This is a genomic window from Burkholderia sp. Bp9031 (assembly GCF_003857965.1).
Lineage (GTDB): Bacteria > Pseudomonadota > Gammaproteobacteria > Burkholderiales > Burkholderiaceae > Burkholderia > Burkholderia ambifaria_A.
Window position 1 is genome coordinate 57156 of record NZ_QTPW01000016.1, and the last position, 95714, is coordinate 152869.

The following is a 95714-nucleotide window of genomic DNA, read 5'->3' on the forward strand; positions in this document are numbered from 1 at the left end:
AGGAACGCCGGTGCATCGTCACGTCGCCGAGCGCGACGATACGCACGCCGCGCCGCTCGCCGGCCGCGCGAATCTCGTCGCGCTGCGCGCCGTCGAGCGCGCGCTGCAATTGCACAAGCCCGAGCCGCGCGCGCTCGCCGAAGGTTGCACGAAACCATGCGACCTGCGCGTCGAGCACGTCCGCACGCACCGGATACGCGGGCACGAGAATCGCGAAGCAGTCGGGCATGCCGCGCAGGTGCGCGAACTCCGCAGGCGGCGCCGACAGCATCCGCGACGTCAACGTGTAAGTGCCCTTCGGCGCGGCCATCCGCCGCCACGAAATCAGCTCGGAAAGATTGCCGTAACCCTCCCGGTTCTGCACAAGCAGCACGAGCCCGAACGCGCCGGGGCCCGGATCGTGGCCCGGTGCGGCTTCATCCGGTGTAACTTCGAAATACGACCCGATGACGAGCGGCAGCCCTTGCGCCTTTGCCGCGACATGCATGCGCGGCGCGCCGGCCAGCGAGCATTCGTCGGTGATCGCGATCCCGCGATAGCCGAGCTTGGCCGCCCGCTCGACCAGTTCGTCCGCATGCGACGCGCCATGCAGGAACGAAAAGTTCGACCGGCAGAACAACTCCGCGTAATCGGGCAACCAACCGAGTTCCGCAACCATTGCCGTTCACCCGAACAAGCCGTGCAGGAACCAGTGCGGCTCGGCCTGGCTTCCCGAACGCTCCAGGAACACCCAGTAGCACGCACCGGCCTCGTCCTGGGCGACGTGGTAATCGCGTGCGGCCAGTTGCCCGTCGAACCACCCGGCTTCGATCCGCTCGGCCGACGACATCATCCTGAGCGGCGTATGGAACACCGGCCGGTTCTCGCGCATCAAGAGCGGCTGCGGCTCGGCCAGCAGCCACGCGGGACGCGGCGGCGCGGCCGGCAACCCGCAGGCCGGCTTGCCCGCCTGCGCATCGAGCGGCAGCCAGCGGTTCGCGGCTTCGGGCCGGTAATCGGCAACGGGCGCCGCGCGCAACACGTTCTCCGCGCCGAGCCGCGCAACCAGCAGTTCGAACAGCCGCGCGCGCGTCTCTTTCGTGCCGCCCGGCTCGGGAAAGAGATCGTCGGCCGGCGGCGCGACCGATTCGACGCGCGTGGCCTTCAGCCGCACCGCGATCACCGCGGCCGGCAACTCGACGCGCGCGAGCCGCTCGCCGAGCAGTCGCATGAAGTGCGCGTCGTCGCGCACGGGCGCGGCGAACGCGAGTTCGAGCGGCGTCGGCGGCACGGCCTGGCGGCCGCGCTCGTGCTCGAGATCGAACGTCATCGCGGCCAGCGACAGCTGCCGCGCGGCCAGCCACCCGCACAGCTGCACGACGAGCCGTCGCGCGGCGAACAGCACGGCTTCCGCGTATTCGACGCGCTCCGGCAATTCGAGCCGCACGTCGAACACGGGCGGCACCGCCATCCACGCGAGCGGCTCGACCGCATCGCCGTACGCGCGATCGAGCGCGGCGAGCAGCGCCGGACCGCAGCGGCGCTGCAGCCCCGCGCGCGGCAGGCCGCGCAGATCGGCGAGCGTGCGGCAGCCGAGGCCGTCGAACCAGCCCGCATACGGGCGGGCGTCGGGCAGCAGCACGCACGGCAGACGATCGAGCGCACGGACAAGCGAAGCCGGCCCGGCCACGCGGCGCCGGATGCGCGCACGCGCCGACGTGCGCGCGAGCAACCACGCGCCGCGCCCGGTCGGCGCGGCGGACAGGCGCGCCGCATAGCCGAGCGCCGCGAGCGTCGCGCGCACCTGGCGGCACAGCGACGGCAGGCCGCCGAACAGGCGCAGGCTCGGACCGACGTCGACGATCAGCGTCGCTTCGTCGTCGAGCGCGACGCACGGCGAGAAGCGCAGCAACGCGAGCGCAACCGCGCGCAGCGCATCGGCCTCGCGGGCGGGATCGCGTTCGACGAGCCGCGTGTCGGGTGCGAGCGTCAGCACGCCGCCGCGCTTCATGCCCGCGCGCACGCCCTGCCGACGCGCGGGCGCGTCGGCGATCAGCACGACACCCTGCTCGAGCACCGCGCAACCCGCGTCGCCGGCCTCGCCGTCAGACGGAGGCGCGACGCACACGTCGAGCGGCAGGCGCGGCAGATGGATGCCGAGCAAGACGCGCATAGCGGCTCTCCACGATGGGCGACGGCAAATCGAGCACGAGCGGCTCGCTGTGCGCGGGCCCGTGACGCTTGACGATGTCGAGCGACACGCCGCCCGGCACCGGATGCAGCGCGACGCGCAGCACGGCCGGCGACGGCTGCCGCGCTGCCGACAGCGGGCGCAGCATCACGAACAGCGTGTCGCCGGTGCGCGCGGCCGCGAGATGCAGGCGCCGCAGCGCATCGGGCCGTGCGTCCTGCCAGAGCAGCAGCGCACCGCAGCAGCCCGTCCGGAGCACCTGCTCGGCGGCCCACAATGCATCGGTGCGGCTGCCGGCACGCAGCCACAGCAGCGCGTCGGACGGCACGCCGAGACCGGCCAGCGCGGTCGCATGCGGCGACTGCGGCGGCGCGACGAGCGCGAGCGGACGCCGCACGCTGACGGTGCGCGCGAGCGCGGGCGCGAGCAGCCGCATCTCGCCGCAGCCCGGCTGAGCGGCCAGCAGTTCGACGAGCCCGCCGACCGGCCAGCCGCCGCCCGGCAGTTCGGCGGACAGCGGCGCGAAACCCGTGTCGATCGTGCGCGGACCGCCGCGCGCAAGCTGCGAGCCGCGCCAAAGGGACGGATGAAGGGATTCGGGAGAAATGGAGGATGCGAGCATGACGCCACCCACAACTGTATAGATGTACAGTATATGGCAATGCGCTCGCGTCGCACAGTGCTGGTACGAAGCCGGTATTTTCGTCAGGGGAAAACGAGGAGGAAGCCGGCGCGCCCGGCCGCCGCACCGCCGCGAAACGCGAGCGCTGCCCGGCCGGCTGCGGTCCGCGCCGGTATCGGCGCAACGCGTCAGCCGCACTTGCCGCTTTACGTTATGCTGTCCGCCGACCCAGTCCCCCCTCGGAGGGCACATGAAACGGGGAATCCGTGCGATCGCGTGCGCGGCCGTCGCGCTGGTGCTGCCGGGCGCGGCATTCGCGCTGACCGACGGCTATGCGCAGTATGACGACTGCATGCTCAACGCACTGCGCGAGAGCCGTAACGGCGCAGCGGCCCAACTGATTCAGCGCTCTTGCGACGCGCTGTACCGCAACAACGCGATGCTGCTGCCGCGCGAGCGGCGCTTTCACGAGTGCGTCGTGCAGTCGCTGCCGGGCGTGCGCGACAACTACGCGATCCAGCAGATCATGTCGATCTGCTCGCGGCGCGGCGAGATGTGAGGCGGCGCTGAACACCGCGCACCGCGCAGTTGCCTGCGGGCCGCGCCAATGAAAAAGGGCCTGCGCGATGCAGGCCCTTTCGTTTCAGCGGTCCGACCGGTGTGCGGCGTTCAGAACGACGCGACCATCGAGCCCTTGAACTGCTTCTTGATGAATTCCCTCACTTCCGTCGACTGGTACGCCTTGAGCAGCTTCTTCACCCACGGCTGATCCTTGTCCTTCGCGCGCACGGCGATCAGGTTCGCATACGGGCTCGTCAGCGATTCGAGCGCGATCGCGTCCTTGGTCGGCTGCAGGTTCGCGGCGAGCGCGTAGTTCGTGTTGATCACGGCTGCGTCGACGTCCGACAGCACGCGCGGCAGTTGCGCGGCGTCAAGCTCGGAGATCTTCAGCTTCTTCGGGTTCTCGGCGATGTCGAGCACCGTCGCGTTGTTGCCGCCCGTGCCGGCACCGGCCTTCAGCTTGATCACGCCTTGCGTCTGCAGCAGCAGCAGCGCGCGGTTCTCGTTCGACGGATCGTTCGGCACCGCGAGCTTCGCGCCTTGCGGCAGGTCCTTCAGCGCCTTGAACTTCTTCGAGTACACGCCCATCGGCGAGATGTAGGTCAGACCCGCGCTGACGATCTTGTAGCCGCGCTGCTTCACCTGGCTGTCGAGGTAGGGTTGATGCTGGAAGCTGTTCGCGTCGAGGTCGCCCGAATCGAGCGCGGCGTTCGGCTGCACGTAGTCGTTGAACTCGATGACCTTCACGTTCAGGCCTTCCTTCTCCTTCGCGACCTTCTGCACGACCTGCCACACTTCCGAATCCGGACCGGCGACCGTGCCGACCTTGATCACCTTGTCTTCAGCGTGCGCGCCCGCCGACAGCGTCAGCGCGGCACCGGTGGCCAGCACGGAAAATACCTTCAGGAGACTGCGACGCTTCATCTGTTTCTCGCTTTCTTGCTAACTGAAAATGGGGCGCGATACGGGTATGCCCGAACTCGCAGGAAGGGGCAAATGGTGTCACAGGATCGGCCGGAAGTGAAATACATCCCGCTCATATGGGTATGCACCGCGGCGGTGCTCGCGGAGCATGGGCGACTCGATGTCCGGCACGACACGCAACGGCAGCTGTGCTACAAAGACCGGCTGGCCGGCGTGCGACGCGCCGGCGACATTCCGGGGCCATCCATGTACGTCATCGACATCCACTACAACGCATCGCTCGAGCGCATCGACGATGCACTCGAACGCCACCGCGCGTATCTGCAGCCGCTGTTCGAGCGCGGCATCTTCATCGCGGCGGGGCCCAAGGTGCCGCGCGAAGGCGGCGTGATCCTCGCGGCCCGCATCGACCGCGGCGAACTGGACGCGATCCTCGAGACCGATCCGTTCGTGACCGAAGGGCTCGCGACGTATCGGGTGACCGAATTCAAGATCACGCGTGCCGCGCAGGGTTTCAACGTGCCGGCGCTGCCGTAACGCGCTCACGCACGAATGCGCGTGCGCAAGCACGCCGCCGCGCGAGGCGGCGAATGCCAATCGAGGAAAAGCAGGAAACATGCGTGACGGCGCGTCGCGGCCGTCACGCGTTTCGCCGGGCGAGCGCCCGGGCGATCATGCGGCGCGTGCCGCTCAGTCGACCAGCAGCTTCAGGTCATGGACCCACGGGCCGGGGCCCTGGCCGTCGCGCACGAACAGGCGCAGCTTGCCGTCGCGATCGAATACGTAGCTCGCGGCGGTGTGATCCATCGTGTAGCTGCCGGGCGCCTTGCCTTGCACCTTCGCGTAGTACACGCGGAAATCCTTCGTGACTTTCTTGAGCTGCGCTTCGTCGGCCGGCCGCAGGCCAATGAACGACGGATCGAATGCGGGCACGTACTGGCCGAGCAGCGCGGGCGTATCGCGCTCCGGATCGACGGTGACGAACAGCACCTGCACGCGCTTCGCGGCATCGGGGCCGAGCTGCTTGAGCGCCTCGGACAGTTCGGCCATCGTCGTCGGACACACGTCCGGACAGTGCGTATAGCCGAAGAACATCACGACAGCCTTGCCCTTGAAGTCGGCGAGCGTGCGCACCTTGCCGGTCGTATCGGGCAGCGAGAAATCGGTGCCGAACTGCGTGTTGCCGGTGATGTCGAGATTCTGGAATTTCGGCGCGTTGTCGCAGCCCGCGAGCAGCGCGGCTGCCGCGAATGCGCACGCGAGCATCCAGCCTTGGCGCGCGCGGCGCCCGAACCATGAATGGAGCATTGCGTTCAAACCGTGCGGTTACACGCCGAGCAGCGGGCGTGCATAGTGATCGACGAGCAGCGCGGCGAACAGCAGCGACAGGTAGACGATCGAGTAGCGGAAAGCCTTGCGGGCGAGGTCGTCCGAATATTCGCGGTAGATCTTCCACGCATACGCGAGGAACACCGCGCCGAGCAGCACCGCGCTCGTCAGGTAGACGGCGCCGCTCATCCCGGAGATGAACGGCATCAGCGTGACCGCGAACAGGATCACCGTGTACAGCAGGATGTGCAGCCGTGTGAATTTCTCGCCGTGCGTGACGGGCAGCATCGGCAGGCCCGCGTTTTCGTAGTCCTTGCGGCGATAGAGCGCGAGCACCCAGAAATGCGGCGGCGTCCACACGAAGATGATCAGCACGAGGATCCACGCGTCGCCAGGCACCGCGCCGGTGACCGCGGCCCAGCCGAGCGCCGGCGGCATCGCGCCCGACGCGCCGCCGATCACGATGTTCTGCGGCGTCATCGGCTTGAGCAGCAGCGTGTAGATCACCGCATAGCCGACGAACGTCGCGATCGTGAGCCACATCGTCAGCGGGTTCGTGAACGTATAGAGCGTCCACGCGCCGACGCTGCCGAGCACGGCCGAGAACAGCAGGATCTGCGGGGGCGTGATCTCGCCGCGCGCGGACGGACGCCATGCGGTACGGCGCATCATCGCGTCGATCTTCTGCTCGACGAGGCAGTTGATCGCGAACGCGGCGCCGGCCAGCAGCCAGATGCCGACCGTGCCGCCGATCAGCACATGCCACGGCACCATGCCCGGCGTCGCGAGAAACATGCCGATCACCGCGCAAAACACCGCGAGCTGCGTGACACGCGGCTTCGTCAGCGCCATGTACTGCGAAAACCGGCTACCGGGCGATTGGGAAAGGGTGCTTTGCATGGGGACGGTCACGCCGGGGCGGCGTCGCGCGCGGGCTGCACGACACGGCCGGGGCGGCTTGAAAGGATGCGAAAGTTTAACATGACGACGAGCAGCAGCAGGATCGCGGCGCCGCCGTTGTGCGCGACGGCGACCGGCAGCGGCCACTGCAGCACGATGTTGGTCAGGCCCGTCAGGAACTGCAGCAGGACCACCAGCAACACGCCGTTCGCGGGCCGCCGCAGCGACGCGAAGCGACGCATCTTCAGCGCGAACGCGGCCAGGTACGCGACGACGACGAACGCGAACGTGCGGTGGGTCCAGTGGATCGCGACCAGCGCATCCTGCGTGATCGCCTCGCCGTCCTTCGTCATCCCGAGCGCGCGCCACAGATGGAAGCCCTGGCTGAAGTTCATCGGCGGAATCCACTGACCGTTGCAGGTCGGGAAATCGGTACACGCGAGCACCGCGTAGTTGGTGCTCACCCAGCCGCCGAGCGCGATCTGCACGACCAGCAGCACCAGCGCGGCAAGCGCGGCCGCTCGGTAGCGGCCGGCCTCCGGGTCATGCGACGGCAGCGGCGTCTGCCGCGCCGCGAGCCAGCCGAGCGTGCCGAGCAGCATGAGGCCGAGCAACAGGTGGGTCGTGACGATCACCGGCTGCAGCTTCATCGTGACCGTCCACGCGCCGAACACGCCCTGCACGACGATCAGCAGCAAGAGGCTCGTCGGCCACCACGGCGACACGTGCAGCGGGCGGCGGCGCAGCCGCGCGGACCAGGCGATCACGACCTGCGCGATGATCAGCACGCCGATCGCCATCGCGAAATAGCGGTGGATCATCTCGATCCATGCCTTCGTCATGCTGACGGGGCCGGTTGGCATCGCCTGGTGCGCGGCCGTGATCGCGGCGTGCGCGATGAACGGCGACGACGTGCCGTAGCAGCCGGGCCAGTCCGGGCAGCCGAGGCCCGAATCGGTCAGCCGCGTGAAACCGCCGAACATCACCAGGTCGAGCGTCAGGAACGTAGTGATCCACACCAGCTTGCGGAACTTGTTGTCGTCGGCCTTCACCCACACGTACGACAGCGGCAGCAGCGCGATGCACGAGCCGATCAGGCCGAGTTGCAGTAGATACGACATCGAATGTGTGCCTCGTCGTCTCGCCTTAACCGATGCTCGACCACTTCAGCAGCTTCGTCACATCCGACTTGATCTTGCTGGGGTTCGGGTTCTTCGGGAAACGCATCATCAGGTTGCCGTTCGGATCGACCATGTAGAGGTGGTCGCTGTCCTTCGTGCCGGCGTCGGCCGGCAGCCATGCGGCCACCGCGGCCGGGTCGGCGACCAGCCGGCGCGTGTCCGGGTAGGCTTCCAGCACCTTCTGCGGCATCGCGCCCGCATCGCTGCGCAGCCACACCATCGTGATCCGGTGCCGCTCGCCCGCCTGCGTGACGCGGATCTGGCGCATGAAATAGAGCTTTTGCGCGCAAGCGTCGTCGCACGCGCTGCGGTCGGTCATCACGAACAGCCACACGCCGCGCAGCGACGACAGCGGCACCATCTTGCCGGTTTCGTCGGTGACCTGCAGGTCGGCCGGAATCGGCCGCTGCGGCTCGATCAGCGTGCCGTAGTTGGTCGAGCCGCCCTTCGGCTTGATCACGTAATAGGTGAAGTACGACGCGATGATCGGCGCCGCGCACACGAGCCCGAGCAGCACGAGCATCCAGCGGCCGCGCTTGCGGGCCGCCGGCGAAACCGGCGTCGCGGCCGGACCCTGACGGGAAGATTGCATGGACAAATCAGACCTCTCGAAACGAACCCGCGGCGCTTGTGCCGCGTCCGGGCATCGCGCTCACGCGCTGGCCGACTTCTTCGCTGCACGCCGCGCGGCGTACAGGCCGAAACCGAGCGCGGCCGCCGCCATGCCCCACCACTGAAACATGTAACCGTAATTGCGCTCGACGCCGGTCGTCGCCGCCGGCCAGTCGCGCACGAGCTTGTCGCCGTCGTCGCTCGTCTGCTGGATCACGAACGGCTGCAGCGGCAGCCCCGTTTCCTTTGCATACGTGGCGACGTCCAGGTTCTGCCGGATCTTCTGGTGCGCGGCCGAGCCGCCTTCGCCGAGCTCGAACGCGCGCGATGCGTCCGCGCGCGCGATGCCTTCGATCTCGATGTCGCCGTCGGGCGTCGGGAACGGCTCGATCGCCGTGCGATCGGCGATGTTGCGCGGCAGCCAGCCGCGGTTCACCAGCACGACGCCGCCGCCCGAGAGTTTAAACGGCATCACGACATAAAAACCCGGCTGGTCGTTATACGGCCGATTGTCGAGGAACACCGCCTGCTCCGGCATGAAGCGGCCCCTGGCCCGCACGCGGTGGAACTCGATCGACGCAAGCGGAATCGGCTGCGCACCGACGTCGACGGGCGCCGCGTGCTCGTAACGCACGATGTTCGCCTGCAGCGCTTCCTTCTGGTGCGCGCGATCGCGCTGCCAGAACCCGAGGCGGATCGTGACCGCGACGACGACGAGAATCAGCAGCGCAGGCAGCCAGCGGATCTTCATCGGGCCACCCGCCAGGCGCATTCGCGAAAGCGAAGTGCGATAATTATCCTCGTCCTTTCGAATTGCCGTCGTCCGGTCCGTGTCATGCACATCCTCGTTCCCATCGCCTTCGTCCTGATCATCGCCAGCATGGGCTCGGCGCTCTACTTCATGATGCACGACCGCGGCCATACGAAACGCATGGTCTGGTCGCTTGCCACCCGCGTCGGGCTGTCGGTCTCGCTGTTCCTGTTCATCCTGCTCGCGAACTGGATGGGCTGGATCCATTCGACCGGCCTGCCGATCGGGCGTTGATGCATTCGCCCCGGCAGCGGCTGTGACATATCGCCGCACATCGGCGCCGCCAAGCAAAAGCGCCGCCTGACTGAGTCGCGGCGGCGCCGGGCTGGCGTTGAGCACAAGCAGCCAGCCGCTGCCCCGTCCCCGCCAACGAAAACGGCCCGCGCATCGCTGCGCGGGCCGTTGTTCCATTTACAGCCAGTAGACGACGACGTACAGGCCGAGCCAGACGACGTCGACGAAGTGCCAGTACCACGCGGCGCCTTCGAATGCGAAGTGGTGATCCGGCGTGAAGTGGCCGCGAATCATCCGCACCAGCACCACGGCGAGCATCGTGCCGCCGAGGAACACGTGGAAGCCGTGGAAGCCCGTCAGCAGGAAGAACGTCGAACCGTACACGCCCGAGTTCAGCGTCAGGTTCAGTTCGTTGTATGCGTGGTAGTACTCGAAGCCCTGCATGAACAGGAAGCAGATCCCGAGCACGAGCGTCGCGGCCAGCCAGGCGATCGCCTTGTTGCGGTGAGCGTCACGCAGCGCGTGGTGCGACACCGTCAGCGTCGCGCCCGATGCCAGCAGGAACGCCGTGTTTAGCGTCGGGACCGGCCACGGGCCCATCGTCTTGAAGTGACCGGCGAGCGCGGCGGGGCCCTCGTTCGGCCACACGGCGGAGAAGTCCGGCCAGATCAGCTTGTAGTCGAGGCTGCCGAGCTGGTGCAGCGCGATTTCACGCGCATAGAACAGCGCGCCGAAGAATGCGCCGAAGAACATCACTTCGGAGAAGATGAACCAGCTCATGCTCCAGCGGTACGACTTGTCGACGTTCTTGCCGTAATGACCGCCTTCCGACTCGGCGATCGCGTCGCCGAACCAGTGATACAGCGTGAAGAGCAACCACAGCAGGCCGAGCAGCGCCGTAAACGGCGCCCAGTCGTGACCGTTGATCCACAGCGCCACCGACCCGAGCATGACCAGCAGGCCGATGGCCGCGCTGATCGGATGCTGCGACGGATGCGGCACGAAATAGTACGGGGTCTGGTTTTGACCGCTCATGCTTGATTCTCCACTTCAGTCCAATTTGTGTACCGGAAACCGCTCCGGCTTTATTTCTTGCGCGGCGCGACCGCCGCCGCTCTTTCCCGCACGCAGCGCCCGGGCGCTACGCACTGCATTCTTTCGTGGCCGCGGGCCTCAGCCCACGACCGCACGCACGATCAGGATCAGCACGCCGATGAACACGCCGGCCGCGATCAACGCGACGAGCAGCACGTGCAGCGGATTCAGCTGCGTCGCATCGGCCTCCAGGTCGCGCCGCTTGCGCACCCCGAAGAACGACCACAACACCGCTCGCAACGCCTGGCCGAACGTCCCGCTCCGCTTGTTCTCCGTCATCGCCCCGTCTCCGTCGTCATGCGTCCGGCTTCGCCGCACCCTGCGCCGCCGTCTTGCGCGGCGCCGGCTCGGCCGGCGTATTCAGTTCGAAGAACGTGTACGACAACGTGATCGTCTTCACATCCTTCGGCAGCTTCGGATCGATCACGAACACCACCGGCATCTTGCGCGACTCGTTCGCGGCCAGCGTCTGCTGCGTGAAGCAAAAACACTCGATCTTCTTGAAGAACTCCGTCGCCTGCTTCGGCGCGTAGCTCGGAATCGCCTGCGCCACCACCGGCCGGCCCTGCCCGTTGGTCACGTCGTACACGATCGTCGTCAGTTCGCCCGGATGCACGTCGAGGCTGTTGTGCTCCGGCTTGAAACCGAGCGGGCCGCGCGCATTCGCATCAAACTCGACCGACACCGTGCGGCTGTAGTCGACCTGCGAGTTCTTCGCCTCGCGTTCGCTGACATCGCGCTGCACCAGGTTGTTGATGCCGGTGACCTGGCAAATCGCGCGATACATCGGAATCAGCGCGAAGCCGAAGCCGAACATGAGTCCGGCCACGACGAAGAGCTTCACCAGCATCGAACGATTGAACGCGCGATCGACGGCGCCCTCTTCCGGCTTCGACATACGACAACTTCCTCGCTACTGCGTCAGTTACTGCATCAGTGGGTAGACAGCCACCACTGCTTGATCACGACACCCACAAAAAAAACGGCGGCGATGACGAGCAGGATGAGGCCGAGCCGCTTGTTGCCCGCGCGAATCTGCTCGGGCGTTCGTCTTTCTTGTGGATTCCGGTTCATCTGAAACTTCGCTGAAACTTCGCTGAAACTTCGATTCGGCGCCCGCCGCGCCTGCCTGTGCGGCAGGCAGCGGCGGAACGCTGGATGAAACTTATTCGACGTGCGGCGGTTGCTCGAACGTGTGGAAGGGAGCCGGGCTCGGCACCGTCCACTCGAGGCCCGTCGCGCCATCCCACGGCTTGTCCGACGCCTTTTCCAGCTCGCCGCCGCCACGGTAGGCCGGCAGCGCGACCGCGAACAGGAAGTACACCTGCGCGAGGCCGAAGCCGAATGCGCCGATCGTCGCGACCTGGTTGAAGTCCGTGAACTGCGCCGGGTAGTCCGCATAGCGACGCGGCATGCCTGCGAGACCGACGAAGTGCATCGGGAAGAACGTCAGGTTGAAGAAGATCATCGACGCCCAGAAGTGGATCTTGCCGCGCGTCTCGTTGTACATCCAGCCCGTCCACTTCGGTGCCCAGTAGTACCAGCCCGCGAACAGCGCGAACAGGGACCCGGCCACCAGCACGTAATGGAAGTGCGCCACCACGAAGTAGGTGCCGTGGTACTGGATGTCGAGCGGTGCCATTGCCAGCATCAGGCCCGTCAGGCCGCCGAACGTGAACACGAACAGGAAGCCGATCGCGAACAGCATCGGGGTTTCGAACGTCATCGAGCCGCGCCACATCGTCGCGAGCCAGTTGAACACCTTCACGCCCGTCGGCACCGCGATCAGCATCGTCGCGTACATGAAGAACAGCTGACCGGTGACCGGCATGCCCGTAGCGAACATGTGGTGCGCCCAGACCATGAACGACAGGATCGCGATCGAAGCCGTCGCGTACACCATCGAGCTGTAGCCGAACAGCGTCTTGCGCGAGAACGCCGGGATCACCTGCGACACGATCCCGAACGCCGGCAGAATCATGATGTACACCTCGGGGTGGCCGAAGAACCAGAAGATGTGCTGGTACATCACCGGGTCGCCGCCGCCTGCCGCGTTGAAGAACGACGTGCCGAAGTGGCGATCGAACAGCACCATCGTGATCGCGCCTGCCAGAACCGGCATCACGGCGATCAGCAGGTACGCGGTGATCAGCCAGGTCCACGCGAACATCGGCATCTTCATCAGCGTCATGCCCGGTGCGCGCATGTTCAGGATCGTCACGACGATGTTGATCCCGCCCATGATCGACGATGCGCCCATGATGTGGACCGCGAAGATCGCGAAGTCCATGCCCGGGCCCATCTGCGTCGACAGCGGTGCGTACAGCGTCCAGCCGGCGGCCGTCGCGCCGCCCGGCGCGAAGAACGAACCGACGAGCAGCACGGCCGCGACCGGCAGCAGCCAGAAGCTGAAGTTGTTCATCCGCGCGAATGCCATATCGGACGCGCCGATCTGCAGCGGAATCATCCAGTTCGCGAAGCCGACGAATGCCGGCATGATCGCGCCGAACACCATGATCAGGCCGTGCATCGTCGTGAGTTCGTTGAAGAACTCCGGACGCATGATCTGCAGGCCCGGCTCGAACAGCTCGGCACGGATGCCGAGTGCCATCACGCCGCCCGACAGGAACATGATGAACGAGAACAGCAGGTACAGCGTACCGATGTCCTTGTGGTTGGTGGCGAACAGCCAGCGCCGCCAGCCATGCGGTGTTTCGTGCGCGTGGTCGTCGTGCGCGTGGTCCGCGACTACGTCGTGCCCGATGCTAGACATGAGAATCTCCTAATGCGAATACGTCGACTAACTCAGCGACACGTCAAGCCGCCGGCCCGATCTCGACCCGCCGGGCTTCCTTCGCGTCAGCCCCGCCCGTGATCGTTTCCGGCTTTTTGAGAATAATGTGGTCTTCCGCCACGCCTGCTGCCTTCAGTGCGTCGCGCACGGCTTGTGCACGATGCTTGGCGAGTTCTGCGTTCGCGTCGGCCGAGCCCGTCTTGTCGGTGAAACCCGACAGCGCGAGCTTCGCGTCCGGATGTGCCTTCGCATAGTCGGCTGCCGCTGCGATCGCCGCTTTCGCGTCCGCCGGCAGCACGCTCTTGCCCGTTTCGAAATAGATCGTCGACAGCGCTGCCGCTGCCGACGCTGCCGCCGGCTGCTCGGCTGCGCCCGACGCGGCTTGCGCCGGTGCCGCTGCGCCTGCCGCGTCTTCCGGCATCTTGCCGTTGCGTGCGTCAGCCACTTGCTTCGGCTGCAGCAGATCGTTCTTGTGGTTGCCCCACGAGTTGCGCTCGTACGTGATGACCGATGCGATGTCGAGGTCCGACAGCGACGCCCACGACGGCATGGCACCCTTGCCGTGCAGCACGCGCTCGACGTGGCCGGCGATCGGGCCGTTCACGATCTGGCTGCCGTCCATCGCCGGGAATGCGCCGAGGCCCTTGCCGTTCACCTGGTGGCAGGCCGCGCAATTCGCCTTGTAGACTTCCTCGCCGTGCGCGACGAGTTCGGCCATCGTGTAAACCTTGTTCGGATCGACCGATGCGCTGGCCAGCTTGGCCTTCTGCGCGGTCACCCACTTCGCGTAGTCGTCCTCCGACAGCACGACGACCACGACCGGCATGAACGCGTGTTCCTTGCCGCACAGTTCAGTACAGAAGCCGCGGAACGTACCGACCTTGTCGGCCTTGAACCACGTATCGCGCACGAAGCCGGGGATCGCATCCTGCTTCACGCCGAACGCGGGCACGTACCACGAGTGAACGACGTCGTTCGCGGTCGTGATGATGCGGATCTTCTTGTTGACCGGCACGACGAGCGGGTTGTCGACTTCCTGCAGGTACGTCTCGGTGATCGGCTTCTTGCCCATCACTTCGTCACGCGGGGTGCTGAGCGTCGACAGGAAGCTGATGCCCTCGCCCGGGCCCTTCACGTAGTCGTAGCCCCACTTCCACTGGTAGCCGGTGACCTTGATCGTGAGATCGGCGTTGGTCGTGTCCTTCATTGCGACGACGGCCTTCGTGGCCGGCAGCGCCATCAGCACGACGATGATGAACGGCACGATCGTCCAGATGATTTCGACGGTCGTGCTTTCATGGAAATTGGCGGCCTTGTGGCCTTTGGATTTACGGTGCGCGAAGATCGAATAGAACATCACGCCGAACACGCCGACGAAGATCACCGTACACAGGATCAGCATCATCGTGTGGAGATCGTAGAGCTCCTCGGCGATCTTCGTGACCGGCGGCTGAAAGTTGATCTCGTTGACGCGGGGGCCGCCCGGGCTATCACCGACCGCCAGAGCAGCGCCGGCAAAGAGCAATCCGCTGCATGCCAGCACGCCCGTGAGGGCTCGCTTGATTGTTTTCATAGCATCCTTACCCAAAATTTCCATTCAAACCCTCCCCCGTCGCAAGCCGCCGGCCTGTTCCGGCCGGTGCCCGCGCCTCGTCAGCCGCAGCGCCTGAGCGACACGCGCAGTTCGTCGGCGAACTGCGCACGCTTGTACTGCGCGAGATGCTGCCCGATTACGACGGTCTGCCCGCGCGATACCAGTCGAATCGGATCGCGTGGCGTCGCACCCGGCTCGACCCGCACCCAACGCGGGTTGAATTCGATCTGCGTGAACCGCTCCGCATCCATTCGCTCGATCACGAGCCGGTGCGGAAACAGCCTGATGCGCTCGTAATCGACCGCATGGCGCGCATAGATCGCGAACGCGACACCTACCGCCAGCAATTCGATTCCGGTGAAGGGCATGACGAGCCAAGCCCCCCGCCACATCAGCAATGCCGCGATCACCAGCGAGAAGCTCGCGAGCGACGCGTAAAACAGCATGAACTGGCGCGGCGACACCGAACAGTTGCGCTTCATGAGCCAGTCTGCGAGAACCGGTTCGCTGTTCGTCGCCTCCGCCGAAACCCTCGCTGCTTCCATCGCCGCCTCACGCGAATGGCATGCGATGCATGCCTGCATCGGACTCGTCGCCCCGTATTGCGGGGACCCAGGGACGACAAGCTGACGCATTATAGGCGGGTTCAATGGCATCCACAAGCAAGCGGCTATCGGCCCGCAAGCCAAGCGCCACAAGCTTCCCCGCCGTTTTCGGCGTCAATTCGACCCTGCTTCGCGCCGCTAATTTCAGACATAACAAAACCCCTCTTTACCGCTTTACCGATTCTTCGGACGCCCCTTTCCGATATCTTCGATACGCACGATCCCATGCCCCTCGGCGGTCGTGCGCGGCACGGCCTTCCACGCGTGGCCGTAAATCACCTCGAACGTCAGCGCAATCGTGCCGTCCGCGCGCCGGCGCGCTTCCAGCGCGTCGTCAAGCGCCGCGCGAAAGCGCCGCGTCGCGCGCTGCGGCGCCGCGCGGTCGAACGGATAGGCGCCCCAGCGGCGCACGTCGGCCAGCAGGGAATCGGGGGTCTTGTACGTGACGGTGAGCACTTCCTGGTCCATCACCGGAATCTCGAAGCCGCTCTCGACCAGCATGTCGCCGAGGTCGTGCATGTCGACGAAATCGATCACGCGCGCCGCGGACGGCGCAATGCCGAGCGCCGCTTCGGCGTCCGCGCAGGCCGCGCGCAGCTCGCGCAGCGTGTCGGGGCCCAGCGTGCTGAACATCAGCAGGCCGTTCACGCGCAGCACGCGCTGCCATTCGGGGAAGACCGCATCGGGACGCGAGTGCCAGTGCAGCGCGAGATTCGACCAGATCAGGTCGAACGCGCCGGCCGCGAACGGCAGCACCGAGAAGTCGGCCTGCGCGACACGCGGGCCGCGCTGGCCCAGCGCCCGGCCGAGCGACGCGGGCAGCCAGCGGCGCCAGTTCGTCTGCTCGACCTCGCGCTGCCCCGCCCGCGCGAGCATCGCGCCGGACAGGTCGACGCCGAACACCGGAGCTTCGGGAAAGCGCGCGCGCAGCGCCGGCAGGTCGTCGCCCGCGCCGCAGCCCGCATCGAGCACGGCCGCGGGGCTCACCTTGATGTACTCGAGGCGCTCGTTCATCCGCTGCGCGATCTCGCGCGGCAGGAACGCGACCGCGTCGAACGCGGCGGCACGGCGATCGAAGATCCGCCGCAAACGCCGGGCGTCATTGGCCGGACGGCCGGTTTGAGTCGAAGCTGGGGACATGTCGGGCACACTGGCGAAGAGCCCGAAGTATACTCGCTCGCCTCGCAGCCTTCAGCGAGACGGAGCCGCCAGGAGTGTTCGCGATGGATCGCCGTTTCGCCCCGCGCCCGATGCGCGTCGTTTTGTCGCAGGTTCGCGCGCTGGCCGTGCGCGTCGTCGCGCTCGCGTTGCCGAATCGGTGCGCACTGTGCGGCAATTTGTCACACACGGTGATTTGCAGCGCCTGCGATGCCGCGTACTGGAATGAAGCACGGCTGCGCTGCGATGTCTGCGCGGTGCCGCTGGGCGTCGGGCGGCCGCATTCGCGCGGAGCCCGCCGCCGGCATGGTGGCGCAGGCACCGCGTCCGCTTACCGGTGTGATGCATGCCGCGCAACGCCGCCGCCGTTCGACGCGACGCTCGCGCTCGCCGATTACCGCGCGCCGCTCGACGCGCTCGCGCGCGGCCTGAAGTTTCATGCGCGACTCGCGCTCGGCGCGGAATTCGCGGCCCGGCTCGCGCAGCGGATCGACGACACGGACGCGCTGCGCGAGCCGGGCTGCTTCGACGTGATCGCGCCGGTGCCGCTGTCGCACGGGCGGCTCGTCGCGCGCGGCTACAACCAGGCGTGGGCGATCGCGCGTCCGCTCGCGCGCCGGCTCGGCGTGCGCGCCGATGCGGCACTGCTCACGCGCGTGGCCGAAACCGCACCGCAGTCGCGGCTCGACCGGCGCGCGCGGCGCGACAACGTGATCGCGGCATTCGCGGTGGCGAGTGGTCTCGCCGGCCGCCACGTGGCGCTCGTCGACGACGTGATGACGTCCGGTGCGACGCTCGCGGCCGCCGCGCAGGCATTGAAGGCGGCGGGCGCCGCACGCGTGACGAATCTGGTTGCGCTGCGCACCGCCAGGGATTAATTAGATAGAGAGGCCGGCCGCCCGCATGCGGCGGCCGTCACGAACCGGCCGGCCGGGAACGAGTGCACGTTGCTCCACCCGGCCAGCCCAGCCAGACCCAATCATGTTCAACGTCGTTCTCGTCGCTCCCGAAATTCCGCCGAACACCGGCAACGTGATCCGCCTGTGCGCCAATACCGGTGCGCGCCTGCACCTGATCGAGCCGCTCGGTTTTCCGCTCGACGACGCGAAGATGCGCCGCGCGGGCCTCGACTATCACGAGTACGCGCAAATGCGCGTGCACCGCGACTGGGACGCGTTCGTCGCGGCCGAAGCGCCCGATCCCGCGCGAATGTTCGCGTTCACCACTCGCGGCTCGGGCCGTTTCCACGACCACGCGTTCGTGCCGGGCGACTGGTTCGTGTTCGGCTCGGAAACGCGCGGCCTGCCGGCCGAACTGCTCGAGCGCTTCCCGAACGAACAGCGCGTGCGCCTGCCGATGCGGCCGGGCAACCGCAGCCTGAACCTGTCGAACACGGTGGCCGTGGTCGTGTTCGAGGCGTGGCGCCAGGCCGGCTTCGAAGGCGGTGCCTGACGCGCACGCCCGGTTCGCGCCGCGCGGCCGGGGCACTAGACGCGCTAGACGCGCGCGAGCCGCGCGCGATACAGGTCGTATATATCGGATGAAAAGCACGCGAACACCACGCGTGCGAGGTTCGGCGCCTGCGGCAGCATTTCGGCAACCGTGCCAACCGCGATGTCGACGGCCTCGCCGGCCGGATAGCGGTACACGCCGCAACTGATCGCCGGAAATGCGATCGATGTCGCCGCAACCTCTTCGGCCAGCTCGATCGCGCGCCGATAGCATGCCGCCAGCAGATCGGCCTCGCCGCGCCCGCCGCCGTACCACACCGGGCCGACCGCATGGATCACGTACCGCGCCGGCAGCCCGTGGCCGCGCGTGAGCTTCGCGTCGCCGGTCTCGCAGCCGCCGAGCGTGCGGCACTCGGCCAGCAGGCCCGGGCCGGCCGCGCGATGGATCGCGCCGTCGACACCGCCGCCGCCGAGCAGCGAACCGTTCGCGGCGTTAACGATCGCGTCGACGTCGAGCGTCGTGATGTCGACGAGTTGCGCGTCGAACGTGGTGGAACCGATCTGCAGCATGGCACCCTCCCGAAACGCCGGAGACTGTTTAAGCGTAGTGCGCTTTGGCGCCGCCCGCTTTGCGCGAGCGCGCCTGGCCGCAAAAATCGGCGTGATTCGCCGGTGTCATTCGAGGTTATTCGGCGCGTGCGTCGCGCCGCAACAGGCCGCTGACCGCATCGCGCGGTGCGACGCTGTCGAACAGCACGCCGCATACGGCTTCGGTGATCGGCATTTCGATCGATTGCGCGCGCGCGAGCGCGAGCACGGCCTGCGCGCAGCGCACGCCTTCGGCCACATGGCCGAGCGCACCGAGGATGTCGTTCAGCGAGCGGCCGGCCGCCAGTTGCAGACCGACCGTGCGGTTGCGCGACAGGTCGCCCGTCGCGGTGAGAATCAGGTCGCCGAGGCCCGTGAGGCCCGTGAAGGTTTCGGCGCGGCCGCCGAGCGCGACGCCGAGACGCGACATTTCGGCAAGGCCGCGCGTGACCAGCGCGGCGCGCGCGTTCAGCCCGAGTCCGAGGCCGTCGGCGATGCCGGTCGCGATCGCCAGCACGTTCTTCACCGCGCCGCCAACCTCGACGCCGACCACGTCGTCGCCCGTATAGATCCGCATCGCGCCGTGATGGAACGCGGCGAGCGTGCGCTCGCGGCATTCGGCGGACGTGCTCGCGACCGTCAGCGCGACGGGCAGGCCGAGCCCGACCTCGCGGGCGAAGCTCGGCCCCGACAGCACGCCGTTGCTGTGCTGCCCCGGCAACTCGGCCGCGATGACCTGGTGCGGCAGCAGATGCGTGTCGGCCTCGAAGCCCTTGCAGACCCACACGACATGCGCGGGCACGCAGCCCGCGTCGCGCATCGCGCCGAACAGCGTGCGCAGGCCGGCCACGGGCGCGGCGATCACGCACAGCGCGTCGTCCGCGGCGCCGTGCGCGAGCGCGGCGCCGAGATCGGCGTCGTAGCGCAGCGCATCGGGCAGCGCGATGCCGTCCAGATAGCGGGAATTTTCGTGCCGGGCCTGCAGCCCGGCGATCAGCGCGGCGTCGCGCGCCCAGAGAAGCGTATCGTGCCGCGCGGCCAGATGGCCCGCGAGCGCGGTGCCCCAGGCACCGGCGCCGAGAACGGCTACTTTCATACCCAGCACCGGTCCGGAGTGAAACGTCAGTTCAGCGTCGTGCCGTTCGGCGCGCCTGCTGCACCGGCCTGCTGCTGAAGCTGCGCGAGACGTTGCTCGTACAGCGCCTGGAAGTTGATTTCCGCCAGGTGGATCGGCGGGAAGCCCGCGCGCGTGATCGCGTCGGCGATGTTCGAGCGCAGGTACGGGAACAGGATCGTCGGGCAAGCGATGCCGACGAGCGGGTCGAGCTGTTCGTCGGGAATGTTGCGAATGTCGAAAATGCCGGCCTGCTTCGCTTCGATCAGGAACGCGACCTTGTCCTTCACCTTCGCGGTGACGGTACCCGACACGACGACTTCGAACACGCTTTCCGCCAGGCGCTCGGCCTTCACGTCGACTTCGACTTCAACCGACGGCATGTCCTGCTCGAGGAAGATCGCCGGCGAATTCGGCTGCTCGAGCGACATATCCTTCAGGTAGACGCGCTGGATGTTGAAGAACGGTTGGTTTTCGACGTCGGACATGGTGTTTCCCTAATAGTGGTGACGGGGCGGCCCGGCTTCACGCCGGCCGCCGCGGTTGAATCCTGCGCGCCCAAGCCGCGGCGCGGCCGGCGGCCATTCTGCCCTAATCAGGCCGCTTGCAGAAGCGGCAAGAGCCCGCCTTCACGGTCGAGCTTCGACAGATCGTCGTAACCGCCGACATGCGTGTCGCCGATATAGATCTGCGGCACCGTGCGACGGCCCGTGCGCGACATCATTTCCTCGCGGCGCGTCGGATCGCGATCGATCAGCACCTTTTCGATCTGCTCGACGCCGCGCAGCTTCAGCAGGCGCTCGGCCTGGATGCAATACGGACACACCTGCGTGCTGTACATCAAAACCTTGCTCACTTCGCCACTCCTTGTTTGACGACCGGCATCCCGGCCTGCTGCCAGGCGGCGACGCCGCCCTCCAGCACGTGTACCTCGGCATAGCCCGCGGCCTCGACCTCGCGCGCCGCCTTCTGCGACTGCTGGCCGTTCTGGCAGACGAGCAGCACGGGGGTGCTCTTGTTTTTCGCGACCTGCGCAATTTTCGCGCCGATCTCGCCGGCGGCGACCTGGCGTGCCGACGGCAGGTGGCCGGCAGCGAAGTCGGACGCGGCACGCACGTCGATCACGACCGCGTTGCGGCGATTGATGAGCTGCGTCGCCTCTGCGGCCGACAGGCCGCCACGGCCGCGGCGCAGGGCCGGCCATGCGAGCAGGCCGCCGGAAACCAGCAGGATCGCGATAAGGGCCAGATTCGTGTAATTGGTAAAGAACGTCACGGAATGTCGCCGGAAAAAGAGAAATCGGAAAAGGACAATCTTGCCATTATAAAATAACCGTCTTGCGCGATGGCGGACCCGAACCGGGTACCGCGCGACGCGCCCCGCTTCCTTCACTACCGACCGCAAGATCCATGTACAAACTCGTTCTCATCCGCCACGGCGAATCGACGTGGAACAAGGAAAACCGCTTCACCGGCTGGGTCGACGTCGACCTGACCGAACAGGGTCGCAACGAAGCCTACCAGGCCGGCGAATTGCTCAAGGAGGCCGGCTACACGTTCGACATCGCGTATACATCGGTGCTCAAGCGCGCGATCCGCACGCTGTGGCACGTGCAGGACAAGATGGACCTGATGTACCTGCCGGTCGTCCACTCGTGGCGCCTGAACGAGCGCCACTACGGCGCACTGTCGGGCCTGAACAAGGCGGAAACGGCCGCGAAGTTCGGCGACGACCAGGTGCTCGTGTGGCGCCGCAGCTACGACACGCCGCCGCCCGCGCTCGAACCGACCGACGAACGCGCGCCGTTCAACGATCCGCGCTACGCGAAGGTGCCGCACGAGCAACTGCCGCTCACCGAGTGCCTGAAGGACACGGTCGCGCGCGTGCTGCCGCTGTGGAACGAATCGATCGCGCCGGCCGTCCGTGCGGGCAAGCAGGTGCTGATCGCCGCGCACGGCAACTCGCTGCGCGCGCTGATCAAGTACCTCGACGGCATCTCGGACAGCGACATCGTCGGCCTGAACATCCCGAACGGCGTGCCGCTCGTGTATGAACTCGACGAGAACCTGAAGCCGATCACGCACTACTACCTGGGCGACCAGGACGCGATCGCGAAGGCGCAGGCCGCCGTCGCGAAGCAGGGCAAGGCGGGCTGACACCCCGCCACGCCGGGCAGGCCGCGCCGTGTGCGGCCTGCCCGGCCCGCCATGGCGCGCGGCGCGAACCTTCGCGGCCCCGGTGCTGTCGAACCCGCTTTCGAATCCGCAGCGCGTCCGGCGGCACCCCGCCTGGGCCCGGGACCTCGGCGCCGTTTCGCACCGTTCCACTGGGTAATCGGACGAACAGTTATACTTGTCCGCTACATCCCCGCTACCGCCACGCGCTTCCCGACCGCACCAGACTCTCTATGCGAATGAAATTGAAGAACATCGGCCTGATTGCCGCGGGCCTCGCCACGGGCGTATTCGCCACGCTGCAGATTTCGGCGTCGGCCGAGCAGACCGCCACGGCGCCGCTTCCCCTCGACCAGCTCCGCCTGTTCGCGGAAGTGTTCGGCCAGATCAAGCGCGAGTATGTCGAGCCGGTCGACGACAAGAAGCTGCTGACGGCGGCGATCAAGGGCATGGTGTCGAGCCTCGACCCGCATTCGTCGTTCCTGGACAAGACCGATTATGACGAGCTGCAGGAGCAGACCAAGGGTCGCTTCGCGGGCCTCGGCATCGAGATTTCGCAGGAAGACGGCCTCGTCAAGGTGATCTCGCCGATCGAAGATACCCCCGCGTTCCGCGCCGGCATCCGTCCGGGCGACCTGATCACGCGCATCAACGACAAGCCGGTGCGCGGCATGACGCTCGACAAGGCCGTCAAGCAGATGCGCGGCGAGCCGGGCACCAAGGTCACGCTGACGATCTTCCGCAAGAGCGACGACCGCACGTTCCCGGTCACGGTTACGCGCGCGATCATCAAGGTCCAGAGCGTGAAGATGAAGATGCTCGACCCGGGTTACGCGTACATCCGGATCACGAGCTTCCAGGAGCGCACGACACCCGATCTCGCCGCGAAGCTGCAGGACATCGCACGTCAGCAGCCGAACCTGAAGGGCCTGATCGTCGACCTGCGCAACAACGGTGGCGGCCTGCTGCAGAGCGCGGTCGGCGTCGCCGGCGCGTTCCTGCCGCCCGACTCCGTCGTCGTGTCGACCAACGGCCAGATCCCGGATTCGAAGCAGGTCTACCGCGACACCTACGACAACTACCGTCTGCCGTCCTTCGACGGCGATCCGCTGAAGAACCTGCCGCCGGTCTTCAAGACCGTGCCGATGATCGTGCTGACGAACGCATACTCGGCATCCGCGTCGGAAATCGTCGCCGGCGCCCTGCAGGATTCGAAGCGCGCGCTGATCATGGGCAAGACGACGTTCGGCAAGGGCTCGGTGCAGACGGTTCGTCCGATGACGGCCGACACCGCGCTGCGCCTGACGACCGCCTACTACTACACGCCGAGCGGCCGTTCGATCCAGAACAAGGGCATCACGCCAGACGTGCCGGTCGACCAGTACGCGGACGGCGATCCGGACGACGTGCTCGTGACGCGAGAGGTCGACTACACGAATCACCTCGCGAACACGCAGGATCCGAACGAGAAGAAGGAACAGGAAGAGCGCGAGCAGCGCCGCATGGACCAGCTGCGCGTCCTCGAAGAGCAGAACGACAAGAAGACGCCGGAGCAACGCCAGAAGGACCGCGATCGCAAGCCGATCGAGTTCGGCAGCGCCGACGACTTCATGATGCAGCAGGCGCTCAACAAGCTCGAAGGCAAGCCGGTGCAGCAATCGAAGTCGCTGCTCGCCGAGAGCACGGCGAAGAGCCCTGCCGGCAAGGCCGCGTCCGCCGTGAAGGCGTCGGGCGCGAAGGCGGCCGCACCGAAGCCCGCGTCGGCACCGCAATAAGCGCCGGCCGGCATCCGACGGGCCATCGCGGGAAGACCGCGATGGCCCGTTTTTCATGCGCGCCTAAAATAACGCTACGTCCGCCGCCTCGCCCACGACTTCCCCATGAACGACGATCAACTCCTTCGCTACTCCCGCCACATCCTCGTCGATGAAATCGGCATCGAGACGCAGCAGCGCTTCCTCGACGCGCACGCGATCGTCGTCGGCGCCGGCGGCCTCGGCTCGCCGGCCGCGATGTATCTCGCGGCGTCCGGCGTCGGCACGATCACGCTAGTCGATGCCGATACGGTCGACCTCACGAACCTGCAGCGGCAGATCCTGCATGTGACGGCCTCGGTCGGCCGCAGCAAGGTCGAATCGGGGCGCGATACGCTCGCGCAACTGAACCCGGAAGTGACCGTGCATGCGATCGCGGCGCGCGTCGACGATGCGTGGCTCGACGAGCACGTGCCGCAGGCGAGCGTCGTGCTCGACTGCACCGACAACTTCGCGACGCGCCACGCGATCAACCGCGCGTGCGTCGCGCACGGCGTGCCGCTCGTGTCGGGTGCCGCGCTGCGCTTCGACGGCCAGATCAGCACGTTCGACTTCCGCGACCCGGCCGCGCCCTGCTACGCATGCGTGTTCCCGGAAGACCAGCCGTTCGAGGAAGTCGCGTGCGCGACGATGGGCGTATTCGCGCCGACGGTCGGCATCATCGGCGCGATGCAGGCCGCCGAAGCGCTGCGCGTGATCGGTGCGATCGGCACGACGCTCAACGGCCGGCTGATGATGCTCGACTCGCTGCGGATGGAATGGACGACGATGAAGATCGCGCGCCAGGCCGACTGCCCGGTGTGCCAGGGCCGGCACTGACGCGCGCTGGATGCATGCGCCGAACGGCGCATGCATGACGTTTCGCTATGTTTTTCTACGTTTGCGGCGCTCGCGACGATTCCGCGGCGCAACCCACGCCGCCTAGGCGGCCGCGTCCGCGCGCGGTTCGGCGACCGACAGGCGCTTGAGCGCCGCCTGCACTTCCTCCGGCTCGAACGCGGCCAGCACGTCGGCCGTCGGCTTCTCGAGCGCCTTCAGGTGCGCACGCAGGATCTCCTGCTTCACGACCAGCAACTGGCTCGGGTGCATCGAGAACTCGGTGAGCCCCATCCCTAGCAACAGCCGCGTGAGCGCCGGATCGCCCGCCATCTCCCCGCACACCGATACCGACACGCCCGCACGCTTCGCTTCGCGCAGCGTATAGGCGATCAGATGCAGCACCGCCGGATGCAGCGGGTCGTACAGGTGCGCGACCGCGTTGTCGGCGCGGTCGATCGCGAGCGTGTACTGGATCAGGTCGTTCGTGCCGATCGACAGGAAGTCGAAGCGCTTCAGGAACAGCGGCAGCGCGATCGCCGCGGCCGGGATCTCGATCATCGCACCGATGCGTACGTTCGGATCGTACGCGAGCCCCGCATCGTCGAGCTGGCGCTTCGCCTCGCGAATCAGGTCGAGCGTCTGGTCGATCTCCTGCGCGTGCGCGAGCATCGGGATCAGGATCTTCACCTGCCCGAACGCGGATGCGCGCAGGATCGCGCGCAGCTGCGTCAGGAACATCTGCGGTTCGGACAGGCTCCAGCGGATCGCGCGCAGGCCGAGCGCCGGGTTCGGCGCCGTTTCATAGCCTTCGTCGAGCGCCTCGAGCGGCTTGTCCGCGCCGACGTCGATCGTGCGAATCGTCACCGGCATGCCCTTCATCCACTCGACCGCGCGCTTGTACGCGGCGAACTGCTCCTCCTCTTCCGGCATCTCCTTCTGATGCATGAACAGGAACTCGGAGCGGAACAGCCCGACACCGACCGCGCCGGCCTCGACCGCCGCTTTCGCGTCGTCGGGCAGCTCGATGTTCGCGTACAGCTCGATCTTGGTGCCGCACAGGGTTTGCGTCGGCGAAAATTTCAGGCGCTGCAGCTTGCGCTGCTCGAGCAGCTTCTCGGACTGGCGGTACGAATATTCCTCGAGCACGATCGGCGCCGGATCGACGATCACGATCCCCTGGTCGCCGTCGACGATGATCAGGTCGTTCTGGCGGATCAGCGCGCTCGCATGCTGAACGCCGACCGCGGCCGGAATGCCGAGGCTGCGCGCGACGATCGCCGTGTGCGACGTGCGGCCGCCGAGATCGGTGACGAACGCCTGGAACGACTGCGACTTGAACTGCATCATGTCGGCCGGCGCGATGTCGTGCGCGACGACGATCATCTCGTTCGTGCCGTTCGCGGCCGCGCGATCGAGCGCCTGCGAGGCGGACGGCGCACCGGCAAGCGCCTTCAGCACGCGCTCGACCACCTGTTCGATGTCGGCCTTGCGCTCGCGCAGGTATTCGTCCTCGATGTCGTCGAAGTGGCGCGTGAGCAGCTCGAGCTGCTCGGTCAGCGCCCATTCGACGTTGTAGCGGCGCGTGCGGATCAGGTCGATGGTTTCCTGCACGAGCATCTCGTCGTTCAGGATCATCGCGTGGACGTCGATGAATGCACCGACCTCGCTCGGGGTATCGGCGGTCAGGTCGGCGCGCAGCGCCTCGAGTTCGCGACCCACGACCTCGCGCGCCGTGCTGAAACGCTCGACCTCGGCATCGATCTGGTTTGCCTCGACCAGGTAATGGGCGACGTCGAGCGCCGCCGGCGCGATCAGATACGCTCGCCCGATCGCGATACCACGTGAGACGGGAATACCATGCAGCGTGAAGGACACGCGCACCTCCTCTGTACATGTAAAGCCGCGGCACACTGCTGCGATGCGCTTATGACCCCGGTTAGTGATTATAAATTCCGCGCCTCCGTGCTGACTGCGTGCAGCGCAGCATTGCACGTTCTGCATCAATGCTGCAGGCGAAAAAAATGCCGCGGAATCCGCGGCATTCTGACTGGAAACGGCAATGATCCTGTGCGCAGTGCGCGGATCACTGACCTTCGCCGAACTTGTCAGCGATCAGCTTGAGCAACGCGTCCATCGCTTCGCGCTCGTCGGGACCTTCGGTCTCGATCGTCACCGTGCTGCCAATGCCCGCCGCGAGCATCATCACACCCATGATGCTTTTCGCGTTGATCTTGCGCCCGTTGCGCGTCATCCACACTTCCGACTGGAAGTTGCCCGCCAGCTGCGTAAGCTTGGCCGATGCGCGTGCATGGAGCCCCAATTTGTTGACGATAGTGGTTTCTTGTAGAAGCATGATTCTCGGTCGGGTCGGTCGCGGCTGTCGACGACGGGCGTCGGCGGGTCGGTCTAAAACGGAAAACGGGACGGTCAGTGCGATTCGGTGCGCGGTTGCGGCTCGGGCGGAATCGGCGCGCATTGGCCGCAGCCGACTTCGGTAGGCGGCGGCGGCGTACCGGCCGCCACTTCGTGGACGCCCTTCGCGCCGCCGGACAGCGCCTTGTCGACGAGCTTGTCGAGCGGCACGGTACGGTAGCAGACGGCCCGCACCAGCATCGGCAGGTTCACGCCCGCCAGCACGCGCACGTTGTCGAGCTTCGCGAGCTGGCCCGCGATGTTCGCGGGCGTCGCGCCGTACATGTCGGTCAGCACGACGACGCCGTTCTCTTCCCTGAGCCGTGCGAGTTCCGCATGCGCGAACGCCATCACCTGGGTCGGATCGCTGTCCGCCATCACGTCGATACAGCCGATGCGCGCGGGCACGCCGCCATAGATGTGCGCGATGCAGTCCCGCAGCGCGGTGGCGAGCGGGGCGTGCGCGATGATCAGGATCCCGGCCATGTCAGATCGCTCCCGGCCGCCCTTGGCGGGCCGACACCCCGCGGCGGGGCAATGAGCGTAGCGAGTGTGGGAAACGTTCCATGTTCAGCCTTGCAACAGTTTCGGCCCGACCGCCGGGCCTTCGGCGCGCTGGTCGCGGCACCGGGCAAGCGGGCATTGTAGCAGGCCGGTCGAACCGCTCCGGCGACGGGGGACCTGCGCGGCCGCCGCCGGGATTGCGCTGGAGCGGGCTACGCGGCCGCCCGCTCCAGCGCGTCGATGAACATTGCGGCGACGTCGAAACCCGTCTGCTCCATGATTTCGCGGAAGCATGTCGGGCTCGTCACGTTCACCTCGGTCAGCCAGTCGCCGATCGCGTCGAGCCCGACCAGCAGCAGCCCGCGCGCGGCGAGCACCGGCCCGAGCGTCTCGGCGATCTCGCGATCGCGCGGCGTCAGCGGCTGCGCGACGCCGAGCCCGCCCGCCGCGAGATTGCCGCGCACTTCGCTGCCCTGCGGAATCCGCGCGAGCGAATACGGCACCGGCTCGCCCGCGATCAGCAGAATGCGCTTGTCGCCCGCCTTGATCTCGGGAATGAACTTCTGGATCATCAGCGAGCGCGTGCCGTCATGGCCCAGCATCTCGATGATCGCGCCGAGGTTCATTCCGTCGGCCTTCACGCGGAACACGCCCATCCCGCCCATGCCGTCGAGCGGCTTCACGATCACGTCGCCATGCTCGGCATGGAACGCCCGCAAGCGCGCGGCGTCGCGCGTGACAAGCGTCGGTGCGACGAACTGCGGAAACTCGCCGATCGCCAGCTTCTCCGAGTGATCGCGGATCGACTGCGGCTTGTTGAACACGCGTGCGCCCGCACGCTCGGCAAGCTCGAGCATCCAGGTGGCCGTCACGTACTCCATGTCGAACGGCGGATCCTTGCGCATCAGCACCGCGCCGAACGACGTCAGCCGACGGGATTCGTGCGCGGCCGTCTCGTACCACGGATGACGATGCAGGTCGGCCGTGTCGCCGACGATCGTCACGCGCTGCACGTCCGCCTCGACGCCCGAGCCCGTCCACGCGAGCTGGTGCGGCTGGCACGCGTACACCGCATGCCCGCGCCGCGCGGCCTCCGCCATCATCGCGTAGGTCGAATCCTTGTAGATCTTGAAGCGCTCGAGCGGATCGGCGATAAAGAGAATGTCCATGCGGGTCCTGTACGTAGCGAAGCCGTTACACCTGGATGGCTTCGGGATCGGTCTTTTCCAGTTCGATCGACGACGCGATCAGCGACAGGCGCGCGACGACGCCGTACATGTAGAAACGGTTCGGCGGCGCGGCACCCGGCTTGGCGCCGGCATCCGGCAGCGCGGTGTGCTCGAAGCCGAGCGGCACGTAATGCATGCCGGGCGCGTTCAGGTTCTGGTCGCGCTCGCGGCCGGCGTGCGTGCGGTAGAAGCCGCCAACCACGTAGCGGTCGATCATGTACACGACGGGTTCCGCGACTTCGTCGCCGACGCGCTCGAACGTATAGACGCCTTCCTGCACGATCACGTCGCGCACCGCGAGCCCGGCCTTCGACTCGGCCATCTGCGCGCGCTCGGCCTTCGACATGCGGCCGATCTCGGCCGCGTCGTGCACGGTCATCACGCCGCGCCCGGCGGTGCCCGCATCGGCCTTCACGACGACGTACGGCTTTTCGCTGATCCCGTATTCGCGATACTTGCGCGCGATCTTCTTCAGCACGCCGTCGATCGCGTCGGCGAGCGCCTGCTCGCCTTCATGCGCCTGCCAGTCGACGCCTTCGACGTGCGCGAAATACGGATTCACCATCCACGGATCGACGCCGACCATCTTCGCGAACTTCTTCGCGACGTCGTCGTAGCACGAGAAGTGCGTCGACTTGCGGCGCACGGCCCAGCCCGCATGCAGCGGCGGCAGCAGGTATTGCTCGTGCAGGTTTTCCAGCACGGCGGGAATCCCGGCCGACAGGTCGTTGTTCAGCAGGATCGAGCACGGATCGAAATTCTTCAGGCCAAGGCGGCGCTGCGAACGCTCGAGCGGCTCGAGCACGATCTTCTGGCCGTCGGCCAGCGTGATCGGCGTCATGTCGGTGATGCTCGGATCGAGCGAGCCGAAGCGCACGTTCAGGCCGGCCTGGCGCATAATCGTCGCGAGCCGCGCGACGTTTTCCAGGTAGAACGCGTTGCGGGTCGGCAGCTCGGGAATCACGAGCAGGTTCTTCGCGTCCGGGCAGATCTTCTCGATCGCGGCCATCGCGGCCTGGACGGCGAGCGGCAGCACTTCGGACGGCAGATTATTGAATGCGCCGGGGAACAGGTTCGCGTCGACGGGCGCCAGCTTGAAGCCGGCGTTGCGCAGGTCCACCGAACAATAGAACGGCGGGGTGTGTTCCTGCCATTCGAGCCTGAACCAGCGTTCGATCGCAGGCGTCGCGTCGAGGATCTTCTGCTCGAGCTCGAGCAGCGGACCGTTCAACGCGGTAACGAGGTGGGGAACCATGAATCACTCGCGAGCGGGAGAATGAAGATTGTAGAGCAATTGCCCTGCCCATTTGGGGATTGTTCCCGGCTTCGCAAGGGTTTGGAGGAAGTTTTCGGCTATTGACCCGATAGGTGGAAGGGTTATGCGCTACGGCAGCAGCAGGCAGGAGAAAAAAAGCCCGCCGGGTGGGCGGGCCGAAGTCGCTGCGCTCATTCGTCGCGGGCGCCGTCTGCGCGGCGGCCCGCCGTCATCCGTCAGACTTATTCGACGTGCTCGCCGTGCAGCACCACGTCGAGGCCTTCGCGCTCTTCCTCTTCGGTCACGCGCAGGCCGATCGTCAGGTCGATCAGCTTCAGCAGCACGAAGCTCAACACGCCGCTGTACACCAGCGTGATCAGCACGCCCTTCGCCTGCAGCAGCAGGCTGCCGTCGGCGCCGCCGATGTCCTTGACCGCGAACACGCCGGTCAGCAGTGCGCCGAGAATCCCGCCCACGCCGTGCACGCCGAACGCGTCGAGCGAATCGTCGTAGCCGAGCTTCGACTTGAGCCACGTCGCCGACCAGAAGCACACGACGCCGGCTGCGATGCCGATCACGAGTGCGCCCGTCACGCCGACGAAGCCGGCCGCCGGCGTGATCGCGACGAGACCCGCGACCGCACCCGACACGATGCCGAGCACCGACGGCTTGCCGTGCGAGACCCACTCGGCAAACATCCAGCCGAGCGCCGCGCAGGCGGTTGCGACTTGCGTCGTCAGCATCGCGAAGCCGGCACGGCCGTCGGCCGCGACCGCGGAACCCGCGTTGAAGCCGAACCAGCCAACCCACAGCATCGAGCCGCCGATCATCGTCAGCACGAGGTTGTGCGGCGCCATCGATTCACGGCCGAAACCGACGCGCTTGCCGAGCATCAGGCACGACACGAGGCCCGCGATACCGGCGTTGATGTGCACCACCGTGCCGCCCGCGAAGTCGAGCACGCCGTCCGACGACAGCCAGCCGGTCGGCTCCCACACCATGTGCGCGATCGGCACATAGACGATCAGCGACCAGAGCGTCATGAACACGAGCATCGCCGAGAACTTCATCCGGTCGGCAAATGCGCCGCAGATCAGTGCCGGCGTGATGATCGCGAACGTCATCTGGTAGACGAAGTAGACCGACTCCGGAATCGTCGTCGCCAGGTGGCTGACGGTCAGCGTGGTCGCCTTGTCGCCCTTCACGTAGGTCATCCCGTGCAGGAACGCGCGCGACAGGCCGCCGATGAAGCCGTTGCCCGGCGTGAACGCGAGGCTGTAGCCGACCACCGTCCACAGCACCGTGATCACTGCGGTGATCGCGAAGCTCTGCATCACGGTCGCGAGCACGTTCTTCTTGCGGACCATGCCCGCGTAGAACAGCGCGAGGCCGGGGATCGTCATGAACAGCACGAGCGCGGTGGACGTCAGCATCCACGCGGTGTCGCCTGCACTGATCTTCGACGAATCGACGGAGAACGGCTCGGTCGGCGCGGCGGGTGCGGCCGGCGCGGACGCGGCGGCGGCGGCCGATGCGTCGGCGGCACCCGACGCGGGTGCGGCGGCAGCGGCAGGTGCCGATGCATCCGTGGCGGCGGGTGCCGAAGCGGCCGGAGCGGCGGCTGCCGCTGCATCGGACGCCGTGGCGGCGGGCGCGGACGCAGCCGCGGCGGAAGCCGCGTCGTCGGCGAGCGCGGGGCCGACGCCGGCCGCGATCAGCGAGCCGGCCATCAGCAGGGACATCAGAAGTTTGCGCATCTCGGGTTTCCTCTTGTCGCTTGTCTTTGTCTGTTACAGCGCGTCTGCGCCGGTCTCCCCGGTCCGGATCCGGATCACCTGCTCGATCGGCGTGACGAAGATCTTCCCGTCGCCGATCTTGCCGGTGCGGGCGGCCCGCTCGATCGCCTCGACCGCCTGGTCGACGAGATCGTCGGACACGGCTGCCTCGATCTTCATCTTCGGCAGGAAATCGACCACGTATTCGGCGCCCCGGTACAGCTCGGTGTGCCCCTTCTGGCGCCCGAACCCTTTCACCTCCGTCACCGTGATGCCGGAGACGCCGAGCGCGGAGAGCGCTTCGCGCGTCTCATCGAGCTTGAACGGCTTGATGATTGCGGTAATCAGTTTCATGAAGTCCTCTCGCTGGGTTGTCCCGTCGAATTGGTTGGAATGGTGTGACGGCCTCTTCTCAGCAACTCGCATGCCATGTTCGTGCGAGCGCCGTCTCGAACGGCTCGGAAGCGGGGTCGCGTCCCCTGCTGAAAGGTGCGGAAGCCCGGCCGAATGGCCAACGTGGGCGAGGTTTGCTGGCGCGCCGAAAGGATCGTTGCTAGAGTGCACGCACGTCCCGGCTCGCCGGGCCATTCACCCATGCGGGCGCCATGCCCGGAATTCGCGCCGCGGGCGCACCATTTCCGGTCATGCGTGCATCATGGGCACGTATGCAACTGAAGATGCACATTTTTTGTGCAAGGAAGGGAAATCTCATGAAGCAACCCAGCGATGTTTTCAACGACCTGCAGTCGCGCGTCAGCGACCTGCTGAAAAACTCGCCGGCCAAGGATGTCGAGCGCAACGTGAAAGCCATGCTGTCGCAAGGCTTCTCGAAACTCGATCTCGTCACGCGCGAGGAGTTCGACACGCAGGCACAGGTGCTCGCCCGCACCCGCGTGCGTCTCGAGGAACTCGAGAAGCGCGTCGCGGAACTCGAGCAGAAGCTCGCAGCGCCCCAGGCCTGACGCCTCACCCGACCAACGGGTCCGGGCGCGGGCCGCCTCGTGCGGCCCGCGTCCGCCGCCCGGAAGTCCGCTCGTCAACCCGTCGTTCCTCGCAGTCCCCCGCTCTTCGCTGTTCCCTCGCTCTTCGCAGTCCCCCGCTATTTGCAGTTCGTCGTTCCTCGTTCTTTCCCGCGCCACGCCGGCAAGCGCGCACCGATTCCTCCGATTCCCGCGACATGCGGCCCCGAACGGCCGTTGTCCGTCCGATTCATTTACAGGAGCCTCGCCATGTCGCTCGCCGTGGTGCGTAGTCGCGCGCCGGCGGCCGGCCGCGCGCCGGACGTCACCGTCGAAGTCCACCTTGCCAACGGGTTGCCGTCGTTCTCGATCGTCGGCCTGCCCGATCTCGAAGTCCGCGAAAGCCGCGAGCGCGTGCGCGCCGCGCTACAGAACTGCGGATTCGAATTCCCCGTCAGGCGCATCACCGTCAATCTCGCGCCGGCCGACCTGCCGAAGGAGTCGGGCCGCTTCGACCTGCCGATCGCGCTCGGCATCCTCGCCGCGAACGGGCAGATCCCGGCCGACGCGCTGGCCGGCCGCGAATTCGCGGGCGAGCTGTCGCTGACCGGCGCGCTGCGGCCGATGCGCGGCGCGTTCGCGATGGCGTGCGGTGCGGCGCGCGACCGGCGCGCGAGTGAAACCGGGTCGCGTGTCGATTCCGGCGCGCAGCCCGTCGCGATGTCCGGGCCGGCGGCCGCGTCGCGCCCGCCCGAGTTGTACCTGCCGCTCGACAGCGCTGCAGAAGCCGCGCTCGTGCCGGGCGTCGTCGTGTTCGGCGCGCCCGACCTGCCCGCACTGTGTGCGCACCTCGCCGGTGCGCCGGACGCGCGGCTCGCGCCGGTCGCCGCGCCCTGCCTCGATGGCGTACCGGCGCCGGCCGCCCCCGATCTCGCGGACGTCGTCGGCCAGCGCGGCGCCCGGCGTGCGCTCGAAGTGGCCGCCGCGGGCGGGCACCACATGCTGATGATCGGGCCGCCCGGCGCCGGCAAGTCGATGCTGGCCGCGCGGCTGCCGGGCCTCCTGCCGTCGCTGACCGACGACGAGGCGCTGACGTCGGCCGCGCTTCTTTCCGCGAGCCGCATCGGCTTCTCGCCCGCGCAGTGGCGGCGGCGGCCGTTCCGCGCGCCGCACCACTCGTCGAGCGCCGCCGCGCTGGTCGGCGGCCGCAACCCGCCGCAACCGGGGGAGATCACGCTCGCGCACCTCGGCGTGCTGTTTCTCGACGAGCTGCCCGAATTCGACCGGCACGTGCTGGAAATGCTGCGCGAGCCGCTGGAAGTCGGCCGCATCACGATCTCGCGCGCGGCCCAGCAGGCCGACTTTCCTGCCGCGTGCCAACTGATCGCCGCGATGAACCCGTGTCCGTGCGGCTGGCACGGCGATCCGTCCGGGCGCTGCCGCTGCTCGCCGGACGTCGCGACGCGTTACCTGCGCAAGCTGTCCGGGCCGCTGCTCGACCGGATCGACATCCAGGTCGATCTGCCCGCGCTGTCGCCGGCCGAACTCGCGTCGCGCGCGACGGCGCCCGGCGAGCCGAGCGCGACGGTCGCCGCACGGGTCGCGCAGGCGCGTGCGCTGCAGCTCGACCGGCAGGGCAAAACGAATCACATGCTGAGCGGCCGCGAGACCGACGACCTGTGCCGCCCGACCAACGACGGCGAGCGGCTGCTGCGCGAGGCCGGCGAGCGCTTCGGCTGGTCGGCGCGTGCGTATTTCCGCGTGTTGAAGGTCGCGCGGACGATCGCCGACCTGGCCGGCGACCCGTTGCCGACGGCCGCGCAGATCGCCGAGGCGATCCGCTACCGGCGCGCGCTCACGGCGCTGTGAGCGCCTCTTGAGGACAAAACGGCGCTGTCAAGACTTGACTTATGCACAATTTCGCGAATCCGGCCCCGGATCGCCGCTCGCGACCGCCCTTTCATCGCAAAACTCGTATCTCGTTGTTTTTATTTATCTTTCTCATTGGGCTGGCGATCTATCAAATGCGCCGGAAGGCCGTCCGGCGCGGCTTTGCGGGGGATTCAGTCAACTTTTCAACAAAGTTATCCACATGCGCTGTGGATAGTCGAAAAATCCCCGCAAAATCCGGCGATTAGCGTCGAAAGCTGCGAATGAACTTTCAGTTGTCACAGCGTGTCTGAGCGCCCTCACCGGCCGGCGTCAATCGAGTTTGAACGAGCCGAAAAACTGGTCGAGCTGTTCCCGCGCGAGCGGCCCGTCGGCGATCACGACGGCCTGATATGCATGCCGGCCGCGCGCCACGAGCCGCGCGACGATCGTCTTGTGCGCGTGGTCGCCGCCGCTGGCCGCGCCCGCGACACGCAGTTCGAGCCCGTTCACCGCGCCGCCGGCCGCGAGCGGCACCGGCACCGAGGCCGTCTGCGGCGCGCCTTCGAGATTGCGCGACAGCCCGGTACGCAGGAACTCGAGCGCGGCGCGGCGCGTGTCGTCGCGGTCGTCGGGCAGTGTCAGCGTGCCGACCGCGAACACCGCGCCGTCGACGTGTGCGGCCTGCATCCGCATCGGCATCGATGCGCCGCCAACCGCCACCGGCTGGTCCTCGACGGTCGGCTTCGCCGGCAGGTCAATCGTGTAGCCGGCGTCGTTGTGCAGCGTACGCCAGTCATATGACGGCGAGCAGGCGGCCAGCGCGGCGCTCACGCACGCGAGCGCGGCGAAGTGTCGCAGTGGACGAAAAAGGGGGCGCAACGAATCGATGACTTCCTTCGGCATGGCAGTGATGGGGACAGGCAAAGCGCCCATTATCCGCCGAAGCTGACACCCGGGATGTGTGGCGGCCATCGGTGCGTGCCGCGCATTCGCGCTAAAATAAGCGCCGAATTTCGACGTCCTTTGCATCGATCCGCGTCATCGACCGACTCCGAGAGCACCGCAGATGAACACCACGCCTCCCGCCCAGCGCCGCACCGGCCCCGCCCGCTATATCGCGGCGGCCGTCATCGTCGCGGCCATCGCCGTTGCCGGCTTCTTCGCGTTCAACGGCAAGTCCACCGTGCCGGACGCCACGTTCACGCTGCTGTCGGGCCAGAAAGTGTCGACGGCAGGCGACCTGAAGGGCAAGGTCTACCTCGTCAATTTCTGGGCGACGAGCTGCGCGACCTGCATGCAGGAAATGCCGCAGATGGTCGATACCTACAATCGCTTCAAGGGTCAGGGGCTGGAATTCGTCGCGGTCGCGATGAACTACGATCCGCCGATGTACGTCGCGAACTATGCGCAGACGCGCCAGCTGCCGTTCAAGGTCGCGCTCGACGACGGCAGCGTCGCGAAGCAGTTCGGCAACGTGCAGCTCACGCCGACGACCTTCGTCGTCGACAAGGACGGCAAGATCCTGAAGCGCTACGTCGGCGCACCGCAGTTCGCGGAACTCGACGCACTGCTCAAGAAGGCGCTCGACAGCAACGCGGCCTGAGCGCCGCCGACCGCGCCGCACGACAGGACTCGCAGGGCCGCACGCCGCGCCCTGCTCCGCACGACGGACCGCACGACCGGCCAGCCCGGTTCTGCGGTCCGTCTCGTTTTCAGCGCTCGGTTTCGCCTTTCGCCGACAGCCCGTAGCGCTTCATCTTCTCGTACAGCGTCGCCTTGCCGACATGCAGCCGGTCGGCCGTCGCCGCGACCGCGCCGCCCGTCTGGTTCAGCGCCTGGGCGATCACCGCGCGCTCGAACTGCTCGATGCGCTCCTTCAGCGTCTGGTCGCTCTCGGCATCGTCGCCGTTCGCGCCGGCCTCCTGCGGCATGTCGGCAACACCGAGCACGAAGCGGTCGGCCGCGTTGCGCAGCTCGCGCACGTTGCCGGGCCAGTCGCGCTGCATCAGGCTCGCGCGCTGCCGGTCGGTCAGCACGGGGGCCGGCCGCTCGTAGCGCACGGCCGCGTCGAGCATGAAGTGTTCGAACAGCGGCACGATGTCCTCGCGGCGCTCGGCGAGCGGCGGCAGCGCGATCGTCACGACGTTGAGCCGGTACAGCAGGTCGCGCCGAAACGTGCCGGCCGCGACGAGCTCGCTCATGTCGCCCTTCGCGGCCGCGACAACGCGGCAGTTCACACGGATCGGCTGGTTCGAGCCGAGCCGCTCGAGCACGCCGTCCTGCAGCACCCGCAGCAGCTTCACCTGCAGCGCGAGCGGCATGCTTTCGATTTCGTCGAGGAACAGCGTGCCGCCGGACGCATATTCGAGCTTGCCGACGCGGCGCTTCGCGGCGCCGGTGAACGCGCCGGACTCATAGCCGAACATCTCCGACTCGAACATCGGCTCGGGCAGCGCACCGCAGTTCACCGCGATGAACGGCTTGTCGCGACGCGGCGACAGCTCGTGCAGGCTGCGCGCGATCAGCTCCTTGCCGGCACCCGTGTCGCCGTTGATCAGCACCGACGCGTCGGTGGGCGCGACGTTCGCGATCAGTTTGCGCACCTGCTCGATCGCCGGACTGCGGCCGATGATGCGCGGCGCGACGATGCTCTGCCCGGCCAGCTCGCGCCGCAGCGCGTGATTCTCGAGCACGAGTTCACGCCGCTCGAGCGCGCGGCGCACCGTCTCGATCAGCCGTTCGGCCGCGAACGGCTTCTCGATGAAGTCGTACGCGCCGTCGCGCATCGCCTGCACGGCCATCGAGATGTCGCCGTGGCCGGTGACGAGGATCACCGGCACGTCGGGCACACGCTCGCGGCACTGCGCGAGCAGGTCGAGCCCGCTCGCGCCGGGCAGCCGGATGTCGCTGACGATCACGCCGGCGGTTTCCGCGACGATCGCCTTGTCGGCCGCCTCGGCCGATTCGAACCCGACGACGTCGAACCCCGCGAGCTGGAGGCTCTGCACGCTCGCCCGGCGAACGAGCGCATCGTCTTCGATATAGATCACTTGCAGCCGGTTGGCCATCGTAGTCACTTGCTCCTGACAGGCCGCGCGGCAGCGTGCGCGCGCGGCTCTCGTTGATGCCTGTCGTGCGGCGAACTAGCGCGAGCCCGCCTGCTCGGACACGGAGTCCGGATGATGCGTGCGCGCGCGCCGCAGCGTCAAGACGAACAGCGCGCCGCCGGACGGCGCATTGCGCGCGGTCAGCGCGCCGCCCGCGTCGCTCGCGATCGACGACGAGATCGCAAGGCCGAGCCCGAGCCCGCGCCCCATTTCCTTCGTCGTGAAGAACGGTTCGAACAAACGCGGCAGCAGGTCGGGCGCGATGCCGGACCCGTTGTCGCGCACCTCGACCGCGAGGGTCGCGACCGACACCGCAATCGTCACGTCGATCGCCGGTGCCGCAACGCCCGCGACCGCATCGAGCGCGTTGCCGAGCAGGTTGATCAGCACCTGTTCGAGGCGCAGATCCTCGCAGCGGGCGACGAGCTCCGGATAATCGCGCGCGAGGTCGAGCGGCGCGTCCTGCGCGGGCGACACGGTCGAATCCTGCAGCGTCAGCGTGAGCGCGACGCCGCGCAGCCGGTCGCCGAGCAGCGACAGCACGCTGCGCAGCGCGCGCACGACGAGCGCCTGTTCGTTGCGCGGCTTCGCGCGGCCGACGAACAGCTTCAGCTGGTTGGTGATCTTGCCCATCCGCTCGGTCAGCGCGGCGATCGCCTCCAGGTTCTCGCGCGCGGCTGCCTGCTCGCCGCGATCGAGCAGCACGCGCGTGTTGTCCGAGAAGCTGCGCAACGCCGCGAGCGGCTGGTTCAGTTCATGCGTGATGCCGGCCGCCATCTGGCCGAGCGCGGCGAGCTTGCTCGCCTGGATCAGTTCGTCGTGCGCGGCGCGCAATTCCTGTTCCGCGCGAATCCGCTCGCCGACTTCCTTCTGCAACTGTTCGTTCGCTTCCGACAGGTCGGCCGTGCGTTCCTCGACGCGCCGGTTCAGCTCCGCGTACGCCTGCTGCAGCAGCGCGCGACCGCGGATCATCTCGCGCACGCGTGCGCGGCGCATGCGCCAGTAGAACGCGAGCAGCGCGACCGACACGAAGCCGAAGCCCGTGACGATCGTCGCGTTGCGCGCGTCGGTGTCGATGGGGGCGATCGGCGCGAGCGTGACGAGGAGCCAGTCGGGCTCGCCGATCCGCCGCTTGCTGGCGAGAAAGCGCGGCGCGCGACGGCCGGGGCCCAGGCGGACGATCTCCGCGTCCGCGCCGAGCACCTGCTCGACGCGCAGCGGCAGCGGCGTGACGGGCTGCTGCGCGTACTGGCGCGTCTCGTAGATCGACGCGGCGACGGGCCCCGTCAACGGATGCAGCGTGTGGTATTTCCATGCGGGCACGGACGACAGGAACACGACGCCGTGATCGTCCGCGACGACGAGCGGTTCGGACGCGTCGGCGCCCTGGAACCATTCGAGATTGAGCTTCACGACGACGACGCCCGCGATCTTGCCGTCGCGCCACACCGGCTGCGAGATGTAGTAGCCGGGATCGCGCGAGATCGTGCCGATCCCGAAGAAGCGGCCGACCCGGCCGTTCATCGCGTCGATGAAATACGGGCGGAAGCGGTATTCGATCCCGACGAAGCTGTCGGGCGCGCGCCAGTTGCTGGCGGCGACGCACAGGCCGTCCGCGCCGACCACGTAGGTGACGGTCGCGTGCGCGTGTTCGTTGAGGTCTTCGAGATAGCGGTTCGCACGCCCGGTGAAATCGGCGCGCTTCGGCTCGGCGAGCAGGTCCTGCACGTACGGATGGCTGCCGAGCAGATAAGGCAGCGATTCGTAGCGGTCGAGCGTGCTCTTGAGCGCGTTGGTGGTGCGATCGACGCGCACCGCGGCGTTGCGCTGCAGCTCGGCGACGCCGCGCCGCCACGTGACGGTCCACGTCAGCGCGCATGCCGCCGCAAGCGCGGCGGCAAGCATGACGAGGATGAGCAGGCGGCGCTTCACGGACGTGACTTCCTGACGATGCGGATCGCCTATTGTGTCATAGGGCTCCACATCGTCACCCTGGCCGCGTCGGCCATCGCGCGGCGCGCCGCCTGCGGGCGGTGCCGCCGCCTGCTCGTTCATGGCGTCAGACGCCGGCCGTCTCGGTCGCCTTGACCTCGCCGCCACCCGTCAGCGCCTGGCGCAGCTTGTTGCGGTCGAGCTCCTTCTCCCAGGCCGACACGACCACGGTCGCGACACCGTTACCGACGATGTTGGTCAGCGCACGGCATTCGCTCATGAAGCGGTCGATGCCGAGGATCAGCACCATGCCCGACAGCGGGATCGTCGGCACGACCGCGAGCGTCGCGGCGAGCGTGATGAAGCCCGCGCCCGTGACGCCGCTCGCGCCCTTCGACGTCAGCATCGCGACGGCCAGCAGCGTGAGCTGCTGCATCCACGTCAGTTCGATGTTGGTCGCCTGCGCGATGAACAGCACGGCCATCGTCATGTAGATGTTGGTGCCGTCGAGGTTGAACGAGTATCCGGTCGGCACGACGAGGCCGACGACCGAACGCGAGCAGCCGGCCTTCTCGAGCTTCTCCATCAGCTGCGGCAGCGCGGCTTCCGACGAGCTCGTGCCGAGCACGATCAGCAGTTCTTCCTTGATGTACGACACGAAGCGGATGATCGAGAAGCCCGTGGCGCGCGCGATCGTGCCGAGCACGACCAGCACGAACACGACCGACGTCAGGTAGAACGTGCCGATCAGCTTGAGCAGCGGCACCAGCGAGCCGACGCCGTACTTGCCGATCGTGAACGCCATCGCGCCGAACGCGCCGATCGGTGCCAGCTTCGTGACGATGTGCACGATGCCGAACAGCACGCGCGTGAGGCCGTCGATGAAGTCGGTGACGACCTTGCCGCGCTCGCCGAGGTGCGCGAGCACGCTGCCGAACAGCAGCGCGATCAGCAGGATCTGCAGGATTTCACCCTGCGCGAACGCATCGACCATCGTGTTCGGGATGATGTGCATCAGGAAGTCGACCGTCGACTGCCCGTGCGCCTTCGCCGCGTACGATGCGACGGCCTTGCCGTCGAGCGTCGCCGGATCGATGTTGAAGCCGACACCCGGACGCAGGATGTGCGTGGCCGCGAGGCCGAGCAGCAGCGCGAAGGTCGACACGATCTCGAAGTACAGCAGCGCCTTGCCGCCGACGCGGCCGACCTTCTTCATGTCCTCCATGCCGGCGATGCCGGTGACGACCGTACAGAAGATGATCGGGCCGATCACCATCTTGATCAGCTTGATGAAGCCGTCGCCGAGCGGCTTCATGTCGGTGGCGAGCGCCGGATAGAAGTGGCCGAGGATCACGCCGACGATGATGGCGAAGATCACTTGCACATAGAGCACTTTGTAGAAGGGTTTCTTCTTCACGATGGTTCCTGCTGAAGTAGATGAGCCGATGGAAACGGCGTCACGCGCGCGGACGAATGTCACAGGGGAAGATTCACTCGCCCGCGCGGCTGCCGTGCCGCAACAAGCGATGCCTCAGGACGTCCGGAGGGGATGGAAGGCAGTGGTCATCGATTGTCTCCTTGATTTAATAGTCGGGCCGGGGGATGGCCGTGCCTTTTATATCGCAAGGTCGATGCCAGGTTTCCGGAACCCCTCAAGCCGTTGTTTTCATTGTATTTCTCATCATGCGGCAGGCAAGAAAATCCGGGATTCCGGATTTCCGGAAAATATCCGTCCGGCGATCCGGACGGATGCGCTCATTCATCGGATGAATCAGTGCTGCACGGCGCGACTGGCCAGCACGCCCGTCTGCGCGTAGAACTCCTGCTGCGCGAACGCGTCGCGCTCGCGCCGCGCGCGCTCGCCGCGGTCCGCTAGCGAGCCGACGACGATCCCGACGAACGCGAGCGGCACCGACACGAGCGCCGGGTTGTCGAGGAACACCGGCGCGTGCGCGTGGTGCAGCACGTCGACCCACACCGACTTCGACAGCACCGTGAGCACCACCGCCGACATGAGGCCGAGACCGCCGCCGAGCACCGCGCCGCGCGTCGTCATCCCGCCCCAGAAGATCGACATCGCGAGCACCGGGAAATTGGCGCTCGCGGCCACCGCCGCGACGAGCCCGACCATGAACGCGACGTTCACGTGCTCGAACAGGATCGACAGCGCAATCGCGATTCCCGACAACCCGATCGTCGCCGCGCGCGAGATGCGCATTTCCAGCCGCTCGTCGGGCTTGCCGCGCGCCCACATCTGCGCATACAGGTCGTGCGAGATCGTGGTCGCGCCGGCGAGCGTCAGCCCGGCGACGACCGCGAGGATCGTCGCGAACGTGACGGCCGCGATGAAGCCGTAGAACCAGTTGCCGCCGACCGCCTGCGCGAGCTTCACCGCGACCATGTTCGAGCCGCCGAGCAGGTCGTGCGTCAGGTTGAAGGTGCCGTTCGCGCCGAGCCGGAAGAATTCCGGATGCTGCGCGAGCAGCACGATCGCCGAGAAGCCGATCACGAAGGTCAGCAAATAGAAGTAGCCGATGAAGCCGGTCGCGTACAGCACCGACTTGCGCGCCTCCTTCGCGTTCGGCACCGTGAAGAAACGCATCAGGATGTGCGGGAAGCCGGCCGTGCCGAACATCAGCGCGATGCCGAGCGACAGCGCGTTGGCCGGATCGCGGATCAGCTTGCCGGGCCCCATGATCGACAGCGCGCCCGGATGCACGGCCACCGCGCGCCGGAACATTGCGTCGACGCTGAAGCCGAATTCGCCGAGCGCGAGCAACGCGAGCAGCGTCGCGCCGCACAGCAGCAGCACGGCCTTGATCACCTGCACCCAGGTCGTCGCGGTCATCCCGCCGAAGAACACGTAGACGACCATCAGCACGCCGACGATCAGCTCGGCCGTGCCGTACGACAGCCCGAACAGCAGCTGGATCAGCTTGCCCGCGCCGACCATCTGCACGACCAGGTACAGCACGACGATGGTCAGCGCGTTCGCCGACGTCAGCAGCCGGATCGGCCGCTGCGCGAAGCGGTACGCCACCACATCGACGAACGTGAACTTGCCGAGGTTGCGCAGCGGCTCGGCGATCAGGAACATCACGAACGGCCAGCCGACCAGGAAGCCGATCGAGTAGATCAGCCCGTCGAAGCCGAACATGAACACCATCCCCGACAGCCCGAGGAACGATGCGGCCGACATGTAGTCGCCCGCGATCGCGAGCCCGTTCTGCAGCCCGGTGATGCCGCCGCCGGCCGTGTAGAAGTCGCGCGTCGAGCGCGTGCGGCGCGCGGCCCAGCGCGTGAGCGCAAGCGTCGCGAACACGAACGCGAAGAACATCGCGATCGCCACCGGGTTCAGCTCGACCTTGTCGGGCATCGGGCCGGCCACGGCGCTCGCGCGCGCGGCGGAAGAAACGAGAACGGCCAGCGCGCCGAGCACGCTCGAAGTGCGTCGCATGTCGGCCTCCGTCACGAACGTTGCAGGATCGCGTCGACGCGGCGGTCGAACGCACGGTTCGCGCGCAGCACGTAGCACGCGGTCAGGCCGATCGCGACCAGGATGATCGCGACGCCCGCGACGATCCCGACCGTGGTCGTCGCGCCGCGGTACAGCGGCGCGGCCAGTACGTGCGGCGCGAGCGCGACGAGCAGGATGAAGCTGTAGTAGGTGGCGATCATCAGCGCCGTCAGCGTGAAGCTGAAGCGGCGCCGCGCACGCACGAGCTGCTGGTAGTCACGGCGCGCCGTGACCGATTCGATGACGGAAAGCTCCATGGTGTCTCCTGTCGACCAGAGTTAGCGCTTTAGCGCTTACTCTGGTCCCATGCTTCGCGGTCGACCGGAGTTGGCGCTTTAGCGCTTACTCCAGTCCCCGCAGGGCGACCAACTCGTCATTGCGAGAGGGTTTTGTGGAATGGTCGGCGCGCGTCGACTCCCCGCCCGCGCCACGGCGGCAAAAGCGATCTACACGATTCGGTCCGCACGCAGCCGCGCCAGTTCCTGCGCCGACAACCCGAGCCAGCCGCCGAGTACGTCGTCCGTATCGGCGCCGAGCACCGGCGGCGCACCGCGCACCGGCAAGCGTGCGCCGTCGAAGCGGTACGGTGGCGCGAGCACGTCGACGCCGCCCGCGACCGGGTGCGGCTGCCGCGTGACGAGCCCCGCGCTCGTCGCACGTTCCGACTTCAGCGCTTCGTGCAGCCCGAGCACTTCGCCGCACGGAATGCCCGCATCGGCGAGCGCCGCGAGCAGCGTCGCGCGCGGCCGGCGGCCGAGTTCGCGGCGGATCTCCGGCAGCAGCTCCGCGCGATTCTCGGAGCGGCCGAGGTTGGTCTTGTAGCGTGCGTCCGCGGCGAGGTCGGGCCGCTCGATCGCGTCGCAAAAGCGTGCGAACTGCGCGTTGTTGCCGACCGTGATCACGAGCGGGCCGTCGGCCGCATCGAACACGCCGTACGGCACGATCGACGGGTGCGCGTTGCCGTAGCGCGGCGGATCCTCGCCCATCAGCAGCGCGTCGAGCCCGTAGTACGCGGTGATCATCAGCCCGCAGTCGAACAGCGCCATCTCGATGCGGCGACCGCGCCCCGTCGCATGGCGCTCGTACAACGCGGCGAGGATCGCCTGCGCCGAATACATGCCGGTGAACAGGTCGACCGCCGCGACGCCGAACTTCAGCGGCGGCTGGCCGGCTTCGCCGTTCAGCGCCATCAACCCGGCCTCGCCCTGCACGACGAGGTCGTAGCCGGGCCGCGCGGCCTCCGGGCCCGACCGGTCGTAGCCGGAGATCGCGCAATGCACGAGCCGCGGATTCAGCTCGGCCAGCGCGTCGTAGCCGAGCCCGAGCTTTTCCGCGCCGCCGGACTTGAAGTTGTGGATCAGCACGTCGGCCTGCGCGGCCAGCTCGCGCGCGATGCGCTGCCCGGCTTCCGTCTGCAGGTCGACGCAGATCGACCGCTTGCTGCGGTTCACGCTGTTGAAGTAGGTCGTCTCGGTCTCGCCGATCCGCAGCCCCCAGTCGCGCGTGTCGTCGCCGCGCGCCGGATGCTCGACCTTGATCACGTCCGCGCCGAAATCGGCGAGCACCATCGCGCTCCACGGACCCGCGAGCACGCGCGAGAAATCGAGCACCTTCACGCCGGCCAGCGGCAGCGCGCGCGCTTCGTTCGTCATCCTTGTCTCCTCCATTCGCGTGGTCCGCCTTTACTGTTTCGACAGCGCGATATAGCGCGCGAGATGGTGATCCTCGTCGCCGAGCTGGTGGTCGATCATCACGAGCCGCTTCGCGTAGTGCGACAGCGGCAGCTCCCACGTCATCCCGATCCCGCCGTGCAGCTGGATGCTTTCCTCGGCGACGAGCGTGCCGATCCGGCCGATCGTGTACTTCGCCGCCGCGAGCGCGCGCTCGCGCACCGCGCGCGGCGCGTCGAGCTGCGCGGCCGCGTTGATCACCGCCGAGCGCGCCTGCTCGACTTCGAGCAGCACATCTGCCATCCGGTGCTGCAGCGCCTGGAAGCTGCCGATCGGCACGCCGAACTGCTTGCGCGTGCGCAGATACTCGAGCGTCGCTTCCTTCGCGACATCCATCGCCCCGAGCGCCTCCGCCGACAGCGCGAGCAGCCCGTAGCCAAGCACGCGTTCGAGCAGCGCCGCACCGGCTTCGCCGTCGTGCGCGCCGAGCGCGGCATCGGCCGGCAGCACGACGCGCTCGAAGCGCACTTCGGCCGCGCGGCCGCCGTCGATCTTCCTGTAGTCGCGCAGCGACACGCCCGGCGCGTCGGCCGGCACGACGAACAGGCCGATGCCGGCTGCGTCGTCGTCATCACCGGACACACGCGCGCTGACGACGAAGAACGCCGCCTGCGCGGCCTGGTCGACCACGCCCTTCGCGCCCGTCAGCACCCAGCCGTCGCCGGAGCGCTCGGCACGCGTGCGCACGGTCGTCAGTTCGTAGTGCGAGCCAGGTTCGTCGTGCGCGAATGCGGCGCTCGCGCTGCCGTCGATCAGTGCGGACAGCCGCTCGCGATGCGCGTCGCCACCGGCGAGCGACAGCGCGCGTCCGGCGAGCAGCGTGCCGAGGAACGGCTCGACGACGAGCCCGCGCCCGAGGCATTCGAACACCACGGCGATGTCGAAGCCCGCGCCGCCGAAGCCGCCGTCGGCTTCGGCAAACAGCGCGCCGACTGCACCGAGCGCCGCGAAGCGCTGCCACATCGCGCGATCGAATCCTTCGGCCGACTGCGCGATGCGCTCGCGCACCGGGAACGCGTACCGTTCGGCGATGAAGCGGTTCAACGTGTCCGCCAGCATCCGGCGGTCTTCTGTGTGCTGGAAATCCATCGTCGCGTCCCTCGTTACAGCCCGAGCATCATCTTCGCGATGATGTTCTTCTGGATCTCGTTCGAGCCGCCGAAGATCGACAGCTTGCGGTTGTTGAAGTACTGCTGCGCGGCGCTCGCGGCTTCGTCCGGGCCGACCGGCTCGCTGTCGTGGTCGGCGTCGAGCGCATCGTCGATGAACGGCTGCGCATACGGCCCCATCGCGCGGCGCATCAGCGCGGCGATCTCCTGGCGGATCTGCGTGCCGCGGATCTTCAGCATCGAGCTTTCCGCGCCCGGCACGCCGCCGCCCGCGACCGCGGCCAGCACGCGCAGGTTGGTCGTGCGCATGTTCTCGAGTTCGATCTCGACGCGCGCGACGCGTGCCGCGAAGAACGGATCGTCCGCGAGCGGCCGGCCGTTCTTCTTGACCTTCGCGGCGACCGCGCGCAGCCGCTCGAGCGCGGCCGTCGAGAAGCCGATCCCGGCGATGTTGGTGCGCTCGTACGTGAGCAGGTATTTCGCGCAGGTCCAGCCGCGGTTCTCTTCGCCGACCAGGTTCTCAACGGGCACGCGCACGTCGGTGAAGAACACTTCGTTGACCTCATGCTCGCCGTCGAGCGTGATGATCGGGCGCACTTCGACACCCGGCGTGTTCATGTCGATCAGCAGGAAGCTGATGCCCTCCTGCTTGCGTACGTCGGTCGCGGTGCGCACGAGGCAGAAGATCATGTTCGCGTAGTGGCCGAGCGTGGTCCACGTCTTCTGGCCGTTCACGACATAGTGCTCGCCCTGCGCGTCCACGCGCCGCACCGCGCTCGTCTTCACCGAAGCGAGGTCGGAACCGGCGCCCGGTTCCGAATAACCCTGGCACCACCAGTCGCTGCCGTCGAGGATGCGCGGCAGCCAGCGGCGCTTCTGCGCTTCGCTGCCGTACTTGATCAGCACGGGGCCGAGCATGTTCACGCCGAACGGCACGATGCGCGGCGCGCCCGCGAGCGCGCATTCGTTGTCGAACAGGAACTTCTGCGCGACGCTCCAGCCGGGGCCGCCGTATTCGCGCGGCCAGTGGCTCGCGAGCCAGCCGCGCGCATTCAGGATCGCGTGCCATTCGCGCATGTCGTCGCGCGTCAGATGCAGGCCGCCCTTCACCTTGCGCGCGATGCGCTCGGGCAGTTCGGCTTGCAGGAAGCGCTGCACTTCCGTGCGGAAGGCTTCCTCTTCGGGAGTGAAATCGAGGTCCATCTTCGGTCCGTGGCGAATGCGGTTGACGTTCAGTCGATGTGGTTCAGGCTCGCGAAATCCGCGCCGCGCGCGACGAGGTCGACGATCAGCGGCGAAGGCTTCCAGAACAGCGGATCCTCCTTCGCGAACGCGCGGATGTCGGCCAGCACGTTCGCGAGGCCGACCGTGTCCGCGTAGTGCATCGGGCCGCCGCGATAGCGCGGGAAGCCGTAGCCGTACAGGAACACCGCGTCGACATCGAGCGGGCGCAGCGCGATCTTCTCGTGCACGACGTTCGCGCCTTCGTTGATCATCGCGGCGAGGTAGCGGCGCAGGATCTCGTCGTCGGTGAACGTGCGCGGCGTGATGCCCTTCTTCGCGCGCTCGTCGGCGACGATCGCCTCGACTTCCGGGTCCGGCGTGCCGGCGCGCGCGCCGTCCGGATACAGGTAGTAGCCACGCGCCGTCTTCTGCCCGAACCAGCCGCGCTCGCACAGCCGGTCGGAAATCTCCACGTAGCGCGCACGCGGGTCGCGCGTCGCCGCGCGGCGCTTGCGGGTCGCCCAGCCGATATCGCCGCCCGCGAGGTCGACGACCTGGAACGGCCCCATCGGGAAGCCGAATTCGCGCACCACGCGATCGATCTGGTACGGCGACGCGCCGTCTTCCATCAGGTAGTCGGCCGCAGTGCGGTAGACCGCGAGGATCCGGTTGCCGATGAAGCCGTCGCACACGCCCGCGCGCACCGGCGTCTTCTTCAGCTGCTTCGCGAGCGCGAACACAGTCGCGACGACCTCCGCACTCACGCGCGCCGGCACGACGATCTCGAGCAGCTTCATCACGTTGGCCGGCGAGAAGAAATGCAGGCCGATCACGTCGGCCGGCCGGTCGATGCTGGCAGCCAGCTCGTCGATATCGAGATACGACGTGTTGGTCGCGAGCACCGCGCCCGGCTTGCACGCGCGCGCGAGTTCGGCGAACACGGCTTTCTTCACGGCCATGTCCTCGAACACGGCCTCGATCACGACGTCGGCCTGCGCGAGCGCGTCGTACGACGTGCTGCCCTTGAAGCGCGCAAGGCGCGCCGCGTGCGCGGCCGGCGTCATCCGCCCCTTCGCGACGAGACCGTCGTACACCTTCTCGACGTGCGCACGGCCGCGTGCGAGCGACGCTTCGTCGCGTTCGATCATCGTCACCGGCAGCCCGGCATCGAGCGCCGCGACCGCGATGCCCGCACCCATCGTGCCGCCGCCGACCACGCCGATCCGTTCGACCGGACGCGCGCTCGCGCGGCGCGCCTCGGGGGCCTTCGCGGCCTCGCGTTCCGCGAAGAACGCGTGCACGAGGCCCGCGCGCTGCGGGCTGTCGATACATTGCAGGAACAGGCTGCGCTCGAGCTTCATCCCCGCGTCGAACGACTGCGTGAGCGCGGCCTCGACCGCGTCGACGATCTTCGCCGGCGAGAACAGGCCGCGCGACTTCTTCGGCAGCTCGGCGCGCGCCGCGCCGATCGCGGCCTGCGCGGCCGCGCGGTCGGCCAGCCCCTTCGCATCGCGCGTGCGGCGCACCGGTGCGCCGAGCGACACGAGTTCCTGCGCGTACGCGAGGCCTTCGGCGAGCGTGTCGTCGCTGTGCGCAACGCGGTCGACGAGGCCGAGCGCGAGCGCTTCGTCGGCGCTTGCATGACGGCCCGTCAGCATCAGGTCGAGCGCGGCCTTCGCACCGATCAGGCGCGGCGCGCGCTGCGTGCCGCCCGCACCGGGCAGCAGGCCGAGCGTGACTTCGGGCAGCCCGAGCTTCGCGCCGGGCACAGCGAGCCGGTAATGCGCGGCGAGCGCGACTTCGAGGCCGCCGCCGAGCGTCGCGCCGTGCAGCGCGACCACGACCGGTTTCGCGCCCGATTCGATGCGCTCGCACACGTCGGGCAGCGACGGCGGCACGATCGGCTTGCCGAATTCGCGGATGTCGGCGCCCGCGATGAAGTTGCGGCCCGCGCCGACGATCAGCACCGCGCGGATCGCGTCGTCGGCTTGCGCGGCGTCGATCGCGTCGGCCAGGCCGCGCCGCACGTCGGCGGACAGCGCGTTGACGGGCGGATGGTCGATCGTGACCACGAGCACCTTGTCGCGCCGTTCGCGCGTGACAGTGCCGGCCGGGTGATCGGGGGAAGCAGGTGAGTTCATCGTGTCTCCTTGACGCGGCGGCGGGCGCGCCGGCACCGGGTGCGTGCGTCGCGGCAGCGCGGGCGGCGCCGGGGCGTCCGCCCCGGTCCCGCACGGAGCGGGACAAGATCCGGCGGTACGCCGGGCATGACTCGATTCTCGATTGATCGAGATTCATTGACAATTCCCGCACGCCTTTACAAGCTGTCAAGTCTGACTTGACATTGAACGCTTTCGAACCGCTTCGCGCTGTTAAGCGGGACGGATCAGGAGACACCAGGCATGGACCTGAACGCGCTGACGCTGCTCGTCGAGATCCTCGACGCGGGCAATCTGAGCAAGGCCGCGCAGCGGCTCAAGATGAGCCGCGCGAACGTCAGCTACCGGCTGAACCAGCTCGAACGCTCGATCGGCCAGCAGCTCGTGCGCCGCACGACGCGCCGCATCGAGCCGACCGAGATCGGGCTGAAGCTGTACGAGCACGGCCGGCGCATCCGCAACGAGCTGCTCGCCGCGCAGGAATCGGTGACGACGCTCGGCCAGGACCTGCAGGGCCGCGTGCGGCTGTCGGTGCCGAGCGGCTACGGGCAGATGGTGATGTCCGACTGGCTGCTCGCGTTCAAGCGGCTGCATCCGGGCATCGTGCTCGACGTGGTGTTCGAGAATCGCGTGGAAGACCTGATGCGCGACGAGATCGACATCGCGGTGCGCGTGATGCCGGAGCCGCCGCAGAACCTCGTCGCACGCGACATGGGCGCGGTGCGCTACGTCGCGTGCGCGTCGGCTGCGTTCGCGGCCGCGCACGGGATGCCGGCGAGCCTCGGCGCGCTGGCCGCCGCGCCGGTCGTCACCGCGACGGTGATGGGGCGGCAGCTCAGAATCGCCGCGTATCTCGGCGACGAGCGCCACGAGGTGCTGCTCGAGCCCACGCTGATTTCGGAGAACTTCCTGTTCCTGCGCCAGGCGATCCTCGGCGGGATCGGCGTCGGCATCGTGCCCGACTACGTGATGCAGGACGACATCCGGTGCGGCACGGTCGTCACGTCCCTCGACGCGTACCGGCTCAGCATCTTCGGCACGCACATGTACATGCTCTACATGCCGAACCGGCACCACACGCGCGCGACTTCGACGTTCATAGAGTTCATCCTCGAACAGGCCGGAAAGACCGGCCGGGGCGGGCTCGGCGGGCTGCGTCAGGGTTTCTTGTCTGATGACAATCCGCCGGCCGCGCGGCGACAATAGCGCGCCGCGTGCCGCGCAAGCGCCGCCGCCCCCTTCGATTTCACAGCTGCCGAGGGTTCAATGTTCGACCGGATTCGTCCGCATTCGCGTCCCTGGACGCCTGTCGCCGTGCTCGCGCTCGTCGCACTCGTCACCTTCAGCGCCGGCTGCACGTCCCCGTCCGCGCCCTCGGGCGCCGTCGTCCCGGTCGCCGCCGCATCGGGCGCCGCGGTGCCGCTGCCCGGCGTTCACGCGCCCGAACAGTCGTCCGGCTGGACCGACAAGCCGGGCTGGACCTCGCAGCATTTCATGATCGCGGCCGCGAACCCGCTCGCGACGCAGGCCGGCTACGACATGCTGAAGGCCGGCGGCACCGCGATCGACGCGGCGATCGCGACACAGATGGTGCTCGCGCTCGTCGAGCCGCAATCGTCGGGACTCGGCGGCGGTGCGTTCATGCTGTACTTCGACGGTCGTGCAACGCAGGCGTACGACGGCCGCGAGACCGCGCCGGCCGCCGCGACCGATCGCCTGTTCTACGGCCCGACCGGCCAGCCGATGAGCTTCTACGAAGGTGTCGTCGGCGGGCGCTCGGTCGGCACGCCGGGCGTGCTGCACATGCTCGACGCCGCGCACCGCGCGCACGGCAAGCTGCCGTGGCGGCGGTTGTTCCAGCCGGCGATCCGGCTCGCCGAGCACGGCTTTACGATCAGCCCGCGGCTCGCGACGCTGATCGCGAACGACAAGTACCTGAAGAACGACCCGGCTGCGCGCGCGTACTTCTACAACGCGGACGGCACGCCGAAGGCGGCCGGCACCGTGCTGAAGAATCCCGCGCTCGCGACCGTACTGCGCCAGGTCGCCGAGCGCGGCGCGAACGCGTTCTACACCGGCGCGATCGCGCGCGACATCGTCGCGAAGGTGCGCAAGCACCCGACCAATCCGGGCCTGCTGTCGCTGCAGGATCTCGCGCACTACAAGGCGAAGGTGCGTGCGCCGCTGTGTGCCGACTACCGGCGCTCGGTGGTGTGCGGAATGCCGCCGCCGTCGTCGGGCGGCCTCGCGATCGCGCAGATGCTCGGGATCCTCGAAGCGATGCCGGACTGGCAGCAGATCGGCGCGCAGAAGCCGGTGCGCAACGAGGTCGGCTACGAGCCGACGCCGTTCGCCGCGCACCTGTTCAGCGAAGCCGGGCGCCTCGCGTATGCGGACCGCGCGCGCTACGTCGCCGATCCCGATTTCGCGCCGCTGCCGGGCGGCAGCTGGGCGAGCCTCACCGACAAGACCTATCTCGCGCAGCGCGCGCACCTGATCGGCGACAGCAGCATGGGCGTCGCGCAGGCCGGCACGCCGCAGGGCGCGACGCTCGCGCTGGCCGACGACCGCAGCCCCGAATTGCCGTCGACGTCCGACATCGCGATCGTCGATCGCTACGGGCAGGCGCTGTCGATGACGACCAGCGTCGAGGACGCGTTCGGTTCGCGGCTGATGGTGCGCGGCTTCATGCTGAACAACCAGCTCACCGATTTCTCGTTCGTGTCGAGCGAGAACGGCCACCCCGTCGCGAACCGCGTGCAGCCGGGCAAGCGGCCGCGCTCGGCGATGTCGCCGGAGCTCGTGTTCGACCAGAAGACGAAGCAGGTGACGATGATCGTCGGCTCGGCAGGCGGCCCCGCGATCATCAACCACGTCGCGAAGGCGCTGGTCGGCGTGCTCGACTGGGGGATGACGATGCAGCAGGCGATCGCGCTGCCGAACTTCGGGTCGATGAACGGGCCGACGCAACTCGAGCGCGGCCGCGTGTCGGATGCGCTCGTCGACGGGCTGAAGGGACGCGGGCACGACGTGCGGGTCGTCGAGATGAACTCGGGACTGCAGGGGATCCAGCGGCTGAACGTGCAGGGGCAGACGGTGTGGTTCGGCGGGGCGGATCCGCGGCGGGAAGGAATCGCGATGGGCGATTGAGCCTGGCCGGCAGCGGCGGCGCGCATGCGCCGCCTGCTTCGCCTCACCCGCGCCCCTTCCACGGCACCACTCGCCGCTCGACCCCGCGCATCGCGAGATCGAACAGCCACGCGATCGCGCCGATGATCAGGATGCCCATCACGACGATTTCAGCTTTGCTTTTCGCGTTGGAATGGATCGCGCATCCGGTCGGGTGACGATTGCCGCGCGCCAGCGTGCGCAGCAGCCGCGCCAACGAAAAAGCCCGCATCGCTGCGGGCTGTTCTTCGACTGCGTGACTGCTGCTCAGAGGCGAATGCGGCGCTCAGACCACCCCGGCCCCATGCGCCTGCAGATCGGCGTGATAGCTCGACCGCACCATCGCGCCGACCGCCGCGTGCGTGAAGCCCATCTTGTACGCCTCTTCCTCGTACATCTTGAACGTATCCGGATGCACGTACGCACGCACCGGCAGGTGGTGCTCCGACGGCTGCAGGTATTGGCCGATCGTCAGCATGTCGACGTCGTGCGCGCGCAGGTCGCGCATCACCTGCAGGATCTCCTCTTCGGTCTCGCCGAGGCCGACCATCAGGCCCGACTTCGTCGCGACGTCCGGATGCTGCGCCTTGAAGTCCTTCAAGAGCTTCAGCGAGTGCGCGTAGTCCGAACCCGGGCGCGCTTCCTTGTACAGGCGCGGCACCGTTTCGAGGTTGTGGTTCATCACGTCCGGCGGTGCCGCGTTCAGGATCGAGATCGCGCGATCGAGACGGCCGCGGAAGTCCGGCGTCAGGATCTCGATGCGCGTTTCCGGCGACTGCTCGCGCACTTCGCGAATGCACTCGACGAAGTGGGCCGCACCGCCGTCGCGCAGGTCGTCGCGGTCCACGCTCGTGATCACCACGTACTTGAGCTTGAGCGCGGCGATCGTGCGCGCGAGGTTCTTCGGTTCGTCCGCGTCGAGCGGATCGGGACGGCCGTGGCCGACGTCGCAGAACGGGCAGCGGCGCGTGCACTTGTCGCCCATGATCATGAACGTCGCGGTGCCCTTGCCGAAGCATTCGCCGATGTTCGGGCAGCTCGCTTCCTCGCACACGGTGTGCAGATTGTGCTCGCGCAGGATCGTCTTGATCTCGTTGAAGCGCGAGCTGCCGGTGGCCGCCTTCACGCGGATCCACTCCGGCTTCTTCAGCTTCTCGATCGGAATGACCTTGATCGGGATGCGCGCCGTCTTCGCCTGCGCCTTCTGCTTGGCGGTCGGATCGTAGGCAGGGGTTGCGGCCGAATCGGCCGGTGCGGGGGAAGCGGTAACGTCAGTCATTCGAATGTTCCAGTGCCTGCGGCTTGTCGGCGGCCGCGGATTCGCCATCGAGGTTGGCAATCAGACGACCCACCAGCGTGTGGGCGACGTCGTTCCAGTCGGCGGCAACCTCGAGGCTCGCCATGTCGACGGTTTCCAGTCCGGCATAGCCGCACGGGTTGATCGCAAGAAACGGGCGCAGATCCATCTTCACGTTCAGGCTCAGCCCGTGATAGCTGCAGCCGTTGCGGATCTTCAGGCCGAGGGCAGCGATCTTCGCGCCTTCGTGCACGCCGGATGCCACATAGATTCCCGGCGCACCCGCCTTGCGGACCGAAGCGAGATTATACGCCGCGAGGGTTTCGATCACGGCCTCCTCGATCTTCGTCACGAGCGTGCGCACCATCAGCTTGCGCCGGCGCAGGTCCAGCAGCAGGTAGACGACGATCTGGCCGGGGCCGTGGTAGGTAATTTGTCCGCCGCGGTCGACCTTCACGAGCGGCACGCCGCTGTCGGCCACCAGCAGGTGAGCCGGGTCGCCGGCCTGGCCGAGCGTGTAGACGGGCGGATGCTCGACGACCCAGATTTCGTCGCCGGTGTCGGCCGTGCGCGTGTCGGTGAACGCGCGCATCGCGTCGAAGCTCGTCTCGTAGGCCTCGCTGCCCCGCCAGCGCACGGTGACCGGCGCGACAGGCTGAACCGGAGACCCGGCGGGCGATTCGGAAACAGCGACAGGCGTGGACACGATGGCAACCGGCGAGACGGACATGGGCGGTAGTTTACCGAAAACCCATGGGTCTCGCCGGCCTTGGAAAGGGGACGGATCACAGGTATCCGTCGGAGGAAAGGCCCGTCAAACGGTGCGCCAGCCGTCGTGGAGCAGCGCATTCACGCGGTTGCGCAGCCGCGCGAGCACGCCGCGTGCGACTTCCCCGGCCGGCCGCGACACCGAGAACGCGACGTGCGCGCCCTGCCCGCTTTCCGCGCTGAGCCACAACCGCTCGCCGCGGCGCAGCCGGAGCGTCTCGCCGTCGACCAGGAAGTAGTCCTCGACGTCGTTGCTGCGCGTCGCCCAGACCGGCCCGCATTGCACCGTCAGACGCGTGCTGCGTTGCACCTTCATCGGCACGGTCTCGCCCGCGGGGATTTCGAACGTGATGCTTGAAGAAATTTCTTGCATGATCGACTCCGCCAATAAATGCTTCGATGGCTACAATCGTAGTCACTTCAAGGCACCCGACCAAACGACCAATTTTCACGTCGATGTGAGGAAAATTAGCAAATGGACCTCCGCCAGCTGCCTGCGCTGAACGCGATTCGCGCGTTCGAAGCCGCCGCCCGTCACGAGAATTTCTCCCGCGCCGCCGACGAGCTGTACGTCACGCACGGCGCGGTCAGCCACCAGGTTCGCGCGCTCGAGGAGGAGCTCGGCGTGCAGCTGTTCACGCGCAACGGCAAGCGGCTGTGCCTGACCGACGCCGGCATGCGCTACGCGCAGCAGGTCCGCACCGCGCTGATGGTGATCGCCGATGCGACGCGCGAGGTGCGCGCCAGCGACCGCGGACGGCGGCTGGTGGTGTCGATGCTGTCGTCGTTCGCCGCGCGTTTCATCACGCCGCGCATCGGCACGTTCATCGAACGGCATCCGGAAATCGACGTCGAGCTGCAGTCGACCAACGCGCTCACCGATTTCGCGCGCGACGACGTCGATCTCGCGATCCGCTTCGGCTCCGGCAGCTATCCGGGGCTGCATGTCGAGCCATTGTTCGAAGAGGTGTTCTTTCCGGCATGCTCGCCGACGCTGAACGGCGGCAAGCTGCCGCAGACGCCCGCCGATCTCGTGCACTACAACCTGCTGCGCTCGGACGACGAGCTGTGGCGGCCGTGGTTCGACGCGGCCGGGCTCGATACGCTGACCGAGCCGAAACGGGGGATTCTGTACCAGGATTCGTCGAACCTGCTGCTGGCCGCGATCGACGGCCAGGGCATCGCGCTGGTGCGCCGCTCGCTCGCGGTGCACGACCTGCTGGACGGGCGCCTCGTGCGCCTGTTCGACATCGACGGGCAGAGCCCGTGGCACTATTTTTTCGTGTGTCCGCCGCCGCTCCTGAACACGCCGCGCGTGCAGGCGTTCAGGACCTGGCTGCTTCAGGAAGTCGCCGAGTACCAGTTGCTGTGCGACGAGCTGGACGCGCGGCGCGCGGCGGGGAAAACCCCCGCCGAGTGCGCGCAGGAAGGAGGATGGAAGGCGGCGGCGCTCAGAGTACGACCTTGACCATCGGATGGCCGGTCAGCGCGCGGTAGATGTCGTCGAGCTGTTGCTGGCTCGTCGCGCGCACGGTAATCGTGAGGCCGGTGTAGTTACCGCCGCTCGATGCACGCTCCTCGATCTTCTCGACGTCGATCTCGTTGTCGTGGACGGCCACGACCTTGAAGATCGTGTCCTTGAATTCCGGGTGCGCCTTGCCCATGATCTTGATCGGGAAATCGCACGGAAACTCCAGCAGCGACTCCTTCCGGGTATCGATCGCGCCGGTCACCTCGATGGTTTTGGTCGGTTCGCTCATCATTTTCTCCGGGTTAGGTCAAACTGTTCAAACTCGCGCGCTTTCGCACGCTGGTACGCGTCGTACAACGCCGCGAACACGGGGCCCGGCTTGCCGCCCTGCACGGGCAGATCGTCGAGCGACGTGACGGGCAGGATTTCCTTCGTGGCGGACGTGATCATGATCTCGTCCGCCGAACGCAGCTCGACCTCGCTGATCTCGCGCGCGATGAACCGAATTCCGCATTCGTCGGCCAGCTCCTCGACCAGCGCGTAGCGGATCCCTTCGAGGATCTTGTTGCTGCGCGGCGGCGCCATCAGCTCGCCGTTCTTCACGATCCACACGTTCGACGACGAGCCTTCGGTCACGTTGTCGTCGCGCAGCTGGATCGTCTCGAACGCATCGCGTTCGGCCGCATGCTGCGCCATCAGCACGTTGCCCAGTAGCGAAATCGACTTGATATCGCAATGCAACCAGCGGCGATCCTCGGCCGTCACGCAACGCACGCCCTGCGCGCGCTCCTCGGCCGACGGCAGGCGCAGCGGGCTCGTCATCGCGAACACCGTCGGCACCGCATTCGCCGGGAACGCGTGGCCGCGCTTCGCGACGCCGCGCGTCACCTGCAGATAGACGAGCGCGTTGGCGTCAGCGAGGCCTTCCGCGTTCGCGGCGACCACGCGCTCGATCAGCGCGCGCCAGCCGGCCGCGTCGTGCGGGTTGTCGATGCCGATCTTCTTCAGGCTGCGCGCGAGCCGGTCCAGATGCTGTTCGATCCGGAACGGCACGTGCGCGCCGTCGTGCGCATAAACGGGGACGACTTCATACACGCCATCGCCGAAGATGAACCCGCGGTCGAGCACCGGGACACGGGCTTGCGACAGCGGCACCAGCTCCTCCTGCGATGACACGCTGAGGTAGACGATCGGTTCGAATTCGGCTTGGCTCATGGCTATATCAGATGGGGATGAAGTCGTAAAAACAAAGGCCCGTCGCGCTTACTTCTTCTTGCTGAACATCAGCAGGATCGAGTCCCAGATACGTCCGAAGATACCCGCTTCCGGCACGGCCTGCAGCGCGACGACCGGGAACTCCGACAGCGTCTTGCCGTCGGCGACGATCTTCACGGTGCCGACCTGCTGGCCATCCGCGAGCGGCGCGATCAGCGGCGCGTTGACGTCGACTTCCGTCTTGACCTTGTCGCCCAGGCCGCGCGGCACGGTCACCCACTGGTCGCCCTTCACGCCGACCTGCACGGTGTTCTCCTTGCCCTTGTAGATACGCGGCGTCGACATCGCCTGGCCGCCCTTGAACAGGCGCACCGCGTCGAACGCGCTATAGCCGTAGTTCAGCATCTTCATGCTGTCCTGCGTGCGCTCGCCTTCCTTCTGCTCGCCCATCATCACCGACACGAGACGGCGCTGGCCGTCGACACCCGGGATCGCGCGCTTGGCCGATGCGATCAGGCAGTAGCCGGCCGCCTGCGTATGGCCCGTCTTCAGGCCGTCGACCGTCGGATCCAGCCACAGCAGCCGGTTGCGGTTGCCCTGGCGGATGTTGTTGTACTTGAATTCCTTCTCCGAGAAGATGCTGTAGTACTGCGGAAAATCTCGGATCAGGTGCGCGGACAGCTTCGCGAGGTCGCCGGCCGTCGTGTAGTGGTTCGGGTCCGGCATGCCGTTCACGTCGGCGAAGTGCGTGCCCTTCATGCCGAGGCGCTGCGCCTCGTCGTTCATCAGCGTGACGAACTGCCCTTCGCTGCCGCCGACCAGTTCGGCCAGCGCGATCGCGGCATCGTTGCCCGACTGGATGATCATCCCGTACACGAGGTCGTGCACCGACACCGGCTTGTCCGCCTCGATGAACATGCGCGACTCGTCGGTGCCGACGCGGCGCACGGCGGCGCTCGGCGTGACGATCTGCTCCATCGAGATCTTCTTCTTGTCGAGCGCCTCGAACACCAGGTAGGCCGTCATCAGCTTCGTCAGCGACGCGGGCTCGACGCGTTCGTCCGCATTGCCCGATGCGAGCACCGTGTTGCTCGTCGCGTCGACGAGCACCCACGAGCGCGCGTTCACGCCCGGCGGCGGGACGGCGCCCGGCATGAACGTCGCGGGCGCGCCGGTGAACTGCTCGGCGGCCGGCGCCGCATGCGCGGCCTTGGCCTTGGCGGCCGGCTTCGCCTCGGCGACGACGATCGTCGACGCGAGCGCGACGGGCAGCATCACGCCCAGCGCGACGTTGCGCGCGGCGGTGCCGAAGGCGATGGAAGAAGCGAGGGACTTGAGGCCTTGGGGAGACAGACGCATGATCGATTCAGGCTGGTGGCAGAAAGTGCGGCGCGAAACGCGCAGGGTTGAACGGCAAGGCGGCGGGCGCTCCGGCATTCGTCCGACTGCGTCGGACGGCGCGAAACGCGCCGGTTGGACTCGTGCGGACGCGCTCGGTTCGCGGCCGTCGCGAGCGGGCGGACAGGCGGCGAAACGAGCGCCGCATGGGCCCAGCCGGGCCGCGGGCGACGCGAAATGCGGCCATTATACGTGGCCGCGAACGGCGTTTTCGCGAACCGTGCCCGGGTGGCCGCACACCGGCTTCGAGAGAATAGCGCGGCTTCGCTGCGGAGAATCGCACTCGAAGCCGCGCGAAAGGCGCGCGCAGGCGCAGTGCAAGTCGGGTTGCGCCGCGCGGCGGCGAGCAGGTGCGACCGTGTTCGGCACGGTGCGGCGCGATGCCGCGCGAGCGGCGACATCGCGGTGGCGCGGCAGCGACGATGCGCGCCGCGCTCGACGCCTCGACGCCTCGACGCCTCGACGCCTCAACGCCTCAACGCCTCAACGCCTCAACGCCTCAACGCCTCAACGCCTCAACGCCTCAACGCCTCAACGCCACGCGTCGACGATGATGCGCTTCAGCACGTGCAGCTTGCGATGGAAGAAATGCTCGGCGCCGGGGATCACGACGACCGGCAGTTCCTGCGGCCGCGCCCAGTCGTAGACCGAGCCGATCGGCACCGTGTCGTCGGTTTCGCCGTGGATCACGAGCGTGTTCTCGGGTACGTCGGCCACCTGCCAGCGGCTCGCCGCCGTGCCGACGAACACCATCCGCTCGATCGTCCCACCCGCGTCGCGCAGCCGCTTCGCGACATGCGACAGCACGAAGGTGCCGAACGAGAAGCCCGCGAGCACGAGCGGCAGGTCCGCATACGCGGGCTGCGCGCGCATGTGCGCGAGCACCGCGAGCAGGTCGTCGGCCTCGCCGATGCCGTTGTCGTGCACGCCCTCGGTCGCACCGACGCCGCGGAAGTTGGACCGGTACACCACGTAGTTGAGCTGGACGAGCGTGCGCGCGAGCGTTTGCGCGACCTTGTTGTCCATGGTGCCGCCGAACAGCGGATGCGGGTGAGCGACAAGCGCGATCCCGCGCGGCGCGGCGCTGCCTTCGCGCACGGTATCCGGCAGGTCGACCGCGACTTCGATCTGCCCGACCGGGCCCGCGATCAGCGACTTCTGCGTATGAACGTTCATTCGGCCTGCCCGCTCAGATCTTCAGGCGGTCGACAACCTTGCCGTCGCGCAGGTGCGATTCGACGATCTCGTCGATGTCGGCCTGGTCGACGTAGGTGTACCACGTGCCTTCCGGATACACGACCATCACGGGCCCTTCCTCGCAGCGGTCGAGGCAGCCGGCCTTGTTGATGCGGACCTTGCCGGGCCCCGCGAGGCCGAGTTCCTTCACGCGCTTTTTCGCGTATTCCTGCATGGTCTGCGCATCGCATTGCGCGCAGCTCGGACGCTCGGCGCCCGGGTCGCGCTGGTTCAGGCAGAAGAAGACGTGGTGCTGGTAGTAGGAATCCATGATGGTGACGAGCGGCCCGGCGCGGTGCCGAGCGGAAAGAGGGGCGATCGCCGTTGCGTGCGGCAACGGATGTGCGGACGATTATAACGACCGGCGCGCGCGGCTGCCCGCGATCGACGGCCGGCCACCCTGCCCCGCGTGCCGCGTCAGCGCCGCAGCGCGGCCGGCAGCCACGCATGCTCGACCCGCTGGCCGAGCCAGATCAGCGCCGCGTAGGGCCAGATCCACGCGAGCCAGCGCGCGATGCTGTTGAAGTGCACGTAGCGGCCCTGCCGCCAGCCTGACAGCGTGAAGTCGAAGAACGGGTTGACGGGCAGCAAGTTGACGAGCGCCACGCCGGCCAGCAGCGCGACCGCCGCGAGCAGCGCGCGCCACGTGGCCGGCACGCGCAATGCGAGCAGTGCCGCCGCGAAGCCGAGCTCGATGCCGAGCCGCGCGCCGGGTGTCGCCCACACGACGACGAGGCCGGTGCTCGACTGCATGAAGGTCGCGGCCGCCTTCAGCGCGAGCGTCGCCGCGACGAATGCGATCAGGAGTCGCACGCGCGGCGCGCGCTCGCGCATCGCGAGCGACGCGATCGCCAGCGCGGCGAACAGCATCAGCCCGCCGAGCGCGGCTTCCCACGCGGAATCGGACAGCCAGCCGTCGACACGCTCGGGCCACTCGCTCACGCGCCACACGGCCGGCAGCCACGCGAGCAACGCGTCCTGCATCGAGCCGTCGGCGCGCTCCCACAGCGCGGCCGGCCAGTCGCCGATGCCGAACAGGAACGGCGACGGAAACAGGATCGCGAACGGCCACAGTCCGGCGAGCAGCAGCGGCGTTGCGCCGTCGGTCTCGAACCACGCGAAGCGCAGCCGGCGCAGCGCGCCGCGGTCGAGCAGTGCGCCGGTGGCCGGTGCAGCGAGCGCCGCGCCGAGCAGCGCGCCGAGCGCGTTGGCCGCGAGGTCGAGATTCGACGCGACGCGCATCGGCAGATAGGTCTGCAGCGCCTCCATCGATCCCGACAGCAGCACGCCGAGGCCGCCCATGACCAGCGTCGCGGCCACGCCGCGCCAGCGCGGGTGCAGCGCGAGCACGCCGAGTGTGCCGAACGGCAAGTAGCCGAGCACGTTGGTGACCACGTCGAACGCGGTCACATAGCGCTGCATCGGCGCGAACAGGAAGTCGAACGGCCCGATACCGAGCGACACCCAGCCATCGAACGGATACAGCGATGCATAGACGATGAGCGCCGCGTACGCGGCGAACGCCTGCCGCGCGAGCGCCGACGCGCGCGGCGTGCCCGGCGCGTTCATCGCGGCTGCGCGCTGCGCGTCACGGGTTGCCCGCGTACGCTTGCACGCCGCCGACCCACGCGGCGATCTGCGACACGAGCTCGTCGCTCGCGGCCGCGAGCGCACGCGCGCCGCCGGCCGCATCGGGCGTGCTCGACGGCGCGCGCGCGACGAACGTGCGCTGACCGAGCACCTTGCCGTCCTGCATCAGCGTCGCGCGCGCGGTGACCGCGCCGTAGCTCTGCGACTGCCCGTCGAACACCTGCTCGAATTCGTTCAGGTCGACCTTCAGCGTCGGTGCACGCACGCCGTCGGAGCCTTCGAGCACCGCGCCGCGCGACGACAGCGCGCCGCGCAGCCGCTGCGTGAGCAGTTGCGCGGGCGGCGCGCTCCAGCGGCTGTCGCGATAGACGGCCATGCGCTGCACATCCGCATACGCGAGGCGGTAGACGAACTTGTCCGTGTCGAGCGCGTCGGGCACCGCGATGTCGAGCACCTTCAACGCGGGGCCCGTGCCGGCCGTCACGACCGACGCGGCGGGCCCGAGATCGTAGCGGACGTTCGACAGTGCAGCGCTGTTGCCGGCGCAGCCGGCGGCGAGCACGAGCGTCAGCATCGCGAGCGCGGTCGCGGCCGGACGCAGCGCGCGATCAAGGATTCGTGGCATGGCATGTTCCTGCATGATGTTTTTCGGTTGCGATGGCGTCATTGCCCGGTCTCGTTCCGGGCCGGACGATCGATGCGCTGGCGCTGTGCTTCATTTCCCGGCCGCCGCACCGCCCCCCGGCCAGACGAAGCCGGCTTCGCCGGGGCCGGGCGCGGAGCCGGGCGAACCGAACAACAGACTGCTCGGGTTGCGGCCGAGTTCACCGGCGACGTCCTTCAATTGCCGCGACGCATCGCCGACGCTGCCGGCCAGCGCGTTGAAACGCGGCAGCGTGTCGTACTGGACCCGCGCGTTCAGGTCGTTCAGCGCGACGCCGACCTGCTCGGCGGCCGAGCCGGCCTTGTCCAGGTTCGACACGAGCGGCCCGTTCGGCTGCAGCAGCGTGTTCGCCGACGCCATCGCGCGATCGACCTGGTGCATCGTCTCCGGCAGCGCGGCCACCGCCGGCGCGAGCTGCTTCGACAGCGTCGCCGCCCCGTCCGCCGCGTGCTGCAGGCTTTCGGCCGTCGCGCGCAACTGCTCGCGCATCTCCGGCGACATCAGCGCGTTCGCGCTTTTCGCCGCCAGCTCGAGCTGGCGCAGCAGCACGTCGCCGCGCTCCTGGATCTGGTCGAACAGGCTCGGTCGCATCGGGATCTGCGCGATCGCCTTCGGCGACGACGGCAGCGGCGCCAGGTCGCGGCCCGTGTCCTCGAGCTGCACGAACGCGATACCCGTCACGCCCTGGAAGCCGAGGCTGCCGTAGGTCGACTGCGTGATCGGCGCGTCGTGGTCGACGAGAATCCGGATCCGGATCTGGCCCGGATGCGTGCGGTCGAAGCCGATCGACTGCACCTTGCCGACGTCGAGGCCGCGAAAGCGCACGGCCGCATCGGGGAACAGGCCCGTCACGTTGGTACGCGCGAGAAGGTCGTACGGCACGCGCACGGTACGGTCGACGTTGAACCAGAACACGGTGCCCGCGATCGCCAGCGTCAGCGCGATCGTGAACAGGCCGGCCCAGAACGCATGTGATTTGTTTTCCATTCGCGGGTTCCTTGCTTCTTGCCTTGCCCTAGGGTCTGTTACATATGGAACGCACATGCGTTGCCACGAGAACGGCCGCTCGCGAGGCGCGCGACGACCAACGGAAGTCCCCGTGGGACGCCGCGAATACTGACGTATTCGCAAGGAGCGCCACGCGGCGAGCGGCCGTTCTCGTGGCAACCCCAAATTAAAAAATTCATGTCACGGGAATGCCCGAAATCGCATGCGCGTTCCATATGTAACAGACCCTAGAGCTCGACGCTGGAAAGCGCCGGTTCGAGGGCCGCCTTCGGCAGCTTCGCGCGCCGCTCGGGCGGCAGCGCCTGCAGTGCGCGGCGCCCGCGCAGCCCCAGGAAATATTCGTGGATGAACGGATGGTCGACGTTCGCGGCCTCCTCGACCGGTGCCGCGACCAGCACCTTTCGGTCGGCCAGCACCGCGACGCGCGTCGACAGCGCGACCATCGTGTCGAGGTCGTGCGTCACCATCACGACCGTCAGCCCGAGCGTGCGGTGCAGCGTCGCGATCAGCTCGACGAATTCGTCGGACGCCTGCGGGTCGAGGCCGGCAGTCGGCTCGTCGAGGAACAGCAACTCGGGCTCGAGCGCGATCGCGCGCGCGATGCCGACCCGCTTCACCATCCCGCCCGACAGCGCGGCCGGCATCTTCGACGCATGCTTGCACGGCAGCCCGACCATCTCGAGCTTCAGCATCACGATGTCGTGCAGCAGATCGGGCGGCACGCGGCCGAGCTCGCGCAACGGCTGCGCGACGTTGTCGAACACCGTCATCGACGAGAACAGCGCGCCCTGCTGGAACAGCATCCCGGAGCGCGTGCGCATCATCCGCGCGCTCGCGTCGTCGATCTTCGAGGTATCTTCGCCGAACACCTTGATCGTGCCCGAGGTCGGCCGCTCGAGGCCGAGGATCTGCCGCACGAGCGTCGTCTTGCCCGAGCCGGAGCCGCCAACGATCGACACGATCTCGCCGCGCCGCACGTCGAAATCGAGCTTCTGGTGAACGATGTTGCGCCCGTAGCGCTTCGTCAGGTTGCGCACCTCGATCACGAGGTCGTCGCCGTGCGGTGCGGCAGCCGGCGGCATGCCGACCGAGCCCGCGCCGACTGCCGCGGCATGTGCGCTGGCGGCACCGGCCGCCGATTCGTTTGACGCGTTCACCCGAGCCCCACGTTCTGGAACAGGATCGCAAACACCGCATCGGCGAGGATCACCACCGTGATCGACGAGACGACCGACGTCGTCGTGCCTTCGCCGAGGCTCTGCGAGTTCGCCTTGATCCGGAAACCGAAATGACATGCGACCAGCGCGATCAGCATGCCGAACACGACGCCCTTGCCGATGCCGATGTACAGGTTCGCGATCGGCACGACGCCCGGCAGCGAGCGCACGAAATAGTTGACGTCGATCCCGAGCACGAGCTTCGCGGCGAGCGCGCCGCCCGTCAGTGCGATGATGTTGGTCCACATCACGAGCAGCGGCATCGCGACGCCGAGCGCGAGCACGCGCGGCAGGATCAGCCGCAGCCCGTGCGGGATGCCCATCACGCGCATCGCGTCGAGCTCCTCGGTCACGCGCATCACGCCGATCTGCGCGGTGATCGCCGAGCCCGAGCGGCCCGCGACGAGGATCGCCGACAGCACGGGCCCGAGCTCGCGGATCACCGACAGCCCGAGGATGTTCACGATGTAGCGGTTCGCACCGAACATCTGCAGCTGCTGCGCGGACAGGTAACTGAGCACGATGCCGATCAGGAACGCGACCAGCGCGGTGATCGGCAGCGCCTGCGCGCCGGCGCTATAGATGTTCGCCGAGGTTTCCTTCCACGGCATCGTCTGCGGACGGCGCAGCACCGACAGCGCATCAAGGATCACGAGGCCGAACATCGCGATGCCGCCCTGCAGGTGTTCGCCGAACGAGAAGATCGCCTGGCCGAGGCGCGTCACGGGATCGAACCGCACGACGCGCTCGGGCGCCTCGCGCTGGCTGTCGAGGCGTTCGATCCGCTCGAAGATCGTGCGCTGCGTGGCGCTCAGTGCGACGCCGGCCGGCAGCTTGCGGCCCCACACGCGCCACAGCGCCTGGCCGCCGACGTGGTCGAGCCGTTCGATGCCGGACAGATCCCATTCGCTCACGCGCCCGGACGCGATGCCCGCGACGCGGCGCGCGACCGCGCCACGATTGCGCGCGAGCGCGAGCGCGGTCCATTGGCCGTACAGACGCACCGTCTGACCCTGGCCGCCGGCGTCGACCGACAGGCCGGGAGGAGTCTCGAAGTCCAAGGGCGGGGTTGTTTGCAAAAGGATGACAGCGGCCATTGTAGCGAACCGCCCGGCGCGGCGACGTGAGGATTTCCGTGGGGGCGCCGAGCTGGGGGCGCCGAGCCAGGGCGGCTGGCGGGGGCGCCTGGCCGAGGCGCCAGCCTGCAGGTGCGTGGCCCGGACCGGCTTGCCGCGCGTGCGACCTTTCATTCCTCCGTCACGTTTCCTTTCGATACTCTCACGCGCCGCACGTCAGGCCGTCGGCACCCGCGCCGCCATCTCGTTGCGCACCTCTCGATTCATAGAACAGAACACCGAACAGGACAATCGATGCGTCTCCCCCCGCTTTCCCGCCGCCGCGTGACCGGCGCCGCCGCGCTTGCCGCCCTCGCCTTCGCTCTCGCCGGCTGCGGCGGCGACGACGTCACCACTCCGCCGTCGCAGACGCAAGCCCAGGCGCCCGCCGGCACGACCGCCACGCTCGCGCTGCTCGAAACGACCGACCTGCACACCAACGTGCTGTCGTACGACTATTTCAAGCTCGCCGCCGACAACTCGCTCGGCTTCGAGCGCGTGTCGACGCTGATCGCGCAGGCGCGCGCGCAGTACCCGAACACGCTGCTGCTCGACAACGGCGACACGATCCAGGGCACCGCGCTGGCCGACTACCAGGCGCTCGTGAAGCCGATCGGCTGCGACCAGACGCTCGCGATCTACAAGGCGATGAACGCCGCGAAGTTCGACGGCGGCGGGATCGGCAACCACGAGTTCAACTACGGGCTGCCGTACCTGTCGCAGGTGACCGGCAACACGTTCGACGTCGACGGGCTGCCGGCTCCCGCGCAGCAGAAGAAGTGCGCGGGCCCGAACTTCCCGCAGGTGCTCGCGAACGTGATCAGCGCGAAGACCAACGCGCCGCTGTTCACGCCGTACACGATCCTGACGCGCACGGTGACGGCGGTCACGCCCGACGGCAAGACGGTCAGCACGCCGGTGAAGATCGGCATCATCGGCTTCACGCCGCCCGCGATCATGAACTGGGACAAGCGCTGGCTCGACGGCAAGGTTTACACGACCGGCCTGATGGAAGCGGCCGAGAAGTACATTCCGGAGATGCGCGCGAAGGGCGCCGATCTCGTCGTCGCGATCTCGCACGGCGGCCTCGACAATTCCGCGTATTCGCCGACGATGGAGAACGGCAGCTGGTGGCTGTCCAGGGTGCCCGGCATCGACGCGATGCTGATCGGCCATTCGCACCAGGTGTTCCCGGACGCGAACAGCACCGTGCCGCAGTTCAACCTGCCGGGCGTCGACAAGGCGAAGGGCACCGTCAACGGCGTGCCGACCGTGATGGCCAACTACTGGGGCAAGCATCTCGGCGTGATCAAGCTCGGCCTGAAGTTCGACGGCAATACATGGCGCGTCGACAAGTCGCTGACGACCGTCGAGGCGCGGCCGATCCAGAACGCGGACAAGCGCTACGTCGCCGCCGACCCGTCGGTGTCCGCCGCGATCGCCGCCGAGCACCAGGCGACCATCGACTACGTGAAGACGCCGATCGGCTCGACCGACTACCGGATGAACTCGTACTTCGCGGACGTCGGCGATCCGGGCGCGATCCAGATCGTCAACGAGGCGCAGGCCGACTACGTGCGGACCTACGTGCAGGCGAACCTGCCGCAATACGCGTCGCTGCCGGTGCTGTCGGTCAGCGCGCCGTTCAAGAGCGGCTTCGGCGGCGGCAGCGACTACACCGACGTCGCGCCGGGCGCGCTCGCGATCAACAACGCGGCCGACCTGTACCTGTATCCGAACACCGTGTACGCGGTGAAGGTGAGCGGCAGCGACGTGAAGAACTGGCTCGAGACGGCCGCAAAGCGCTTCAACACGATCGACCCGACCAAGGCGACCGTGCAGCCGCTCGTCAGCAGCTTCCCCGGCTACAACTTCGACATGTTCACGTCCGCCGATCTCGCGTACGAGATCGACGTCACGCAGCCGGTCGGCAGCCGGATCAGGAACCTGACGTACAAGGGCGCGCCGATCGACCCGAACGCGCAGTTCATCGTCGCGACCAACAACTACCGCGCAAGCGGCGGCGGCAACTTCCCGGGCCTCGACGGCAGCAAGACGATCTTCGCGTCGCCCGACGCGAACCGCGACGTGCTGATCTCGTTCATCAAGAAGCGCGGCGCGATCACGCGCGCGGCGGACGGCGCGCAGCGCAGCTGGCGCTTCACCAAGCTCGCGAGTTCGTTCGCGCACGTGCAGTTCACGTCAGCGCCGAATCGCCTCGGCGACGCGGCGGCAGCCGGCCTGAACGGCCTCACGCAGGTCGCGGCCGACGACGGCTCGGGCAAGAACCTTGCCGTCTACGAGATCGACCTCACGCAATGACCATGAGACCCGCGATGCAACCGATCCGGACGATGCGGCCGGCCGAGGCCGGCGTCACCGCCGCCGCGCGGCGCCTGCTGCGCGCGAAACTCCCGCCAGCCGCGTTGCTCGCGGCCGCGGCCGTGACCGTCGCGGCCGTCGTCGCGGCGACCGGCTGGCGCGCCGCCGGCCCCGCGCCGAGCGCCGCGCAGCTCGACGAGTGGCAGGCGATGGTCGCGCAGGCCGCCGAGCCGCACGCGCTCGCGCAGTTGCGCACCCTCGCGCGCCGCGGCTCGGGCGACGCGCAGGCGGCGCTCGGCATCGCGCTCCTCGATGCGCGCGAGCCGGGGCTGCGCGACGAGGGGCGCGGCTGGCTGGAAACCGCCGTGGACGGCAAGGCCGACGGGCCGGCCGCGCGGCGCGCACAGCTCGCGCTCGGCAAGGCCCTGCTGCTCGGCAGCGGCGACATCCCGAAGGACTACGCTCGCGCCCGCGCGCTGCTCGGCGAAGCGGCCAGCCAGGGCGATCCGGCCGCGGCGTACTACCTCGGGCTGATCTATCGCAGCGGCTACGGCACCGCAGCCGACCCCGTGCAGGCCGCGCACTGGTTCGAGTTCGCATCGCACGCCGACATCCCGGCCGCGGACTTCATGCTCGCGAACGCGTACCGCGACGGCAGCGGCGTGCCGCGCAACGAAGCACGCGCGCTCGCGCTGTACCGGCGTGCGGCGGAACACGAACTGCCGGAAGCCGTGCAGACGCTCGCGATGGCGTATCGCAACGGCGAGCTGGGGCTCAAGCCTGATGCGGACGCCTTCCACACGCAGTGGATCGAGACCGCGCATGCGTTGAAGCATCCGGTGGTCGCGCCGTAACGGTGCGGTGGCGGGTGGCGGGTGACGCCGCGACAGGCGGCAGGCGGCGGGACGCAGGCGGCCAAACCGCGGCGGCCTGACGCGTATGGCATCCCGCGACCGCTCGCGGGATGCCGCACCCGGCACGCGATGACAGACCGATCCGCGCCGACGAGCGACGCGGCGCCGCCAGGCGCGGCGGCCGAAGCGCCGCTCGACACGCACCTGCGCCCCCTGTCGCTACAATAGGCGCCATGAACGCCCCCACCTCCTCCGACACGCCCGATTCCGGCGACGCGCACATCGCGCGCAACCGGCTCGAGGCGCACCTGGATGCCGCGCCGCGCGCGTGGCCGCTCGACATCGTCGCCGCCACCGGCTCGACCAACGCCGACGTTGCCGCCCGCCTGAAGGCGCTGCCGCGCACCGCGAACGCGTTGCCCGCGCCGCTCGTGCGCGTCGCGTTCGAGCAGACGGCCGGCCGCGGCCGGCAAGGCCGCCCGTGGTTCGCGCAGCCCGGCAACGCGCTGCTGTGCTCGGTCGGCTGCATCGTGCCGCGCCCCGTCGACGCACTCGGCGGCCTCAGCATCGCGATCGGCGTCGCGCTCGCGGAAGGGCTCGCCGCGCTGCCGCTCGATGCCCGCACGCGCGTCGCGCTGAAATGGCCGAACGACCTGCTGCTGACGGCCACGGACAACGGCACGCCGCACATCGTCGGCAAGCTTGCCGGGATCCTGATCGAAACCGTGTGGAGCACCGCCGACGCGACCGCCGTCGTGATCGGCTTCGGCATCAACGTGCGCGGCGCGGAAGCCGTCGCCGCGCAAGTCGACGCGCTGCGCGCGCGCGAAGCGACGCTCGCGAGCGGGCTGCCGCCCGCGGCACTGTCGGCCGCGTGCGCATCCGCCAACCTCACCGATACGCTCGCCGCCGCACTGAACGCGCTCACCCCTGCACTCGCGCGGTTCGGCACCGACGGACTCGCGCCGTTCCTGCCGCGCTGGCATGCGCTGCACGCGTACGCGGGATGTGAAGTCGTACTGCTCGAACAGGGCGTCGAACGCGTGCGCGGCATCGCGACGGGCATCGACGCGACCGGCCAGCTGCTGCTCGATACGCCCGATGGCATGCAGGCGATCGCGGCTGGCGACGTGTCGCTGCGCGAAGCGCAATGAGCGAACCGCATCTGCTGATCGACGCCGGCAACAGCCGGATCAAGTGGGCGCTCGCCGACGTGCGGCGAACGCTCGTCGAGACCGGCGCGTTCGGCCATACGCGCGACGGCGGCGCCGATCCCGACTGGTCTGCCCTGCCGCGCCCTCATGGCGCATGGATCTCGAACGTCGCGGGTGTCGACGTGGCCGCACGGCTCGACGCGCTGCTCGACGCCCGTTGGCCGGGCCTGCCGCGCACGACGATCCGCTCGCGGCCCGCGCAATGCGGCGTGACGAACGGCTACACGACGCCCGAGCAGCTCGGCAGCGATCGCTGGGCCGGCCTGATCGGCGCACGGGCGGCGTTTCCGGGCGAGCATCTGCTGATCGCGACATTCGGCACGGCGACGACGCTCGAAGCGCTGCGCGCGGACGGCCGTTTCACCGGCGGGCTGATCGCGCCGGGCTGGGCGCTGATGATGCGCGCACTCGGCACGCACACCGCGCAGCTGCCGACGCTGACCACCGACATCGCGAGCGGGCTGCTCGCGCTCGCGCAGGTCGAGCCGTTCCAGGTCGATACGCCGCGCTCGCTGTCGGCGGGCTGCCTGTATGCGCAGGCGGGGCTGATCGAGCGCGCATGGCGCGATCTCGGCGATGCGTGGCAGGCGCCCGTGCGGCTCGTGCTGGCGGGCGGGGCGGCGGACGACGTCGCGCGCGCGCTGACGCTGCCGCATACGCGGCACGACGCACTGATCCTGTCCGGGCTGGCGTTGATTGCCGCCGACGCGGCGGCGCAGGATTGACGGAAACCGGCCGGCATCGCGCCGGCCGCGTCGACGGATGCCCGGCTGCGGGCTTCGTCACGGGAAGGATGGAAAACGGGCGCCGCGGCTTGTGCCCACGCAGACAGCCGGCCGCACACGCGGCCCGGCCGTCCGCGAACGGTCGCCGGCTGCCACGACAACGTCCGCCATGCGGCCGGCCCGACTGAACGGCGGAACGACTGAACCACGACGAGGAGTGTCGACGATGCTGCGCTGGCTGATCGCTGTTCTCTTTCTCGCGAACCTGCTCGCGTTCGTGGCAGTGCGCGGCGTGTTCGGGCCGCTGCCGGCGGCCGGCCCGCGCGAGCCGGGCGTGCTGTCGCGGCAGGTGCGGCCCGATGCGCTGCATGCGATGCCGCTCGCGCAGGCGGCCGATCAGCCCGTGATCGGCGCTCCGATCGCCGCGCCGGCCGTCACGGCCGAGCCGCTCGCGGCATCCGCGCCCTGACGGCGCGGCACGCGCATCACGACTGCTGCGCGCGCACCTTCTTCAGCAGCGCGGTGGTCGAGCGGTCGTGCTCGAACGGGATCGCGAGCGCACGACCGCCCCAGCCGCGCACGATGGCCGATTCCGGCAGCACGTCCATGTCGTAGTCGCCCCCCTTCACGAGAATGTCCGGACGGACGGCCTCGATCAGCGATACCGGCGTCTGTTCCTCGAACTTCACGACCCAGTCGACGCTCTCCAGCGCCGCGAGCAGCGCCATCCGGTCGTCCTCGCGGTTGATCGGACGGTCGTCGCCCTTGCCGAGCATGCGCACCGACGCGTCGCTGTTCACGCCAACGATCAGGCACGCGCCGAGCGCCTTCGCATCGGCAAGATACGTGACGTGGCCACGGTGCAGGATGTCAAACACGCCGTTCGTGAACACGACGGGCGAAGGCAGCGAAGCGCGCAGGGCAACCAGGGCGTCGCGGGTGATCAGCTTGCGTTCGAAGGTAGCGGACATGATGGGGATCGGATGACGTGAGCGGCGCGACGGAACACGGCGGCGCCAGATAAAAAGCCCGCCGGGTCGCCGGGCGGGCTTCATGCAGGTTCACTGCGACGATCGCAACCGGCGGAGCGTCACGCCGGCTGCGCTGCCGCGCGGCCTCAGGCCGGTTGCGCGGCCGACGACGGTCCGCTTTCGGACTGCAGGCGGCCGCTGACTTCCTTGCGATAGCGATTCAGCTCCTGTGCGGTCGCGAACGTGCGTTCGAACAGGATCGACAGGTTGTGCAGGATCCGCTCGACGACCTTCTTTTCCCACTCGCCGTCAAAGCGGATCTGCTCGTCGAGCCAGCGCTCGAGCCATTCCGGATCGGGCAGGCGCGACTGCACGGTGTCGCGCGGGAACAGCGCCTGGTTCACGTGCAGGTTGGTCGGGTGCAGCGGCTTCTCGGTGCGGCGCGCCGACGCCATCAGTACGCCGATCTTCGCGAACGCCGCACGCGCGACGTCGCCGCAGTTGTTCAGCGCTTTCTTCATGTAGCGCAGGTAAGCGCCGCCATGACGCGCTTCGTCGCGCGAGATCGTTTCGTAGATCTGCTTGATGACCGGCTCCGTGTGCCAGTCGGCCGCGCAGCGATACCAGTGGTTCAGGCGGATCTCGCCGCAGAAGTGCAGCATCAGCGTCTCGAGCGGCGGCGCGGGATCGAACTGGAAGCGCACCGCGTGCAGCTCTTCCTCGGTCGGCACCATTTCCGGCCGGAAGCGGCGCAGGTATTCCATCAGCACGAGCGAATGCTTCTGCTCTTCGAAGAACCACACGCTCATGAACGCGGAAAAGTCGCTGTCGTGCTGGTTGTCGCGCAGGAACATTTCCGTCGCGGGCAGCGCCGACCATTCTGTGATCGCGTTCATCTTGATCGTCTTCGCCTGCTCGTCGGTGAGCAGCGAAGCGTCGAACTTGTCCCACGGAATGTCCTTCTCCATGTCCCAGCGGACAGCTTCGAGCGACCTGTAAAGTTCCGGATAAAGCATGGTGTTCATGATGGTCCCACCCCTGTTCTGCGCAATGCGACTTCTCTAAACGTGACTGTTGCCGCGTAGGCGCGCGAGCGCGCTTTTTGCAGCCAAGACTCTAATTTTACGCGTGAATCCAGCCCCCGGACGCAGATTCCTCGTCCGGCAGCCGGGCGGCCGCGCCGCCGCCTTGAAGCACGCCGCGGCCCCGCTCCGCTCGAACGGAACCGGCCGCGCGTGCCTGATGTGGGGGCCGGCGCAGGCCGGCTCGGTGGCGAGCCCGCCCGGCGCCGCGCGGTTCCCGGATGGGTCCCGTGCGGCAGCCGGACCGGCGGGCTGCTCGATATGGTGTATACGGCGGCGGCCATGATATCACGCGCGCATGACGGTTCCGAGACGCGGAGCCGGTCGCGCGCCGCCCACGACGGTGCGGCGATCGGTCGCGGGCGGCCGTCGCGAAAACGCAACCAATCTGTAAGCCGCCGCCGTCTCAGGGCTGCTTCGGGCGCGGCGGCCAGCGTCAGACCCGTATTTCGCCGGCCGCGCGGCCGCCATCCGGCGGCGTGCCGGCCGCCGTCGCGCTGCCGCCGTCGGCCCGCGCGATCCAGTCCGCCAGCGTGTCGCGCTGCGCGCGCCCGTCGCGATAGCCGAGTTCGATCAGTTCGCGCGTGAACGCTTCCTCGAACAGCAGGTAGCTCGCGAACGACGCGCCGGCCGGCTGGCTGCCGCCGATCGCGCCGAGCAGCCCGCGCATCGTCGCCGGCATCTGCTTCAGGTGTTTCGCGGCGATCAGCTCGATGCGCTCGGACGGCGCGATCGCGAGCACGTCGACGTGCCGCCAGCCGCTGTCCACTTCGACCTGGTGCGGCAAGTGCTCGATCATCCGGTTGATGTGCTCGATCCGCTCGATGTCCGCGCCGATCGAGTCGAGAAACACGCTCGCGAGCACCTGCTGGCCGATCTGCGCGAGCGTCGGATAACCGCGCGCGCGCCCCGACCCGTTCGCGGCGGGAATCTCGGGGCGCGGATCGGCCGCGCCGATCACGACGATCCGGTCCGCGCCGAAGTGGATCGCCGGCGACAGCGGCGCGACCTGCCGGATCGACCCGTCGCCGAAGTACTCGATCTGCCCGTCGAGCACGAGCGGCACGGCCGGGAACACGAACGGAATGGCCGACGATGCGAGCAGGTGCGACGCCGACAGGTCGACGAGCCGCGCGGTGCGCTGCGCGCGCCGCCAGGCCTGGATCGGTTCGGCGGCCTGGTAGAAGGTCAGGTGCCGGCCGCTCGAATAGCTGAGCGCCGTGATCGAGAGCGCGTGCAGCAGGCGGCTCTCGAGCATCTGCTCGATCCGGTGGAAGCTCAGCTCGCGCTGCAGCAGGTGCGCGAGCGGCGCGTTGTCGAGCAGCCCACGCGGCGAACGGCGCGCCGCCCAGCCGAAGCTCATCGTCGCGAGCCAGCGTGCGCCCGCCGCCGCGATGCCGAGCCAGTCGGTGCGATACACGTAGTCCGCGCGCAGCGGCTCCCAGAATTCGAGCAGACGCCGCACGCCGTGCGAAAAATCGTCCGCGTGGCTCGCGATCGACGTCGCATTGATCGCGCCGGCCGACGAGCCGCATACGACCGAAAACGGCACCGTATGCCGGTACGGATCGGCCTCGCGCGAGATCTCGGCCAGCGCCTTCAGCACGCCGACCTGGTAGGCGGCGCGTGCGCCGCCCCCCATCAGAACGAGCGCGAGCCGCATGATCGACCTGCTATCCGGTTCGCGTCACGTCGAGCGCTTCGGCGGACGCGTTTCGGGCGACGAAGCGGCTGCCGCACGCGCCGCGGCCGAACCGGCCGGCTTCGCACGCTTCGCGGCCGCCTTGCGCGGCGCGGCGGCCGCGGCTGCGGCCGGTGCGGGCTGTTCCGCTCGCGCCGGCGCGGCGGCCTGAGCGGGCGGCGCATCGCCCGGCGCCGCGGACTGCGCGCCCGGCTGCGTCATCGCAAGGCTCGCGAGCTGGTTGAACTGCGCCTGCAGCAGGCCCCACCAGCCGGCCGGGTCGAACGCCTGTTGCGCGGCGTCGCCTGCCGGCGGCGCGTCCGCTGCGGCAGCGGCTGCCGCGGCGTCCGGCGCTTGCCGCACGTCGGCGCGCGGCGCGGCAGCCGCTTGCGCGGCCGCGACCGCGGCTTCCTCGGCGGCCGACATCGAGCTCTGCGCGAACGCGCCGAACGCGCGCAGCGTCGCGAGCGTCGCGCGCTGCACCTCGAGCGCCTGGATCGCGGACTGCAGCATCCCGAGATTGAGCTTGAGCCACTGCTCGACCGCGCGCAGATCGGTGATCCGCTTGTCGAGCTCCTCGACGCTCGTGAGTGGCGCCATCATGTCGGACATGCTCGACAGCGACGGCGGCAGCCCCGACGCAGCGCCGGGAAACGACGCCATCCCGCCGAACGGCGACATCCGCATCATGTCCCACATCCGGTCGAGCATGTCGGCAGGTTTGAAACCGGCAAAGCCGGCGAAAGGATTGGAGCCGGAGGCATCGGTCGTCATACGGGCATCCTGGTTGACTGGGTGAGCGAAGCGGCCGGCGCGGGTCGCGCGGCCGCCTCTGGTTCGATCATAGCGCGCGTCAGAACGGTGCGTCGCCGGGGAAGTCGGGCGGGCGCCGCTCGCGCAGCGAGCGGATGCCTTCCTGCACATCGGGCCCCGAGAAGCCCATGAATTCGAGCGCGAGCGACGTATCGAACGTCGGCCCGGCGCTGCGCAGCCAGTTGTTCAGCGCGTACTTGGTCCAGCGGATCGCCGGCTGCGATCCGTGCGCGAGCCGCTCGGCCACTTCGTACGCCTTCGGCAGCAGGTCGGCCGGCTCGACCGCGAGCGACACGAGGCCGATCCGCTCGGCCTCCTCGCCGCTCACCGGTTCGCACAACAGCAGGTAGTACTTCGCCTTCGCCATCCCGCACAACAGCGGCCATACGATCGCCGCATGATCGCCGGCCGCGACGCCGAGCCGCGTATGGCCGTCGATGATGCGCGCATCCGTCGCGGCGATCGAGATGTCGGCGAGCAGCCCGGCGACGAGCCCCGCGCCGACGGCCGGGCCGTGCATCGCGGACACGATCGGCTTGCTGCAGTTGATCACGTTGTAGACGAGATCGCGCGCCTCGCGCCACACGCGGGCGCGCACGTCGAAATCGTTGGCCATCGCCTCGACGAGCGCGAGATCGCCGCCCGCCGAAAAGCCCCTGCCCTCGCCGCGGATCACCGCGACGCGCGTGTCGGGATCGCGATCGACGTCGCGCCAGATGTCGGCGAGCTCGCGATGCATGCGCTCGTTCGCGGTTGCAAGGCCGCTGCGGTTCGCGCCCTCGCCGCTCATCACGATGTCGAGCACGCCATGATCGCGGCGCGTCACCTTCAGTGCTTCGTAACCGCCGTATGCGGCGAGATCGGACATGCGCAGCTCCCGGGTTCCTGAAATGTTTGAATCGAGTGTAGCCAAGCCCGCGCTGGCAAACATCAGGCGAAACCCGGCGCGCGGGCCGGGACCGGGCTTCGCGCCGGGTTTCGCGGATGCGTCAGGCCGTGCCCTCGGGCGGCGCGACCGACTGCTCGATCGCACCGAAGATCGACTTGCCGGCCGCGTCGAACATCTCGATGCGCACGGTGTCGCCGTAGCGCATGAACTCGGTCTGCGGCGCGCCGTGCTCGATCGTCTCGAGGCAGCGCTTCTCGGCGATGCAGCAGTAGCCGCGCTTCGCATCCTTGTTCGACACGGTGCCCGAGCCGACGATCGCGCCGGCACGCAGGTTGCGCGTCTTCGCCGCATGCGCGATCAACTGGCCGAAGTGGAACACCATGTCGGTGCCCGCGTCGGGCTGGCCGACCTTCCTGCCGTTCCAGTGGACGATCATCGGCCGGTGCACGCGACCTTCGCGCCATTCGTCGCCGAGCTCGTCGAGCGTCACCGCGACCGGTGCGAACGCGGTGGCCGGCTTGCTCTGGAAGAAGCCGAAACCCTTCGCGAGCTCGGCCGGAATCAGGTTGCGCAACGACACGTCGTTCACGAGCGTGACGAGCCGCACGGCCTTCAGCGCGTCGTCGGGCGTTGCGCTCATCGGCACGTCGCCGGTGATCACCGCGACCTCGGCCTCGAAGTCGATGCCCCATTCCTCGGACGGGCACACGATGTCGTCGCGCGCGCCGAGGAAGTCGTCGCTGCCGCCCTGGTACATCAGCGGATCGGTCCAGAACTCCGGCGGCATCTCGGCGCCGCGCGCGCGGCGCACGAGCTCGACGTGATTCACGTACGCGGAGCCGTCGGCCCACTGGAACGCGCGCGGCAGCGGCGCCATGCAGTTCGCCGGATCGAACGCGAACGCGTTGCGCGCGCGGCCGTGGTTCAGCGCGTCGTACAGGTCGCGCAGTTGCGGCGCGTAGAACGCCCAGTCGTCGAGGACGCGCTGCAGCGTCGGCGCGATCGCATCGGCGATCGCCGCGGTGTGCAGGTCGCGCGACACGACGATCAGCTGGCCGTCGCGCGTGCCGTCCTTCAGCGATGCAAGTTTCATGGGGTATCTGCCGTTGTAGTGACGATGGAGGGAATCTATTTTACGATGGTGAATCCGTGCGGCGCGCCACGATCGTGCGTACCGTTTTCGTCCCGACCCTTGCCGCCTTGTCGCGCCCCGTTGCCCATGCCCGCCAGCCCGCTTCCCGACGACGATCTCGCTGATTCCGACACCGACGACACCGGCTCCGGCGAGCACGGCGAAGGCGGCGAGAAGCTGCGCTCCGGCATCCAGTCGATCGAGGTCGGCTTCCGCCTGCTCGACGTGCTGACGAGCGAGCCGCGCGCGATGATGCTGCGCGACCTCGCGCAGCGCGCGGGCATGAGCCCTGCGAAGGCGCACCGCTACCTGGTCAGCTTCTCGCGGCTCGGCGTCGTGTCGCAGGATCCCGTGTCGGGCCGCTACGAACTCGGCGGTTTCGCGCTGCAGATGGGGCTCGCGCGGCTCGCGCGCGTCGACGGCGTGAAGCTCGCGCGGATCGCGCTGACCGAGTTGCGCGACCGCCTCGACCAGACGGTCGGCATCGCGGTGTGGGGCAACCAGGGCCCGACGCTCGTGCACTGGATGGAATCGAGCCATCCGGCGAAGGCGTCGCTGAAGCTCGGCGACGTGATGCCGCTGCTCGGCTCCGCGACGGGCCTGCTGTTCGCCGCGTACCTGCCGCGCAGCAAGACCGCGGCGATGCTCGAACGCGAGCTCGCCGATACGCGCCGCTCGCCGCATCACGGCGGCCCGCGCACGCTCGACGAGGTCGATGCGGTGCTCGCCGACGTGCGCGCGCATCAGGCCGCGCGCGTCGAGGGGATGCTGCTGCCGACGATTCACGCGTTCTGCATGCCGGTGTTCGATGCGGTCGGCGAACTCGCGCTCGCGATCGTCGCGCTCGGCCAGGAAGGCATGTTCGACATCGCGTGGGGCGGCGAGATGGACACCGCGCTGCGTGCCTGCGCGCAGAAACTGTCTTACGAACTCGGCTATAGTCCGGACGCGCGCGACGCCTGACACGCAAGGCCCGCGATACCCCGTGCGACACCCGTGCAGAACCCGCGCGATGCACCGCGAACGCGCGGCGCAACCGGTGGTCCGATGGTTGTGACGTGCGTTGCGCACGACCCGCCACGACCGCCTCCAACCCTGTTCCGTTTCGCCGATGCCGCCTGCCGACACCCGTTCTCGTCACGCCCTGCCCCGCCATTGGCGGCGCGCGGGCGTCGCGCTCGTCGTCGTGCTGGTACTGCACGCGCTCGCGGCGTTGTGGCTGACGCGCAACCGCGAATCGTTCAAGCCGCCCCCGCCCGCCGAGATACCGGTGCAGATCGAGCTGCTGAAGCCGCAGCCGATCGAGCGCCAGCCCGCGCCGAAACCGGCCGAGCATCCGGCCGAGCCCGCGCCGGCGAAGCCGGCCCCAGCCGCACCGAAGCCAGCCCCAAAGCCCGCACCGAAGCCCGCGCCGTCGCCCGAGCCCGTCCTCACGTCGACGCAGACGGCCGAGCACGGCGAGCCGCCGCCGGCCGCGGCCTCGGCCGCGAGCGGCACGGCAGACGCATCGGGCGCGCACGCGGCATCGGCCGGCGGCGCCAGCGGTGCCGCGACGCCGGGCCCCGCGACGAGCGGCGTGAAGTTCGCGGCGCCGCCGTCCGGCGACCTGCAGTACGACACGTTCTACAACGGGATGCAGAACATGATCGGCACGATCCACTGGCGCACCGACGGACGCACCTACGACCTGTCGGTGTCGATGCCCGTGCCGTTCGTCGGCCCGTTCACGTACCGCAGCGAAGGCCGCATCGATGCATTCGGCGTCGCGCCCGACCGGTATGTGGAAAAGCGCGGCAAGCGCCCCGAGGACATCGCGATCTTCAACCGCGAGATCCGCCAGATCGTCTTCACGCGCACGCCGAACAATGCGCTGCTGCCCGACGGCGTACAGGATCGCTTCAGCATGCTGATGCAGTTGTCGGGGCTCTTGCGCGGCAATCCGTCCGCATACAAGCCGGGCGTCACGCAACAGTTCTTCGTGATCGACAACAACAGCGGCGAGACCTGGCCGATCACGGTGATCGGCGACGAGGACGTGCAAACGCAGGCCGGCATCGTCCGCGCACGCCATTTCATGCGGCTGCCGCGTCGCGACGGCGACACGCGCCGCATCGACATGTGGCTCGCGCCGTCGCTCGGCTGGCTGCCCGCGCGGCTCGTGCAGACGGAACCGAGCGGCGCGCAGATCGAGCTGCTGTGGCACGGCCGGCTCGCTCCGCCGAACGCACCGGCCGACGGCGCGACCGAAGGCGAAGGCGCAACCAACACGCCCGCCAGCGCGCCAGCTGCCGTCGCACCGGCCGCCGAGTCGGCACAACCGGCACAACCTGCACAACCGGCCGACGTGCAACCGTCCGTGCCCGCGGCTGCACCGCCGGCATCGTCGCCGTCCGCGCCGTGACGATCGGCAAATCGGCAATTTCGACCGATTAAAGCTTCTGCCAAAATGGCCGATGACACTCTTTAACAACTATTTTTAACAACTATTTCGGTACACCGGATCACAATAAGAAACGTTTGATAGACATCGGCTTCTAACCCGATACACCCCACGCAAACGGGAGAACGGGGTGTGCAGCGCAAGCCCCTTGAAACCGGCAAGGCCTGCCCCACCTACGGGACAACAAGGCCAGATGCCACTGCGAAGAGGAGTGCCGCCATGCAAATGATCTACAACAGCCCCAACTACTGCGTCGTCGAATTTGCGCCGCAGGCCGGCCACCATCTGATGAATGCCGGCGGATACGAAATCGTCGACAAGAACGCGCAGCGCGAGATCTTCATCGATGGCGAGCTCGCCGAGCGATTCCGTGCGCACGTGAAACAGCTGATCGAGGATGAACCGTCGCTCGACGAGGTGGATGAATTCCTCGGACAGTTCGACAGCCTGATGATGATGCCCGTCGTCCTGCACTGACGACGCCCGGCCCGGCGCATCGCCGGGCCATTCGCCGCGCGCTGGCGCGGCCCCGCGAGCACTCCGATCCAAGCCCCCGTCCGGTTCGCCGGGCGGGGGTTTTCGTTTGGTGCGGCCCGTGCACGGCCGGGCGCGCCTTCGTGGTGCGGACAACGCTCGCCCGCCCGCCTCGCGCCGGCACCGCTGCCCGCCCCGCGCGAGGCCGGGCGGCGCACCGGCGCACCGGCTACAATGGCGGTTTTCCCGTCTTCGCCGGTCTTCCGCCATGTCTGCGACTCCTCTCGCCGCTCCCGCCCCGCTCGACGCGTCCTACACGCGCGGCGCCGAACTGCCCGCGCTGCTGAAATCGCGCATCCTGATCCTCGATGGCGCGATGGGCACGATGATCCAGCGCTACAAGCTCGACGAGGCCGCGTATCGCGGCGAGCGCTTCAAGGACTTCCCGCGCGACATCAAGGGCAACAACGAGCTGCTGTCGCTCACGCAGCCGCAGATCATCAGCGAAATCCACGACCAGTACTTCGCGGCCGGCGCGGACATCGTCGAAACCAACACGTTCGGCGCGACGACGGTCGCGCAGGCCGACTACGGGATGGAAGACCTCGTCGTCGAGATGAACGTCGAATCGGCGCGGCTCGCGCGCGAATCGGCCGCCCGCTACGCGACGCCTGACAAACCGCGCTTCGTCGCGGGCGCGATCGGGCCGACGCCGAAGACGGCGAGCATCTCGCCGGACGTCAACGACCCGGGCGCGCGCAACGTCACGTTCGACGAGCTGCGCGACGCGTATTACCAGCAGGCGAAGGCGTTGCTCGACGGCGGCGTCGACCTGTTCCTCGTCGAGACGATCTTCGACACGCTGAACGCGAAGGCCGCGCTCTTCGCGCTCGACGAGCTGTTCGAGGACACCGGCGAGCGCCTGCCGATCATGATCTCGGGCACCGTGACCGACGCCTCGGGCCGCATCCTGTCGGGCCAGACGGTCGAGGCGTTCTGGAATTCGCTGCGCCACGCGAAGCCGCTCACGTTCGGCCTGAACTGCGCGCTCGGCGCGGCGCTGATGCGCCCGTACATCGCCGAGCTCGCGAAGCTGTGCGACACCTACGTGTCGTGCTACCCGAACGCGGGCCTGCCGAACCCGATGAGCGACACCGGTTTCGACGAGACGCCGGACGTCACGTCGGGCCTCTTGAAGGAATTCGCGCAAGCCGGGCTCGTGAACCTCGCGGGCGGCTGCTGCGGCACGACGCCCGAGCACATCGCCGAGATCGCGAAGGCGCTCGCCGACGTGAAACCGCGCCGCTGGCCGAGCCAGTACAGCGACGCCGCCTGACCGACCGCCCCAACGCCCGCCCTACCTCACACGAATTCGCACCGCCATGACCGATCACATGATGCGCCTTGCCGGCCTCGAGCCGTTCAACGTCACGTCCGGGACGCTCTTCATCAACGTCGGTGAACGCACCAACGTCACCGGCTCGAAGGCGTTCGCGCGGATGATCCTCAACGGCCAGTTCGACGAGGCGCTCGCCGTCGCGCGCCAGCAGGTCGAGAACGGCGCGCAGGTGATCGACATCAACATGGACGAGGCGATGCTCGATTCGAAGGCGGCGATGGTGCGCTTCCTGAACCTGATCGCCTCCGAGCCTGACATCGCGCGCGTGCCGATCATGATCGACTCGTCGAAGTGGGACGTGATCGAGGCCGGCCTCAAGTGCGTGCAGGGCAAGGCGATCGTGAACTCGATCTCGCTGAAGGAAGGCGAGGAAGCGTTCCGCCACCACGCGAACCTGATCCGCCGCTACGGCGCGGCCGCGGTCGTGATGGCGTTCGACGAGACGGGCCAGGCCGATACCTACGCGCGCAAGACCGAGATCTGCAAGCGCTCGTACGACTTCCTCGTGAACGAAGTCGGCTTCCCGCCGGAAGACATCATCTTCGACCCGAACATCTTCGCGGTCGCGACCGGCATCGAGGAGCACAACAACTACGCGGTCGACTTCATCGAGGCGACCCGCTGGATCAAGCAGAACCTGCCGTACGCGAAGGTGAGCGGCGGCGTGTCGAACGTATCGTTCTCGTTCCGCGGCAACGACCCGGTGCGCGAGGCGATCCACACCGTGTTCCTGTACCACGCGATCCAGGCGGGGATGGATATGGGCATCGTGAACGCGGGCCAGCTCGGCGTGTACGCCGACCTCGACGCGGAGCTGCGCGAGCGCGTCGAGGACGTGATCCTGAACCGCCGCGACGATTCCACCGACCGGCTCCTCGAAATCGCCGACAAGTTCAAGGCGGGTGGCGCGAAGAAGGAAGAGAACCTCGAGTGGCGCAACCAGCCGGTCGAGAAGCGGCTCTCGCACGCGCTCGTGCACGGCATCACGAACTTCATCGTCGAGGATACGGAAGAGGTGCGCGCGAAGATCGCCGCGGCCGGCGGCCGCCCGATCAACGTGATCGAAGGCCCGCTGATGGACGGGATGAACATCGTCGGCGACCTGTTCGGCCAGGGCAAGATGTTCCTGCCGCAGGTCGTGAAGTCGGCGCGCGTGATGAAGCAGGCGGTCGCGCACCTGATCCCGTTCATCGAGGAAGAAAAGCGCCTGCTCGCGGAAGCGGGCGGCGACGTGCGCGCGAAGGGCAAGATCGTCATCGCGACCGTGAAGGGCGACGTGCACGACATCGGCAAGAACATCGTGTCGGTCGTGCTCCAGTGCAACAACTTCGAAGTGGTCAACATGGGCGTGATGGTCCCGTGCAACGAGATCCTCGCGAAGGCGAAGGTCGAGGGCGCGGACATCATCGGGCTGTCGGGCCTCATTACGCCGAGCCTCGAGGAAATGGCGTACGTCGCGTCCGAAATGCAGCGCGACGACTACTTCCGCGTGAAGAAGATCCCGCTCCTGATCGGCGGCGCGACGACCTCGCGCGTGCACACGGCCGTGAAGATCGCACCGCACTACGAAGGCCCGGTCGTCTACGTGCCGGACGCATCGCGCTCGGTGTCGGTCGCATCGAACCTGCTGTCTGACGAAGGCGCGGCGAAGTACCTCGACGAGCTGAAGTCCGATTACGAACGGATCCGCGACCAGCACGCGAACCGCAAGGCGCAGCCGATGGTCACGCTCGCCGAGGCGCGTGCGAACAAGACGAAGGTCGACTGGGCGAGCTACCAGCCCGTGAAGCCGAAGTTCATCGGCCGCCGCGTGTTCAAGAACTACGACCTGAACGAGCTCGCGAACTACATCGACTGGGGCCCGTTCTTCCAGACCTGGGATCTCGCGGGTCCGTACCCGGCGATCCTGAACGACGAGATCGTCGGCGAATCGGCGCGGCGCGTGTTCTCCGACGCGAAGTCGATGCTCGCGCGCCTGATCCAGGGCCGCTGGCTGACCGCGAACGGCGTGATTTCGCTGCTGCCGGCGAACACGGTCAACGACGACGACATCGAGATCTACACCGACGACTCTCGCTCGGAAGTGCTGCTCACGTGGCGCAATCTGCGCCAGCAGAGCGTGCGCCCGGTGGTCGACGGCGTGATGCGCCCGAACCGCTCGCTCGCCGACTTCATCGCACCAAAGGAATCGGGCATCGCCGACTACATCGGGATGTTCGCGGTCACGGCCGGCTTGGGCGTCGACGTGAAGGAAAAACAGTTCGAAGCCGACCACGACGACTACAGCGCGATCATGCTGAAGGCGCTCGCGGACCGCTTCGCGGAAGCGTTCGCCGAAGCGATGCACGCGCGCGTGCGGCGCGAGCTGTGGGGCTACGCGAGCGGCGAGACGCTCGACAACGATGCGCTGATCGCGGAAAAGTACGCGGGCATCCGCCCGGCGCCCGGCTACCCGGCCTGCCCCGACCACCTGGTGAAGCGCGACATGTTCGATGCGCTGCACGCGGACGAGATCGGGATGAGCGTAACCGATTCGCTGGCGATGCTGCCGGCCGCGAGCGTGTCGGGCTTCTATCTCGCGCATCCGGACAGCCGGTATTTCTCGGTCGGCAAAATCGGGCAGGATCAGCTCGAGGACTATGCGCAGCGGATGGCGCTGTCGCTCGACGACGCGCGCCGCGCGCTCGCACCGCAACTCTGATCCCGGAGCTGCGGCCTGCCGCCTTTTTGATCAGACAAAATAAAAAAGCCCGCATCGAGCGGGCTTTTTCGTTTGCCTTTGCAAGCTTGCGATCTGCGTCGGCCGGGCAACGAAGCTCAGAACCCCCAGTGCACGTCGGCCTCGCCGGCCTTCGCTTCGCGCAGCATCGTGAGGAAGGGTGCGACGCGCTGCGCCAGGCTCGGCGGCACTTCGTGGTGCGCGTGTTCGGCGTCATCCTCGTGGAAATGGCCGGCGTGCTCGGCACGCTCCTGCTTCGCCTGCGCGACGGCGCCTTCCAGCTTCGCGATCGCGTGGTCCAGTTCGTCGTGCGTAATGACACCGCGCTCGCCCAGCTGCTTGCCGACGAGGCCCAGCACGTATACGGCGAAATCCTTCAGCACGTCGAGATCCTGTGCCGCCTTGCTCTTGAACGTAATCATGACAATTCCCTTTTCATCTTGTTGTGCCTGCGCGGCGCGGTTGGGGGACGCCGGCAGACCGGCGTCCGGCCTCGCGGACGCGGGGCGCCTGAGCGGCATATTAGCACCTGTTAAAATTCTGCGATCCCTGAAACGCGCGCTTAAAAAGCGCGCCGGCCGGCCGGCGTTTCCGGCCGCCACCAACGAAGCCTTCTACCAGCATGCTGCCAGCACACAAACAGACCCTCGAAGCCCTGCTCGCGGATAGCGTCACGCAGGTCGCACACGCGCTGAAAGGCGCCGACGCAGCGTTCGTCGCCCCGGCCATCACGCTGGAGCGCCCGAAGGTCGCCGCGCACGGCGACGTCGCGTGCAACGTCGCGATGCAGCTCGCCAAGCCGCTCGGCGCGAACCCGCGCCAGCTCGCCGAGAAGATCGTCGCCGCCCTCACGGCCCAGCCGGCCGCGCAAGGCCTCGTTGACGCGGCCGAAATCGCCGGCCCCGGCTTCATCAACCTGCGCCTGACGGCCGCCGCGAAGCAGGCGGTGATCGCCGCCGTGTTCGACCAGGGCCGCGCGTTCGGCACGTCGGATCGCGAAAAGGGCAAGCAGGTGCTGCTCGAATTCGTGTCGGCCAACCCGACCGGCCCGCTGCACGTCGGCCACGGCCGCCAGGCGGCGCTCGGCGACGTGCTCGCGAACGTGATCGCGAGCCAGGGCTACGCGGTGCATCGCGAGTTCTACTACAACGACGCGGGCGTGCAGATCGGCAACCTCGCGATCTCGACGCAGGCGCGCGCGCGCGGCCTGAAGCCGGGCGACGCGGGCTGGCCGGAAGCCGCATACAACGGCGAATACATCGCCGACATCGCACGCGACTACCTGAACCGCGAAACGGTGGCGGCCAAGGACGGCGAGCCGGTCACCGGCGCGGGCGACATCGAGGATCTCGATGCGATCCGCAAGTTCGCGGTCGCGTACCTGCGTCACGAGCAGGACATGGACCTGCAGGCGTTCGGCGTGAAATTCGACCAGTACTACCTCGAGTCGTCGCTGTACAGCGAAGGCCGGGTCGAGAAGACTGTCGACGCGCTGATCAAGGCCGGCATGACCTACGAGCAGGACGGCGCGCTGTGGCTGCGCACGACCGACGAAGGCGACGACAAGGATCGCGTGATGCGCAAGTCGGACGGCACGTACACGTACTTCGTGCCGGACGTCGCGTATCACGTGACGAAATGGGAGCGCGGCTTCACGCAGGTGATCAACATCCAGGGCTCGGACCACCACGGCACGATCGCGCGCGTGCGCGCGGGCCTGCAGGGCCTGCACATCGGCATCCCGAAGGGCTATCCCGACTACGTGCTGCACAAGATGGTCACCGTGATGCGCGACGGCCAGGAAGTGAAGCTGTCGAAGCGCGCAGGCAGCTACGTGACGGTGCGCGACCTGATCGAATGGTCGGGCGGCGCGGTGCCGGGCCAGGAAGCGGCCCCCGACCTGATCGACGAGGCGACCATCACGCGCGGCCGCGACGCGGTCCGGTTCTTCCTGATCTCCCGCAAGGCCGACACCGAATTCGTGTTCGACATCGACCTCGCGCTGAAACAGAACGACGAGAACCCGGTCTATTACGTACAGTACGCGCATGCACGGATCTGCTCGGTGCTCAACGAACTGAAGTCGCGCTACAACGTCGAGGCCGCGCAGCTGCCGGGTGCCGACCTGTCGCAGCTCACGAGCCCGCAGGCCGTGTCGCTGATGCAGAAGCTCGCCGAGTATCCGGACATGCTCACGCACGCGGCGAACGAACTCGCGCCGCACGCGGTTGCGTTCTACCTGCGCGATCTCGCTGGTGAATTCCACTCGTTCTACAATGCGGAGCGCGTGCTGGTCGACGACGAAGCGCCGCGCAATGCGCGCGCCGCGCTCCTCGCCGCGACCCGGCAGGTGCTCGAGAATGGTCTGGCGGTGCTCGGGGTGTCCGCGCCCGCCAAGATGTAAGCGGCCCGGACCGGGCAACGAATGGCCGCGGCAGGCGCGCCTGCCTTCGGGTGCCCGCCGCCGGATGCCCGTCGCGGCCTTTTCACGATTCTTTTTGCAGGTGACTCAAGCAATGGCACAACCACGCCGAACTTCGAAGCAATCGAAACAAGCCGGAGGGACATTTCTTGGAATCGTGCTGGGCCTGATCGTCGGCCTCGCGATCGCGGTGGTGGTGGCGCTCTACATCACGCGTTCGCCGTCGCCGTTCGTGTCGAAGGTCGCGCCGCCGCCGGCCGACAACGGCGCGAGCCAGCCGCAGCAGTTCGACCCGAACCGTGCGCTGCAGGGCAAGACGCCCGGCCAGCCGGTGCCGCAGGCCGCGCAGCCCGCGCCGCCCAATACCGCGCCCGGCCAGGCCGCGAACCAGACCCAGGGCGGCCTGCTGCCCGAACCGCAGATCGTCGAAGTGCCGCCGTCGGGCAACGCGAACGGCTCCAGCGGCTCGAGCAACACCACCGCATCGAACAATGCGTCGTCGGGCAACGGCGTCGCCGTCGCGCCGAAGCCGGCCGACAACACGCCGCCGCCGAAGAAGACGCAACAGGCGCAGCAACAGCAGCAAGGCGGCGAGGACGACCTCGCGCGCTTCGCCGCGCAGAAGCAGGCGCAGCAGGCTGCCGCGCAGAAACAGCAGCAACAGCAACTGGCCATGAACACGCCGAAGCAGTCGCCGTCCGCGACGTCCGCCGCGGCAGCGAAGCCGCCGACCGCGAACGATGCGAACACCGGCTACTTCCTGCAGGTCGGCGCGTACAAAACGGAAGGCGACGCCGAGCAGCAGCGCGCGCGCCTCGGCTTCCAGGGCTTCGAGTCGAAGGTGTCGAAGCGCGATGTCAGCGGTGTGACCTATTTCCGCGTGCGCGTCGGCCCGTTCTCGAAATTCGAGGATATGAACTCGGCCCGTCAGCGCCTGTCCGATGCAGGTGTCGACACGGCGGTGATCCGTTTCACGAAGCAGTAAGCAACCGGCCGCGCCCACGCAGAACCCGTTACGTTTCGTAACCCGAGCAACTGATTCGACGTCTACAACATGAAAAAACTGCTTAGCACGCTCCTTCTGTCCCTGGGCCTGGCCGCTGCCGGCTTCGCCCAGGCGTCGCCTGCCGCACCGGTGTCCGGCAAGGACTTCGAGGTGATGAAGTCGCCGCAGCCGGTGTCCGCGCCGGCCGGCAAGGTCGAGGTCATCGAATTCTTCTGGTACGGCTGCCCGCACTGCTACGAATTCGAGCCGACGATCGAGGCCTGGGTGAAGAAGCAGGGCAACAACATCGACTTCAAGCGCGTGCCGGTCGCCTTCCGCGATGATTTCATCCCGCACTCGAAGCTGTACTACGCAGTGTCCGCGCTCGGCATCTCGGAGAAGGTCACGCCGGCGATCTTCAACGCGATCCACAAGCAGAAGAACTACCTGCTGACGCCGCAGGCGCAGGCCGACTTCCTGGCGACGCAGGGCGTCGACAAGAAGCAGTTCATGGACGCGTACAACTCGTTCAGCGTTCAGGGCCAGGTGAAGCAATCGGCCGAGCTGCTGAAGAACTACGCGATCGACGGCGTGCCGACGGTCATCGTCCAGGGCAAGTACAAGACGGGCCCGGCTTACACGAACAGCATCGCGGGCACCGCTCAGGTGCTCGACTACCTCGTGAAGCAGGTTCAGGACAAGAAGCTCTGACCCCCGCCCCCGCGCCGGCATGACTACTCCGCTGAAGGTCTTCATCACCGGCGCGTCGAGCGGCCTCGGCCTCGCGATGGCCGAGGAATACGCCCGCCAGGGCGCCACGCTCGCCCTCGTCGCGCGCCGCACCGATGCGCTCGATGCGTTCGCGCGGCGCTTCCCCAAGCTGTCCATCTCCATCTATTCCGCCGACGTGCGCGACGCCGATGCGCTGGCCACAGCCGCCGCGTCGTTCATCGCCGCGCACGGCTGCCCCGACGTCGTGATCGCGAACGCGGGCATCAGCCAGGGCGCCGTCACGGGCCAGGGTGATCTCGCCACGTTCCGTGACGTGATGGACATCAACTACTACGGGATGGTCGCGACATTCGAGCCGTTCGTCGGCCCGATGACGGCCGCGCGCCACGGCACGCTGGTCGGCGTCGCGAGCGTCGCCGGCGTGCGCGGGCTGCCCGGTTCCGGCGCGTACAGCGCGTCGAAATCGGCCGCGATCAAGTATCTCGAGGCGCTGCGCGTCGAACTGCGCCCGGCCGGCGTCGGCGTCGTGACGATCGCGCCCGGCTACATCCGCACGCCGATGACCGCGCACAACCCGTACCGGATGCCGTTCCTGATGGACGCCGACCGCTTCGCGGCCCGCGCCGCGCGTGCGATTGCGCGGCAGCACGCGTTCCGCGTGATTCCGTGGCAGATGGGCGTCGTCGCGAAGGTGCTGCACGTGCTGCCGCGCTGGCTCTACGACCGCCTGTTCGAGAAGGCGCCGCGCAAGCCGAAGGCCGGCGCGCACTGAGTTCGCCGGGCGTCCGGCGCGCTTCTCGCGCCGGGCCCGTGCTTCATCCGCGTCGCAGCCGCACGGTTTTCTTCGTTTCAGCCGCCCCCTCGCCCCTCGCCACTCGCCCCTCGCCACTCGCCGCGCGTCGCTGTTGCGGCTGCCCTGCCAAGCCATCGCGCCCGCCGATGCGCGTTGCCCCCGCTGCCTTCACAACCGCCCGCCGTCCGACCTCCGTCGCCGCCGTCCCTCGCGCCACTGCCGCCCCAGCACGCATTCCGTCGCGAACGCAGCCGTTTATCGCTCAATTCACTGTGTTCCGGCGCCTTTTTCCACGTGCCGCTCGCTTTGACGGTATCCTATTCGCCAGCCGCGCCTGCCCCGTCCCCTACCGGGCCGCGCCCGCACCCGACACCCGGCATAAATCACAAGTCAGTGGGAGAACCCATGCACGTCAAGCTGTTCGCCGCGGCTGCGCTCGCCGCCGCCCTCGCCGCTCCCGGCCTCGTCGTCGCCAAGCCGCTCACCGTCTGCACGGAATCGAGCCCGGACGGCTTCGACGTCGTGCAGTACAACTCGCTGGTCACCACCAACGCATCGGCCGACGTGATCTTCAACACGCTCGTGTCGTACGACGAAGCCGCGAAGAAGGTCGTGCCCGCGCTCGCCGACAAATGGGAGGCAAGCGCCGACGGCCTCACGTACACGTTCCACCTGCGCCCGAACGTCGCGTTCCAGACCACCGACTACTTCAAGCCGGGCCGCTCGCTGAACGCGGACGACGTCGTGTTCACGTTCTCGCGGATGCTCGACGATGCGAACCCGTGGCACAAGGTGGCCGGCGCGAGCGGCTTTCCGCACGCGCAGTCGATGGGCCTCGTGAAGCTGGTGAAGTCGGTCACGAAAGTCGACGACAACACGGTGAAGTTCGTGCTGAACGAGCCGAACGCGACGTTCGTGCCGATCCTGACGATGGGCTTCGCGTCGATCTACTCGGCCGAATACGCGGACCAGCTGCTGAAGGCCGGCAAGCAGGTCGACCTGAACGCGAAGCCGATCGGCACCGGCCCGTTCGTGCTGAAGAGCTACACGAAGGACGCGCTGATCCGCTACGACGTGAACCCGACCTACTGGGGCACGAAGCCGAAGGTCGACCGGCTGATCTACGCGATCACGCCCGACCCGTCGGTGCGCATGCAGAAGGTAAAGGCCGGCGAATGCCAGATCGCGCTGTCGCCGAAGCCGCAGGACGTGCTCGCCGCGAAGGGCGAAAGCGCGCTGAAGGTCGTGCAGACGCCCGCGTTCATGACCGCATTCGTCGCGCTGAACACGCAGAAGAAACCGCTCGACAACGAGAAGGTGCGCGAGGCGCTGAACTTCGCGTTCGATCGCGCGACCTACCTGAAGGTCGTGTTCGACAACACGGCGACGGCCGCGAACAACCCGTATCCGCCGAACACGTGGAGCTACGCGAAGGATATCGCGCCGTATGCGTACGATCCCGCGAAGGCGAAGCAACTGCTCGCGCAGGCCGGTTTCCCGAACGGCTTCTCGACGACGATCTGGACGCGCCCGACGGGCAGCGTGCTGAACCCGAACCCGAAGGCCGGCGCGGAACTGCTGCAGGCCGACCTCGCGAAGATCGGCGTGAAGGCCGAGGTGAAGGTGATCGAATGGGGCGAGCTGATCAAGCAGGCGAAGCTCGGCCAGCATGACATGCTGTTCATGGGCTGGGCCGGCGACAACGGTGATCCGGATAACTACCTGTCGCCGCTGTTCAGCTGCAACGCGGTGAAGTCGGGCATCAACTTCGCGCGCTTTTGCGACGCGCAGCTCGACAAGCTGATCGCCGACGGCAAGTCGACCGCCGACCAGGGCAAGCGCGCGAAGCTGTATGAATCGGCACAGAAGATCATCCATGATCAGGCGCTGTGGATTCCGCTCGGCTACCCGACCGCGGCGGCGCTCACGCGAGCGAACGTGAGCGGCTATCGCGTCAGCCCGTTCGGCCGCCAGAACTTCACGGCCGTCTCCGTGCAGTAACCGCGCATGGCGCGCAAGCGACGGCACGCTCGCCCGTCGCTTGCGGCCCGCGCGTCGCGCTGCATCACGTTTCCCAAAGGCAGCGCGACGGGTGGCGTGACGAACCCGTCGCGTGATTGGCGCTTACGATCGCTCCTCCGTTCGCGCGCCGCCCGAATCGACGAATTGCTGCCTGAAGAGCCGCGCCGCTTCCCGCAAGCCTTCATCCGTCAGGATGATGGATTTCGTCTTGTTGATCGGGTCGCCGATCAGACCGCGCTGGTGCAACCGATTCAGCACGTCCCAATCAAAGCTTTTCCATGCGCGATTGCCGTCATGCAGCGTCAAATGCAAGAGCGCGAGCACGGCATCGTCGACTGCCTGCAGATCGATATGCATTTCCATGCCCCCTCTCCTTGTCAGCCGGATCACGCGCGGAGCTTCTCGAGCAGCTTGATGAAATTGCGCTTCGCACGGTAGGTCTTGCGAATCTCTTCGAGTTCGACGTCGAATACCGCCTGCTGGCGATGCGCAGCCCGCAGCGCGCAAATTTCGCGCACGACGCCGAACGCCTCGTCGTATCGCGCACTACCCGCGCCATGGCCGAGCGCGAACGGCAGATATCGGTGATACAGCGCGATCGCGTCCTCAGGATGCGTCCTCGCCCGCGTAGCGGCCACCGTCGGCCACACGAGGGTTTCGACCGGGCCGCCCTGAAACGCGTCCCACGCTGCGTCGTCGTCCCGCTCCGCGAGCAAGAGTTTCACCAACTCGGTGCGCGGCGACGGCTCCCAGCGCCGCGCACCGGTGCCGGCCTCCCCCGGCGCTTCGCGCTTGCGGGCAAGAGACTGCAGATGGGAAATCGCGCATGCCTTCACGGTAGCGTCTCGTTTCGTCCGCTTTGCAACCTTCATCAATGCATGGAATGCGTCGGCCGTCGGATGAACCGCGAAGCGCTCCCATGCGAGTGCGTCCGCCCGATCGAACGCGCGCCGCCGCAAATGCTCGTCGATGCAGAAGCCCATCAGCCGATCGTCGTGCCGGTCCTTCATCTCGCGCATTCCGCGTTCGGCCCACGCCAGCCCTTCGTCGAAACGTCCGTGCTCCGCGCACAGTTCCGCGATCTGCGCATACCGGTACGACGCCGATAAGTCCCGTGACCAGATGTGTATCAGCGCGTCGACGTCGCCGTCGTGTTTCGCGAGCGCCTCCATCGCATGCTCGAGATTGTGGCGCACCATGTTATGCGCGTACTCGTCGCGCTTGTTCAGCGGCCGCGCGGGCAGCACGGCCCAACTTTCCTCGACGCGCTCCCGATAGCGGCCCAATCCCGCGTCGCCCAGCACCTCCGTGTAGGCCGGCAGTACATCGCTGAACGTATCCCACTGGCCGGCGGTCTGCAGGCGAAACAGTCGGTCCGCCAGCTTCACCGGATCCGGCCGTGTCTGAAGGCATGCATCGAGGTGCAGCGCAGCCAATTCGCCGATTCCAGGTGCAACGCTGCCGTCCGAGTCATCGATCTGTTCGAGGCTCGCTTCCGCGTCGGCAATCGCGAGTTCGGCCAGTTCGACGACCCGCGCGGCATGGGGACCGGCCAGCTGCTGCCGCAGCATGTCCGCGAGCTCGAACAGCTGTTCTCCAAACACGTGCGCCTCGCTCCAGCCGAGCGGCCGCGACACGCGGGCCATTTGCCGGACGGCGGCGCGCAGACTCGTGATGTCACCGGCCTGCGCCGCACGCGCGTCGAACAGCAGCCTGTCGCGCAACGATCGGTCGCGCGCGGCCACGTCGAGCAGCCAGCGGCGCAGCGCCTGCTCGTCGAGCGTCTCCAGGTGGTCGCGAATCAACTCCGCGTGCGTCTTGCGCTTGCGCTTGCGCCGCGGCCGCGCGGGCTCGCGTTCCTCGTCGTGGAAAACCTCGTCGCCGCTGTTCTCCAGCCATGACAACGCAACCGCCACCGCATGCTTGCAAAACGCTCCGTCGTCACCGACCGGGCAATTGCATGCATAGTGCAGCATATCGTCGTTGCCGACCGCGAATTCGACGTGATAGCGATACGTGCCGCGCACGGCCGCCGACAGCTCGCCGTCGCGCTCGATCAGCCGCGAAACCGCGCCATCGCGCCATCGCGATAGTAGGCTCGACCGCGCTCGAAGGATTTCGCGTCGGTCAGCGCCCGGATCGCCGAGAGCGTGATGAGGTCGGAGAGACTGACATTGCGTGGCATGAATCGTGGCGTACGGGGTGATTGAAACGGAAACGACGGCGATGCTCCGTCGCGCACTCGGCGGCTGGAGCGGTCAGGCCCGCGCGTAGCGAATCACGCCGTCGTCGCCCTGCTCGCGCACGAGCTCGCCCGCCAGCCACAGCAGGTTCAGGTGGGCGAGCGCCTCGCCGAGCGCGAACGTCATCTGATGGATGTCGAGCTCGCGGCGGCGGAACATGATCGGCACGATGTCGGCCGCGCTGGCCGGCTTTTCCGCGCACGCGGTACGCACTTCGTCGAGCCGCGCGTCGTGGTGCGCGCGCAGTTGCGCGATGCGCGTGCGCACGCCGCGGAACGGCTTGCCGTGCGACGGCAGCACGAGCGTGTCGGGCGCCATCGTCTCGTAGCGGCCGAGCGATTCCAGGTACAGCGCGAGCGGGTTCGCCTCCGGTTCGAGATCGAATACGGATACGTTGGTCGAGATGCGCGGCAGCACCATGTCGCCGGAGATCAGCACGCCGTCCGCTTCGCTGTAGAGCGCGCAATGCTCAGGCGAATGGCCGTAGCCGGTGACGACGCGCCACGTGCGCGCGCCGATCGTCACCGCGTCGCCTTCGCGCAGGCGCCGGTAGCGCGGCGGCACGGCCGGCACGAGATCCGAGTAGTAGCTGCGGCGGCTGCGCAGCTTGTCGAGCGCGACCGGGTCGGTCAGGCCGTGGCGCGCGAAGTGATCGGCCGCGGCCGCGCCGCCGGCGTTCGAGCCGTTGCCGGCCGCCATCAGGCAGCCGAACATGTATTCGCCGAGCGTCATCCACAGCCGCACGTTCCAGCGGCCCTGGTCGCCGCCTTCGCACAGCCAGTTCGCCAAGCCGAAGTGATCGGGGTGGCAGTGCGTGACGAGCACGCGCAGCACCGGCAGCCCGTCGAGATGCCGGTCGAAGATCTGTTCCCAGTGCGTACGGATTGCGTCCGACGAGATCCCGCAGTCGACGATCGTCCAGCCGGCCTGTCCGTCGATCTCGTCGCGCAGCAGCCAGAGGTTGATGTGATCGAGCGAAAACGGCAGCGGCATGCGCAGCCAGCGCACGCCGGGCGCGACCTCGAACGTGTCGCCCGCGGCGGGCAGCGTGTCGGCGAAGGGATAGTCGAGTTGGTGTTCCAGTGCGTTCATCGGTGGGGTGTCTCGTCGTTATCGGTGCAAATGCCGGTGCAAATGCGGGCGCGCGTGCGGATGCGCAAGCGCGCGGGCGGCAGGCCGCGGCGGGCATCGCGTCGATTCTATCGCCGTCGCGCGAAGCGCGTGCCCGGCAGGCATCGGTCGGTCAAAAAAAGTTCGTGTCAGAATCGGTTCCGTACCCATATCTTTACGCGAAGATGCACCGAACGGCATGCAACGGTGAACAACCCGCGCATTGACGGCACTCGGTGCCAAACCCCGAAAGTCATTGAAACGCCGACTTGGGCGCTAGAATGGCGAGTGCTTACAGTCCCTCTCGAACGAGCCTGCACGCGATGAATCACTTCCCCAAACTGCTGTCGTCACAGATCGGTTTCGACGTCGCGCAGACGATGCTCGAATACTTCGACCGCCACTACCGGATCTTCCGGGAAGCCGCGGTCGAGGCGAAGACGCTATACGAGCGCACCGACTGGCACGGGTTGCAGCGGCTGGCGCGCGAGCGGATCACGTCGTACGACGATCGCGTGCAGGAATGCGTCGAGGTGCTGGAGGACGAATACGACGCGGAGAACATCGACGACGAGGTGTGGCAGCAGATCAAGCTGCATTACATCGGCCTGCTCACGTCGCACCGCCAGCCCGAGTGCGCGGAAACGTTCTTCAATTCGGTGTGCTGCAAGATCCTGCACCGCTCGTATTTCAGCAACGATTTCATCTTCGTGCGGCCCGCGATCTCGACCGAATACCTCGAGAACGACGAGCCGGCGGCGAAGCCGACCTATCGCGCGTACTATCCGGGCACCGACGGGCTCGCGGCCACGCTCGAGCGCATCGTCACGAACTTCCAGCTCGAGCCGCCGTTCGAGGACCTCACGCGCGACACCGGCTGCGTGATGCAGGCGATCACGGACGAATTCGGCCAGTTCGAAGAAGCGCCGAATTTCCAGATCCATGTGCTCTCGTCGCTGTTCTTCCGCAACAAGAGCGCGTACATCGTCGGCCGCATCATCAACGCCGATCGCGTGCTGCCGTTCGCGGTGCCGATCCGGCACGTGCGCCCCGGCCTGCTCGCGCTCGACACGGTGCTGCTGCGCCGCGACCTGCTGCAGATCATCTTCAGCTTCTCGCACTCGTACTTCCTCGTCGACATGGGCGTGCCGTCCGCGTATGTGGACTTCCTCTGCACGATCATGCCGGGCAAGCCGAAAGCCGAGATCTAC

At 67.9% G+C, this 95714-nt stretch carries 93 protein-coding genes and 1 pseudogene (1 of these 94 only partly in view); 30 read left to right on the plus strand and 64 right to left on the minus strand.

Annotation, left to right across the window (positions count from 1 at the left end; genetic code table 11):
• The 3 genes in view from DIE15_RS21010 to imuA are tightly spaced (at most 6 nt apart) and all read right to left on the minus strand, a layout consistent with a single transcriptional unit that may run on beyond the window.
• On the minus strand, positions 1-658 hold the start of the coding sequence (locus DIE15_RS21010) for an error-prone DNA polymerase (RefSeq protein ID WP_124834258.1). It extends 2558 nt beyond the left edge of the window; 658 of the gene's 3216 nt are visible here — the first part of the coding sequence; it begins with the start codon at positions 656-658; its stop codon lies beyond the left edge, outside the window.
• A 6-nt stretch (positions 659-664) separates the two neighbouring features.
• Positions 665-2152 carry a DNA polymerase Y family protein gene (locus DIE15_RS21015; protein ID WP_057926501.1) on the minus strand — a complete coding sequence of 496 codons (1488 nt, stop codon included), beginning with the start codon at positions 2150-2152 and terminating at the stop codon, positions 665-667.
• Entirely contained in the window at positions 2085-2792 is a 708-nt protein-coding gene (imuA, locus tag DIE15_RS21020) for a translesion DNA synthesis-associated protein ImuA (RefSeq protein ID WP_124834259.1), read from the minus strand. The genes DIE15_RS21015 and imuA overlap by 68 nt, the downstream gene beginning before the upstream one ends.
• A gap of 250 nt (positions 2793-3042) precedes the next feature.
• Between imuA and DIE15_RS21025 the strand changes: the two genes are divergently transcribed.
• Positions 3043-3351 (plus strand): VF_A0006 family four-cysteine protein, encoded by a 309-nt coding sequence (locus DIE15_RS21025; protein ID WP_124834260.1) that lies wholly within the window; start codon positions 3043-3045, stop codon positions 3349-3351.
• A gap of 110 nt (positions 3352-3461) precedes the next feature.
• On the opposite strand, the gene DIE15_RS21030 is transcribed toward DIE15_RS21025, so the two are convergent.
• A complete protein-coding gene (locus DIE15_RS21030; protein ID WP_057926498.1) occupies positions 3462-4277 on the minus strand; it encodes a MetQ/NlpA family ABC transporter substrate-binding protein in 816 nt (271 codons plus the stop codon).
• Between the two features lie 246 nt (positions 4278-4523).
• Between DIE15_RS21030 and DIE15_RS21035 the strand changes: the two genes are divergently transcribed.
• Positions 4524-4814, plus strand: coding sequence for a YciI family protein (locus DIE15_RS21035; protein WP_057926670.1), 291 nt, complete (start codon positions 4524-4526; stop codon positions 4812-4814).
• A gap of 153 nt (positions 4815-4967) precedes the next feature.
• Here DIE15_RS21035 and DIE15_RS21040 read toward each other — a convergent pair whose 3' ends face one another.
• The 5 genes from DIE15_RS21040 to DIE15_RS21060 are packed head-to-tail and all read right to left on the minus strand — an operon-like array spanning position 4968 to position 9050.
• The gene (locus tag DIE15_RS21040; RefSeq protein WP_057926497.1) at positions 4968-5585 is read right to left on the minus strand and encodes an SCO family protein; all 618 of its coding nucleotides are present in this window, start codon (positions 5583-5585) and stop codon (positions 4968-4970) included.
• A gap of 18 nt (positions 5586-5603) precedes the next feature.
• Positions 5604-6506 (minus strand): heme o synthase, encoded by a 903-nt coding sequence (cyoE, locus tag DIE15_RS21045; RefSeq protein ID WP_057926496.1) that lies wholly within the window; start codon positions 6504-6506, stop codon positions 5604-5606.
• An 8-nt stretch (positions 6507-6514) separates the two neighbouring features.
• Positions 6515-7627, minus strand: coding sequence for a heme A synthase (locus DIE15_RS21050; protein ID WP_057926495.1), 1113 nt, complete (start codon positions 7625-7627; stop codon positions 6515-6517).
• A gap of 25 nt (positions 7628-7652) precedes the next feature.
• Positions 7653-8279, minus strand: a complete 627-nt coding sequence (locus DIE15_RS21055) for a hypothetical protein (protein WP_057926494.1) — start codon at positions 8277-8279, stop codon at positions 7653-7655.
• Positions 8280-8339: 60 nt separating this feature from the next.
• On the minus strand, positions 8340-9050 hold the full coding sequence (locus DIE15_RS21060; protein WP_057926669.1) for an SURF1 family protein: 711 nt from the start codon (positions 9048-9050) through the stop codon (positions 8340-8342).
• A gap of 84 nt (positions 9051-9134) precedes the next feature.
• Here DIE15_RS21060 and DIE15_RS21065 point away from each other — a divergent pair, with 84 nt between their 5' ends.
• Positions 9135-9344 (plus strand): twin transmembrane helix small protein, encoded by a 210-nt coding sequence (locus DIE15_RS21065; protein ID WP_034179103.1) that lies wholly within the window; start codon positions 9135-9137, stop codon positions 9342-9344.
• A 177-nt stretch (positions 9345-9521) separates the two neighbouring features.
• On the opposite strand, the gene DIE15_RS21070 is transcribed toward DIE15_RS21065, so the two are convergent.
• The 8 genes from DIE15_RS21070 to DIE15_RS21100 all read right to left on the minus strand — a co-directional run bounded on the left by DIE15_RS21070 (position 9522) and on the right by DIE15_RS21100 (position 16572).
• Entirely contained in the window at positions 9522-10379 is an 858-nt protein-coding gene (locus tag DIE15_RS21070; RefSeq protein WP_057926493.1) for a cytochrome c oxidase subunit 3, read from the minus strand.
• Positions 10380-10517: 138 nt separating this feature from the next.
• The gene (locus tag DIE15_RS21075; protein ID WP_057926492.1) at positions 10518-10718 is read right to left on the minus strand and encodes a DUF2970 domain-containing protein; all 201 of its coding nucleotides are present in this window, start codon (positions 10716-10718) and stop codon (positions 10518-10520) included.
• 16 nt (positions 10719-10734) lie between these two features.
• The gene (locus DIE15_RS21080) at positions 10735-11337 is read right to left on the minus strand and encodes a cytochrome c oxidase assembly protein (protein WP_124834261.1); all 603 of its coding nucleotides are present in this window, start codon (positions 11335-11337) and stop codon (positions 10735-10737) included.
• Positions 11338-11372: 35 nt separating this feature from the next.
• A complete protein-coding gene (locus tag DIE15_RS37075) occupies positions 11373-11513 on the minus strand; it encodes a cytochrome oxidase small assembly protein (protein ID WP_006760728.1) in 141 nt (46 codons plus the stop codon).
• 91 nt (positions 11514-11604) lie between these two features.
• The gene (gene ctaD / locus DIE15_RS21085; RefSeq protein WP_057926490.1) at positions 11605-13212 is read right to left on the minus strand and encodes a cytochrome c oxidase subunit I; all 1608 of its coding nucleotides are present in this window, start codon (positions 13210-13212) and stop codon (positions 11605-11607) included.
• A gap of 43 nt (positions 13213-13255) precedes the next feature.
• The gene (coxB, locus tag DIE15_RS21090) at positions 13256-14830 is read right to left on the minus strand and encodes a cytochrome c oxidase subunit II (RefSeq protein ID WP_124834262.1); all 1575 of its coding nucleotides are present in this window, start codon (positions 14828-14830) and stop codon (positions 13256-13258) included.
• 56 nt (positions 14831-14886) lie between these two features.
• Entirely contained in the window at positions 14887-15411 is a 525-nt protein-coding gene (locus tag DIE15_RS21095) for a DUF2244 domain-containing protein (RefSeq protein ID WP_057926488.1), read from the minus strand.
• Positions 15412-15606: 195 nt separating this feature from the next.
• Entirely contained in the window at positions 15607-16572 is a 966-nt protein-coding gene (locus DIE15_RS21100; RefSeq protein ID WP_057926487.1) for a methyltransferase domain-containing protein, read from the minus strand.
• An 83-nt stretch (positions 16573-16655) separates the two neighbouring features.
• On the opposite strand from DIE15_RS21100, the gene DIE15_RS21105 reads away from it, so the two are divergent.
• Both DIE15_RS21105 and trmL read left to right on the plus strand, forming a co-directional pair.
• Entirely contained in the window at positions 16656-17468 is an 813-nt protein-coding gene (locus DIE15_RS21105) for a ComF family protein (RefSeq protein WP_124834263.1), read from the plus strand.
• A gap of 103 nt (positions 17469-17571) precedes the next feature.
• Positions 17572-18042 (plus strand): tRNA (uridine(34)/cytosine(34)/5-carboxymethylaminomethyluridine(34)-2'-O)-methyltransferase TrmL, encoded by a 471-nt coding sequence (gene trmL, locus DIE15_RS21110; protein ID WP_057926485.1) that lies wholly within the window; start codon positions 17572-17574, stop codon positions 18040-18042.
• Positions 18043-18086: 44 nt separating this feature from the next.
• Here the strand turns inward: trmL and DIE15_RS21115 are convergent, their stop codons facing one another.
• From DIE15_RS21115 to DIE15_RS21135, 5 genes are all read right to left on the minus strand, one after another.
• The gene (locus tag DIE15_RS21115) at positions 18087-18611 is read right to left on the minus strand and encodes an O-acetyl-ADP-ribose deacetylase (RefSeq protein WP_057926484.1); all 525 of its coding nucleotides are present in this window, start codon (positions 18609-18611) and stop codon (positions 18087-18089) included.
• 115 nt (positions 18612-18726) lie between these two features.
• Complete coding sequence (locus DIE15_RS21120; RefSeq protein ID WP_057926483.1) at positions 18727-19725, minus strand: NAD(P)H-dependent glycerol-3-phosphate dehydrogenase; 999 nt, start codon at positions 19723-19725, stop codon at positions 18727-18729.
• A 26-nt stretch (positions 19726-19751) separates the two neighbouring features.
• Positions 19752-20231: a protein-export chaperone SecB gene (gene secB, locus DIE15_RS21125; protein ID WP_011658008.1), complete on the minus strand. Its 480-nt coding sequence runs from the start codon at positions 20229-20231 to the stop codon at positions 19752-19754.
• A 107-nt stretch (positions 20232-20338) separates the two neighbouring features.
• Positions 20339-20599 carry a glutaredoxin 3 gene (gene grxC, locus DIE15_RS21130; protein ID WP_057926482.1) on the minus strand — a complete coding sequence of 87 codons (261 nt, stop codon included), beginning with the start codon at positions 20597-20599 and terminating at the stop codon, positions 20339-20341.
• Positions 20596-21018, minus strand: a complete 423-nt coding sequence (locus DIE15_RS21135) for a rhodanese-like domain-containing protein (protein ID WP_057926481.1) — start codon at positions 21016-21018, stop codon at positions 20596-20598. The genes grxC and DIE15_RS21135 overlap by 4 nt, the downstream gene beginning before the upstream one ends.
• A gap of 134 nt (positions 21019-21152) precedes the next feature.
• Between DIE15_RS21135 and gpmA the strand changes: the two genes are divergently transcribed.
• The 3 genes from gpmA (at position 21153) to DIE15_RS21150 (ending at position 24550) form a co-directional block, all read left to right on the plus strand.
• Entirely contained in the window at positions 21153-21899 is a 747-nt protein-coding gene (gene gpmA, locus DIE15_RS21140) for a 2,3-diphosphoglycerate-dependent phosphoglycerate mutase (protein WP_057926480.1), read from the plus strand.
• Between the two features lie 251 nt (positions 21900-22150).
• A complete protein-coding gene (locus DIE15_RS21145; RefSeq protein ID WP_057926479.1) occupies positions 22151-23692 on the plus strand; it encodes a S41 family peptidase in 1542 nt (513 codons plus the stop codon).
• A 105-nt stretch (positions 23693-23797) separates the two neighbouring features.
• Positions 23798-24550 (plus strand): HesA/MoeB/ThiF family protein, encoded by a 753-nt coding sequence (locus DIE15_RS21150; RefSeq protein ID WP_124834264.1) that lies wholly within the window; start codon positions 23798-23800, stop codon positions 24548-24550.
• A 102-nt stretch (positions 24551-24652) separates the two neighbouring features.
• Here the strand turns inward: DIE15_RS21150 and ptsP are convergent, their stop codons facing one another.
• The 7 genes from ptsP to DIE15_RS21185 all read right to left on the minus strand — a co-directional run bounded on the left by ptsP (position 24653) and on the right by DIE15_RS21185 (position 32079).
• Entirely contained in the window at positions 24653-26425 is a 1773-nt protein-coding gene (gene ptsP, locus DIE15_RS21155; RefSeq protein WP_057926668.1) for a phosphoenolpyruvate--protein phosphotransferase, read from the minus strand.
• Positions 26426-26633: 208 nt separating this feature from the next.
• The gene (locus DIE15_RS21160; protein WP_057926477.1) at positions 26634-26903 is read right to left on the minus strand and encodes an HPr family phosphocarrier protein; all 270 of its coding nucleotides are present in this window, start codon (positions 26901-26903) and stop codon (positions 26634-26636) included.
• 74 nt (positions 26904-26977) lie between these two features.
• The gene (locus DIE15_RS21165) at positions 26978-27448 is read right to left on the minus strand and encodes a PTS sugar transporter subunit IIA (protein WP_057926476.1); all 471 of its coding nucleotides are present in this window, start codon (positions 27446-27448) and stop codon (positions 26978-26980) included.
• A 230-nt stretch (positions 27449-27678) separates the two neighbouring features.
• On the minus strand, positions 27679-28635 hold the full coding sequence (gene gshB / locus DIE15_RS21170) for a glutathione synthase (protein WP_124834265.1): 957 nt from the start codon (positions 28633-28635) through the stop codon (positions 27679-27681).
• Between the two features lie 25 nt (positions 28636-28660).
• Complete coding sequence (gene gshA, locus DIE15_RS21175) at positions 28661-29950, minus strand: glutamate--cysteine ligase (protein WP_011353295.1); 1290 nt, start codon at positions 29948-29950, stop codon at positions 28661-28663.
• Between the two features lie 242 nt (positions 29951-30192).
• The gene (locus DIE15_RS21180) at positions 30193-31707 is read right to left on the minus strand and encodes an ammonium transporter (protein ID WP_057926474.1); all 1515 of its coding nucleotides are present in this window, start codon (positions 31705-31707) and stop codon (positions 30193-30195) included.
• Positions 31708-31740: 33 nt separating this feature from the next.
• Positions 31741-32079, minus strand: a complete 339-nt coding sequence (locus tag DIE15_RS21185; RefSeq protein WP_006398175.1) for a P-II family nitrogen regulator — start codon at positions 32077-32079, stop codon at positions 31741-31743.
• A 356-nt stretch (positions 32080-32435) separates the two neighbouring features.
• On the opposite strand from DIE15_RS21185, the gene DIE15_RS21190 reads away from it, so the two are divergent.
• Positions 32436-32687 carry an accessory factor UbiK family protein gene (locus DIE15_RS21190; protein WP_006489451.1) on the plus strand — a complete coding sequence of 84 codons (252 nt, stop codon included), beginning with the start codon at positions 32436-32438 and terminating at the stop codon, positions 32685-32687.
• Between the two features lie 267 nt (positions 32688-32954).
• Complete coding sequence (locus tag DIE15_RS21195) at positions 32955-34553, plus strand: YifB family Mg chelatase-like AAA ATPase (RefSeq protein WP_124834266.1); 1599 nt, start codon at positions 32955-32957, stop codon at positions 34551-34553.
• 333 nt (positions 34554-34886) lie between these two features.
• On the opposite strand, the gene DIE15_RS21205 is transcribed toward DIE15_RS21195, so the two are convergent.
• Entirely contained in the window at positions 34887-35459 is a 573-nt protein-coding gene (locus DIE15_RS21205; RefSeq protein WP_124834268.1) for a hypothetical protein, read from the minus strand.
• Positions 35460-35622: 163 nt separating this feature from the next.
• Here DIE15_RS21205 and DIE15_RS21210 point away from each other — a divergent pair, with 163 nt between their 5' ends.
• Positions 35623-36159, plus strand: a complete 537-nt coding sequence (locus DIE15_RS21210; RefSeq protein WP_057926471.1) for a TlpA disulfide reductase family protein — start codon at positions 35623-35625, stop codon at positions 36157-36159.
• A 109-nt stretch (positions 36160-36268) separates the two neighbouring features.
• Here the strand turns inward: DIE15_RS21210 and DIE15_RS21215 are convergent, their stop codons facing one another.
• From DIE15_RS21215 to DIE15_RS21260, 9 genes are all read right to left on the minus strand, one after another.
• Positions 36269-37624, minus strand: coding sequence for a sigma-54 dependent transcriptional regulator (locus DIE15_RS21215; protein WP_124834290.1), 1356 nt, complete (start codon positions 37622-37624; stop codon positions 36269-36271).
• 75 nt (positions 37625-37699) lie between these two features.
• Positions 37700-39718 carry an ATP-binding protein gene (locus DIE15_RS21220; RefSeq protein WP_124834269.1) on the minus strand — a complete coding sequence of 673 codons (2019 nt, stop codon included), beginning with the start codon at positions 39716-39718 and terminating at the stop codon, positions 37700-37702.
• A gap of 4 nt (positions 39719-39722) precedes the next feature.
• Complete coding sequence (locus DIE15_RS21225; protein WP_057926468.1) at positions 39723-41012, minus strand: dicarboxylate/amino acid:cation symporter; 1290 nt, start codon at positions 41010-41012, stop codon at positions 39723-39725.
• Positions 41013-41366: 354 nt separating this feature from the next.
• Positions 41367-43052, minus strand: a complete 1686-nt coding sequence (locus DIE15_RS21230; protein ID WP_124834270.1) for a cation acetate symporter — start codon at positions 43050-43052, stop codon at positions 41367-41369.
• Between the two features lie 11 nt (positions 43053-43063).
• A complete protein-coding gene (locus tag DIE15_RS21235; protein ID WP_057926467.1) occupies positions 43064-43369 on the minus strand; it encodes a DUF485 domain-containing protein in 306 nt (101 codons plus the stop codon).
• A gap of 189 nt (positions 43370-43558) precedes the next feature.
• Positions 43559-44764, minus strand: a complete 1206-nt coding sequence (locus tag DIE15_RS21245; protein ID WP_124834271.1) for a CaiB/BaiF CoA-transferase family protein — start codon at positions 44762-44764, stop codon at positions 43559-43561.
• 30 nt (positions 44765-44794) lie between these two features.
• Positions 44795-45931, minus strand: a complete 1137-nt coding sequence (locus tag DIE15_RS21250; protein ID WP_057926466.1) for an acyl-CoA dehydrogenase family protein — start codon at positions 45929-45931, stop codon at positions 44795-44797.
• A 14-nt stretch (positions 45932-45945) separates the two neighbouring features.
• Entirely contained in the window at positions 45946-47154 is a 1209-nt protein-coding gene (locus DIE15_RS21255; RefSeq protein WP_057926465.1) for an acyl-CoA dehydrogenase family protein, read from the minus strand.
• Positions 47155-47183: 29 nt separating this feature from the next.
• Entirely contained in the window at positions 47184-49316 is a 2133-nt protein-coding gene (locus tag DIE15_RS21260) for a 3-hydroxyacyl-CoA dehydrogenase NAD-binding domain-containing protein (protein WP_124834272.1), read from the minus strand.
• Positions 49317-49577: 261 nt separating this feature from the next.
• Here DIE15_RS21260 and DIE15_RS21265 point away from each other — a divergent pair, with 261 nt between their 5' ends.
• Both DIE15_RS21265 and ggt read left to right on the plus strand, forming a co-directional pair.
• Positions 49578-50540 (plus strand): LysR family transcriptional regulator, encoded by a 963-nt coding sequence (locus DIE15_RS21265; RefSeq protein WP_057926463.1) that lies wholly within the window; start codon positions 49578-49580, stop codon positions 50538-50540.
• Positions 50541-50600: 60 nt separating this feature from the next.
• The gene (gene ggt / locus DIE15_RS21270; protein ID WP_124834273.1) at positions 50601-52484 is read left to right on the plus strand and encodes a gamma-glutamyltransferase; all 1884 of its coding nucleotides are present in this window, start codon (positions 50601-50603) and stop codon (positions 52482-52484) included.
• 43 nt (positions 52485-52527) lie between these two features.
• Here ggt and DIE15_RS21275 read toward each other — a convergent pair.
• From DIE15_RS21275 to DIE15_RS21290, 4 genes and pseudogenes are all read right to left on the minus strand, one after another.
• Positions 52528-52635, minus strand: a pseudogene (locus DIE15_RS21275) (taurine ABC transporter permease); the annotation flags it as partial.
• Positions 52636-52788: 153 nt separating this feature from the next.
• On the minus strand, positions 52789-53781 hold the full coding sequence (gene lipA / locus DIE15_RS21280; RefSeq protein WP_057928546.1) for a lipoyl synthase: 993 nt from the start codon (positions 53779-53781) through the stop codon (positions 52789-52791).
• Positions 53774-54529 (minus strand): lipoyl(octanoyl) transferase LipB, encoded by a 756-nt coding sequence (gene lipB / locus DIE15_RS21285; protein WP_057928547.1) that lies wholly within the window; start codon positions 54527-54529, stop codon positions 53774-53776. The genes lipA and lipB overlap by 8 nt, the downstream gene beginning before the upstream one ends.
• 84 nt (positions 54530-54613) lie before the next feature.
• Positions 54614-54940: a DUF2917 domain-containing protein gene (locus tag DIE15_RS21290; protein WP_105787201.1), complete on the minus strand. Its 327-nt coding sequence runs from the start codon at positions 54938-54940 to the stop codon at positions 54614-54616.
• Between the two features lie 102 nt (positions 54941-55042).
• Here DIE15_RS21290 and DIE15_RS21295 point away from each other — a divergent pair, with 102 nt between their 5' ends.
• Entirely contained in the window at positions 55043-56035 is a 993-nt protein-coding gene (locus tag DIE15_RS21295) for a transcriptional regulator GcvA (protein ID WP_057928548.1), read from the plus strand.
• On the opposite strand, the gene DIE15_RS21300 is transcribed toward DIE15_RS21295, so the two are convergent.
• The 10 genes from DIE15_RS21300 to DIE15_RS21350 form a co-directional block, all read right to left on the minus strand.
• Entirely contained in the window at positions 56019-56327 is a 309-nt protein-coding gene (locus DIE15_RS21300; protein ID WP_057928637.1) for a YbeD family protein, read from the minus strand. The genes DIE15_RS21295 and DIE15_RS21300 overlap by 17 nt on opposite strands.
• Positions 56327-57253, minus strand: a complete 927-nt coding sequence (locus DIE15_RS21305; RefSeq protein ID WP_057928549.1) for a D-amino acid aminotransferase — start codon at positions 57251-57253, stop codon at positions 56327-56329. Before DIE15_RS21305 ends, DIE15_RS21300 begins: the two co-directional genes overlap by 1 nt.
• A gap of 48 nt (positions 57254-57301) precedes the next feature.
• Positions 57302-58612, minus strand: a complete 1311-nt coding sequence (locus DIE15_RS21310; protein ID WP_057928550.1) for a D-alanyl-D-alanine carboxypeptidase family protein — start codon at positions 58610-58612, stop codon at positions 57302-57304.
• Positions 58613-59182: 570 nt separating this feature from the next.
• Entirely contained in the window at positions 59183-59827 is a 645-nt protein-coding gene (locus tag DIE15_RS21320; RefSeq protein WP_057928551.1) for an alpha/beta hydrolase, read from the minus strand.
• A gap of 13 nt (positions 59828-59840) precedes the next feature.
• Positions 59841-60158 (minus strand): ferredoxin, encoded by a 318-nt coding sequence (locus DIE15_RS21325; protein WP_006485233.1) that lies wholly within the window; start codon positions 60156-60158, stop codon positions 59841-59843.
• Between the two features lie 146 nt (positions 60159-60304).
• On the minus strand, positions 60305-61456 hold the full coding sequence (locus DIE15_RS21330) for a VanZ family protein (RefSeq protein WP_057928553.1): 1152 nt from the start codon (positions 61454-61456) through the stop codon (positions 60305-60307).
• A 19-nt stretch (positions 61457-61475) separates the two neighbouring features.
• The gene (locus DIE15_RS21335) at positions 61476-62102 is read right to left on the minus strand and encodes an ABC-type transport auxiliary lipoprotein family protein (RefSeq protein ID WP_124834275.1); all 627 of its coding nucleotides are present in this window, start codon (positions 62100-62102) and stop codon (positions 61476-61478) included.
• Positions 62103-62192: 90 nt separating this feature from the next.
• Positions 62193-63128 carry an MlaD family protein gene (locus DIE15_RS21340; RefSeq protein ID WP_057928554.1) on the minus strand — a complete coding sequence of 312 codons (936 nt, stop codon included), beginning with the start codon at positions 63126-63128 and terminating at the stop codon, positions 62193-62195.
• 248 nt (positions 63129-63376) lie between these two features.
• Positions 63377-64306, minus strand: a complete 930-nt coding sequence (locus tag DIE15_RS21345; protein ID WP_057928555.1) for an ABC transporter ATP-binding protein — start codon at positions 64304-64306, stop codon at positions 63377-63379.
• Positions 64303-65427 (minus strand): ABC transporter permease, encoded by a 1125-nt coding sequence (locus DIE15_RS21350; RefSeq protein WP_057928556.1) that lies wholly within the window; start codon positions 65425-65427, stop codon positions 64303-64305. Before DIE15_RS21350 ends, DIE15_RS21345 begins: the two co-directional genes overlap by 4 nt.
• Positions 65428-65736: 309 nt before the next feature.
• On the opposite strand from DIE15_RS21350, the gene DIE15_RS21355 reads away from it, so the two are divergent.
• From DIE15_RS21355 to DIE15_RS21375, 5 genes are all read left to right on the plus strand, one after another.
• Positions 65737-67803, plus strand: a complete 2067-nt coding sequence (locus DIE15_RS21355) for a bifunctional 2',3'-cyclic-nucleotide 2'-phosphodiesterase/3'-nucleotidase (RefSeq protein ID WP_124834276.1) — start codon at positions 65737-65739, stop codon at positions 67801-67803.
• 14 nt (positions 67804-67817) lie between these two features.
• Complete coding sequence (locus tag DIE15_RS21360) at positions 67818-68657, plus strand: tetratricopeptide repeat protein (RefSeq protein ID WP_124834277.1); 840 nt, start codon at positions 67818-67820, stop codon at positions 68655-68657.
• A gap of 233 nt (positions 68658-68890) precedes the next feature.
• On the plus strand, positions 68891-69811 hold the full coding sequence (locus DIE15_RS21365; protein WP_124834278.1) for a biotin--[acetyl-CoA-carboxylase] ligase: 921 nt from the start codon (positions 68891-68893) through the stop codon (positions 69809-69811).
• On the plus strand, positions 69808-70596 hold the full coding sequence (locus DIE15_RS21370) for a type III pantothenate kinase (RefSeq protein WP_124834279.1): 789 nt from the start codon (positions 69808-69810) through the stop codon (positions 70594-70596). Before DIE15_RS21365 ends, DIE15_RS21370 begins: the two co-directional genes overlap by 4 nt.
• Positions 70597-70822: 226 nt before the next feature.
• Complete coding sequence (locus tag DIE15_RS21375) at positions 70823-71065, plus strand: hypothetical protein (RefSeq protein WP_057928561.1); 243 nt, start codon at positions 70823-70825, stop codon at positions 71063-71065.
• Between the two features lie 16 nt (positions 71066-71081).
• Here DIE15_RS21375 and rfaE2 read toward each other — a convergent pair whose 3' ends face one another.
• The 6 genes from rfaE2 to DIE15_RS21410 form a co-directional block, all read right to left on the minus strand.
• The gene (rfaE2, locus tag DIE15_RS21380) at positions 71082-71567 is read right to left on the minus strand and encodes a D-glycero-beta-D-manno-heptose 1-phosphate adenylyltransferase (protein WP_057928562.1); all 486 of its coding nucleotides are present in this window, start codon (positions 71565-71567) and stop codon (positions 71082-71084) included.
• A gap of 146 nt (positions 71568-71713) precedes the next feature.
• Positions 71714-72592, minus strand: coding sequence for a diiron oxygenase (locus tag DIE15_RS21385; RefSeq protein WP_124834280.1), 879 nt, complete (start codon positions 72590-72592; stop codon positions 71714-71716).
• Positions 72593-73085: 493 nt separating this feature from the next.
• On the minus strand, positions 73086-74312 hold the full coding sequence (locus tag DIE15_RS21395; protein WP_057928563.1) for a patatin-like phospholipase family protein: 1227 nt from the start codon (positions 74310-74312) through the stop codon (positions 73086-73088).
• Positions 74313-74336: 24 nt separating this feature from the next.
• Positions 74337-75104 (minus strand): PhaM family polyhydroxyalkanoate granule multifunctional regulatory protein, encoded by a 768-nt coding sequence (locus DIE15_RS21400; protein ID WP_124834281.1) that lies wholly within the window; start codon positions 75102-75104, stop codon positions 74337-74339.
• A 79-nt stretch (positions 75105-75183) separates the two neighbouring features.
• On the minus strand, positions 75184-76011 hold the full coding sequence (locus tag DIE15_RS21405; RefSeq protein WP_124834282.1) for an enoyl-CoA hydratase/isomerase family protein: 828 nt from the start codon (positions 76009-76011) through the stop codon (positions 75184-75186).
• Between the two features lie 121 nt (positions 76012-76132).
• Positions 76133-77125 (minus strand): fumarylacetoacetate hydrolase family protein, encoded by a 993-nt coding sequence (locus tag DIE15_RS21410; RefSeq protein ID WP_124834283.1) that lies wholly within the window; start codon positions 77123-77125, stop codon positions 76133-76135.
• 126 nt (positions 77126-77251) lie between these two features.
• On the opposite strand from DIE15_RS21410, the gene DIE15_RS21415 reads away from it, so the two are divergent.
• The 5 genes from DIE15_RS21415 (at position 77252) to metH (ending at position 84178) form a co-directional block, all read left to right on the plus strand.
• Positions 77252-78127: an IclR family transcriptional regulator gene (locus DIE15_RS21415; RefSeq protein ID WP_057928567.1), complete on the plus strand. Its 876-nt coding sequence runs from the start codon at positions 77252-77254 to the stop codon at positions 78125-78127.
• A 148-nt stretch (positions 78128-78275) separates the two neighbouring features.
• On the plus strand, positions 78276-79565 hold the full coding sequence (locus tag DIE15_RS21420) for a DUF3108 domain-containing protein (protein ID WP_124834285.1): 1290 nt from the start codon (positions 78276-78278) through the stop codon (positions 79563-79565).
• A 258-nt stretch (positions 79566-79823) separates the two neighbouring features.
• Positions 79824-80081, plus strand: coding sequence for a DUF3567 domain-containing protein (locus tag DIE15_RS21430; protein WP_006477667.1), 258 nt, complete (start codon positions 79824-79826; stop codon positions 80079-80081).
• Between the two features lie 265 nt (positions 80082-80346).
• Entirely contained in the window at positions 80347-81414 is a 1068-nt protein-coding gene (locus DIE15_RS21435; protein ID WP_057928569.1) for a homocysteine S-methyltransferase family protein, read from the plus strand.
• A 46-nt stretch (positions 81415-81460) separates the two neighbouring features.
• Entirely contained in the window at positions 81461-84178 is a 2718-nt protein-coding gene (gene metH / locus DIE15_RS21440) for a methionine synthase (protein WP_185734523.1), read from the plus strand.
• A gap of 116 nt (positions 84179-84294) precedes the next feature.
• On the opposite strand, the gene DIE15_RS21445 is transcribed toward metH, so the two are convergent.
• Positions 84295-84618, minus strand: coding sequence for a DUF1840 domain-containing protein (locus DIE15_RS21445; RefSeq protein WP_057928571.1), 324 nt, complete (start codon positions 84616-84618; stop codon positions 84295-84297).
• Between the two features lie 200 nt (positions 84619-84818).
• Between DIE15_RS21445 and argS the strand changes: the two genes are divergently transcribed.
• From argS to DIE15_RS21470, 5 genes are all read left to right on the plus strand, one after another.
• Positions 84819-86600, plus strand: a complete 1782-nt coding sequence (argS, locus tag DIE15_RS21450) for an arginine--tRNA ligase (protein WP_057928572.1) — start codon at positions 84819-84821, stop codon at positions 86598-86600.
• A 112-nt stretch (positions 86601-86712) separates the two neighbouring features.
• Positions 86713-87603: an SPOR domain-containing protein gene (locus tag DIE15_RS21455; RefSeq protein WP_124834286.1), complete on the plus strand. Its 891-nt coding sequence runs from the start codon at positions 86713-86715 to the stop codon at positions 87601-87603.
• A gap of 69 nt (positions 87604-87672) precedes the next feature.
• A complete protein-coding gene (locus tag DIE15_RS21460; protein WP_124834287.1) occupies positions 87673-88314 on the plus strand; it encodes a thiol:disulfide interchange protein DsbA/DsbL in 642 nt (213 codons plus the stop codon).
• Positions 88315-88333: 19 nt separating this feature from the next.
• Positions 88334-89107 carry an SDR family oxidoreductase gene (locus DIE15_RS21465; protein WP_057928575.1) on the plus strand — a complete coding sequence of 258 codons (774 nt, stop codon included), beginning with the start codon at positions 88334-88336 and terminating at the stop codon, positions 89105-89107.
• Between the two features lie 426 nt (positions 89108-89533).
• Complete coding sequence (locus DIE15_RS21470) at positions 89534-91129, plus strand: ABC transporter substrate-binding protein (protein WP_124834288.1); 1596 nt, start codon at positions 89534-89536, stop codon at positions 91127-91129.
• Positions 91130-91252: 123 nt separating this feature from the next.
• On the opposite strand, the gene DIE15_RS21475 is transcribed toward DIE15_RS21470, so the two are convergent.
• From DIE15_RS21475 to DIE15_RS21485, 4 genes are all read right to left on the minus strand, one after another.
• The gene (locus DIE15_RS21475; protein ID WP_173938508.1) at positions 91253-91507 is read right to left on the minus strand and encodes a DUF6429 family protein; all 255 of its coding nucleotides are present in this window, start codon (positions 91505-91507) and stop codon (positions 91253-91255) included.
• A 29-nt stretch (positions 91508-91536) separates the two neighbouring features.
• Complete coding sequence (locus DIE15_RS21480; protein ID WP_311771980.1) at positions 91537-93177, minus strand: DUF6880 family protein; 1641 nt, start codon at positions 93175-93177, stop codon at positions 91537-91539.
• 29 nt (positions 93178-93206) lie between these two features.
• Positions 93207-93335 (minus strand): hypothetical protein, encoded by a 129-nt coding sequence (locus DIE15_RS38050; RefSeq protein ID WP_311771981.1) that lies wholly within the window; start codon positions 93333-93335, stop codon positions 93207-93209.
• Positions 93336-93408: 73 nt separating this feature from the next.
• Positions 93409-94485 (minus strand): MBL fold metallo-hydrolase, encoded by a 1077-nt coding sequence (locus DIE15_RS21485; protein ID WP_057928579.1) that lies wholly within the window; start codon positions 94483-94485, stop codon positions 93409-93411.
• Positions 94486-94826: 341 nt separating this feature from the next.
• On the opposite strand from DIE15_RS21485, the gene DIE15_RS21495 reads away from it, so the two are divergent.
• Positions 94827-95714, plus strand: an 888-nt coding sequence (locus DIE15_RS21495; RefSeq protein WP_185734525.1) for an isocitrate dehydrogenase kinase/phosphatase AceK regulatory subunit, incomplete at its 3' end; no start/stop codon positions are given.

Bases quoted from the DNA above. Each gene is read 5' to 3' on its own strand.
- ggt (WP_124834273.1), top strand. From the start codon at position 50,601: ATGTTCGACCGGATTCGTCCGCATTCGCGTCCCTGGACGCCTGTCGCC.
- DIE15_RS21375 (WP_057928561.1), top strand. From the start codon at position 70,823: ATGCTGCGCTGGCTGATCGCTGTTCTCTTTCTCGCGAACCTGCTCGCG.
- DIE15_RS21470 (WP_124834288.1), top strand. From the start codon at position 89,534: ATGCACGTCAAGCTGTTCGCCGCGGCTGCGCTCGCCGCCGCCCTCGCC.
- DIE15_RS21230 (WP_124834270.1), bottom strand. From the start codon at position 43,052: ATGCGACGCACTTCGAGCGTGCTCGGCGCGCTGGCCGTTCTCGTTTCT.
- DIE15_RS21080 (WP_124834261.1), bottom strand. From the start codon at position 11,337: ATGTCGAAGCCGGAAGAGGGCGCCGTCGATCGCGCGTTCAATCGTTCG.
- DIE15_RS21190 (WP_006489451.1), top strand. From the start codon at position 32,436: ATGAAGCAACCCAGCGATGTTTTCAACGACCTGCAGTCGCGCGTCAGC.
- DIE15_RS21220 (WP_124834269.1), bottom strand. From the start codon at position 39,718: ATGAACGAGCAGGCGGCGGCACCGCCCGCAGGCGGCGCGCCGCGCGAT.
- DIE15_RS21250 (WP_057926466.1), bottom strand. From the start codon at position 45,931: ATGGATTTCCAGCACACAGAAGACCGCCGGATGCTGGCGGACACGTTG.
- DIE15_RS21305 (WP_057928549.1), bottom strand. From the start codon at position 57,253: ATGAGCCAAGCCGAATTCGAACCGATCGTCTACCTCAGCGTGTCATCG.
- DIE15_RS21145 (WP_057926479.1), top strand. From the start codon at position 22,151: ATGCGAATGAAATTGAAGAACATCGGCCTGATTGCCGCGGGCCTCGCC.
- lipA (WP_057928546.1), bottom strand. From the start codon at position 53,781: ATGACTGACGTTACCGCTTCCCCCGCACCGGCCGATTCGGCCGCAACC.
- DIE15_RS21040 (WP_057926497.1), bottom strand. From the start codon at position 5,585: ATGCTCCATTCATGGTTCGGGCGCCGCGCGCGCCAAGGCTGGATGCTC.
- DIE15_RS21100 (WP_057926487.1), bottom strand. From the start codon at position 16,572: ATGTCCCCAGCTTCGACTCAAACCGGCCGTCCGGCCAATGACGCCCGG.
- DIE15_RS21485 (WP_057928579.1), bottom strand. From the start codon at position 94,485: ATGAACGCACTGGAACACCAACTCGACTATCCCTTCGCCGACACGCTG.
- DIE15_RS21295 (WP_057928548.1), top strand. From the start codon at position 55,043: ATGGACCTCCGCCAGCTGCCTGCGCTGAACGCGATTCGCGCGTTCGAA.
- DIE15_RS21245 (WP_124834271.1), bottom strand. From the start codon at position 44,764: ATGACGAACGAAGCGCGCGCGCTGCCGCTGGCCGGCGTGAAGGTGCTC.
- DIE15_RS21325 (WP_006485233.1), bottom strand. From the start codon at position 60,158: ATGGATTCCTACTACCAGCACCACGTCTTCTTCTGCCTGAACCAGCGC.
- coxB (WP_124834262.1), bottom strand. From the start codon at position 14,830: ATGGAAATTTTGGGTAAGGATGCTATGAAAACAATCAAGCGAGCCCTC.
- ctaD (WP_057926490.1), bottom strand. From the start codon at position 13,212: ATGTCTAGCATCGGGCACGACGTAGTCGCGGACCACGCGCACGACGAC.
- DIE15_RS21400 (WP_124834281.1), bottom strand. From the start codon at position 75,104: ATGACGACCGATGCCTCCGGCTCCAATCCTTTCGCCGGCTTTGCCGGT.
- DIE15_RS21465 (WP_057928575.1), top strand. From the start codon at position 88,334: ATGACTACTCCGCTGAAGGTCTTCATCACCGGCGCGTCGAGCGGCCTC.
- DIE15_RS21415 (WP_057928567.1), top strand. From the start codon at position 77,252: ATGCCCGCCAGCCCGCTTCCCGACGACGATCTCGCTGATTCCGACACC.
- DIE15_RS21365 (WP_124834278.1), top strand. From the start codon at position 68,891: ATGAACGCCCCCACCTCCTCCGACACGCCCGATTCCGGCGACGCGCAC.
- DIE15_RS21115 (WP_057926484.1), bottom strand. From the start codon at position 18,611: ATGCTGCAGATCGGTTCCACCACGTTCGACGCGCAACTCGTCGACATC.
- DIE15_RS21105 (WP_124834263.1), top strand. From the start codon at position 16,656: ATGGATCGCCGTTTCGCCCCGCGCCCGATGCGCGTCGTTTTGTCGCAG.
- DIE15_RS21075 (WP_057926492.1), bottom strand. From the start codon at position 10,718: ATGACGGAGAACAAGCGGAGCGGGACGTTCGGCCAGGCGTTGCGAGCG.
- trmL (WP_057926485.1), top strand. From the start codon at position 17,572: ATGTTCAACGTCGTTCTCGTCGCTCCCGAAATTCCGCCGAACACCGGC.
- DIE15_RS21210 (WP_057926471.1), top strand. From the start codon at position 35,623: ATGAACACCACGCCTCCCGCCCAGCGCCGCACCGGCCCCGCCCGCTAT.
- DIE15_RS21205 (WP_124834268.1), bottom strand. From the start codon at position 35,459: ATGCCGAAGGAAGTCATCGATTCGTTGCGCCCCCTTTTTCGTCCACTG.
- DIE15_RS21435 (WP_057928569.1), top strand. From the start codon at position 80,347: ATGTCTGCGACTCCTCTCGCCGCTCCCGCCCCGCTCGACGCGTCCTAC.
- DIE15_RS21340 (WP_057928554.1), bottom strand. From the start codon at position 63,128: ATGGAAAACAAATCACATGCGTTCTGGGCCGGCCTGTTCACGATCGCG.
- imuA (WP_124834259.1), bottom strand. From the start codon at position 2,792: ATGCTCGCATCCTCCATTTCTCCCGAATCCCTTCATCCGTCCCTTTGG.
- DIE15_RS21370 (WP_124834279.1), top strand. From the start codon at position 69,808: ATGAGCGAACCGCATCTGCTGATCGACGCCGGCAACAGCCGGATCAAG.
- DIE15_RS21165 (WP_057926476.1), bottom strand. From the start codon at position 27,448: ATGGCCGGGATCCTGATCATCGCGCACGCCCCGCTCGCCACCGCGCTG.
- lipB (WP_057928547.1), bottom strand. From the start codon at position 54,529: ATGTCCGTCTCGCCGGTTGCCATCGTGTCCACGCCTGTCGCTGTTTCC.
- DIE15_RS21385 (WP_124834280.1), bottom strand. From the start codon at position 72,592: ATGAACACCATGCTTTATCCGGAACTTTACAGGTCGCTCGAAGCTGTC.
- DIE15_RS21030 (WP_057926498.1), bottom strand. From the start codon at position 4,277: ATGAAGCGTCGCAGTCTCCTGAAGGTATTTTCCGTGCTGGCCACCGGT.
- DIE15_RS21160 (WP_057926477.1), bottom strand. From the start codon at position 26,903: ATGCTTCTACAAGAAACCACTATCGTCAACAAATTGGGGCTCCATGCA.
- DIE15_RS21405 (WP_124834282.1), bottom strand. From the start codon at position 76,011: ATGTCCGATCTCGCCGCATACGGCGGTTACGAAGCACTGAAGGTGACG.
- DIE15_RS21035 (WP_057926670.1), top strand. From the start codon at position 4,524: ATGTACGTCATCGACATCCACTACAACGCATCGCTCGAGCGCATCGAC.
- DIE15_RS21055 (WP_057926494.1), bottom strand. From the start codon at position 8,279: ATGCAATCTTCCCGTCAGGGTCCGGCCGCGACGCCGGTTTCGCCGGCG.
- gshB (WP_124834265.1), bottom strand. From the start codon at position 28,635: ATGGACATTCTCTTTATCGCCGATCCGCTCGAGCGCTTCAAGATCTAC.
- DIE15_RS21360 (WP_124834277.1), top strand. From the start codon at position 67,818: ATGCAACCGATCCGGACGATGCGGCCGGCCGAGGCCGGCGTCACCGCC.
- DIE15_RS38050 (WP_311771981.1), bottom strand. From the start codon at position 93,335: ATGCCACGCAATGTCAGTCTCTCCGACCTCATCACGCTCTCGGCGATC.
- cyoE (WP_057926496.1), bottom strand. From the start codon at position 6,506: ATGCAAAGCACCCTTTCCCAATCGCCCGGTAGCCGGTTTTCGCAGTAC.
- gpmA (WP_057926480.1), top strand. From the start codon at position 21,153: ATGTACAAACTCGTTCTCATCCGCCACGGCGAATCGACGTGGAACAAG.
- DIE15_RS21015 (WP_057926501.1), bottom strand. From the start codon at position 2,152: ATGCGCGTCTTGCTCGGCATCCATCTGCCGCGCCTGCCGCTCGACGTG.
- DIE15_RS21025 (WP_124834260.1), top strand. From the start codon at position 3,043: ATGAAACGGGGAATCCGTGCGATCGCGTGCGCGGCCGTCGCGCTGGTG.
- metH (WP_185734523.1), top strand. From the start codon at position 81,461: ATGACCGATCACATGATGCGCCTTGCCGGCCTCGAGCCGTTCAACGTC.
- argS (WP_057928572.1), top strand. From the start codon at position 84,819: ATGCTGCCAGCACACAAACAGACCCTCGAAGCCCTGCTCGCGGATAGC.
- DIE15_RS21060 (WP_057926669.1), bottom strand. From the start codon at position 9,050: ATGAAGATCCGCTGGCTGCCTGCGCTGCTGATTCTCGTCGTCGTCGCG.
- DIE15_RS21180 (WP_057926474.1), bottom strand. From the start codon at position 31,707: ATGCGCAAACTTCTGATGTCCCTGCTGATGGCCGGCTCGCTGATCGCG.
- DIE15_RS21460 (WP_124834287.1), top strand. From the start codon at position 87,673: ATGAAAAAACTGCTTAGCACGCTCCTTCTGTCCCTGGGCCTGGCCGCT.
- DIE15_RS21430 (WP_006477667.1), top strand. From the start codon at position 79,824: ATGCAAATGATCTACAACAGCCCCAACTACTGCGTCGTCGAATTTGCG.
- secB (WP_011658008.1), bottom strand. From the start codon at position 20,231: ATGTCCGACGTCGAAAACCAACCGTTCTTCAACATCCAGCGCGTCTAC.
- DIE15_RS21215 (WP_124834290.1), bottom strand. From the start codon at position 37,624: ATGGCCAACCGGCTGCAAGTGATCTATATCGAAGACGATGCGCTCGTT.
- DIE15_RS21235 (WP_057926467.1), bottom strand. From the start codon at position 43,369: ATGGAGCTTTCCGTCATCGAATCGGTCACGGCGCGCCGTGACTACCAG.
- DIE15_RS21185 (WP_006398175.1), bottom strand. From the start codon at position 32,079: ATGAAACTGATTACCGCAATCATCAAGCCGTTCAAGCTCGATGAGACG.
- DIE15_RS21475 (WP_173938508.1), bottom strand. From the start codon at position 91,507: ATGCATATCGATCTGCAGGCAGTCGACGATGCCGTGCTCGCGCTCTTG.
- DIE15_RS21445 (WP_057928571.1), bottom strand. From the start codon at position 84,618: ATGATTACGTTCAAGAGCAAGGCGGCACAGGATCTCGACGTGCTGAAG.
- DIE15_RS21395 (WP_057928563.1), bottom strand. From the start codon at position 74,312: ATGCGGCTCGCGCTCGTTCTGATGGGGGGCGGCGCACGCGCCGCCTAC.
- DIE15_RS37075 (WP_006760728.1), bottom strand. From the start codon at position 11,513: ATGAACCGGAATCCACAAGAAAGACGAACGCCCGAGCAGATTCGCGCG.
- DIE15_RS21310 (WP_057928550.1), bottom strand. From the start codon at position 58,612: ATGCGTCTGTCTCCCCAAGGCCTCAAGTCCCTCGCTTCTTCCATCGCC.
- rfaE2 (WP_057928562.1), bottom strand. From the start codon at position 71,567: ATGTCCGCTACCTTCGAACGCAAGCTGATCACCCGCGACGCCCTGGTT.
- DIE15_RS21065 (WP_034179103.1), top strand. From the start codon at position 9,135: ATGCACATCCTCGTTCCCATCGCCTTCGTCCTGATCATCGCCAGCATG.
- DIE15_RS21050 (WP_057926495.1), bottom strand. From the start codon at position 7,627: ATGTCGTATCTACTGCAACTCGGCCTGATCGGCTCGTGCATCGCGCTG.
- DIE15_RS21420 (WP_124834285.1), top strand. From the start codon at position 78,276: ATGCCGCCTGCCGACACCCGTTCTCGTCACGCCCTGCCCCGCCATTGG.
- DIE15_RS21300 (WP_057928637.1), bottom strand. From the start codon at position 56,327: ATGAGCGAACCGACCAAAACCATCGAGGTGACCGGCGCGATCGATACC.
- gshA (WP_011353295.1), bottom strand. From the start codon at position 29,950: ATGGTTCCCCACCTCGTTACCGCGTTGAACGGTCCGCTGCTCGAGCTC.
- DIE15_RS21260 (WP_124834272.1), bottom strand. From the start codon at position 49,316: ATGAACTCACCTGCTTCCCCCGATCACCCGGCCGGCACTGTCACGCGC.
- DIE15_RS21095 (WP_057926488.1), bottom strand. From the start codon at position 15,411: ATGCAGGCATGCATCGCATGCCATTCGCGTGAGGCGGCGATGGAAGCA.
- DIE15_RS21195 (WP_124834266.1), top strand. From the start codon at position 32,955: ATGTCGCTCGCCGTGGTGCGTAGTCGCGCGCCGGCGGCCGGCCGCGCG.
- DIE15_RS21150 (WP_124834264.1), top strand. From the start codon at position 23,798: ATGAACGACGATCAACTCCTTCGCTACTCCCGCCACATCCTCGTCGAT.
- DIE15_RS21320 (WP_057928551.1), bottom strand. From the start codon at position 59,827: ATGAACGTTCATACGCAGAAGTCGCTGATCGCGGGCCCGGTCGGGCAG.
- DIE15_RS21355 (WP_124834276.1), top strand. From the start codon at position 65,737: ATGCGTCTCCCCCCGCTTTCCCGCCGCCGCGTGACCGGCGCCGCCGCG.
- DIE15_RS21265 (WP_057926463.1), top strand. From the start codon at position 49,578: ATGGACCTGAACGCGCTGACGCTGCTCGTCGAGATCCTCGACGCGGGC.
- DIE15_RS21330 (WP_057928553.1), bottom strand. From the start codon at position 61,456: ATGAACGCGCCGGGCACGCCGCGCGCGTCGGCGCTCGCGCGGCAGGCG.
- DIE15_RS21455 (WP_124834286.1), top strand. From the start codon at position 86,713: ATGGCACAACCACGCCGAACTTCGAAGCAATCGAAACAAGCCGGAGGG.
- DIE15_RS21120 (WP_057926483.1), bottom strand. From the start codon at position 19,725: ATGAAAGTAGCCGTTCTCGGCGCCGGTGCCTGGGGCACCGCGCTCGCG.
- DIE15_RS21290 (WP_105787201.1), bottom strand. From the start codon at position 54,940: ATGCAAGAAATTTCTTCAAGCATCACGTTCGAAATCCCCGCGGGCGAG.
- DIE15_RS21410 (WP_124834283.1), bottom strand. From the start codon at position 77,125: ATGAAACTTGCATCGCTGAAGGACGGCACGCGCGACGGCCAGCTGATC.
- DIE15_RS21255 (WP_057926465.1), bottom strand. From the start codon at position 47,154: ATGGACCTCGATTTCACTCCCGAAGAGGAAGCCTTCCGCACGGAAGTG.
- DIE15_RS21070 (WP_057926493.1), bottom strand. From the start codon at position 10,379: ATGAGCGGTCAAAACCAGACCCCGTACTATTTCGTGCCGCATCCGTCG.
- DIE15_RS21335 (WP_124834275.1), bottom strand. From the start codon at position 62,102: ATGCCACGAATCCTTGATCGCGCGCTGCGTCCGGCCGCGACCGCGCTC.